Origin of the sequence: Chryseobacterium sp. SC28, from assembly GCF_003932955.1 — a bacterium.
Classification (GTDB): Bacteria; Bacteroidota; Bacteroidia; order Flavobacteriales; family Weeksellaceae; genus Epilithonimonas.
Genome location: NZ_QOVY01000013.1, coordinates 1 through 85,913 on the forward strand (window position 1 = coordinate 1; position 85,913 = coordinate 85,913).

Annotated in this window: 69 protein-coding genes and 1 pseudogene; 27 read left to right on the forward strand and 43 right to left on the reverse strand. The window is 40.4% G+C overall.

Going from position 1 to position 85,913, the window contains the following annotated elements:
* The first annotated feature begins 117 nt into the window (after positions 1-117).
* The 3 genes from DTW91_RS08535 to DTW91_RS08545 are packed head-to-tail and all read left to right on the forward strand — an operon-like array spanning position 118 to position 4,972.
* Complete coding sequence (locus DTW91_RS08535) at positions 118-2,754, forward strand: copper-transporting P-type ATPase (protein WP_125202972.1); 2,637 nt, start codon at positions 118-120, stop codon at positions 2,752-2,754.
* A gap of 11 nt (positions 2,755-2,765) precedes the next feature.
* Positions 2,766-3,461, forward strand: coding sequence for an SIR2 family NAD-dependent protein deacylase (locus tag DTW91_RS08540; RefSeq protein ID WP_125202973.1), 696 nt, complete (start codon positions 2,766-2,768; stop codon positions 3,459-3,461).
* Entirely contained in the window at positions 3,461-4,972 is a 1,512-nt protein-coding gene (locus tag DTW91_RS08545; RefSeq protein WP_125202974.1) for a carbon-nitrogen hydrolase family protein, read from the forward strand. The genes DTW91_RS08540 and DTW91_RS08545 overlap by 1 nt, the downstream gene beginning before the upstream one ends.
* Positions 4,973-5,078: 106 nt before the next feature.
* On the opposite strand, the gene DTW91_RS08550 is transcribed toward DTW91_RS08545, so the two are convergent.
* Positions 5,079-5,732: a CoA transferase subunit B gene (locus DTW91_RS08550; RefSeq protein ID WP_125202975.1), complete on the reverse strand. Its 654-nt coding sequence runs from the start codon at positions 5,730-5,732 to the stop codon at positions 5,079-5,081.
* An 87-nt stretch (positions 5,733-5,819) separates the two neighbouring features.
* Here DTW91_RS08550 and DTW91_RS08555 point away from each other — a divergent pair, with 87 nt between their 5' ends.
* From DTW91_RS08555 to DTW91_RS12860, 3 genes are all read left to right on the forward strand, one after another.
* Entirely contained in the window at positions 5,820-7,619 is a 1,800-nt protein-coding gene (locus tag DTW91_RS08555; RefSeq protein WP_125202976.1) for an ABC transporter ATP-binding protein, read from the forward strand.
* A 76-nt stretch (positions 7,620-7,695) separates the two neighbouring features.
* Positions 7,696-7,908 (forward strand): DUF2683 family protein, encoded by a 213-nt coding sequence (locus DTW91_RS08560; RefSeq protein ID WP_125202977.1) that lies wholly within the window; start codon positions 7,696-7,698, stop codon positions 7,906-7,908.
* Positions 7,893-8,072 carry a hypothetical protein gene (locus tag DTW91_RS12860; RefSeq protein ID WP_228412691.1) on the forward strand — a complete coding sequence of 60 codons (180 nt, stop codon included), beginning with the start codon at positions 7,893-7,895 and terminating at the stop codon, positions 8,070-8,072. The genes DTW91_RS08560 and DTW91_RS12860 overlap by 16 nt, the downstream gene beginning before the upstream one ends.
* A 177-nt stretch (positions 8,073-8,249) precedes the next feature.
* Here DTW91_RS12860 and DTW91_RS08570 read toward each other — a convergent pair whose 3' ends face one another.
* The 5 genes from DTW91_RS08570 to uvrA form a co-directional block, all read right to left on the reverse strand.
* Positions 8,250-9,983: a DUF262 domain-containing protein gene (locus tag DTW91_RS08570; protein WP_125202978.1), complete on the reverse strand. Its 1,734-nt coding sequence runs from the start codon at positions 9,981-9,983 to the stop codon at positions 8,250-8,252.
* Between the two features lie 49 nt (positions 9,984-10,032).
* Positions 10,033-10,734 (reverse strand): CoA transferase subunit A, encoded by a 702-nt coding sequence (locus DTW91_RS08575; protein WP_125202979.1) that lies wholly within the window; start codon positions 10,732-10,734, stop codon positions 10,033-10,035.
* 162 nt (positions 10,735-10,896) lie between these two features.
* On the reverse strand, positions 10,897-11,292 hold the full coding sequence (locus DTW91_RS08580) for a hypothetical protein (protein WP_125202980.1): 396 nt from the start codon (positions 11,290-11,292) through the stop codon (positions 10,897-10,899).
* Positions 11,293-11,556: 264 nt separating this feature from the next.
* The gene (locus DTW91_RS12715; RefSeq protein ID WP_185144762.1) at positions 11,557-11,721 is read right to left on the reverse strand and encodes a hypothetical protein; all 165 of its coding nucleotides are present in this window, start codon (positions 11,719-11,721) and stop codon (positions 11,557-11,559) included.
* A 38-nt stretch (positions 11,722-11,759) separates the two neighbouring features.
* Positions 11,760-14,588 carry an excinuclease ABC subunit UvrA gene (gene uvrA / locus DTW91_RS08585; RefSeq protein WP_125202981.1) on the reverse strand — a complete coding sequence of 943 codons (2,829 nt, stop codon included), beginning with the start codon at positions 14,586-14,588 and terminating at the stop codon, positions 11,760-11,762.
* Between the two features lie 151 nt (positions 14,589-14,739).
* Here uvrA and DTW91_RS08590 point away from each other — a divergent pair, with 151 nt between their 5' ends.
* Positions 14,740-15,534: a S1/P1 nuclease gene (locus DTW91_RS08590; protein WP_125202982.1), complete on the forward strand. Its 795-nt coding sequence runs from the start codon at positions 14,740-14,742 to the stop codon at positions 15,532-15,534.
* 3 nt (positions 15,535-15,537) lie between these two features.
* On the opposite strand, the gene DTW91_RS08595 is transcribed toward DTW91_RS08590, so the two are convergent.
* The 9 genes from DTW91_RS08595 to DTW91_RS08635 form a co-directional block, all read right to left on the reverse strand.
* Positions 15,538-16,026 (reverse strand): GNAT family N-acetyltransferase, encoded by a 489-nt coding sequence (locus DTW91_RS08595; protein ID WP_125202983.1) that lies wholly within the window; start codon positions 16,024-16,026, stop codon positions 15,538-15,540.
* Between the two features lie 14 nt (positions 16,027-16,040).
* On the reverse strand, positions 16,041-16,958 hold the full coding sequence (locus DTW91_RS08600) for a UbiA family prenyltransferase (RefSeq protein WP_125202984.1): 918 nt from the start codon (positions 16,956-16,958) through the stop codon (positions 16,041-16,043).
* 170 nt (positions 16,959-17,128) lie between these two features.
* Positions 17,129-18,055 (reverse strand): mevalonate kinase, encoded by a 927-nt coding sequence (locus tag DTW91_RS08605; RefSeq protein ID WP_125202985.1) that lies wholly within the window; start codon positions 18,053-18,055, stop codon positions 17,129-17,131.
* Positions 18,056-18,140: 85 nt separating this feature from the next.
* On the reverse strand, positions 18,141-19,622 hold the full coding sequence (locus DTW91_RS08610; RefSeq protein WP_125202986.1) for an MFS transporter: 1,482 nt from the start codon (positions 19,620-19,622) through the stop codon (positions 18,141-18,143).
* A gap of 138 nt (positions 19,623-19,760) precedes the next feature.
* Complete coding sequence (locus DTW91_RS08615; protein ID WP_125202987.1) at positions 19,761-20,942, reverse strand: thiolase family protein; 1,182 nt, start codon at positions 20,940-20,942, stop codon at positions 19,761-19,763.
* Between the two features lie 95 nt (positions 20,943-21,037).
* The gene (locus tag DTW91_RS08620) at positions 21,038-21,451 is read right to left on the reverse strand and encodes a hypothetical protein (RefSeq protein WP_125202988.1); all 414 of its coding nucleotides are present in this window, start codon (positions 21,449-21,451) and stop codon (positions 21,038-21,040) included.
* A gap of 162 nt (positions 21,452-21,613) precedes the next feature.
* On the reverse strand, positions 21,614-22,690 hold the full coding sequence (locus tag DTW91_RS08625; RefSeq protein WP_125202989.1) for a hypothetical protein: 1,077 nt from the start codon (positions 22,688-22,690) through the stop codon (positions 21,614-21,616).
* A 6-nt stretch (positions 22,691-22,696) separates the two neighbouring features.
* Positions 22,697-23,398 carry a hypothetical protein gene (locus DTW91_RS08630; protein WP_125202990.1) on the reverse strand — a complete coding sequence of 234 codons (702 nt, stop codon included), beginning with the start codon at positions 23,396-23,398 and terminating at the stop codon, positions 22,697-22,699.
* The gene (locus DTW91_RS08635; protein ID WP_125202991.1) at positions 23,379-23,936 is read right to left on the reverse strand and encodes an RNA polymerase sigma factor; all 558 of its coding nucleotides are present in this window, start codon (positions 23,934-23,936) and stop codon (positions 23,379-23,381) included. Before DTW91_RS08635 ends, DTW91_RS08630 begins: the two co-directional genes overlap by 20 nt.
* 784 nt (positions 23,937-24,720) lie before the next feature.
* Here DTW91_RS08635 and prfB point away from each other — a divergent pair.
* From prfB to DTW91_RS08650, 3 genes are read left to right on the forward strand one after another with little or no spacing between them, the layout of a single operon-like run.
* Positions 24,721-25,833, forward strand: coding sequence for a peptide chain release factor 2 (gene prfB, locus DTW91_RS08640; protein ID WP_125202992.1), 1,113 nt, complete (start codon positions 24,721-24,723; stop codon positions 25,831-25,833).
* Between the two features lie 24 nt (positions 25,834-25,857).
* Complete coding sequence (locus DTW91_RS08645) at positions 25,858-26,856, forward strand: hypothetical protein (protein WP_125202993.1); 999 nt, start codon at positions 25,858-25,860, stop codon at positions 26,854-26,856.
* A 32-nt stretch (positions 26,857-26,888) separates the two neighbouring features.
* Entirely contained in the window at positions 26,889-27,122 is a 234-nt protein-coding gene (locus tag DTW91_RS08650; protein ID WP_125202994.1) for a hypothetical protein, read from the forward strand.
* A gap of 314 nt (positions 27,123-27,436) precedes the next feature.
* Here DTW91_RS08650 and DTW91_RS08660 read toward each other — a convergent pair whose 3' ends face one another.
* Positions 27,437-28,771 carry a dihydrolipoamide acetyltransferase family protein gene (locus DTW91_RS08660; RefSeq protein WP_125202995.1) on the reverse strand — a complete coding sequence of 445 codons (1,335 nt, stop codon included), beginning with the start codon at positions 28,769-28,771 and terminating at the stop codon, positions 27,437-27,439.
* Positions 28,772-28,896: 125 nt separating this feature from the next.
* Here DTW91_RS08660 and DTW91_RS08665 point away from each other — a divergent pair, with 125 nt between their 5' ends.
* From DTW91_RS08665 to DTW91_RS08675, 3 genes are all read left to right on the forward strand, one after another.
* A complete protein-coding gene (locus tag DTW91_RS08665) occupies positions 28,897-29,187 on the forward strand; it encodes a putative quinol monooxygenase (protein ID WP_125202996.1) in 291 nt (96 codons plus the stop codon).
* Between the two features lie 138 nt (positions 29,188-29,325).
* Entirely contained in the window at positions 29,326-31,914 is a 2,589-nt protein-coding gene (locus DTW91_RS08670) for a T9SS-dependent M36 family metallopeptidase (RefSeq protein ID WP_125202997.1), read from the forward strand.
* Between the two features lie 147 nt (positions 31,915-32,061).
* Positions 32,062-32,691, forward strand: a complete 630-nt coding sequence (locus DTW91_RS08675) for a LolA family protein (protein ID WP_125202998.1) — start codon at positions 32,062-32,064, stop codon at positions 32,689-32,691.
* Positions 32,692-32,767: 76 nt separating this feature from the next.
* On the opposite strand, the gene DTW91_RS08680 is transcribed toward DTW91_RS08675, so the two are convergent.
* Positions 32,768-33,472, reverse strand: a complete 705-nt coding sequence (locus DTW91_RS08680) for a DUF4294 domain-containing protein (protein WP_125202999.1) — start codon at positions 33,470-33,472, stop codon at positions 32,768-32,770.
* A gap of 57 nt (positions 33,473-33,529) precedes the next feature.
* On the opposite strand from DTW91_RS08680, the gene DTW91_RS08685 reads away from it, so the two are divergent.
* From DTW91_RS08685 to secG, 3 genes are all read left to right on the forward strand, one after another.
* A complete protein-coding gene (locus DTW91_RS08685) occupies positions 33,530-34,606 on the forward strand; it encodes a M42 family metallopeptidase (protein ID WP_125203000.1) in 1,077 nt (358 codons plus the stop codon).
* 85 nt (positions 34,607-34,691) lie between these two features.
* Positions 34,692-35,342: a ribulose-phosphate 3-epimerase gene (gene rpe, locus DTW91_RS08690; protein ID WP_125203001.1), complete on the forward strand. Its 651-nt coding sequence runs from the start codon at positions 34,692-34,694 to the stop codon at positions 35,340-35,342.
* Between the two features lie 196 nt (positions 35,343-35,538).
* Positions 35,539-35,868 (forward strand): preprotein translocase subunit SecG, encoded by a 330-nt coding sequence (gene secG / locus DTW91_RS08695; RefSeq protein WP_125203002.1) that lies wholly within the window; start codon positions 35,539-35,541, stop codon positions 35,866-35,868.
* A 195-nt stretch (positions 35,869-36,063) separates the two neighbouring features.
* Here the strand turns inward: secG and DTW91_RS08700 are convergent, their stop codons facing one another.
* Both DTW91_RS08700 and DTW91_RS08705 read right to left on the reverse strand, forming a co-directional pair.
* Entirely contained in the window at positions 36,064-37,290 is a 1,227-nt protein-coding gene (locus DTW91_RS08700; RefSeq protein ID WP_125203003.1) for a hypothetical protein, read from the reverse strand.
* A gap of 37 nt (positions 37,291-37,327) precedes the next feature.
* Positions 37,328-39,793, reverse strand: coding sequence for a TonB-dependent receptor domain-containing protein (locus tag DTW91_RS08705; RefSeq protein WP_125203004.1), 2,466 nt, complete (start codon positions 39,791-39,793; stop codon positions 37,328-37,330).
* A gap of 263 nt (positions 39,794-40,056) precedes the next feature.
* Between DTW91_RS08705 and DTW91_RS08710 the strand changes: the two genes are divergently transcribed.
* From DTW91_RS08710 to DTW91_RS08730, 5 genes are all read left to right on the forward strand, one after another.
* Complete coding sequence (locus tag DTW91_RS08710; protein WP_228412692.1) at positions 40,057-40,635, forward strand: L-threonylcarbamoyladenylate synthase; 579 nt, start codon at positions 40,057-40,059, stop codon at positions 40,633-40,635.
* Positions 40,636-41,066: 431 nt separating this feature from the next.
* Positions 41,067-42,500 (forward strand): CCA tRNA nucleotidyltransferase, encoded by a 1,434-nt coding sequence (locus DTW91_RS08715; protein ID WP_125203006.1) that lies wholly within the window; start codon positions 41,067-41,069, stop codon positions 42,498-42,500.
* A 104-nt stretch (positions 42,501-42,604) separates the two neighbouring features.
* On the forward strand, positions 42,605-43,354 hold the full coding sequence (locus tag DTW91_RS08720) for an SDR family NAD(P)-dependent oxidoreductase (RefSeq protein WP_125203007.1): 750 nt from the start codon (positions 42,605-42,607) through the stop codon (positions 43,352-43,354).
* A 175-nt stretch (positions 43,355-43,529) separates the two neighbouring features.
* Positions 43,530-44,324, forward strand: a complete 795-nt coding sequence (locus DTW91_RS08725) for a thymidylate synthase (RefSeq protein ID WP_125203008.1) — start codon at positions 43,530-43,532, stop codon at positions 44,322-44,324.
* Positions 44,325-44,434: 110 nt separating this feature from the next.
* The gene (locus DTW91_RS08730) at positions 44,435-46,945 is read left to right on the forward strand and encodes a M1 family metallopeptidase (protein ID WP_125203009.1); all 2,511 of its coding nucleotides are present in this window, start codon (positions 44,435-44,437) and stop codon (positions 46,943-46,945) included.
* A gap of 153 nt (positions 46,946-47,098) precedes the next feature.
* On the opposite strand, the gene DTW91_RS08735 is transcribed toward DTW91_RS08730, so the two are convergent.
* From DTW91_RS08735 to DTW91_RS08765, 7 genes are all read right to left on the reverse strand, one after another.
* On the reverse strand, positions 47,099-49,567 hold the full coding sequence (locus tag DTW91_RS08735) for a hypothetical protein (RefSeq protein WP_125203010.1): 2,469 nt from the start codon (positions 49,565-49,567) through the stop codon (positions 47,099-47,101).
* 143 nt (positions 49,568-49,710) lie between these two features.
* Positions 49,711-51,444 (reverse strand): cellulase family glycosylhydrolase, encoded by a 1,734-nt coding sequence (locus DTW91_RS08740; protein ID WP_125203011.1) that lies wholly within the window; start codon positions 51,442-51,444, stop codon positions 49,711-49,713.
* 68 nt (positions 51,445-51,512) lie between these two features.
* The gene (locus DTW91_RS08745) at positions 51,513-53,459 is read right to left on the reverse strand and encodes a heavy metal translocating P-type ATPase (RefSeq protein ID WP_125203012.1); all 1,947 of its coding nucleotides are present in this window, start codon (positions 53,457-53,459) and stop codon (positions 51,513-51,515) included.
* Positions 53,460-53,938: 479 nt separating this feature from the next.
* Complete coding sequence (gene purF / locus DTW91_RS08750) at positions 53,939-55,351, reverse strand: amidophosphoribosyltransferase (protein ID WP_125203035.1); 1,413 nt, start codon at positions 55,349-55,351, stop codon at positions 53,939-53,941.
* A 116-nt stretch (positions 55,352-55,467) separates the two neighbouring features.
* Positions 55,468-56,190, reverse strand: coding sequence for a phosphoribosylaminoimidazolesuccinocarboxamide synthase (gene purC / locus DTW91_RS08755; protein WP_125203013.1), 723 nt, complete (start codon positions 56,188-56,190; stop codon positions 55,468-55,470).
* A 205-nt stretch (positions 56,191-56,395) separates the two neighbouring features.
* The gene (locus DTW91_RS08760) at positions 56,396-58,237 is read right to left on the reverse strand and encodes an endonuclease (RefSeq protein ID WP_125203014.1); all 1,842 of its coding nucleotides are present in this window, start codon (positions 58,235-58,237) and stop codon (positions 56,396-56,398) included.
* A gap of 128 nt (positions 58,238-58,365) precedes the next feature.
* Positions 58,366-60,324: a DUF349 domain-containing protein gene (locus DTW91_RS08765; RefSeq protein ID WP_125203015.1), complete on the reverse strand. Its 1,959-nt coding sequence runs from the start codon at positions 60,322-60,324 to the stop codon at positions 58,366-58,368.
* Positions 60,325-60,566: 242 nt separating this feature from the next.
* Here DTW91_RS08765 and queA point away from each other — a divergent pair, with 242 nt between their 5' ends.
* Positions 60,567-61,616, forward strand: coding sequence for a tRNA preQ1(34) S-adenosylmethionine ribosyltransferase-isomerase QueA (queA, locus tag DTW91_RS08770; protein WP_125203016.1), 1,050 nt, complete (start codon positions 60,567-60,569; stop codon positions 61,614-61,616).
* A 172-nt stretch (positions 61,617-61,788) separates the two neighbouring features.
* Here the strand turns inward: queA and DTW91_RS08775 are convergent, their stop codons facing one another.
* From DTW91_RS08775 to mvaD, 9 genes are all read right to left on the reverse strand, one after another.
* Positions 61,789-62,886: a fatty acid desaturase family protein gene (locus DTW91_RS08775; protein WP_125203017.1), complete on the reverse strand. Its 1,098-nt coding sequence runs from the start codon at positions 62,884-62,886 to the stop codon at positions 61,789-61,791.
* Positions 62,887-63,109: 223 nt separating this feature from the next.
* Positions 63,110-63,967 (reverse strand): universal stress protein, encoded by an 858-nt coding sequence (locus DTW91_RS08780; RefSeq protein ID WP_125203018.1) that lies wholly within the window; start codon positions 63,965-63,967, stop codon positions 63,110-63,112.
* Positions 63,968-64,000: 33 nt separating this feature from the next.
* Positions 64,001-64,576, reverse strand: coding sequence for a hypothetical protein (locus DTW91_RS08785; RefSeq protein WP_125203019.1), 576 nt, complete (start codon positions 64,574-64,576; stop codon positions 64,001-64,003).
* Between the two features lie 16 nt (positions 64,577-64,592).
* Positions 64,593-66,152: an MFS transporter gene (locus DTW91_RS08790; RefSeq protein ID WP_125203020.1), complete on the reverse strand. Its 1,560-nt coding sequence runs from the start codon at positions 66,150-66,152 to the stop codon at positions 64,593-64,595.
* Between the two features lie 29 nt (positions 66,153-66,181).
* The gene (locus DTW91_RS08795) at positions 66,182-67,732 is read right to left on the reverse strand and encodes an MFS transporter (RefSeq protein ID WP_125203021.1); all 1,551 of its coding nucleotides are present in this window, start codon (positions 67,730-67,732) and stop codon (positions 66,182-66,184) included.
* 36 nt (positions 67,733-67,768) lie between these two features.
* Complete coding sequence (locus DTW91_RS08800; protein WP_125203022.1) at positions 67,769-68,932, reverse strand: HlyD family secretion protein; 1,164 nt, start codon at positions 68,930-68,932, stop codon at positions 67,769-67,771.
* 16 nt (positions 68,933-68,948) lie between these two features.
* Positions 68,949-70,262: a TolC family protein gene (locus tag DTW91_RS08805; protein WP_125203023.1), complete on the reverse strand. Its 1,314-nt coding sequence runs from the start codon at positions 70,260-70,262 to the stop codon at positions 68,949-68,951.
* A 103-nt stretch (positions 70,263-70,365) separates the two neighbouring features.
* Positions 70,366-70,839, reverse strand: a complete 474-nt coding sequence (locus DTW91_RS08810; protein WP_125203024.1) for a MarR family winged helix-turn-helix transcriptional regulator — start codon at positions 70,837-70,839, stop codon at positions 70,366-70,368.
* Positions 70,840-71,000: 161 nt separating this feature from the next.
* On the reverse strand, positions 71,001-72,059 hold the full coding sequence (gene mvaD, locus DTW91_RS08815) for a diphosphomevalonate decarboxylase (protein WP_125203025.1): 1,059 nt from the start codon (positions 72,057-72,059) through the stop codon (positions 71,001-71,003).
* A 505-nt stretch (positions 72,060-72,564) separates the two neighbouring features.
* Between mvaD and DTW91_RS08820 the strand changes: the two genes are divergently transcribed.
* Both DTW91_RS08820 and DTW91_RS08825 read left to right on the forward strand, forming a co-directional pair.
* Entirely contained in the window at positions 72,565-73,467 is a 903-nt protein-coding gene (locus DTW91_RS08820) for an ABC transporter ATP-binding protein (RefSeq protein ID WP_125203026.1), read from the forward strand.
* Between the two features lie 98 nt (positions 73,468-73,565).
* Positions 73,566-74,876: an ABC transporter permease gene (locus DTW91_RS08825; RefSeq protein ID WP_125203027.1), complete on the forward strand. Its 1,311-nt coding sequence runs from the start codon at positions 73,566-73,568 to the stop codon at positions 74,874-74,876.
* A 140-nt stretch (positions 74,877-75,016) separates the two neighbouring features.
* Here the strand turns inward: DTW91_RS08825 and DTW91_RS08830 are convergent, their stop codons facing one another.
* From DTW91_RS08830 to DTW91_RS08850, 5 genes are all read right to left on the reverse strand, one after another.
* Positions 75,017-77,248 (reverse strand): xanthine dehydrogenase family protein molybdopterin-binding subunit, encoded by a 2,232-nt coding sequence (locus DTW91_RS08830; RefSeq protein WP_125203028.1) that lies wholly within the window; start codon positions 77,246-77,248, stop codon positions 75,017-75,019.
* A 24-nt stretch (positions 77,249-77,272) separates the two neighbouring features.
* The gene (locus DTW91_RS08835; protein ID WP_125203029.1) at positions 77,273-78,295 is read right to left on the reverse strand and encodes an FAD binding domain-containing protein; all 1,023 of its coding nucleotides are present in this window, start codon (positions 78,293-78,295) and stop codon (positions 77,273-77,275) included.
* Entirely contained in the window at positions 78,288-78,773 is a 486-nt protein-coding gene (locus DTW91_RS08840) for a (2Fe-2S)-binding protein (protein WP_125203030.1), read from the reverse strand. Before DTW91_RS08840 ends, DTW91_RS08835 begins: the two co-directional genes overlap by 8 nt.
* Before the next feature lie 106 nt (positions 78,774-78,879).
* Positions 78,880-81,105: a xanthine dehydrogenase family protein molybdopterin-binding subunit gene (locus DTW91_RS08845; protein WP_125203031.1), complete on the reverse strand. Its 2,226-nt coding sequence runs from the start codon at positions 81,103-81,105 to the stop codon at positions 78,880-78,882.
* Between the two features lie 32 nt (positions 81,106-81,137).
* Entirely contained in the window at positions 81,138-81,674 is a 537-nt protein-coding gene (locus tag DTW91_RS08850; RefSeq protein ID WP_125203032.1) for an FAD binding domain-containing protein, read from the reverse strand.
* Positions 81,675-81,888: 214 nt separating this feature from the next.
* Here DTW91_RS08850 and DTW91_RS13065 point away from each other — a divergent pair.
* Both DTW91_RS13065 and DTW91_RS13070 read left to right on the forward strand, forming a co-directional pair.
* Positions 81,889-82,095 (forward strand): annotated as a pseudogene (locus DTW91_RS13065) (phage integrase N-terminal SAM-like domain-containing protein); the annotation flags it as partial.
* 9 nt (positions 82,096-82,104) lie between these two features.
* Entirely contained in the window at positions 82,105-82,326 is a 222-nt protein-coding gene (locus DTW91_RS13070; protein ID WP_184909213.1) for a hypothetical protein, read from the forward strand.
* Positions 82,327-82,681: 355 nt separating this feature from the next.
* Here the strand turns inward: DTW91_RS13070 and DTW91_RS08865 are convergent, their stop codons facing one another.
* Entirely contained in the window at positions 82,682-83,107 is a 426-nt protein-coding gene (locus tag DTW91_RS08865) for a hypothetical protein (protein WP_125203033.1), read from the reverse strand.
* 322 nt (positions 83,108-83,429) lie between these two features.
* Positions 83,430-83,561: a hypothetical protein gene (locus DTW91_RS12960; protein WP_262696668.1), complete on the reverse strand. Its 132-nt coding sequence runs from the start codon at positions 83,559-83,561 to the stop codon at positions 83,430-83,432.
* Here DTW91_RS12960 and DTW91_RS12865 point away from each other — a divergent pair.
* Complete coding sequence (locus DTW91_RS12865) at positions 83,520-83,720, forward strand: phage integrase N-terminal SAM-like domain-containing protein (RefSeq protein ID WP_262696670.1); 201 nt, start codon at positions 83,520-83,522, stop codon at positions 83,718-83,720. The genes DTW91_RS12960 and DTW91_RS12865 overlap by 42 nt on opposite strands.
* Positions 83,721-84,264: 544 nt before the next feature.
* Here DTW91_RS12865 and DTW91_RS08885 read toward each other — a convergent pair.
* Positions 84,265-85,440 (reverse strand): peroxiredoxin family protein, encoded by a 1,176-nt coding sequence (locus DTW91_RS08885; RefSeq protein ID WP_125203034.1) that lies wholly within the window; start codon positions 85,438-85,440, stop codon positions 84,265-84,267.
* Between the last annotated feature and the right edge of the window lie 473 nt (positions 85,441-85,913).

Consider the following 85,913-nt stretch of genomic DNA (forward strand, 5'->3'; position numbering starts at 1 on the left):
TAAAACAAAAAAGTAAGTAATTGATTTACAAATAAATAAAAAATAAAACAGTCCAATTTTAATTTTTATCGGACATTAATGATATTTTTAAGAACTTTGTCATCTAAAAAATTAGAAATGAAAGAACAAAATCATCACCACGATAACATCCCACCCAATCAAAGAATCTCACCAAGCTCCGTCTATTACTGTCCGATGGAATGCGAGGGCGATAAACTCTACTTCCAACCCGGCCGATGCCCCGTCTGCAATATGTTCCTCGTACCGATAGAAGAGCGCGAAGATCACAGAACAAAACCACAAGCCTACTCTAAAAACAATCTTCCGGAGAGTTTCAAAACTAACATCGGAAAATATTACTGCCCAATGTTCTGCGAAGGCGACAAAGTCTATGATAAAAAAGGCGACTGCCCCGTTTGCAAAATGCATCTGGAAAAGATTACACAAGAATTGGTAAATAGCGGAGCCAATGGAAATTCTCACCATCACGACCACCATCCTGCCAGCCAGAATCAACAAAATGCTGGAAAATACTACTGCCCAATGTTTTGCGAAGGCGACAAAGTCTATGATTCCAACGTCGGATGCCCAGTTTGCGGAATGGATCTCGTAAAAATCCCCGAAAAAACAAGCACCGAATACACCTGTCCGATGCACCCGGAAATCATTCGCGACGAACCCGGCAGTTGCCCGATCTGCGGTATGGATCTGGTGCCAAAGCCCTCCAAAAATAAAGATCACGAGGACGATACCTACAAGATTTTGAGCAGAAAATTCTGGATCGCCGTTGCATTTTCTGTTCCCGTTCTTATCTTGTCTATGGGCGGAATGCTGATCAATTGGCCATTTTCGCATCAGGTGCAGGGCTACTTTGAACTAGTGCTCTCACTTCCCGTTATTTTCTATGGCGGTTGGTTTCTGATGAAGCGCGGATGGATTTCCTTCAAAACGTGGAACCTCAATATGTTCTCACTAATCGCTTTGGGCGTGGCAGCAGCTTTTATTTTCAGTTTGATCGCATTAATTATTCCCGATCTCTTACCTCACGAATTATCCCACGGCGGCAGTGCTCCCCTCTACTTCGAGTCGGTCTGCGTCATTTTGACTTTGGTGATTATGGGTCAAATGCTGGAAGCAAGAGCACACCAACGAACCGGAAAAGCCATCGAAGCGCTAATGAATCTGGCACCCGATACTGCCAATCTTTTGGTGGACGGCACCGAAAAAAAGGTTGCATTATCAGAAATTAAAGTTAATGACATTTTAAGAGTCAAACCCGGCGAAAAAATCCCTGTGGATGGACAAATCACTGAGGGCCATTCCAATATCGATGAATCGATGATTACCGGAGAACCAATCCCCGTAGAGAAAAAAATAGGAGACAAGGTGACTTCCGGAACCATCAATGGTAGCGGATCTTTCTTGATGAAAACCGAAAAAATTGGTGAGGAAACGCTTCTTTCTAAAATCATCAAAATGGTTAATGAAGCCAGCCGCTCAAAAGCGCCGATCCAAAAATTGGCAGACCGGATTTCCAAAATATTTGTTCCCGCAGTCATTGTAATTTCAGTTCTGACGTTTGTGCTCTGGTACATTTTCGGAGAAGAAAACAAGTTGATTTACGCTTTCGTCAATGCGGTGGCTGTGCTGATCGTGGCCTGCCCTTGCGCCTTGGGTCTGGCAACGCCGATGAGTCTGATGGTGGGTATCGGAAAAGGTGCGCAAAACGGAATCCTCATCAAAAATGGAGAAGCCCTGGAAGAAATGCATAAAATCAACATCCTGATTACCGACAAAACGGGAACTCTTACGGAAGGCAAGCCAAGCCTTGACATCATCGAAACGATCGCAAACGCTGACAAAAATGAGATTTTGAAATGGGTCGCTTCCCTTAACCAAAACTCGGAACATCCCTTGTCCAATGCGGTTCTTAATGCTTACAAAAAATCAATTAATTCCGCTGAAGAAACCAAATTCGAGACCGTGCAGGATTTTGAAAATATTTCCGGGAAAGGTGTGAAAGGGATGATCAATAACGAGGAAACACTGCTCGGAAATGAATCTTTGTTAAAACAATTTCAAATTGAAATTCCGGAAGATTTAAAACAAAAAGTAATCCAGCAACAAAATGAAGCAAAAACCATTTCCTATCTCGCCAAAGGCGGCAAAGTATTGGGATATTTAGCATTTTCCGACCAAATAAAAGCCACGTCTAAACAAGCTGTTCAATTTCTGCAAAGTCAAAACATCGAGGTGATGATGATGACCGGCGATAACGAAAATACCGCAAAAGCAGTCGCAGCAGAACTCGGCATCAAAAATTTCAAAGCCAACTGCCAGCCCGCCGACAAAATGAATGAAATTAAAAAACTTCAAAACGAAGGAAAAATCGTGGCAATGACAGGCGACGGCATCAATGATGCACCGGCATTGGCCCAAGCCAACATTGGCATCGCTATGGGAACTGGAACCGATGTGGCCATCGAAAGTGCCGGAATTACCTTGCTGAAAGGCGACATCCTGGGTGTTGCCAAAGCAAAAATACTGAGTGAAAAATTGCTTAGAAACATCAAGGAGAATCTGTTTTTCGCATTCATTTACAACGTGTTGGGCATTCCATTGGCCGCAGGCTTGCTCTACCCTTTCTTCGGAATTTTGCTAAGTCCGATGATTGCCGCGGCAGCTATGAGCTTCAGTTCGTTGTCCGTGATATTGAATTCCTTGAGGCTTAACAGCGCCAAATTGGACGTTTAAAACCAAAAAAAATGAAAAAGAAACTGGTCGTCCTATCAGGCGCAGGAATCTCTGCAGAAAGTGGTATACAAACCTTTCGGGATTCTGATGGCCTGTGGGAAAGCCACCGCGTCGAAGATGTGGCGTCGCCAGAAGGTTTTGCGAGAAATCCCAAGTTGGTTTTGGATTTTTACAATGCGAGGAGAAAGCAACTGAAAACAGTGGAACCCAATGCGGCTCACAAATTGCTTGCAGAATTGGAAGCATATTTTGATGTGCAGATCATCACGCAGAATGTGGACGATCTTCACGAGCGTTGCGGATCATCGAACGTTCTTCACCTGCACGGGGAGCTTAAGAAAGCAAGATCCGTGAATGATGAGAATGCGATTTTGGATTGGGAAAATGATATTCTTTTGGGCGATCTTCATCCCGACGGTTCGCAGCTTCGGCCGCATATCGTCTGGTTTGGCGAGATGGTGCCGGAGATGGACAGAGCTATCGAAATGGCAGCAAAGGCGGATTTGTTTCTCGTGATCGGAACATCAATGCAAGTTTATCCGGCAGCCTCGCTGGTGCGATACGTGCCTCATCATTGCGAAATATTCGTCATCGATCTTAATCTCGAAAATCCCAATGCCTTCGCGCGCAATGAAAATTATTTCAAATCTCGGGCAACAGAAGGGATGAAAAAATTAGCAGAAATATTAACAGAAAAATATCAATAATGCAGGTAGAAATAAGAAAACTCAGTGTTGATGATTATGATGAACTGGCGGAAGCGATGCAAAAAGCTTATCCCGAAATGGACGACAATGTCTGGAGCAAACGGAATATCCAAAAACTGACTTCCATCTTTTCCGAAGGGCAAATCTGCATTTTGGTTGATGGCAAACTGGCTGCGGCCTCCTTGTCCATCATCGTGCAGTACGAACTTTTTGGCGATCAGCATACCTACAACGAGATTACGGGAAACGAATCCTTCAACACACACAGCAACGTGGGAAATGTGCTCTATGGAATCGAAATATTTGTGGATCCGGAATTCCGGGCGCTGAGATTGGGAAGGCGATTGTACGATGCCCGAAAAGAACTTTGTGAAATACTGAATCTGCGATCCATCATCGTGGGCGGTAGAATCCCCAATTATCATTTGTACAGCAAAGAACTGTCGCCACGGGAATACATCACAAAAGTCCGAAACAAGGAAATTTTTGATCCTGTTCTAAGTTTTCAAATCGGGAACAATTTTTCACCGGTCAAAATCATCAAGGGTTATCTCAAAGGTGATACAGAATCGGAGGAATATGCCGTGCTGCTGCAATGGAACAACATCTACTACACTGCCAAGAAGAATACGATGCAGGACAGCGTGATTCGTCTGGGATTGGTGCAATGGCAGATGCGACCTCTGAAGGATCTTGAAGATTTTTATAAGCAAGTGGAGTTTTTTGTGGATGCCGTTTCGGGTTATCAGTCGGATTTTTGTCTTTTTCCAGAACTTTTTAATACGCCATTGCTCGCGCCTTTCAATCATCTGAACGAGCGAGAATCGATGGAAAAATTATCGGAGCTGACGGAAGAGATTAAAGATAAAATATCGGAATTTGCAGTGAGTTACAACGTGAACATCATCGCCGGAAGCATGCCCATCTTGGAAGAAGGAAAACTCTACAACGTGAGCTACCTGCTTCACAGAGATGGGAAAATCGATGAATACAGGAAAATCCACATCACACCAAATGAAACGAAATATTACGGAATGACTGGCGGCGACGACATCAAAGTGTTTGATACCGATTGCGGAAAAGTGGGCATAATGATTTGCTATGACGTAGAATTTCCCGAATTACCAAGATTATTGGCAGATCAGGGGATGAAAATTCTTTTTGTTCCTTATCTCACCGATACCCAGAATGCCTACACCCGCGTTCGGCATTGCGCCGCTGCACGAGCGATTGAGAATGAATGTTATGTAGCCATTGCAGGCTGTGTGGGGAATTTGCCGGGTGTAAATAATATGGATATCCAGTACGGGCAGGCGACGGTTTTCACGCCATCAGATTTTGCATTTCCTTCCAACGCCATCAAAGGTGAAGCGACACCTAACACCGAGATGACGATCATTGTAGATGTGGATCTCAACCTTTTGAAAGAGCTTCATTACAACGGATCTGTCAAGACGATGAGCGATCGCCGGCAAGATCTTTATGATGTTATTCTTAGAAATCAAAGTTAGGATTTGGCAGCTGTTTTTTAGTCTGTTTTCGCCAGCAAATATTTTCGATAATAATTTTTCTGTTGGGACAAACTTTAGAAGTCGATTTTTTAGATTTCAATTTCTATTAAAACTGCATCTCCGGAATCTCGCCTTCGACAATCAATTCTGCTTCTGTCGCTTTGATAATATCTTCCACAGAAATCCCCGGCGCTCTTTCCAAAAGTTTAAAACCTTTGTCAGTGACTTCAAGGACTGCTAATTCAGTGACCACTTTTTTGACGCAATTGACGCCCGTTAATGGTAAAGTACATTTTTTAAGAATCTTAGATTCTCCCGCTTTGTTCACGTGCATCATTGCGACGATGATATTTTCTGCAGAGGCCACGAGATCCATCGCGCCGCCCATTCCTTTCACCATTTTCCCCGGGATTTTCCAGTTGGCAATATCACCATTCTCGGAAACTTCCATTGCGCCAAGAATCGTGAGATCCACTTTGCGGCTTCGGATCATCCCAAAACTGAATGCTGAGTCAAAAAAAGAGCCTCCGGGAAGTATCGTGATCGTCTGTTTGCCCGCATTTATCAAATCGGCATCTTCCTCGCCTTCAAAAGGAAAAGGCCCCATTCCCAGAACGCCATTCTCACTTTGAAACTCCACCGAAATGTCCTCTGGGACGTAGTTGGCGACCAAAGTTGGAATTCCGATACCAAGGTTTACATACATTCTGTCTTTGACTTCTCGGGAGATGCGTTGCGCAATTTGTTCTTTGGTTAGCATAGTAAAAACTTATTAGTGCAATATAAAGAAAATTCGTTTGATGGAAAAGTGCTTTCGATATATATCAGTATTTTTGCAACTATTATTATGAAGACATTATTGCATTACCTCAAGCCGCACAAATGGCTGCTCATCACTTCTTTACTTTTAGCTACTATCAATCAGGTTTTTTCTTTATTTGGTCCGGCGATTACAGGGAATATTCTCGATCAATTGGTAACGCATCCCAATTTTTTTGACAAAGAGAAATTAATCCCCAGAAATTTGAACCAATTTTTATACGGAACCGACAATTATCACGGTGCATTTTATTTTCTTGGATTGCTGATTGGCACGGCGATGGTAAGCCGGATTGCGAAGGCGTTTCAGGATTATGTCGTGAGCGTGATCACGCAGAAATTTGGCGCCCATATTTTTACCGATGGCTTGCAACACTCGATGGCGCTGCCTTATCAGGAATTTGAGGACCAAAGAAGTGGCGAAACTCTATCGATTTTGACTAAGGTACGAGAAGATTCGGTGAAGTTCATTACCTATTTTATCAATATATTTTTCGGGATCTTGGTGAGTATTATTTTCGTATCGATCTATGCAGTTCGCTTGCATTGGTCGATAATGCCGGTTTACACGGTCGGCATTTTTCTCATTGCTTTCGTGACCAATTTATTAAGTAAAAGGATAAAAAATATTCAGAAAACAATCGTTGCAGAAACCACAAGCTTGGCAGGAAGTACCACGGAAAGCTTACGAAATATCGAAATCGTAAAAAGTTTAGGCTTAACGAAGCAAGAAATCAAAAGACTGAACAACAACACGTACAAAATCCTGGGTCTCGAGCTGAGAAAAGTCAAAAGCATCCGTTCTTTGAGCTTCATTCAGGGAACGATGGTCAATTTTCTACAACAATTAATTACGCTCACACTTTTATATCTGATTTTCCGAAACGTCGTCACGCCGGGCCAATATCTGTCGTTGATGTTTTACGGCTTCTTTATTTTCGGACCGATGCAGGAGATTGGAAATATCATTATTTCTTACCGCGAAGCGGAAGCGTCGTTGAAAAACTTCGACAATCTAATGAAAAAACCCGTCGAAGAAAAACCGAAAACGCCAAAACAAATCGGCGCTCTCGAGGAATTGGAGTTCCAGCACGTCTCTTTCAAGCACCAATCTGCCCATTTCAAAGCTCTGAATAATGTTTCCTTTAAGGTAATAAATGGCGAAACCATCGCATTTGTGGGGCCAAGCGGTGCCGGGAAAAGTACCTTGGTAAAACTTTTGGTGGGGCTTTACCGCGCCCAGGAAGGAAATATTTTTTATAATGGCATCAACGGAAAAGAATTTGATTTTGATGAACTGCGAAACCAAATTGGTTTTGTAACCCAAGACACGCAACTTTTTGCAGGAACCATCCGAGAAAATCTTCTTTTCGTAAATCCCGATGCAAGTGAAGAAGATATCCAAATCGCCTTAAAAAAAGCAAGCTGCACCGGACTTCTTGAAAGAGCCGAAAAAGGCATCGAAACTGTGATTGGCGAAGGCGGATTGAAATTAAGCGGTGGCGAAAAACAGAGAATTGCCATTGCCAGAGCATTATTGAGAAAACCTCATTTATTGATTTTTGACGAAGCCACTTCTGCTTTGGACAGCATTACCGAGGAAGAAATCACAACGACCATCAAAGATATATCTGACCGAAAAGAACAAATCACCGTTCTCATCGCACACCGGTTGAGTACCATTATGCACGCCGACAGAATCTACGTTTTGGAACGCGGACAAGTGATAGAAATGGGCTCTCACGAAAATCTGCTGGCCGAAAAAGGTTTGTATTATGCGATGTGGCGGCAGCAGATTGGAGAGCGGAAAGCGGTGGAAAGCGTTTAAAATCTACATTTTTTTAAATTTTGGTAATTTGAATCGATGAAAAACGAATTTTTATAACTTTGTAAAAAATATGATTATGGACAACATTTTAATCACACCTAAAAATGAAAAGCAATTACATTTACTCCAATTATTGTTGGAAGAAATGAAAATCCAGTTCAGATACGAGAAAAATGAAAACGAATCTATAAACACTGAGCTCGAAAAGAAAATTAACGAAGCCCGAAAAGAGAAAAAAGAAGGAAAACTCTTGACCATTGACCCAAAAAATATATGGGAAAATATATAGTTCAACTTTCAAAAAGAGCTGTGAAGGATTTAAAAGCTATAAAAAAGTCGGGCAGAAAACTGGATATGGAAAAGGTACAAACTTTTCTCGTCGAACTAGAAGAACATCCACGAACCGGAGCAGGCTCGCCAGAACAATTGAAATATCACGATGGCGAAATCTAGAGCAGAGAAGTGAATAAAAAAGACCGATTTGTGTATGAAATTTTTGAGGAAGAAGTTTCTGTAACGCTCATCCAATCTTTGGGACATTACAACGATAAATAAAGCATATTAACAAAAACCGTGTCATTTGTACATGAAACGGTTTTATTTTTTACAATTGAGATTAATAATAAAATTTTATGGTTTCCACTTTTCCATTATAAATTTCTGGATTTTCTTCCCTCTTTCAAGAATTGTTTTATCATTCCAATCATCATATTCCACTAATTCTCTTTCAGATGCAAAATTGGATTTCGCATAAGTATTCTTTTTAGATATAAATGTTCTATTAGCTAAACCTGCATTATTAAAAGTTAAAACTAAATTTCCGAGCAAATTTATATTCTCCATAGGCTTGACTCCAGGAAGAATAGTTTGCGGAGCAATGTGTTCAATACTTATTTTACTATTGTGAATCAAATCCTTGATAGCTCCAATATCAAATTTTGTAACTGACTCCCCTTGTAAGAAATATTCATAATCTAAAAGGATAAGTTTTAAGGAATAATGATTAACACTGTTGTAAGCTCCAATATTCACAATGGATTTTTTCAAATCTGAATTATTACTATTTTTTTCAATAAGATTACGAAGTTCTTTTTTAAGTTCTGTAAAATTGATTTGGTTAGTGAATACTTTATATGCTAGTTCGAATAACGCTGAATTTCCTGTATTTCCTTTTTTATTTCCGAAAACAAAAACTCTAATAGTAAATACTTCTAAGATTTCATTTATAGCAATCAGAAATTCTGGCTTGAACTTTTTATTATTTAGTATTGCTAAGTATAAGGGCAAAAAAGTTTCAATTTTACCTAATGTCTCGAGTCTGAAAAAAGAATTATTAACTCCCTCATTATCAAAACTTTGATTTAAAATTGCAGAATAATAATTGGCACTTTTATGAAGAAAATTATTAAAATCTTTTATTTCTTTAATTTTTTTCTCTCTTTGTGCAGTATCATTGTCAAAAAGATTTTTTTTTACAAAAATTTCTCTTTGTTTTATCAATTGAGTTTTTATTTTTTTTGGAACATCAGACAAATCTTTATTATCTCCACTATATACAATATAACAATGTTTTAGAAATTGATTCTCTATTCTTGTGATTGAATAGTTTTTTATCTCCATCAGTTCTGTAAATATTTCACCAAATTTTTTATTGATTTCTTTGGCAAGTGTTTTTTCATTTAGACGATGAGTAAGATAAATTAGATAATTTTTCACTTTATCCATATCGGACAAAGGCAAACCTCTGTCATTCATTGTTTCAAATATTAAACCTACTTCAGATTCTTCCTCTAATTCAAAAACGTTAACCTTAAATTTAGATAATAGGTTATTATAAATTTTAATAAGTGTGATTATAGATGTATAACGTTGTAAATATGTATAAAAATGTATTCTTGAATTTATGAGATTTTTTTGAGTTTTACTTTTTGGAGTAAACTTCTTAATATCATTAATGTCTTGCTCATTCAATAAGGAAAAGAAGAATTCTTGATTGTCTTTATTATTTAGACGAAGTAAGGATTTCCCCTTACTTAAAACATTTTTAATAATTACTTCATCAGCTTCTGAAGCATTAATTTCCCTTATCCTATGATAAATGCTTACCAACAGTAAATGAAATGTTGTTAACCGCTGCTGACCGTCAACAATATCATATTTTGTTAAATCAGTAATTCCAATTTTTTCTTGTCCAGATTTTATTAAGGTTATTGTTCCTGCATAATGTTCTTTTATGAACTCGACATCAGCTAAATCATTTAATAAATCATCTAACTGGTCTTCAGTCCAAGAGTAACCACGCTGATACTCCGGAATAGTAAAAATTCCGTAGCTTAGTAATTTTTCAACTGAATCGAATTTCATTGTGATTTATTAGCTTTAATAAAGATACTAATTTGTAATAGAGAAAATTTTAATTTCTCTTCCTCACAGTCCGCTTCTCTATCCTTTTCTCATATTTCTCCCCTTGGAAAATCCTTTGAACCATAATTCCCGGGATGTGGATTTCGTTCGGATCCAGTTGTCCAGGTTCCAGCAACTCTTCCACTTCCGCAATCGTGATTTTCGCCGCGCCGGCCATTGGTAAATTAAAATTCCGAGCCGTTCCTTTAAATATTAAATTGCCCGCGTAATCGCCTTTCCAAGCTTTTACAATGGAGAAGTCGGCTTTGTAAGCGTGTTCCAAAATGTGGGGCTTTCCGTCAAAATCTTTGACTTCTTTTCCTTCTGCTACCTCGGTTCCATATCCTGCCGGCGTATAAAAAGCGGGAATCCCAGCTTGTGCTGCTCTGCATTTTTCAGCAAGTGTTCCTTGGGGTGTGAGTTCTACTTCCAATTCTCCGGAAAGCATTTGTCGCTCGAATTCTGCGTTTTCGCCAACGTATGACGAAATCATTTTTTTGATTTGCCGTTTCTGCAAAAGCAATCCCAATCCAAAATCGTCAACGCCGGCATTGTTGGAGATGCAGGTCAAATCTGTGACGTTTTTTTTGACCAATTCTGCAATACAATTCTCGGGAATGCCGCAAAGTCCGAAACCACCGAGCATGATTGTCATTCCGTTTTGGATGTCCTTTATTGCTTCTTCAGCATTTTTTACTCTTTTATCTATCATAAAACTTCGTTTTAAATCACGTTTTTTGTCAGCTTATAAATATAGAAATTTCCGACTAAAGCAACGAAGAAAACCATAAAAAAATGCAGCATCCATAATGATCTCACAAAAAAAAGCCATACACAAACTCGCGTATGACTTTCCTTGCTAACAATTAAATATCTATCTCTCACTGATTGTGACGCTCACCGGCATCACATACGTTGTCGCCAACATCTTTTGATTGAGGTGGTTCACATCTACTCTGTAGATAAGGTTTGCCAAAACGTTTTCTAATTCCTTGCTTACCTCGGTGCAGTCGCCTGTGGCCTGGATGTTTGTAATTTTGCCATTCTCGGCAAGACTAAATCGAAGATCCGATTTGACGGTGCCTTCTTTATAATCCGCTGCAGTGAAGTCGAAATTATCTCTTACCAGTTTCCTCAATTCGCCGAAGACATCCCCGGAACGAAGTGCCACTTCCTCAATATTTTTCTCAGCTTGCTGAGCTTTGGCAAGATTAGACCAACCTGCAAATACAAGCATTGAAAAGGCCATCATTTTAATAATCTTTTTCATAACCTTAATTTTTTATTAAATCAATCCATTACGGAACTGCAAATCTTCATCTTTCAAGATATTATTCAATATAGATTTCATAATTGGACTGATTTGAGTTAATATTTTTTCTAATTGTAATGTAAAGTTACAAAATTTTAATGTTAAGTTCACAATAAATTAACATTAAAATCTAAAAAAATTAATATCAAACCATGAAAAAGATCCAAAAAAAATCCAAGATCTCTAATCTTGGAATTTGGTTGTACTAAATTGTAAAAAAATTTATTTGTTTTGTCCGGGTGCAAATGGCTTTGCGGATTGTGTTCCGTAGATTTTTTTGGCTTGCCCTGGAGGAATCTGACCACTATTGCCTGCTGTTCTTACTTCGCAAGAGACACAACTAATGGTGAAAACTAATAGTAATAGAAAACCTTTAATTGATTTCATAATTTATTTTGAAAATAATGGTCAAATTTGATACCAATTTATAATTCCTTTTTCAAAAACCTCGCTGTCAGGCTTTTCTTAGACTTGATAATTTGTTCAGGCGTTCCCTCAGCGATGATTTGTCCGCCGTGCTTGCCACCTTCGGGGCCAACATCGATGATATGATCTGCGAGTTTGATCACGTCCATATTATGCTCGATGATGATGAAAGAGTTTCCCAAATCCACCAACTGATTAATAGCTTCCATCAAAACTTTGACATCTTCGAAATGAAGTCCGGTTGTAGGTTCATCCAGAATATAAAGTGTGTTTCCGGTTTGTCTTTTGGAAAGTTCCGTCGCCAATTTTACCCGTTGCGCTTCTCCTCCACTCAAAGTGGTCGATTGCTGACCAATCGTGATATAACCCAAGCCAACATCCTGCAAAGTCTTGACTTTCAAAAAGATTTTAGGAATGGGCTGGAAGAAATCCACCGCTTCGTTAATCGTCATTTCCAGAACATCAGAAATCGATTTTCCCTTGTATCGCACTTCCAGAGTTTCTCGGTTGAAACGTTTACCGTGGCAAGTTTCACAATGAACGTAAACATCGGGTAAGAAATTCATTTCGATCACCTTCAAACCGCCTCCTTGACAGGTTTCGCAACGCCCGCCTTTCACATTGAAGGAGAATCTTCCGGCTTTGTATCCTCGGATTTTACTTTCCGGCAATTCAGCAAAAAGATTACGAATATCGGTGAACATTCCCGTATAAGTCGCTGGATTGGAACGCGGTGTTCTCCCTATTGGACTTTGGTCCACATCTACGATTTTGTCGATGTTATCAATCCCTTCAACACTTTTATAAGGCAAAGGTTCCTGGATCGATCTGTAAAAATGGCGGTTCAGAATTGGATAAAGTGTTCCGTTTATCAAAGAAGATTTTCCACTGCCCGAGATCCCGGTTACCACCACCAATTTCCCTAATGGAATCTCGAGGTTTACATTTTTAAGGTTGTTTCCTGTCGCTCCTTTTAGTACAATTGATTTTCCGTTTCCGCCTCGTCTGGTCGATGGAACTTCGATTTTCCTCTTTCCTGTCAGATAATCTGCGGTGATTGTATCGGCTTTTTTGATGTCTTTCGGATGGCCTTGCCAAAGAATTTCGCCACCGAATTTCCCGGCTCTTGGACCGATATCCAAAACGTGATCGGCTTGCAAAATCATATCTTTGTCGTGCTCCACCACTAAAACCGAATTCCCGATATCGCGAAGATGTTTGAGCGAGGCAATCAGTCTTTCGTTATCTCTCTGATGAAGACCAATGGAAGGTTCATCCAAAATATAAAGAACATTGACCAATTGAGACCCGATCTGAGTCGCCAATCGGATTCGTTGAGATTCTCCTCCGGAAAGGGTTTTCGAACTTCTGCTCAAACTTAAATAATCTAACCCGACGTCCAGAAGGAACTGCAATCTGGTTTCGATTTCCCTGAGAATTTCGTATGCAATAATCTGATTTTTGTGACTGAATTTATCTTTGACATCGGCCAACCATTCTTTCAAATCTAATAAAGACAGGCCATTGACTTCTGCAATATTTTTTCCATCGATTTTGAAACTCAAACTTTCCTGACGCAATCGCGCGCCTTTGCAAGTGGGGCAAACTTCCTCGGTTGTGAAATTTCGTTCCACCAAAACGGCATCATAACTCTCGCGTTCGTCCACCATCTCTTCGAGAATATGAACCAAACCGTCGAAATTGATTTTGATTTTTTTGGAAATTCCGGCGTGCTTCAATTCTTTTGTAATGTCCTTATTATGACCATAATAGATGTAATCCAAAGCCTCTTTGGGGATATCTCGGAACGGTGTGGACAGACTCAAATCAAAAACCTCGAGGATTAATTTGATCTGAGAAAGAATCCATTTGCTGGATTTGATTTGCTCCAAAGGCAGTAGCGCACCCTGATTGATGGATAATTTCTCGTTTTCGACAAAATAATCGGTATTCACTTTTTTGATGGTCCCCAGGCCTTTGCACGTTTCGCAGCTTCCTTTTGGCGAATTGAATGAGAATGTATTCGGTTCGGGCAAAGCCATCGAATCTCCGGTGACATCGTCCATCAGGTTTTTAGAAAAAAAATGAATTTCGTCATTCCCCATTTCCTGAATGGCGATCAATCCTTCGCCCATTTCGGAAGCCGTTTTCAGAGATTTTGGCATTCGGAGTTCCGTTGCAGATTCTCCAATGATCCATCGATCTATCACTACTTCCACATCGTGGGTTTTGTAGCGGTCGAGCTTCAAATCATATTCGATGTCTTGCAAAACGCCGTCGATTCGTGCTTGCGAGAATCCTTTTTTGGAAAGATGGATGAACAATTCGTGGTAATGCCCTTTCCGCGAACGCACAACCGGCGCCAGGAGATAGACTTTTTTCCCTTTGAAATTCTCTTTGATGGTTTCCAGAATTTGCTCTTCCGTATAGCTTACCAAACGTTTCCCGGAACTCATCGAATACGCATCGGAAACTCTGGCGAACAAAAGTCTCAGATAGTCGTACAGCTCGGTAATCGTTCCAACAGTGGAACGTGGATTTTTATTCGTAGTTTTTTGCTCGATGGCAATCACTGGCGACAAACCCTCAATCTTGTCGACATCCGGCCGTTCCAAACCGCCCAGAAACTGTCTGGCATAGGCAGAAAATGTTTCGATGTAGCGCCTCTGCCCTTCTGCAAAAATAGTGTCGAATGCCAAGGAAGATTTTCCGCTGCCGGAAAGCCCTGTGATTACAACTAATTCGTTTCGTGGGATTTTGACGGTAATATTTTTGAGGTTGTGTTCTCGAGCGCCGTATATTTCGATAAATTCCTGATTATTCTTCATTAAAAAGTCTCATTCTGGGAAAACGCAAAAATACGGAAATTAATTGACGATTACGGTTTGGCTTTATTCAAGTTTAATAATATTTAATAGAGATTTCCAAGGAATTAAATCTGTGATAAAGCTATCTTTGTACCTTGAAAATAAATCCAAAATGAAATCTATTTTATCGAAATTTGCACTGGCAGTTCTAATCTTTTCCTCAATCCACTGTTTTGCTTGGGGATTGACGGGTCATCGGGTGATTGCAGAGATTGCGCAGCATCATTTGACTTCTAAAGCAGAAAGAAACATCAAAAAACTTTTGGGCAACGAGAAACTGGCCTACTACGCCAATTGGCCGGATTTCATCAAGTCTGATACCACCGGCGTTTGGAAAGAAACTTCCGCTTGGCATTATGTCAACGTGAATCCGCAGAAGAATTTCCAACAATTCAAAGATTCATTAGAAGCGCAGAAAAGCCCGAATCTTTATACACAAATTGAAAATTTAGCCAAGAAAATTAAAGATAAAAACACTTCGGACGCCGATAAAAAAACCGCTTTGATGTTTCTCATCCATTTGGTTGGCGATCTTCATCAGCCACTTCACGTGGGACGTTACGAAGATTTAGGTGGGAATAAAATCAATGTCACTTATTTTGGACAAGCAACGAATCTGCATTCGCTTTGGGATACCAAAATGGTGGAAGACCGCAAATATTCTTACACCGAATTTGCAAATTTGCTTGACAATAAATCAAAAGATGAAGCGAAAAATATTCAAGGCGGAACTCTGGAGGATTGGTTTTATGACAGTCAGAAAATTGCCAATTCCATCTATTTTCACACGCCGAAAGATTCTAAATTGAGCTACGATTACAATTATCGCTACGAAGCTACTGTTGAAAGACAATTGTTGTACGGCGGACTTCGCTTGGCGAAAGTTTTGAATGATATTTTTGGCTAAAAATCAATCCAGATTTTTAATCATCCACAGGTCGCAGCCGCAATGTCCGGAATTTCCCAGAGGCTTTTCCAAATACTGAAAACCTTGTTTTTCGTAAATGGAAACCGCTTTGCCGAATTCGGGAATGCTTTCCAGATAAACTTTTTTGTAGCCAAACTCTTTGGCTTTTGCGAGGCATTTTTCCATCAGCAATTTTCCGATACCTTGCCCTCTCGCCTCTTTTTTCAGATAGAATTTGGCGAGCTCGGTGGTGTCTGCCGGCAAATTTTCCGTTGGAAAAATCCCGCAGCAACCGGCGATTTCACCATCTTGTTCTGCTACGAACAAAGCCGATTTTTCCGTTTGAAATAAAGAAAAAAGATCGTCGGTCGTGGGATCGGCATAGACGGTTCCGGAGGTATTCTTCACATTAAAATCGTGAAAAGAAGTTCTGATAATCTCGGCAAGAATCTCGTTGTCTTCAATTTTATTTTCTCTAATAATGACTGACATTTTTTGAAAATATTTTAAATTAACCAAGGATATTTGTGGTAGATTCCGTCCAATAAAATTGCCAAAATACCGACGAAAATCCACAGTCGAAGAAGATTCAATGCCTTGAATTTGTCGTTTTTTTGATTTCTGAACAGCATATAAATCGTTCCTACAATGACAATGATCGTGAGCAAAAAGTACCAAGCGATAATATTCCTAAAGCCAATTCCGATACTTAGAATTAATGAAACGATAAAGGTTACGATCAATAAAATCAATAAAATCCACCTCGTTTTCCGGAATCCCAGGCGGTTGGCAATCGTCTCGTAACCAAAGATTTTGTCGGCATTTCTTGTCAAAGTATCTTTTGTAACATCGATGATGAAAAGCATTAGAAATAGGAATATTGCCAAAAAGAAAATCTTGAGGGAAAATGTCTGGTAATAAATCAACATTCCGAAGAATGGATAGAGCGTCAAAGCCACGAAAGTAATGTTGTTGACGACCATAATTTTACTCAATTTATGACTGTAGAACCACATCAAAAATTGGTAAACCAGAAAGAACACAAAGACCCGATGCGAGACAAAAAATGCCAAGCCGAGCGATAATAAATTGAGCAAAATATAAGCGGTGAGAAAATATTTCTCCTGCAAAAAACTCTGCAATCTGGATCGAAAAGGCTTCGTGAGCTGATCTTTTTCCTTGTCGTAAAACCGATTGATAATGCCGCCCGCCAAAATGCTGAGAACGGCACAAATGATAATGACGTGGACTTTGTAATCGAAGACAAACTTCCGGAAACTTTCTTCTCTGTTAAACAGAAAAAACGTAGAAACGTACAGCGCAAAAGTGAGCAAAAATGCAACGGAAAAGCGAGCACCGGAGATGAAACCGATCAACTGAGAAATACGGTAAAGGGCATTTCGGGAAGCTGGTTTTTCTGTCATTTTTTGTTTTAGATCAATCTTTCAGACCACAAATGTGACAAAAGATTTTTAATGAATTTAGAAATCAAAAATTTGAAAAAGCAGATTCAGAACAACAAAAAACGTCAAAATTTTGTAAACTTTTAAATACAAATTTTCAAGTCTTCCCTTTGTGACTTTCGTGCTTGATACTAGAATCTGTAGATCACTTCTTTGTGAAAACCTTCCAGCATTTTCTCGGCTTTTGCGTAATCTTTGGAAAATCCGAGGATGTAGCCGCCGCCACCGCTGCCGCAAAGTTTGAGGTAATAGGCATTGGAATCCAAGCCGGTTTTCCAAGCCTTGAAAATGTTTTCCGGGATCATCGGGCGAAAATGTTCGTAAGCCCAGACAGATAATTTTTTCAGGTTGCGAAAAAACGGATTCATATCTTTTTTGAGGAAAGCGTCGATGCAAGCATTGTTGTAGCGGATGAATTCTTCTTTCAATGTTTTGCGGAAGCCTTCGTTTTTCAGCTTTTCGAAGAAGATTTGGATCATCGGTCCAGTTTCGCCCGTCATTCCCGAATCTATGAGGAAAATCGCACCTTTGCCCAACTCTTCTGCCGGGATAGAAACCGTATCTACACTTTCTTTGCTCTCGATCAGGATCGGAAGATTCATAAAGCAAATCAGAGGATCGATGCCAGAACTTTTGCCGTGGAAATAGCTTTCCAACAAACCAAAAATCATCTTCAGATCTTTCAGTTCGTTTTTGGAAACAGATTCAGGATCTCTTTTGGTAACTGAATATTTTTCGAAAATCGCAGCAACCAAAGCGCCGGAACTTCCCACGCCGTAACCTTGCGGAATATTAGAATCGAAAAACAAACCTCTCTCAATGTCATTTCTAAAAGAATCGACATCCAGTTGGTATTCTTCAGGCAACTCTAAATCAAGAAGATAATCGGAATATTTTGCCAAAGACTGGTTGGATTTTTTTTCGAAATCATTGTCCAGATCAGAAAATTTGAGTGTTCCTTTATAAAAACTGTAGGGCAACGTGAGGCCTTGAGAATCTTCGATAATGCCATACTCGCCGAACAAAAGTATTTTTGCGTAAAATAAAGGGTTATTCATATTGTGTTTTGGTGTTGCAAATTTACAAAAAATAAATTAGTGGTCTATTATCAAAAAACGAACCGATGTTTTAAATTTTCATTAATTATTTGGTATTATTTTTCACTTTCATAAAACGAATCAGAATCAATCCAATGGCGAAGAAAACCGTCATCGACAAAGCAGCGTACCGCATATTGTTGTATTGCTCTATCAGCGTAGCGAAGATGAAAGTTCCTAAAATAATCGCCAATTTTTCCAACACATCATAAAAACTGAAATACGTGGTATTATCCATCGAATCCGTTGGAAGGAGTTTGGAATAAGTTGATCTTGACATCGCCTGCAAACCACCCATCACGAGACCGATTATGGCTGCAATGCCGTAAAACTGATATTCTACATTTGGATTTTCTTTGTTGAGATAGTAGGCCGAAAGGCAAGCGCCGATCCACAAAGCCACGGTGATACTGATGACATTTTTGTTCCCGATTTTCGTGGAAAGCCAGGAGAAAAACAAGGCGCCGATAATGGCTTCAATCTGAATCAGCAGCAAAGTCATTATCAATTTTTCCTGAGCCATATTGATTTCGCTTTTCCCAAACAAGGTGGCCATAAGGAAGATGGTCTGCATCCCGACGCTGTAGAAAAAGAAACTGGAAAGGAAATATTTCAGATTTTTGTCCCCGAAAAGATGATTTCCCACTTTGAATAATTCTCGGAAACTCTCTTTGCCGATATCGATATAAAAACTGATGTTATCTTTCAAAACCTCCAGAAAACCGCCTTGCTCGGTGTGACTTTTGAAAATATTTTTATAATTAAGCAAAACCAAATCCTTGGGTAATTGATCTTTCACTTGCCCAAACTGAGGCAGATATTTGAAAGTATATTGCGAAAATCCGAACCACCAAGCACCCGTCAAAAGGAAACTAATTCTGGTGTAAATCACAGCCTGCTTGGGAGTTTCTGCTAGAACCTGAATCAAAACCAGACAAATCACCACCAAAATGACGGAACCGATATAGCCGTACACATATCCCCTGGCAGAAAGCGCATCCTGCTTGTCGGGCGTTGCAATATCGGGCAAAAAGGAGTTGTAAAAAACCAAACTGCCCCAAAAACCAACACTGGCCGTCATACTGAATAATAATCCCAGCCAAACGCTTCCCATCCCGGTAAACATCGCCAATCCCATACAGGAAGTGGCACCCAGATAACAGAAAAACTGAAGAAACGATTTTTTGTTCCCAATCGTATCGGCCAAGGAGGACAAAAATGGCGAGAGCAAAACCACGATCAGGAAAGAAAGGGTGAGAGAATAGCCATAAATAGCGTCGGGCTGATATTCTTTCCCGAATATTTTGACAAGATGCCGCACCGGAACTTTGATCCATTGTCCGGTTTCTTTGACATATTCGTCTTTTTCGTAAGCCGTCGTCAAAATCGAATAATATATTGGAAAAATCGTGGAAGTAATCACCAATGAATAAACCGAGTTGGCCCAATCGTAGAATGCCCAGGCGCGCATTATTTTGGGGTTGTTCTTGATCGGATTTTCGGGAATTGCTTTTTCTAATTCAGGCATTGGAAACAATTATTTAGACAAATGTAAAAAAAGGAATTACAAGTTGACAAAAAAATGCGTTTGTAACCAAAATTTAACAGCAAAAAACCCTTTCAGATTCTAAGTCCTAAAAGGGTTTTTGAATTTATTTTAAAAAAATTATTGCAAATTTTCTATTACAATGGCCGTAGCGCCGCCGCCGCCGTTGCAAATGGCTGCCGCACCGTATTTTCCCTTATTTTGTTTCAGAACATTAATTAACGTCACTATAATTCTGGAACCAGAACTTCCCAAGGGATGACCGATGGAAACTGCACCACCGTTGACATTGACTTTGGCGGCGTCCAGTCCCATCACTTTGCTATTGGCCAAACCAACCACCGAAAACGCTTCATTCAGTTCGAAAAAATCGATGTCGTCTTTTGTAAGATTCGCTTTCTCCAGAGCGAGTGGTAGAGCTTTCGAAGGTGCCATTGTGAATCTATCTGGCTCAACGGCCGCATCGGCATAAGAAATAATTTTCGCAAGCGGTTTTAATCCCAACTCTTCCATTTTTTCTTTAGACATCAAAATCAAAGCAGAAGCGCCGTCATTCAATGTGGAGGCGTTGGCAGCGGTGACCGTTCCGTTTTCTTTTTGAAAAACGGTTGGCAAAGTCGGGATTTTGTCAAATTTAACGGCTTTATATTCTTCATCTTCTGAAAATACGACCGGATCTCCTTTTCTTTGAGGAACCGAAACCGGAACCACTTCCTCAGAAAATTTTCCTGCTTCCCAAGCAGCGGCAGATCTTTTGTAGGATTGGATGGCGAAAGCATCTTGCTCCTCTCTGCTAATATTATTTTCTTGGGCGCACAACTCTGCGCAAACACCCATATGCTGTTTATTGTAAACGTCGGTCAGCCCGTCTTTCAGGACGCCATCTTGGAGTTTTACATCGCCCAATTTTACGGCATTTCTTGCATCCAAATAGTGTGGAACCATCGACATGTTTTCCATTCCGCCGGCCACAATAATGTCCACATCGCCAGCTTTGATCGCCTGAGCGGCCATTGTGACGGCTTTCATTCCGGAAGCACAAACTTTATTAATCGTTGTGGCAGGCGTATGAATAGACAAACCGGCACCCAAAGCCACTTGCCTCGCAGGCGCTTGCCCCTCGCCGGCCTGCAAAACATTGCCCATATAAATTTCCTGAACCAAAGCCGGGTCAAGATTTATTTTGTCTAAAGCGCCTTTCACGGCGGTAATTCCCAATTGTGTCGCTGGCACCGTGGAGAGGCTTCCAAGAAAACTTCCCATTGGCGTTCTGACTGCTGACACAATAAATACTTCTTTCATTATTTTTTGATTTTGATTATGTTGCTACTTATTTCCTAACCTATGTTTTTGTGATTTAATGGTTTTGAATCATTTTTTAAATAGGCTCTAAATTATTAATAATTATCGATATTATTTTTGTCAGCATTAATATTTCTTCTCGATGCCAATAAAATCACAACTGCGCCTAAAAACGCTATGAACCATCCCCAGGATAATTTCACAATTCCTGCGAAAGTGGATTGCCAGGATTTGAATGGTAAAAAGCTAAAATAATTCAAAGATTTTAACTTAATGGCAACAATTGTGAAGACAAAAAGGAAGATCATTAGAAAAGCCATTATTCGCACAGGTTTAGTTTTGTCAATCAAGATAAAAACCAGTGTTAATAAGGAAAATCCCCAAAGTACGATGGCGAGTGTATTATCCACTTTCCAATAGTTCCAGTTGCCCACGATGGGAATATGAACCAACGGCAGAAAACTGCCAGCCACAACCAAAAACAATCCGATTAATTGTAAATTCTTCATTTCTAAAACCGCTTTGCCAATGTAATTAAAATTCTCGATTTGCAAAAGTGATGTTGGATGAATTTTTTCTAAGATTTAAAATCAAAAAAGCACACTTTTTTCAAAGTATGCTTTCGAGAAATAATAAAAATAGTGTTCTATGAAAAATTTAATCTGTTTTTATTAGAAGTCAATATTGGCAATTTCGATCCCGATTTGGATGCCGTTTTTGTTTGGTAAAAGGGCTCTGTCATTAAAAATAGGTGTGAAATCTTTCTTGATGAATAAATTAACTCCGCCATAACCCAAACTGAATTTCCCTCCGAAAAGAAACGCATTCACGCCGTCGTCCAAAGTGTAATCATACTTTTTGAAGTGGTCATTTTCGTTATAATATTTTACTTTTACGATGCTTCTCGTGTTGATTCCCGCGTAAGCTCCTAAACCGATTTTCCACATTTTCTTTTTGGCGTCCAGATATTGTTTTCCGTCATATTCTGTGTATTTCGGATTCAGATAAAGCTGAAACTCAACCGGCAATGTGAGGTAAACATTTCTTAGTTTTGACCGTTTGAGCCTTCCATTTTCAAAATTATCAAGGAACAACTGCGAATTTTCCTGCACAAAAACCTGTGGACGTTTCGGCATATAAGTGTCGGTTCTGTAAGCCAAGCCGTATCTGATAAACCACGGACTGGCGAAGTTTCCCAGTTGCTTATCTTTTCTAAATTGCACTTCGACACTGTGAGAATTCCCGATCCTCATCTCAGAATCGTTTTCAAAAGGATTGAAACTGCCTTTGTCTTTAGTCAAATTTGCGAAGGCATAAGCCACGTTCAGCGAGCTGCTGTTGAGATATTGCGCCGGAGATTTTCCGCTCTTTTTGATGCTCAAGCCCTTGCTGCTGAAGACAAAAACATCTTTACTTTTCACAGTATCCATTTTGGTGTTGTAAACCGAATTGGTTACGGCCGTTTTGGTGATATTTTCCAGTTGCTGGCGCTCATTCTCGATTTTTTCATTGATGATGATTTCGTATTTTTTAGAAACCGCTTCTTTCTGCGCAATTTGTTCCGCTTTTGTGATTTTGCCTGAGGAAAAATCGCCATCGATTTTGTCGGTCTCGGACTTCATATTCGCCTTTTCTGTCGATACGATGGAATTGACTTTTTGTGTGTAAGATTTCATCTGGTCGTCGAGCGTAGTTTGGGCTGTGGCAAAGCTGGAGAGCATTGCCAAAAGTAGAATTTTGACTTTCATAATAGTTTATTTGGTTGTTATAGAATCTTTTTCGTAGAGCGTGATTCCGAAGAGTTTGATGCGTTTTGGGTTGGGAAAATCCGACTCTATTTTGGGTTTCGACATATTAATTCCCATCGCCGATTTTGGCATTTCAGATTTCGCTTTGTCAATTTCTACTCCGAAAAGTAAGTCAGATGATGACACATATTTTACTTTCGGTTTCTGTGGGTTGAGCGAAGTGGAAGCGTCGTTTTGAGCCAGTTTTTCTTCAGGTTTTGGAATTGAAATTTCTTCATTTTTGATTAAAATTTCTTTATCTGAAATCGAACTTTGCTCTCCATTTCCAATTTTTTCTGTCATTCTGACCGGAGTCGAAGAATCTTTATTTTCAACAGCCCATCTGTCATTTCGATTTTCAGAATTGTTTTTGATTGGATTAATTGTCTCAACTTCATTATTTTCCGCCGGTTCAATTGGAATTGAATTTCGATTTTTAGTTTGACTGGCCAATTCCTGGTTTTCACGAATGTCAGATTTATGATTAATCATCCAAAAACTTCCGCCCAAACCAAACATTAATAAAACAACTGCGGCATATTTCAACCAAACCATTTTCGGCTTCTCTTTTTTCGCAGGAATTTGGTCGAGTTTTTCTTCCAATCTGTCCCAAAGACCGTTGGAAACTTGCATTTCCCTTTGCTCGTATTTAGATTTCAGATTCTGCATTTTGTTTGGTGTTTTGTTGATTAAAATAATCTGTCAGCCATTTTTTCGCTTTACTCAGCTGGCTTTTGCTGGTTCCTTCCGTGATATTCAGGATTTCTGCAATCTCCAGATGTTTCTTCTCCTCAAAAACCGAAAGATTGAAAACCAATTTGTAACCAATCGGCATTTCCTTGAAAATCACTTCCAGATCGATGTCTTGCGAAAACGCACCGATATCTTCCGTCTGTTCCGCAATAGCGTCTGTAAACTCAGTTTCCGCATAAAGAATATGTTTATTTTTCCGAATAAAACTAATCGCATCATTCACCACGATTTTCCTGAGCCAAGCCGGAAACGATTCGTGATTTTTACAGTCATCCAGCTTCGTAAACGCTTTATAGAAAGCATTCATCAGAACATCTTCGGCATCATCCCGATTGTTGATATAAGAATTGGCAACCGACAACATTTTCCCCGAAAACATTTCGAACAGGCGCTTCTGAGCCAGTCGGTCGTTTTTCTTTGCCTCGGAAAAGATCTGTTGTAACTCTGTTTTCATTTTATCTTTCTGACAATAAGACGGCAAAATACCAAAATGGTTGCCTCGATTTTTAAAATAAATTAAAATTAAATCATATATAACTGATTATCAATAAAATAAATTTTAACTTATTTACGTTTTACCTCATACATTTTACAAAATTTGGGCAATCCCCTCGCCTTTCCAAATGCCGCCGCTCGGGTCGGGCTATCCGTTGCAATCTTTTTTGTGGAAGATGTTTTCCCCAATTGATTGGAACATTTACCAACCACAAAAAAGGATTTCCACTACTATCCCTATTGCAGCTTCGCAACAAATAAAGTTTTGCGCATCAAAAAAAGATTTTTCCCTGAGCGAAGCGCCTTTGCGAACCTTAAAATATTTTCAAGAATGTCAAAATCTTCGCGAACTTTGCGTTAAAATTTCTGCTTCAATCTTTAATTCCATAGGAAATACAAGCAGTTGAGATTCCTATTGAACGACAATATTGTATTGAAAATGATTCTTGTCTGAGCGAAGCGCCTTTGCGAACCTTAAAATATTTTCAAGAATGTCAAAATCTTCGCGGACTTTGCGTTAAAATTTCTGCTTCAAACTTTAATTCCGTAAAAATATAAGCAGTTGAGATTTCTATTGAACGACAATATTGTATTGAAAATGATTCTTGTCTGAGCGAAGCGCCTTTGCGAACCTTAAAATATTTTCAATTAGATAAAAAAATCTTCGCGCCTTTTGCGTTAAAATTTTTGAATCAACCATTAAACATTAATTTCTTCTTATTTTTGCAAAAATCAAAACAAAGGTGGTAAACACAGACCAAATAAAAGATATCCAATCCAGAATAGAAGACCTGCACAAGTTCCTCCAAATCGAAAAGAAAAAAATCGAAATCGCCAACGACGACGAGAAAACAGCCGCCCCCGACTTCTGGAACAACTCCAAAGACGCCGAAGTTTTCCTGAAACAACTCCGTTCCAAAAAAAAATGGGTGGAAAGCTATGAAGAGATCAAAACGCAATTTGATGATCTTCAGGTTTTGATGGAATTCGCAAAAGAAGACCCAGAATCTGAGAAGGAATTGGACGAAGCTTTTCCAAAATTGGTGGAGAAAATCGAAAATCTTGAATTCAAAAATATGCTTTCCAACGAAGGCGATGAACTTTCTGCCGTTCTTCAAATCACAGCCGGAGCCGGAGGAACAGAATCTTGCGACTGGGCCAATATGCTGATGCGGATGTACACGATGTGGGCAGACAAGCAAGGGTACAAAATCCGCGAACTCAACTTCCAAGAAGGCGATGTGGCCGGAATCAAAACGGTGACTCTGGAAATCGATGGGGATTTTGCTTTCGGCTATTTGAAAGGTGAAAATGGCGTTCACAGATTGGTGAGAATTTCGCCTTTTGACAGCAATGCTAAAAGACACACGAGTTTCGTTTCGGTTTACGTTTATCCTTTGGTGGACGATACGATTGAAATCAATATCAATCCGGCCGACATCAGTTTTGAAACAATGCGAAGCTCGGGAGCCGGTGGACAAAACGTAAATAAAGTAGAAACTGCAGTTCGTCTTCGTCACGCACCAACTGGAATTATTATTGAAAATTCAGAGTCGCGTTCTCAGCTTCAGAACAAGGAAAAGGCGATGCAGCTCCTGAAATCAAGACTTTATGAAATGGAATTGGAAGAACGCCTGAAAGCCAGAAACGAAATCGAAGCCGGAAAAATGAAAATCGAATGGGGTTCGCAGATCCGAAATTATGTGCTGCATCCTTACAAATTGGTAAAAGACGTCCGTTCGGGATATGAAACCTCGGATGTGGACGGCGTTCTGAACGGGAATATCACGCCTTTTTTAAAAGCTTATCTAATGAATGAAGGGCAAGCCGGAAGTGGGGAGATGGATGAGTTGTAAAGTTCAATTTTTTATTTTTTTAAAATGACTAAAAATATACTTTGCAACATTGGGGAAGAAATTACTTTAAATATAGGTGGAAAATTTCAAGTTGTAACTGAAGCTGATTTATTAAATAGAGTAAATCAAATTTATAGAATTCAGTTCAGTGAAGCTCCACAGAAAAAACATTTAGAATTAGTAATTAATATTCTAAAAAGTAATAGTAAAATGGATTTACGATTTTATGGAAATTATTCCGAAAATTCTATAGATTGGAAATCACTAAATTTTGTGGAAAATCTACAAATTGACCTTTGGGAAACTAATAATTTAGAAGAAATAAAAGATTTACATAATTTAAAAAAATTAGGCATATCTAAGAATGTAAAATCAACTGTATCATTAAAAATCTTAGAAAATTTAAATAAACTTGAAATCCTTTACACATCAATATCAAAAGATGTTGACAAAGTCGGAAGTCTTCAGAGTTTAAAATTTTTAACCTTACGAGAAATCAAAACAAAAAATTTAGACTTTCTTTCTAAGTTAAAAAACCTTACTGATATTTGGCTCACTCTGGGAAGCTATGAAGACATAAATGGAATAACTCAGGTAGAAAATCTTAGAAAATTATCTATTCATCAAATTAGAAATTTTGATAATGAGGAATTGAACTCCATTATATCAAATTGCAAACATCTTACAGCTTTAGAATTACAAAATTTAAAAAATCTGTCTCAAATTAATTTCGTCAATAAACTTAATAATTTGTCATATTTATATTTAGATGCTAACAAAAACATTGAGACATTTAAAGATATTAATAATTCAAAATCTTTGAAAACATTAGTCACTTCTAATTCCCGTCCACTTGACAAAGTATTGATTTATTTGGAAAATGTAGAAAATGTTTTCTTAGGAGATAGCTATCCAAAATCAGAAATAGAAAAATTTTCAAAAGACTTCAAGGGAAAAAATCTTTGGATTCACGGTAAAGAAATTATTGGAAAACACGAGTACGAAAATCCTTTTCTAAAATAAATGTTATAAATTTGATTCAAAGTATTGAAATAATGAATACACAAATTCTCAATAAAAAACTTGAATTAATCCAATGGCTATCGACTTTGGAGGATAATACCATTATCGAAAAACTTTTAAAATTCCGACAGGAAGAAATTAAAGATTGGTGGGAATCTATCTCTGAAGAAGAAAAACAATCTATTGAAAAGGGAATTTCTGAAGCAGATAAAAACGATTTAAAACCACATTCTGAAGCAAGAAAGCTGTATGAAAAGTGGTTATGAAATTGTTTGGACGCCAAATGCCTTAAGAGAATTAGCTCAAACCATTGAATATCTCGAAAAGAATTTTTCAGAAAAATAAATTAAAAAATTGGCTGAAAAAATTGAAAATATACTTGCGCTAATCTCAAAAAATCCTAATCTTTTTCCAATTTCAGAAAATCGGAATATTCATAAAGCAGTTTTGCTGAAATACAATTCAATGTATTATCGTATAAAAAATGAGAACATTGAAATTTTATCATTTTTCTCCAACCGACAATCTCCAAATAAAAGAAAAACATAAAAAAGCCTCAGAAAATTCTGAGGCTTTGATTTTATATTTCTGTATTGAGGTCCCAATTTTCGAGATAATCGTTGACGTGTTTCAGGAACATTCCGCCTAAACTGCCGTCCACTACTCTATGGTCATAAGAATGCGACATAAACATCTTCTGACGAATCGCAATCACATCTCCAAACTCCGTTTCGATAACGGCGGGTTTTTTCACAATAGCTCCAACAGCTAAAATTGCAACTTGAGGCTGCGGAATAATCGGCGTTCCCATCAGGTTTCCGAAAGTTCCGACGTTGGTAATGGTGTAAGTGGCGCCTTGTGTGTCGGTAGGCGTCAGTTTTTTGTTTCGTGCTCTGTAAGCCAGATCGTTGATTGCTTTTGCCAAACCGGATAAGCTTAATTGATCTGCATTTTTGATCACGGGAACAATCAGATTTCCGTCCGGAAGAGCCGTTGCCATTCCGATATTGATATTCTTTTTCTTGATGATTTTATCGCCATCCACAGAAACGTTGATCATCGGATAATCCTGAATGGCTTTCACAATGGCTCTAACGAATATCGGCATAAAAGTCAGTTTTTCGCCTTCTCTCTTTTGGTAAGAATCTTTGTTTTTTGCCCGCCACGATACCACGTTGGTCACATCGGTTTCTATGAAGGAAGTCACGTGCGGAGCGGTGTGTTTGCTGCTCACCATTGCATCAGCAATGATTTTTCGCACCCGATCCATCTGGATAATCTCATCACCTGCACTTATAGAAATCGGCTGAGCCGGAGGAGATACAGGTTGAGGAGTTGGAATATCCTCCTGCGGTGTTTGAGCAATCGCCGCTGATGGGGTTTCAATTTTTTTACCTCTATTATTTACAAAATCCAGAATATTTTCTTTGGTGATTCGGCCATCCAACCCTGTACCTTTGATGGTTTTCAGTTCTTCTGCGGAGATGTTTTCTTGCTGCACGATCGATTTTACCAAAGGAGAAAGATACAGATCCGAATTTTGATTGGTAGATTTAGAAACGTCGGATAACGGCTGTTCCAAAGTACTGATGACGTCCGGATCGGGCTGAGGAATTTCGTGTTGTACTTCCTCGTAAGATTTTGCTTCCGGAGTTTCCTGTGGATGAGAATCATCTTCGGTTTCCAATATGGCAATGGGTTCACCAATCTTTGCCACCTCATCTTTTTGTTTCAGAATTTTGACGATTTTCCCCGATACGGGTGTCGGGACATCAGAATCTACTTTGTCTGTGGCTATTTCCACCACAGATTCGTCTTCTTTTACGGCATCGCCCTCATTGAACATCCAATTGATGATTGTCGCTTCCATTACCCCTTCGCCCATACTTGGGAGCAGTAGTTTGTATTCTGCCATTGTCTTGGTTTATGAATTTTTCCAAAAATACTTTTTTTTTGTGAATTATACAATTGTATTTTTTTCAAGATTGCGAAATGTTTTTTTTATACATTTGATTGTCAAATATTTTATACCGTTAGATAATGCAAATTTACTTAAGTGCGGTCTTTCATATCAAAGAGAATGCGATGATGGACGCTATCGAACTACTAAAAAAACTGGTGATAGAAACCCGTAAGGAGCAGGGATGCGTGCAGTATGACCTTTTCGAAGATCACAGAAACAAAGGTGTTTTTTTCGTCCACGAAAATTGGCAATCTGCAGAAGATTTGCATAGCCATCAAGTTTCCGATTATTTGGCAGATTTTCGCGAAGACATCGCTCCGATGTTGGAAAATCCTACCATAGTCTATATGGGCAATAAACTTTTCTGATTCTTTTATTGATAAAATATAACCGCTAATTTTAATAAATCTTTAAAACATCAAAATATATTTGCATTTATTGATAAAAGAAAGAAATTTTTAAATATTTTTGTTAACTAATTTTTTACAAATAATTTACAGTTTAATATGAAAATAAATCATCTGTCTAAATGTGCCGGGATGGGCGTCTTCTTTCTATTTGCCAGCCTCAATGCCCAGTCTAGTGAGAACCTCATCAAAAATTTTATTCAAAACGATGTCAGTTTTCGCAACAATCCTGCTGCTGAATTTAAAATCTTAAACGAAGATAATTCTGCCAGTCTGAAATCGAATATTGTGAACGTGCAGCAATATCATGGCAATACGCCGATCTACAAATCTCTGGCTAAAGCCGTTATCAAAGACGGAAAAATAGTTTCCTTCAACAATAATTTTACGATAGTTAATCACAATATTGTAGCAGATAAAATCGATAAGTCTGAGGCTTTCTCTGCTGCGCTGCGTGCATTGGATATCAAAGAATCAGGATTTCAGCTGATGGATGAGAAAGATGGCGACCTCATCAACCTGCCGGATGACAAAATTGTGAATCTTCGTTTCTATTTCCAGAAAGAAAATGGCTTGGTGCCTGCTCAGCTATTCTTCATCAATCAAAGCAAGGAGAATAAGTATTACAGTATAATGGTAAGTCTTGCGGATGGTGAGATTCTGGAAAAAAACAATATGATTGATGAATGTGCTTTTGACATCAATCGCTACGGAGATCATACGGAAGAGACTGCTAATCGAGCCGTGACTAACGTAGCTCAAAACCAGACGTCTAAAAAGCCGACCAAAGCTATTACCGATGCTACTTACAACGTATTTCCGTTTCCAACGGAAGCACCGACGTTTGGTTCAAGATCTTTGCTTACAAATCCGTGGGATCCAACGGCATCGCCCGAAGGCTGGCAGTCGGATGGGACGACGACTTACACCACCACCAGAGGAAATAACGTGCTGGCATACGTGGATAACACATCTACCAATAGTCTCAATGGTTTTTCTCCGCAAAGTACTACGACCGGCAGTCTGACTTTTGATTTTCCTTTTGCTGAAAGCAGCACATTGAGTGCTTATGACAATAGAAGTTCTGCTATTACCAATCTGTTTTATGCCAATAACATGATTCATGATATTTTTTATAAATTCGGGTTTACAGAAGCAACTCGGAATTTCCAAACCAACAATTTCGCAAGAGGTGGCGCGGGCAACGATGCGGTGCGGGCAGAAGGCTTTGACGGAAGTGGCTACAACAATGCTAATTTTGCTTCCGGATACGAAATACTAAACGGAGGCGGCACTTATGTCGTGCAGGCACCCCGCATGCAAATGTATCTTTGGAATTACAACGTTCCGCTCAAAAAAAGGTTATTCTACACGGATCCTGTATATGCTGCGAGGCCAGATGTCAATACAGGCGTGGCCAATTTCGGGAAGCAGTTGATGGAAACAGGCATTACAGCCGACATCGCTTTACCATCTGTAGCAACAGGTTGTACAGCTTTGCCCGCCGGTAGCCTTGCCGGCAAAATCGCGATGGTAAATACGAGCGGTTGCGCCTACAACGTAAAAGCGAAAACAGTACAGGATGCCGGTGCAATCGGGATGATTGTCCATAGAACGAGTTCCAACCTTGTGTCCGATATCTACATATCCGGCGTTACAAACGTTACGATTCCCACTGTGATGATTCCAAAAGACGAAGGAGATTTTATAATGGCAGAAATCAACGGCGGCAGAACGGTGAATGTGAATTTAAAAGATTTGGCAGTAGGCTATAAAAATTCTAGTTTTGATAACGGAGTGATGATTCACGAATACGGTCACGGCATCTCGAACCGGCTGACCGCAAGTGGCTACAACTGTCTTAATAGTTTGGAACAAATGGGCGAAGGATGGTCGGACTTCTTTGCTCTGATGCTCACCAATACGCCAAGTTATACTGCCACAACCGCCAGAGGTATTGCTACTTATTCCGTCAATAGTTTTCCTACGGGTCAAGGCATACGAAGCTACAAATATACGACCGATATGAGTGTCAATCCGCATACTTACGCCGATACGAATGCTACCGGGGGGCAGCCGCACGCTGTAGGAGAGATCTGGGCAACCATGCTTTGGGATCTTCATTGGGCAATGGCCGAAAAATATGGATATAATTACGACATTACGGCCGATCCCAATTCAGGAAGTGCAAAGACCTTGCAGTTGGTAATGGACGGGCTTAAATTGCAACCTTGCAACCCCAATTTCGTCTCCGGAAGAGATGCGATCTTGCAGGCGGATCAATTAGCCGGTGGTGCAGACAATTGCCTTATATGGAAAGTCTTTGCCAGAAGAGGTCTTGGTCTATCCGCCTCTGCCGGAACCGCTTCGAATATTGCAGATCAGGTTGAAAAATTCGATATTCCTTCAGCTTGCGTACTCGCAACAGACGATATTATTAAAAATAAAGCCTTCGGAATATATCCCAACCCTGCAAAAGAAGAATTCTTCCTCAAAACTACTCCGACGGTGGGCAATGCAATCCTGAAAGTGGACATATTGGATATGAACGGAAAATTGATAAAAACGCTTGAGAGAAAGAAAAACAGCTCAGAGTCTATTTCTACCAAAGGACTTATAAAAGGCACTTACCTTGTTGTAATTACAGAAAATGGCAAATCCCAAGCCGAGAAATTGATCGTAGAATAGCCTTCATTTTCTCATCCTGACATTTTTACATCCTTTCCCAATTCGGGAAGGGATTTTTTTCTGTCCCGCACCAACTTTGTCAGTCATCGAAAATTGGCATTAATATTGAGAACTTACCTTTGTAAAACCATAAATTGAAAATATTAAATGAAAAATTATTTCAGAAAGTCTTTATTTATTGCAGCATTATTATCGATGGGTATGATATTCGGTCAGACCATTGACCCAAAGTCGAAGACCATACTTGATGATCTTACAAACAATTACAAAAGCAAAAAAAATTCCTATTTCAAATTTACGTACACTTCCGGGTCATCTACACAAACCGGAATATTTTATTCAGACAATGCCAAGTACAGATTGAAAATTATGGGTACGGAGCAACTTTTTGACGGCTCCAAAATTTACAATATTAATGAAGATGACAAGGAAATCACCATTGCAAAACCGAGCGAAAATCAAGTAGCATTTTCGCCATTGAGCTACCTCGATTCCTATAAAAAAGATTATAACGTACGCTATGCCGGGAAAAAAGTGCTCAACGGCATTCCGGTGGATGTGATCAAAATGACACCTGCCAAACCCAATGGTTTGAAACAAGTGATGCTCTACGTGAACAGACCGCAGAAAAAGCTGGTCAAAATAGAGCAGGTTTCTAAAAATGATGGCTTGGCAGTCATTAAAATTATGAATTATAAAGAGAATCAAAATCTTCCCACGTCACTTTTCACCTTCGACAAGTCAAAATACCAAAACTATCTGATCACAGAATTATAAAAATCGGAAATTGATCAAAAATAAGAATGCATTACTTTTTCGGTAATGCATTTTTGTTTGGGGTTTTGTCATCATCTCATTTGGTAACTTTAAAATCATTGGCTCCGGGATAGGGTTGAAGGTAGCCCAGATTCCAATTGGACTGCAGCAAGGATTCTATAAAAAGATCTTCTCGGTATTTATGAGGATCATAAGGTGTTTTCAAACTGATCTCGGCCACATTTCCTTTTACATTCCACCAAAATGCACTCCATCCGCCTCTTAGCTCTTTAATAATTTCATACACCGTTTTTCCGGTGGCTCTGTTCATGAGCTTAGCAAAAACCTGACCTTCCGAGGTGGTGAGTTCCCGAAGTTGCTTCTCGTAGCTTGCAGCCAACTCTGTTTGTTTCTGCTTGATAAACCTGCTTTTTGCAGCACCTTTTAAATTGGCGCTTTCAATTTTGATATTTCGATATTGCTCCAGCGCTTCTAAGAACAAAGGATAAACACGATTGAGCTTTTTATTAAGGAAAAAATAAAAATTCTTGTCGAGTTGATTGTTAAAATGTGGGTTTGCTCTCAAGATTAGCTCATCGAGCACCACGACCTGTTCCCCATTGATCTTGTAGATCTTAGCCTTCTGCACCTCATCGTAGAAATATTCGTTTCCGAATTCGTCCTTTTGTAGTCTGCTTTTAGGTATTTCGTCAAAAGACTTTATTTGCAAAGTATCCGTTTGAGAATAGTAAAGCATACCTATAAATAAAAAGAGAACCGCTATCAGTTTACGAAAAATCATTACTTTTACATCATCAAATTAACAAAGAGTGCAATCAAAAATCATTCCTAATCAAAGATGAAATTCGAAAAGAAATCAATTAAATTCTTACAAGAATATTTGAATACCGCATCGCCCACCGGCTACGAACATCAAGGTCAGAAAGTTTGGATGGATTATATCAGACCTTTTGTAGATAAAATCGAGGTCGATCATTACGGAACCGCTTATGGCATTGTAAATCCCGAAGCTGAGTTTAAAGTCGTGATAGAAGCCCACGCAGACGAAATCTCGTGGTACGTGAACTACATTACGGATGATGGATTGATCTACGTCATCCGAAACGGCGGATCTGACCAAACCATTGCTCCTTCCAAAGTGGTCAATATCCACGGAGAAAAGGGCTTGATAAAGGGCGTCTTCGGATGGCCTGCCATCCACACGAGAAGTGCGGATCAAAATGAACCCACACCAAAACTGGAGAATATCTTCATCGACTGCGGTGCGACAAGCAAAAAGGAAGTTGAGGAAATGGGAATCTTTGTGGGTTGTATGATTACTTATCCGGATGAATTTTTCCAACTGAATGACCGGTATTTCGTTTGCCGTGCTTTGGACAATAGAATCGGAGGATTTATGATCGCCGAAGTGGCAAGACTTTTAAAAGAAAACCAGAATAAACTTCCTTTCGGGCTCTACATCACCAATTCCGTGCAGGAAGAAGTGGGTCTCTACGGCGCCGATATGATTGCCGACACCATCAAACCCAACATTGCCATTGTGACAGATGTGACACACGACACCAGCACGCCGATGATCGAAAAGAAAAAAGAAGGCGACCAAAAATGTGGCGACGGACCGGTGGTTTTCTTCGCACCAAGCATTCACCACACCATTCGGCAATTGATTATCGAGACCGCGAGAGAAAAGCAAATCCCTTTCCAAAGAGCTGCCTCAAGCCGGGTCACCGGAACTGACACGGATGCTTTTGCCCATTCCAACGGTGGCGTTCCAAGTGCATTGATCTCTCTGCCTTTGCGATATATGCATACCACGGTGGAAATGGTTGCCAAAGAAGACGTAGGCAATGTTATTAAACTAATCTACGAAAGCCTTCTGAAAATAGAGCCAACAATGAAATTGAAATATCATTAAAATAAGTAGAATCAGTAATCGCCCAAAATATTTTATCAAATTATGGACTATGATTTCAGTATTTTTATAATCCCATCTTAAATAAATGAAAACAAAACTGATTGCACCTTCCCTTCTTTCCGCAGATTTTGGGAATCTCCAGAGGGATATCGAGATGCTCAACCGTTCTCAGGCAGACTGGTTCCACGTAGATGTGATGGACGGCCGTTTTGTCCCAAACATCTCTTTCGGATTTCCTGTGATGAAAACCGTTCAGCAGCACGCCAAGAAATTCGTGGACGTCCATTTGATGATCGTGGAGCCGGAAAAATATGTCGAAGAATTCATCGAGTTGGGAGCAGATCTCGTTTCCGTGCATTACGAAGCCTGCGTTCATCTTCACAGAACCATTCACCAGATTCAAAGCAAAGGCGCGAAAGCCGGCGTAGTTCTGAATCCTGCGACGCCGGTTTTGATGTTGGAAGATATTATTGCAGACGTCGATTTGGTTTTATTGATGAGCGTCAATCCCGGGTTTGGCGGACAAAGATTCATCGAAAATACCTACAAAAAAATCAGCGAGACCAAAGATTTGATCCTTAGCAACAGTTCCACCGCCTTGATCCAAGTTGACGGCGGCGTGACGCTCGACAATGCTTCCAAATTATTTGAGGCCGGAGCCGACGTTCTCGTTGCGGGTCATTCGGTTTTCTCGTCACAGGATCCCGAGAGAACCATTGAGCTGCTTAAATTTTAGGAGTTAAGTCTCTCTATATCAAATTTTTGGTTTTTTTTCCGAAACTATCTTTATCGCTTACGATAATTGCTTTACCGATGTTTATTTTTGTTAAACCTAATCCATTTTCCACTGAACATTTTATTGAGAAATTAATGTTTTTATTGATTAAAAATCCATATATTTGCGCTTCAAAATTGATCCCTAAGACTATATTATGAGCACAATATTTACGCTGTTTATGATTCTGATTATCATTGCCTGCATCCTATTAATTATCATCATTATGGCTCAAAATCCAAAAGGAGGCGGACTTTCCGGTACTTTCGGAGGCACATCTGCTGCCAATTTTGGGGTGCAGAGAACCAATGATTTTATGGAAAAAGCAACGTGGACTCTGGGTGCCACGATCGTTGTTTTGATCTTGCTCAGTATTGTCCTGACGGGAAAACCGTCCCAAGCGGCGCCCACGACGCCTAAGCCTGTAAAATCTGAGGCGCCCGCAAATCAAGCTCCGACCTCAAATCAATTGCCGGCAACAAAATAACGTAGAGATTATTCTAAAAAAATAGAAATCGCCTGAAATGCTTCGGCGATTTTTTTTGTTCAATTCTATGAGCAAATTTTTATATCGAAAATGAAAGTTTATTCCATTAAAAAGCCCACAAACTCAATTGCGGGCTCAAATAAAATTTGATTTGATATGAAGAAAAAAGAAAGTACTAATTAATTATGTAACCTCTTAGTTACCTGCATCTGCCACATCAAAAGCGACAACACCAGACCATCCTTTTCCCCACTCCGGCAAAGCGGTGACACTTCCGGCTCCAACAGCGTTTTCGTTTACAGAGAAGACTGTGGATAAGGTCGTAGTAGCATCAGGATATACTGTGGTATTTTTAGCTTTCACAAGAGTTGACACATTTACAAATTTGAAATTCGTCATATATGATCCACTTGTAAACCAAGCATAGGTTCTATCTGTCTCAAAATCAAGACCGGTAGTATAATTTGCGAGTACAATGTTGTCAAACTTACCGTTGGAACCAGCTCTGATTTTCATACCTTGAGATTCAGATCCCTTGACGTTACCAATAAAAGTAGCATTTCTGATTGTAGGATTTGAGGCGCCATTACCGTTGTTGGTATTGGGATCTGTGTCTTGTGTATCGGCTTCTATACCTCTGTTTCCCGGCTCTGCAGCATTTACGTATTCTTTTTTCCTTGCAGCATAGATATATTCCGCAGTTCCCTGCCATCCTTCTGTCCAGTCAAAAGTGTCGTCACCATTTCCTAAGATTACAAGGTGATCCGCATTTACATTTCCTCCAAAGAATTCTATACCATCATCGGCACCATCTGTTATGCTGACGTAAGAAACCACTGTTTGGCTTCCAACTCCAAAAAGAGAAAGACCGTTGAATTCTTTTTCCGGGTTATATTTGAAACCGCTGTCCTTGATAACCAGATATTTGATAACTCCGGAATTATCAGCTTTGTTGGTTCCGCCGTAGGTAAGATCTCCCAATTCGGAAGTGGATGTTCCGGAAGCACTTCTGTTGCTTGGTGCATTTCCTAAAACCACGATACCTCCCCAATATCCTTGTGTGTGCTGAGCACCTTCGAAAACAACAGGATTGGTTTGCGTACCGTTGATGAAGATTTTACCCCCTCTGTCCACAATCAGATAGTTGGCACCTTGAGCACCAACCACTCTGGTTCCTGCAGGGATAATCAAAGTCGCCCCATTTTCCACAAGAAGTTTACCATTCAGATTATAAGTCTTTGAAGGATCTAAAGTTACCGTTGTACCGGTAGCTATTGAGCCTTTGAAGTTGGCAGGATCGATGGTAGGTCCAGCGGGTACAACGTCGTTATTATCATCGTCATCATTACAAGAGACGTAAAGCGTGGAGACCGACGCCATCATCGTTAAGCATAAAGCTGCTTTAAAAAAGTTCTTTTTCATAAAGTCAATTTTTAATTATTATTATTTAAATTTTTTTTTAAAATTCATAAGATAAGTTTAGGCCTATCTGCCTTCCTTTGGTGTAGCTGCGGTTGGTATATTTACCAACATTGTCTATAACTTGTTCGATTTTATTGTCGGAGTTGATCAGGTTTTTTGCACTGATTCCTATGCCTATCTGATCAAAATAGAACTTGAGGTTGGCATCCAAAATATGAATGGGGTTTTCGTATAAATTCCCGACATTATTGGTTCCTAGCGCGAACAAGCTCTTCCCGACATAGGAATAAGACACTACGAAGTCTACGGAATTTTTATCCGCAAATTTCTGGTTGTATCCTAGGTTGACATTGGCTAGGAAATCGGCGACGCCCTGCACGTCTTCTTTATCCTTGGCAAACTGAATGATCTTGCCTTCATTTTCCAAAGACAATTCTGCTTCGGATTTTAGTTTCTGTTCAGAGTGCATATAGGTGGCGTTCATAAAAGTGTACAGTCTGGAAGCGCTCCACTTGTAGATGTCTTTTCTCAGCTCCACCTCTGCTCCCACAACGTAGCCGGAATTGGCGATGTTAAAGTATGTTTGGTCGCTGGATGATGCTGTAGAAAATGTCGTGCGGGCAATTGGATTTTCGATATATTTCCCAAAAGCCGTGATGGAAAATACTTCTCCGGAATTAGGAAAAATCTCCCATTTCAGATCTACATTGTAATTGTCGGACGGATATAATGATGGATTACCATAAACGTTACTGGTGACATCGTAGTACGCAATCGGAATCAATTCTTTTGCTTGCGGCAAGGTATAAGTTTTGGATGCGGAAAGTCTCAGATTCTGTTTGTCGTTGACGCTGTATTTGGCATTAAACGCCGGCAAAAACTTTTTATAGGTCTTGTCTTTCTTTCCGTTTGGAAAGATGACATCATCCCAGTCGGTCTTTAGATCTACATAGTCATATCTGCCTCCCAACTGAACGACCAATCTTTCGCTGAATTTATAATCGAAATTTGCAAATCCGGACTGGATATTCTGTTTAAAGTTATAATAAAATGGTTTGAAAAGATCACTATTTGTCCTGAAGGTATTGTAGGTGATGATGCCATTGTTGTAAGCATTGATAAAGGCATCTACGTTGTTGGGATCTACCGCTGTAATGACGGAGAAGTTAAGACCAATCGTTGTGTTGTCGAACTGGCGATCTTTATAAGTACCGTTGTAGCCGAGGTTTATTTTCAGATCGTTAATTTGTTTGGATAGGCTTACAAAACCATTGACTGTATTGTCCTTCAACTCATCAAAATATCGGTGGTTATTGATCGCACTGCTGGCAATCAAGTTATTGGTATTGGCATCAAAAGTATTCTGAAGCCTGTCTGGTCGTTTGCTGTTCAACATATTGTAACCCACACCCCAGTCTGCAGACCAAGTGTCTGTGAGTTTGTGATTACCATACAATTGGTTGATCCAAGTAGATGTAATCTTATTATCCCCTCGGTTGATAATCACATTTGTCCCGATTTCCCGCATATAACCGTTGAAAAAACGGGCATCCTGACTGGACGAATGGATAAAATTACTGGTGAAATTGATCTTGTTTCTGGAGTTCAATTTATAAGCCAGATTGACCAATGCCGTACTGTTTGTGCCATAGGTGTAGCGTTCTACATTCAATGCTTTGATAGCGTCGCCGGTCGCATCATAGAAGCCTTCCTGACCGGAACTGTAAACGTAACTGTTTTCAAATCCTGCATAGGCGAAAGCAGATAATTTCCCGAAGCTGTAGCCACCCTCAAAACTCATATTGGAGTTGAAAGGATTTTCGGCATTTTTAAAATTCCACTGTGTTTTGAACGGATAAGTGACGTAAGGATTTCCTTTTCTAAAATCTGCTTCTTCGTAGCCAAAGAATCCCGGACCACCGTCCTGAAGTTTGAAGTTGCTTTTGTCAAAAGTCTGAAGATTGAGACTGCTGCCAATCTCCACTTTGAAGTAAGGTCTGCCCGAATGTTCCTTTGAAACAATATTGATGCTGGCGCCGCCAAAATCGCCCGAGAGCTTCGGATTATATACTTTATCCAGAGAGATATACTCTATGATAGATGTTTTGAAAATTTCGAGATTGATATTTTTATATTCCGGATTGTCCGAAGGAATGGTTAGTCCATTGAGGGTGGTGGCATTATAGCGGTCGCCCAAGCCACGGATCACGATCTGTCCGCTTCCTTCTTGCTTCTGGGTTCCGGTTGCTTTGGTTACTGCCGAAGCCACATCCCCGATGCCCTGTTTTTCCAACTGCACAGCTCCCACTCTCTCTATCACTTCCACAGATTTTTTCTGGGTATTGATGATATTGGCTTCGGCACCTTTTTTGGCATTCCCAATGATCTTTACCTCATCGATTTTCTTTTCATTTTTGAGTGTATCGGTAGTCGTTTGAGCCAACAGAATTGTGGTTGACATACAGAGAAACAAAGCACTGATGCTTATTGTTTTTACTTTCATTTTTGGATTTACTTTTTTCTTCGTTGCCAAAGAAATGCTTTACAAAGCAATCCTAATGTATAATAATTAACAATTAATCTTTAATATCTTGTTACCAAAACCAAGGTAATATTAAATCAATATTAACAGATTAAGTATTTTTAAAAATCCGTTCATTTATTGTTAAATTTGCGACAGATAATTCTAACTGCAAAAATGCTTTTAAATTATTAAAATACTGTAAATCAGTGGTTTGAATTTTTAAAAATCTATTAACACCCCCAATTTCCCAAAAAGCAGCCTCAACCATGGATTTTACCAAAGTCGTCGAAATTTTACAATCCGGAGGAAGCATTCTCTACCCCACCGATACGATCTGGGGAATCGGGTGCGACGCTACAAACACAGATGCCATCAAAAAAATCTTCGAAATAAAAAAAAGAGAGACCAACAAATCCCTTATTATTTTGGTAGAATCAGAAAAACGTCTCCAAGATTTGGTAGATGTTCCCGAAATGGCTTGGCAAATAATGGATCTCAGCGAAAAACCCGTAACCATCGTCTACGACAAGCCTAAAAATCTGCCAAAAGAATTGCTCGCCCAAGACGGAAGCATCGGCATCCGAGTGGTCAAAAATGATTTCTGCAAAACACTCATCACCAAGCTCAACAAACCTTTAGTATCAACTTCGGCTAATCTGAGCGGACAAAAATCGCCAATGAAATATAGTGATATTTCCGATGAGATAAAAAACTCAGTAGATTATATAGTAGAAGAATTTCACGACAAGGTTTCGGAATTCTCGGGCTCCTCCGTCATCAAAGTTTGGAACAACAACCAAATCAAAGTTTTGAGAGAATAAAAAACCGGCGGATGACCTTTTGCAAGATCATCCGCCGGAAAAATAAACTATGAAAAAAAAACTACTTTTGTTTTCATTCTAATCTCAAAAAAAATACCGAAACGTTTTTGCGGACAGAATTTCCCGATTGCAGTGTTCGATTCAATTTTTAAAGTCAAAATGTCTTGATTCGGGATTTGGGCGTATCTTCCTATTTTCCCAATCCTAAAAATCCAACGCAAAAATAGGAAGACCGCGCTATCCACTATTATCTTTCTTATGGGCTAGCAAGCCCATAAGAAAGGATAACCGTTACTATCGCTTACGCAGCTTCGCCATAGTAGAAACTTTTTCCAAAAGAATTATCTTTGCCTATTATTATAAATGATAATTGATAATTGATAATTGATAATTGATTAATGATCACATTTATCTAATATTTTATTTTTCCAATGATTATCAGCCTTACTCAAAATAAAAACTTCAAACTTTTCAAGATTATTTCGGAAGTTGCTTCCAGAAATGGCCAATCGGTGTACGCCGTTGGTGGTTTTGTAAGAGATCTTTTGATGAAAAGAAAAGCACCCACCGACATCGATTTTGTCACAGAATCCAACGGAATCGCCCTTGCAGAAAGCGTTGCCAAAGAAATGGATCCCACAACAAAAGTATCAATTTTCAAAACTTATGGCACCGCAATGTTCCGATACAAAGACTTGGATTTAGAATTTGTGGGCGCCAGAAAAGAAAGCTACAGCGAAGATTCCAGAAAACCATCCGTTGAAACGGGAACCCTTGAGGATGACCAAAAACGCAGAGATTTCACCATAAACGCTATGGCAATTTCGCTTAATAAAGAAAATTTCGGAGAATTGATCGATCCTTTTGATGGCCTTCAAGATTTGAAAAAGAAAATCATCAGAACCCCTCAAAATCCCCATCAGACCTATTCCGACGATCCTTTGCGAATGATGCGAGCCATCCGCTTTGCAACGACTTTGGATTTTAAAATTGAAGAAAATTCTTTGAAAGCCATAAAAGATGAAGCCGAAAGACTCAAGATTGTGTCGATGGAAAGGATCATGGTTGAATTCAACAAAATAATGCTTTCCGAAAAACCTTCAAAAGGTTTAAAACTTCTTGAAGAAACTTCACTTTTACAATACATTCTTCCGGAACTTACTGCCCTGAAAGGCATCGAAGACATCGACGGACAGACGCACAAAGACAATTTTTACCATACGCTGGAAGTTGTGGACAACATCTCGAAGACAACAGACAAGCTGTGGCTTCGATGGGCAGCACTGCTCCACGACATCGGAAAAGCGCCAACAAAAAAATTTGTGAACGGCATCGGCTGGACGTTTCACGGCCACGAATTTCTGGGTTCGAAAATGATAAAATCGATTTTTAAAAGATTGAAACTTCCGCTGGGACAAGAACTGAGATATGTCGAAAAACTCGTGAGAATGCACGCCAGACCCATTGCGCTGATTACGGATGAGGCTTCGGATTCTGCGTTGCGGCGTTTGCTTTTCGATTCTGGCGAAGATCTGGAAGATCTTTTCACACTTTGCAAAGCGGACATCACGACCAAGAATTATTCTAAACAGACCAAATTCAAACAAAATTTCGAATATGTGGCCACGAAAATCAAAGAAGTGGAGGAAAAAGACCAAGTCAGGAACTTCCAACCACCGATTTCCGGGGAAGAAATTATGCTACTATTTGGTTTGAATCCGGGCAGAAAAATCGGAATTCTGAAAGAAAAAGTGAAGGAAGCAATCTTGGAAGGCGAAATCCAAAATGATAAGACTGAAGCCAGAGAATTTGTGATCAATGAAGCCGAAAAATTGGGATTGGAAGTTAAAATTAAAAATGAATAATATGTTTTTTTTCATTATTCATTTGTGAAAGAATTAACTTTTGACAAGCTTCTTTTGCATATTTATTGTTGCTTCTTGGTCACTAATCAAAACATTCATTTATTATGAAAATTCTTGACAACAAAGTAGCTTTGGTTACTGGCGCAGGTTCCGGAATCGGACTTGCCATCGCAAAATTATACGCCAAAGAAGGCGCAAAAGTCATTGTTTCCGACATCAATGAGAAGCACGGACAATCGACGGTGGACGAGATTAAATCGGCGGGAGGCGAAGCCACATTTGTAAAAGCAGACACGACCTCGCCGGAACAGGTTGAGGCGCTCGTAAAAGCAGCGGTTGACACCTACGGCAGGTTGGACATCGCGTGCAACAATGCGGGAATCGGTGGCGAGCAAAACCAAGCCGGAGATTACAGCATCGATGGTTGGAAAAAGGTGATCGATGTAAATCTAGACGGCGTTTTCTACGGTTGCAAGTACGAACTGACGCAGATGGAAAAAAATGGCGGCGGCGTGATCGTCAATATGGCATCGATTCTGGGTTCTGTTGCAGCACCGTTTTCCTCCGCATATACCGCTGCAAAACACGCCGTGGTAGGGTTGACAAAAACAATTGGCGCAGAATATGGTCCGAAGAATATCCGCTGCAACGCCGTAGGTCCCGGTTATATAGAAACGCCGCTTTTGGAAAGCCTTAGCAGCGATCAAAGAAAAGGACTCGTCGAAAAACATCCCATCGGCAGACTTGGCAAGCCGGAGGAAGTGGCCGAGCTTGTACTTTTCCTTAGTTCAGAAAAATCGTCTTTTATGACTGGCGCCTACTACCTTGTGGATGGCGGTTATACGGCAGTTTAAGCAATTACAACAACAACTATAATTAAGGACATTCACTTTTTTGTGGATGTCTTTCTTGTTTTAGCATCCAAATTTTTAGAAGATCTGTAAAACTTTCGGCGGTATAAATGAATGATCTAAGATTGTTTTTTTCTAAATTTGATACCGAAAATCAACAGTTCATTTTATATACAAAATGCAAAACTATCTCGAGCTTTTACAACACATTTTAGACAACGGAACCGATAAAACCGATAGGACAGGAACAGGAACACGAAGCGTTTTTGGCTATCAGTTACGTTATGATTTATCTAAAGGTTTTCCTTTGGTAACAACCAAAAAGGTGCATTTAAAATCCATTATTTATGAGTTGCTTTGGTTTATCAAAGGCGACACCAACACCAAATATCTGACCGATAACGGCGTTTCCATCTGGAACGAATGGGCAGACGAAAACGGCGATCTCGGTCCAGTTTACGGCGCACAGTGGAGAAGCTGGAAGGGCGCAGACGGAAAAGTAGTCGATCAATTGTCCGAAGTCATCGAACAAATTAAGAAAAATCCCGATTCACGCAGATTAATAGTCTCCGCCTGGAATGTTGCCGAAATCCCGAATATGGCTTTGGCGCCTTGTCACGCCCTGTTTCAGTTTTATGTGGCAGATGGAAAATTGTCTCTTCAATTGTATCAAAGAAGTGCAGATGTTTTCTTGGGCGTTCCTTTCAATATTGCGAGTTATGCGCTTTTATTGATGATGGTAGCGCAAGTTACAGGCCTTGAAGTTGGCGATTATGTTCACACGTTTGGCGATGTTCACATTTATAATAATCATTTTGAACAAGTCCGGAAACAACTTTCCAGAGAACCCAGACCTCTACCGACGATGAAACTGAATACTGAGATTAAAAACATTTTCGATTTTGATTTTGAGGATTTTACTTTAGAAAATTATGATCCGCATCCGGGCATCAAAGCGCCTGTGGCAATATAAAGAATAACAATACGGGTGGGCTTTAAAAACCTTACCCTGCTAATTGTAACAAAGCTTTAAAAATAACCACTTATCTCATTTAAAATCAAATCAACGTTATAATTCCCAAAATGAAGAAAATATTAATCGCAGCCCTTTTTCTAAGTGCAATCTTTAATCCAATTACAATATCCGCTCAAACGGAAACTTCCGGCAGAAATCCCATCTACAGAGCAACGCACACCAAAACCACCGAGCTAAAACACACCAAACTAAAAGTCGGTTTCGATTACGAGAAAGAAACGATGAATGGCGAAGAATGGCTGACAGCAAGTCCCTATTTCTACCCCACCAACGTTTTGGATCTCGACGCCAAAGGCATGCTGATCCACGAAGTGGCTTTGGACAAAAACGGTTCCAAACAGCCACTCAAATTCGATTATAAAAATGATATTCTGAAAATCAATCTCGATAAAACCTATCAGAAAAATCAGGATTACACGGTTTACATCAAATATACAGCCCGACCAAATGAAGTAAAACAGCAAGGCAGCGCCGCCATCAATGATGCGAAAGGCCTTTATTTCATCAATGCTCAAGGGAAAGATAAAGAAAAGCCAACGCAAATCTGGACGCAAGGCGAAACCGAATCTTCATCGGCCTGGTTCCCAACCATTGATAAATCCAATCAGAAAACCACCCAAGAAATTTATATGACCGTTCCGGATAAATATGTCACGCTTTCCAACGGAATCCTCAAAGATTCTCAGAAACAAGCCGGAAATCTGAGAACAGACCATTGGGTGATGGACAAAAGACATTCTACTTATCTTTTTTTTATGGGCGTGGGAGATTATGCCGTTGTGAAAGACAAATGGCGGAATATTCCGGTGGATTATTATGTAGAAAAAGAATATGAACCCTACGCAAAACAAATTTTCGGGAACACGCCCGAGATGATGGAATTCTATTCCAAAAAACTGAACTACGATTTTCCTTGGGCAAAATATGCACAGATCACCGGCAGAGATTTCGTTTCAGGAGCTATGGAAAATACCACCGCCACGCTTCATCAGGAATCGGCGCAACAAAAACCCGGCGACCTCATCGATGAAAACAAATGGGAAGATGTGATTGCCCACGAGCTTTTCCACCATTGGTTCGGAGATCTGGTGACGGCAGAAAGCTGGAGCAATTTGACGGTCAACGAGTCGTTTGCCAACTATTCCGAATATCTATGGGAAGAATACAAATATGGGAAAGACTATGCAGACTATCATTTGATGAACGATCTGGCGGGCTATATGCGCAATCCCGCGTTGTTCAACAAGGATTTGGTAAGATTTGATTACGAATCGCGCGAAGATGTTTTCGACGCGGTAACTTATAATAAAGGCGGCGGCATCCTTCATATGCTGAGAAACTATCTTGGCGATGCCGCCTTTTTTGCAGGCCTTAATGATTATCTCAAATCGTATGAATATCAAAACGGAGAAGCGCACCAACTGAGATTGTCTTTGGAAAAAGTTTCCGGGAAAGATCTCAACTGGTTTTTCAACCAATGGTATTTTGGCAGCGGCAATCCGAAGCTGAGCTATACTTCTACGTATGAACCTGTGAAAAAGCAAGCGACGCTGGTCATCAATCAGTCTCAGAATCAGCCTTTTGAATTCCCTTTAGCCATCGATGTTTATGACAATGGGAAACCAAAAAGAACGACGGTTTGGGTCAATGCGAAGGCAAAAAATACTTTTACTTTTGATTCTTCCAAAACGCCGGATTTGATTAACATTAATGCAGATGGCATCTTGCTTTCTGAAATCACTGAAACCAAAACTCCTGAGCAAAATCTATTGCAATTTACCAATTCCAAAGAATTCTTGAGCCGATACAGAGCTTTGGACGGCATAAAAGAAGCGGATGCCCAAAATCCTGCGGTCATCAAACTGCTTGCGGCCGCACTCAAAGATCCATTCTTTAGAATCCGAAAGCAGGCGCTGGAGCAGATTGACCTTTCAAACGCAGATCAGGCAAAAGCTTTGACCGCCGATGTAGAGAAATTGGCTTCCAACGATCCCAAAACTCTGGTTCAGGCTGCTGCCCTTTCTGCATTAGCCAAGACCAAAAATGCCAAATATGCTTCGCTCTACGACAAAGGAATGAACGCCGTTTCCAATGCGGTGAAAGGCGCATCTTTGGCAGCAATTGCCGAATCCGATCCCACGAAAGCGGTGGCTCTGGCTGATAAAATAGATTTGGAAAACGCATCGGAAGATCTGATGACCAAACTGCTTCCCATCATCGTTAAAAATAAAATCGAGAAGCAAATGCCGGCGATAGGAACCACCGTTGCCTTCTACCCTTTCATCAAATTCCAAAATCCGGAACTGGGAAAATCTGCTGAAGAAGGCTACAACTGGATTATGAGTTCCGACAATCTGAAAGCAACCGAGAAAGTGACGAAAGTTTTGACTCAGGCCAAATCACAAATACCAGATAATCCGCAGGTCAAAATGATGATTGTCCAAATGCTGAAAGATGGACTTGCCAAAAAAATGGAAGTCCTAAAAGCCAATCCAAACAGCCCGACCATTCATCAGCAAGTGGATGCCATCAATAAGACGTTGGAAGTTTATAAGTGATAAAATTGTTATTAAAAATCAAAAACGCAGACGAAATTCTGCGTTTTTTTTGTTTATTGAATACCTCTTGCAGAGATGTCAAAAGTATTTTTTGTACTCCTTTATTTCAATTTTGGACTTATTTTCCGCCATTGAATTTTCATAAAAATTAAATTAAAACTCAAGTAGTTTCAGCTTCAACTGAACGCCAAAATTGTCTTTGAAATTATTGGTATTGTAATAACCTACCCTGTAGAAAAATGCCAGATTAAACCTAGTACTCAGGAAGTTATTGTATTCGAAACCGATTTCTTGATAAAGATGATCGAGCGGAGACAAATCTTCAAGCTGATGATACTCCGGATTCTTCAAATCGCCCACAATGCTTCTGTATATGACATCGAAACTGGATGTGTTCTTGCCAAAACTTTTGAAATACCAAGGAATGCGGTGCGAGACATAATATCCCACAAACTTGTCGCTGAAATATTTTGCAGAGGTCATCGTAGCAAATCCCAAGTAGCTGGTGAGCGAGAAATTGGAAAAAATCCCTGTTCCATTGCTGGCATCCAGGCCGCCCATCTCGAAGTTGTGCCAGATTGGTGCCTTGCCAACATAGTATCCGCCGTAGATGCGGCCCAATGTTGTACCCCAAGAACTGCGAAACTGATGCGTCAGCAGGGCATCAAATCGGCTATAATTGAATTCTCCGCCCAAGCTTTTGTAACCCTGCTCGTAATTAAGAAAAACTTCGGGAAAGTTCTGGTCGTAGGTATATTTGCCATAAGGTGTCATAATATTCCGGCTGTTGGGCGAGAATTTGATGGTGGCCAAGGAGCTGAAATTTTCAAACTTGCCCGTCATACCCCGAAAAGCGTACGGATATGTGGATTCTTCGTTTTGCTTTTTCCCGGAAATATCCACGGTCAAAGCGTTGGTGAGATCTACCTGATAGCCCAGCCGGACGCCGTCATATTTGTAATACTTCTCGTTGCGGATGTTCATTCCGCTGTTGTTAATATTCATCTTGACGCTCCAAAGATTCTGACTGTATTTCCCGGAAGGAGCTACATCATTGAAATATTCCAAACGGAAGAACGAATTCCTGTTCAAAGTGGTTTTGACATCTACGCCGGCGCCAAATTTGAAGCCACTATCTTTGAAACCATAAGCCAAATAAACGTCGGGCGAAATGTATTTGTGGAATCTTTCGTTTAGTTTGAAACCGGCACCCAATCGGAGGCCTTCGTACCAGTTGTATTTGGTTTGGAAAGGATTGATATCTACCATCCCGACGGTGATTTTGCCTCGCAACAAGGCCGTGACCACCTGCGCCTTTCTGTCAAGCTTGTACTTTTTGCCAAGGCTGTCGATCGTGACGTAGGTGCGTTGCTCTCTTGCGGTAAGGCTGTCGGTTCTGTATTTATTTAATAGCGATCCATCGGCATTCTGCACACTCATCGTATAACCTCTGAATTGCGACGGCTTCAGATCCGCAGGAGTTTGGAAATCGAAATAATCCGCTTTTAGGTAAACGTAGTTTCCGAATTTCTTGACTTGCTTCAGCCGTGCTTTTTTCTCTTCGGCCGTCTCATTGGGTTTCTTTGGAATCGTTTCAAATTCTGCAAACCCCATTTTGATTTTGAGATTTTCGGTCTTCAGAAACCATTTTTCGTTAATAGGAATCCATACCGAGGTGATATTGCCGTCTGATTTCACTTTGCTGTTGCTTTCTATTTTTTTGATTGCGTAAGAATCCTTGTCGATGTAGATATATCCGTTATATTTTCTTCTATTGACGGGCACTTTGTAATCCACTTGGCGAAATCGGATCACGTAGTTCATTCGCCCATCGATCTCGATGGAATCGGTAAGGAAATATCGGTATAGACTTCTGTTCTCGGGCAGAATTTCGCGAGGAATCTTGTTTCGGTTCGATCTCAAAGCAAGCATTTCGTACACAGGATTCTTCAAACCCGAGATTCTGTTGTCCAAGATATTGACTTTCTCACCGTATTTTTTGGAATATAAAAACTCCGTTGCCCGTTCCCACAGAAAAAGTTTGCTGTCTTTGACCACAGACATCATCTGCTCGCCTTCGATGGAGTCTTTTCTATCCTGATCATTCTTAGGCAGCAAGCGGTGATATTTAGCCTGCGAAAGCGAGTCTTTCCTTGATTCCAAAAATTGGGAATAATTCTTTATGCTGTCTTCATCCAGATCGAAGGACATTTTTTCGTATGATTTGTAAGAATAGGAATCCAACGCGTTTGGGGAATTCTCTTTGAATTTTCGAAAGGTTTTTTCGAGAATGGCAAGCGCCCGGGGATCGCTTTCATTGGTAAGCGCCACGCTTTCTATTTGATTGGATTTGATATTGTCTCGGTCGAGGGACACCTCCATCACTTCGTCCACCACTACTTCATCGCTTATGTAATTATCAATCTTCACATCCACCTTTGCACATTTGGTGCTGAAGGTCAAAATTCCCTGGTCGTTGGTTCGGCCGAGGATTTTGCCATTGCAACTCACCACTGCTCCTTTTATGGGTTTTTGATTGTCGGATCGGGTAACTGTAAGTGTGTTCTGGGCGTACACCGAAAATGAAATGGAGAATAAAAGCAGATAAAGTAATCTCTTCATTTTGAATATTGTGTTTTTTTTTATCGGTTAGATAGTAACTTACTCTGTAGGCAATTTTTCAGCCAAATGTTTAAAAAGCGCAAAAATAAAAAAACATTTCACAGGATCTATGAAATGTTTTGAATCTTTTACCGCCCGCTTTCTTAATGCAGTTCAAAATAATTGAGATTGGCATTGCCCGCTTCGATGTACACTCTCAGCTTGTTGTCCCCTGCATCCAGAGCGACATCACTTCCTGAAATAGTCTTCCAAATTCCGTTGCCTGTGGGCGGCAATTTCAGTGTTGCCAAGTGGGTGCCTGTTTCGTTTTTGAGAATCAATTCAGAAACTTGCTTGGAATCATTATTATATCGAACACTGAATTTGTAATGCTTGGCCTGCGGACTTTTCAGCGTATACTGCAACCACTCGCCTTTTTCGGTTTTTCCCACGTAATATTGATTCGTTATTTGATCATTACAAAGATAAATATCCACACCATCGTTTCGCATCTTGTTTCCCGAGTTCCATTCTGTACGATTCAACGTACTGACCCACACATTCTGGAAATCCTTGTCGGAGTAGGCACTGCCGAGTCTTCCCAGATCATATTCGGTAGCAAAAATTCTTCCCGGAAGCGGATGATTTTGGTAAGGTTTTGTAGTGGCATCTTGGACTTGGCGGAACATAGCGTCGATCACATCGTATTTGATTTCCACATTTTCGATTTTGTAATTGTCCGCAATTTTCATCAAGGTATTTTTTGCAAAATCTTTAGAAGGTTTTTCGCCACCGTTTTTCCAGTAGTTCAGCAGTTTCTCGTATTCCGGCGTTATTTTCACGCTCGTGACGCCTGCGATATTGTCGATTTTTTTCATAGGCCAATAAGCCCATCCGATGTTGTTTTTTAAAAGCAACTGGTTCAGCTCGGTAAACCACACATTCGAATTTTCACCGGTTTCGCCCAGCCAGACAGGGACATTTAGTTTTTGACGACTTTCCAATATGGTTTGAATAGATTCTGCGGTGTTGAAGGTCCAATATTTGTGAAAACTCAGCACGATATTATCGTCCCAGAGCGGGATCAGGCCATTGTAATTGTTGCCCCAGCCGTTGCCTTCTATGATAATGATGTGGTTTTTATCGACTTCGCGGATGGCCTGCGAAATGTCTTTGAGCAATTTCCAAAGCGGCGCATTAGACTGCTCGTCCAGGCCGTTGGGGTCTTTACCGGTGAAGCCATAATTGGGTTCATTGATCAGGTCGTAGCCGGCGACCCATTGTTTGTCTTTATATCTTTCGGCGAGTTTTTTCCAAAGGGCGATCGTCTTTTTCTGATTTTCTTCGCTTTGCCAGAGGTTTGGTTTGGTCTTGTCGTTATCAGAAATATTGGCATCGTTTCCTTGTCCGCCGGGTGCAGCGTGGAGATCCAGAATGAGATACATTTTATTGGCCTCGCACCATTTTAGAAGGTTGTCGGTCATTTCGAAACCTTGTCTCAGCCACGTGTTCTCACCTTTCACTTTTTCTTGTTCGATGGGCAAAGTGTAAAGGTTATAATGCATCGGCAGCCTGATAGAATTGAAACCCCATTTGGCTAAGGAATCTACGTCTTTTTTCGTGATTCCGTTTTTGAGATAAGCTTTGTAAAAATCATTTTTCCCATCCTCTCCTGCAACTTCTGCTATTTTTTCTTTGATTTTAAATTGCGGACCGGCAAATTCATCGGTCTTCAGCATATAACCTTCCTGAAGCATCCAGCCTCCTAATCCCATTCCCTTCAAATACACATTTTCACCCTGAGGATTCACGATTTTTTGGCCTTGTGTCTTCAAAAATCCCTGAGCAGTCCCAAATTGAGACAATAAAAGTGCAGAAAAAACTACTAATCTCTTCATAATTTTGATTTTGATAAAGATAATATTATTTTTTGATCGGAAAAGAAATTTCCAGACAAGTTAAATACTTAGCTGAACTTCATATTCTGAATCCGCACCGCGTTGAGGATGGCCAAGAGTGCGACGCCGACATCTGCGAAAACGGCCTCCCACATATTGGCTAATCCACCGGCGCCTAAAATAAGGACAAGAGTCTTGACGCCCAAGGCCAAACCGATGTTTTGATACACGATTTTTTTGGTGGCTTTTCCGATGCAGATGGCAGTAAAAATCTTGGAAGGCTGATCGGTCTGGATGACCACATCGGCGGTTTCAATCGCCGCGTCGGAGCCTAATGCGCCCATTGCAATGCCCACGTCACTCAAGGCTAAGACCGGCGCATCATTGATCCCGTCGCCTACGAAAGCCACGACTTCTTTTGGATTTGTCTTGATTTTTTCGAGTTTTTCCACTTTGTCTTCAGGCAGCAAAGCACCGAAGGCTTCATCAATTCCCAGTTTTGTGGCGACATCCTGTGTCAGTGCCTCTTTATCGCCGCTCAGCATCACCGTTTTGATGCCGGCACTTTTTAATTTTTTGATGGCCAATGCTGCGTCTTCTTTGACTTCGTCTGCAATTACAACATAGCCTTTATATTGATTATCGACAGCCAGTGCGACGGTTGTTTCTACGATTTGGTCTAATTCGGGAGGATAATGGACGGCAAAATCATTCAGCAGTTTGGTATTTCCGGCAAGAATTTGCTTTTGATTAATGACAGCCTTGATGCCTTTCCCCGAAATCTCTTCTACAGATTCCGGCGTTTGATTCGTAGGTTTATAAGCTGTAATGGCTTTTGCAATCGGATGATTCGAATGACTTTCTATGGCTGATAGAATGGATAAAAATTCCTCTTCAGAAATAGCGTTTAGCACTACCTTTTGCACTTTGAAAACGCCTTTGGTCAGCGTTCCGGTTTTGTCCATCACCATTGTTGTGGTGTTGGCGATCAAATCCAGAAAATTTGAACCTTTGAACAGGATTCCGTTGCGCGAAGCGGCTCCTATGCCCCCGAAATAGCCGAGCGGGATAGAAATTACCAATGCGCAAGGACACGAAACCACCAAGAAAACCAAGCCGCGATAAAGCCACTCCTTGAAAAGATAATGGTCTTCAAAAAAGTATGGAATGAAAGTGATCAACAATGCCAAAACGAAAACAATTGGCGTATAAACTTTTGCAAATTTGCGGATGAATAATTCAGTTTTAGCTTTTCTGGCGCTCGCTTCCTGAACCATTTGCAAGATTCTGACAATCGAACTGTCTTCGAACAATTTCGTTGCTTCTATTTCGATGACTTGGTTGAGATTCAGCATTCCCGCAAGGACATTATTGGATTTGACGATTGTCGAAGGCTTGCTTTCGCCCGTCAAAGCTGAGGTATCAAGACTGGCTTTTTCCGACAGCAACTTCCCGTCTAATGGCACTTTTTCCCCTACTTTGATTTGAATTTTTTCTCCCACTTTGACTTGCTCCGGCGCAATGGTTTCCCATCTATCATTGCGGAAAACAGTGGCTTTTTTTGGACGAACATCAACTAAGGATTTGATATTGTTCCTAGCTTTGTTGACGGCGGCTTCTTGAAAGATCTCGCCAATGGTGTAGAACAGCATCACCGCCACAGCTTCGGGAAACTCGCCGATGGCAAAAGCTCCGATGGTGGCAACCCCCATTAGAGAAAACTCATTGAAGAAATCGAAGTTCTTGGCCAGCTCTCCGGCTTGCTTGAAAACAGGAAAAGCAACCAAAACATAAGCCACAAAATACCAGCCGAATCTGATCCAAACGTGGTCTGAAAACCAATCTGCTTTGACGAGAAAATCTAATACCAATCCGGAAAAAAAGAGAATTAAACTGGCGATTAATCCAGGACGGAATTTGATGTAAGTTTCTTTCGGATTGCCCGGTTTGGGTTCTTCCAAATGTTCGAACTGCTGTTGATCTGATTCGCAAGCTCCACTGCTGCAATTTGACATAATTTTGCACTATTAATGAAACAAAGTTAAGCGAAATATGTCAAAATCCTTAATGAAGTGTAGGCTTCCCGCCAAGTTCTGTTCAGCAAAGTATTCGAAAAAAATAATTTTTATTACGCGCCCAATCGACTCTTAAAACTTTTTTTAATTGCAGGTTAATCTCGATGATTCTTTTTTAAGAAAAAGAGATTTTTTGGCATATCATTTGCTTTTTAATGTTCGATTCTCATGTTTAATTTGAGTTTTCATGGTTATTAGTTTTTACCCCAACTTCGGTTGGGGTTTTTTATTTCTCCATTGGAATTGTTTTTTGTGATTACAATAGGTTTCATCCGATTGTAAATTAAACTGCCATTTCGTGGCTGAGGAAGACATCCAAAGAATTTGATATGAAAAAAATTAATCCATTTTCATCAACAAAAAATTCACCAAAAAAGTTGAATCTTTAGTGGAAAGTGTTTAAAAAAAAGAGAATAATTTTAATCAAATAAGGCGAAAGCCTGCGGATTGGGAACGGGATATTTCTCCGTAAAACAGCCGAAACAATGGTTGGGCGATCCTAAGATACTAATCAGATTTTCGACGCTCAAAAATTCTAAACTGTCAACATCCAAATACTTTCTAAGTTCGTCTTTATTCATGTTGGCCGAGATCAAATCATCTTTTGTCGGCGTATCGATGCCTAAAAAGCACGGCGCAATAATTGGCGGAGAAACACTTCGGAAATGGATTTCCTTCACGCCGGCATTCTTCAGAATCTTGACCAGACGTTTGGAAGTGGTGCCTCGTACGATAGAATCATCGATTATTACCACTCTTTTGTCCTTAATTTCGGAAACGATGGGATTGAGCTTCAGATTGACAAAATGCTCTCTCATCTCCTGAGACGGGATGATGAACGAACGGCCGATATATCGATTCTTGATCAAAACGGGCCTGAATGGAATGCCCGAAGCCTTGGAAAAACCAATCGCCGCCGGCACACCGGAATCCGGAACGCCGATTACGATGTCGGCTTCTACAGGCGCTTGCTCCCAGATTTTCATACCGGATTTCTCCCGCACTTCGTGTACGCTGATGCCTTCCAAAGTAGAATCCGGTCTGGCAAAATAAATATATTCGAAAGCACAAATCTTATTCACGCAATCATCTTTGACGAGATAAGAATGCAAACCTTCTTCCTTATCGCTGGTGTAAACTATCTCTCCCGGAAGAATATCGCGGACGTACTGCGCTCCCACCCCGTCTAAGGCACAAGTTTCCGATGCTACCACAAACGTATTCTCATCGATCGCTCCCAAAACCAAAGGCCTGATGCCATTAAAATCCCGGAAGGCAAAAAATTTATTTCTGGTAAGTCCCACAACGGAATAAGCACCTTCTATCTTTTCCATCGTTGCTTTGATGGCGCCGCGGAGACCCAAATCCAAATTTTTCTGAATCAATCGCAGAATCACCTCGGTATCTGAGGTGGCGCGGAAAACCACACCCTCGTCCTCCAATTCTTTTCTGAGCTCTCTTGCATTGGTAAGGTTGCCGTTGTGTGCAATAGAAAGTATGATTTGATCGTACTCGTTCTTCGCAAAAAACGGTTGAAAGTTGTACTTCTTTTTGTCGCCCGCGGTGGTATATCGGGTATGACCGATGACGGTGCTTCCCATATACTGTTGCGGATCTTTTATGGATTTGAAAACGTCTAAAACCAAACCTTCATCTTTCACAGACAGGATTTTGCCATTGTTCCCGACAGCGATGCCGCATGCTTCCTGACCGCGGTGCTGCAAGGCGAAAAGACCAAACTGAGCGAGCGAAAAAGTATCTTGATTTTCGGTTGAATGCACTCCAAAAACGCCACATTCTTCTTCCATCTTATCGAACGGGTAATTCCCCATTTCTTCCTTGGAAAGATCTTTGGTCTCCTCGAATTCCCGATAGCGATTTTGGAAAGCATATTTGGGCAATGGGCTATAATCTTGAAATTCTAAATCCATTTTGCGGGTTTTTTGGATTATTTTTTTAAAGCTTTTTGGAGTCTTTCATAAATCTCCACGTAAGCTTCGGTAATCTCGCCCAAGTCTCGGCGGAATCGGTCTTTATCGAGCTTCTTCATGGTGTCTTTGTCCCAAAGTCTGCAAGTGTCGGGAGAAATCTCGTCTGCCAAAACGATTTTGCCATCGGCAGTTTTTCCCAATTCGATTTTGAAATCTACGAGGATCACGTTGGCTTTATCGAAAAGGTCTATTAGGAGTTTGTTGATTTTGTCTGTCAAAGCGTACATTTCTTCCAACTCAGCATACGTTGCCGCTCCCAAGAAAACCGCGTGATGATCATTAATCAAAGGATCGCCCAATTCGTCTTTTTTGTAGCAAAGATCAAAAATTGTGACAGGAGATTTAATGCCTTCTTCGACGCCTAATCGCTGAGCCATACTTCCGGCTACGTAATTGCGAACCACCATTTCCAGAGGAATAATATTCACTTTTTTTACCAGCTGTTCTCGGTCGTTTAGTTTTGCGATGAAGTGCGTGGGGATTCCATTATCTGCAAGATATCCGAAAATCAGGGTAGAAATAGCGTTGTTCAACTCGCCTTTTCTATCAAATTGACCCCGTTTTTGAGCATTGAAAGCCGTGGCATCGTCTTTGTACCGCACAATCACTTCGTCGGGTTTCTCTGTGGCGAAAACCTGCTTTGCCTTGCCTTCGTAGAGCATTTCTTTCTTTTGACTCATAATACTTTTCATTTTTATTAATGGAATCCGAAACGCCCAGATTCCTTTGACTTTTTATTGTTAGATTTATCCACAAATTTACGAAATTATTTGGTAAATCTGATTTGATGAAAAGAAGCAAAAGTATTCCTAATATGTTCTAAATTAAACAAAAAAAAAACTCCTTGATCGAAAGGAGTTTTTGCACAATCAAAAAGTGTATGTTCTACTTTTTAATAAATTTAACGGAATAGTCATCAATAGTCAAGATGTAAGTATTTGGCAATAAAGATTGGACGTTAATCGAATTCTGAGTAGTAAATGGACGATGAAAAGCCTTGATTAATTTGCCGGAAAGGTCGTATATCTTCGCAGATTTGGCTTTGCTTAAATCGCCGGCAATGTTCAGAATTTCTCCCACCGGATTTGGATAGATTGCCAATTTTCGGATATTATTTACCATATCATTAGCACTTAAAATTCCCAAATTCAAACAATAATCGGACGGGTGAGCGATCCATTCAGCCATATCAAAAGTTGCGCTTGGATTGCTGATGTTGGCGTTTCTGTATAGAGATATGTTGGCGTTAGAATTATCTAAATCTTTCGTTCCTACGGCATCGACTGTTGCAGATTTATAAGACAAATCGAGATAATTCGTACCGCTGAATGTGAGAGCAGGCGCCGCCGTCACATATCTTGCATCGGCCGTGTTGAAGCAACTGAAATCGGCGTATGGATTAATCGCCACCAGACTTTGATTGTGATCCAACTCGCCTTCCAGCTCAAATGGTTCAGCAAAATAATAAGCAGTTCCCTTGTATTGGATATTCAATTTATAAGCATTCAGACTGACTTTGTGACCGGTTCTATTGGCGATTTCCAAAGCTTTGTTATTGCCACTACCTTCGAGATATTTGATGATTTGTAAATCCTTCGCAAAAATATCACTGGCTAATGTCGTGACGTTCAATACATTACTTTCAGGACTCTCCAGATAGGCAGTGTCGTAGGCTTTTACGCTGAAATTATATGTGGTGCCAGGCGTCAAATGGTCGATAGAAGCGGAATTGGTTTTGGACGTTGCCACCAAGACATTGTCTTGATAAATGCGGTAACCGATGACATCAGGTTGTGGACTGACTTGCCAATTCAGATCAACAAAATAAGCGGAATTTCTTGCCAAAACGAGAGAAGATGGCGCCGAAGGTGCTACATTGTCGGAGGTCTGGCTCCAGATCGCGGCGATCCACTCCGGATGGTCGATGAAAGGATTTCTATTTTTTTGAAGAGTGAAAACGGCGTTATTACGATCGATTTCGCGTTGGGAAACCGGATCTTGCTGATGCCACAAAAGAAGCATCGCGATGTACCAATTTTCGTAAGCTTTCTCTTCGGTTCCGTCCAGTGGATTTACATCTTTGGTCGGATCGATGTTGGTGGTGTAATTGAAACTTCCCAATTTGCCTTCATATCTTACTGCAAAATACAGCAGCGTTCTCGCAATATCACCTTTGAACTCGTCGATTGGTTCAAAGACTCTACCTGTATAGGTTGCATTGGGCGTTCCGTTGGAAGCTTGTTTCGATCCGTTCGTAAAATTGTAATAAACAGTAGAGCCCGCTTTGGCATAAGGGTAATTGCTTCGCAACTGATTGATCCGCGCATCTGTGGGAACCACAAAGAAGATGTCCGAATACATTGGATAAGCGCTGTAGAAAGAGCTTTGCGGCATCATATGTTCTCTGTTCCACCCCTGCCCTTCTGCGCTGGCGTTTCCGATAATATTGGCGCTGGTGTAGTTATACGCGTCCGGACCTGTCGGGATTTCAGAATAAATATCCAGAATCGTCCCATCGTTTTCATAATATTTATCAAGATCGGTTTGGTTCACCGTTGTTTTGAGATCATCATAATTATAAGTGCGAACTTTTGTCGAAATGATCTCATGAAGCTTGGTCTTGAGTGCATAACCTGTCAAATTTTCTGTTCCCGAATAATAGTCAGCCGGCGCTTGTGCCAGCAATAAAATGGGGAAAAGAGATACTATAAATAAGTATTTTTTCAAAGTAAAAATGTTTTAATAACCGAGCGTAAAAGTATTACTTTTATGGCAAGAAATTATTCATTTTTTCTTAATTGAATATTAATAATAGTTTACATCCCTTTTAAATAAAGAAAAAAGTGCTACAAAAATTATTCTCCGGCAATCATCTGATGAAGGGTGAGCTTCAGGCTGTCCAACTGTTCTTTTTTGCTATCGAGTTTGTCGTAAGTGTCTTTGAGAAGAGGATTGTCGCGTTTCGCCGTTCCGAAGAACGAAAGATTATTTTCGAGTTGCACGACTTCGGCTTCCAGATCGGCGATTTGATTTTTAATCTTTCTGGCTTTATCTGTCAACTGGCTTTCGGAAAGGTTTTCTTCTTTCAGATCGAATTCGTTGATCTTGTTGAGTTTTAGTTTTTCTTTGAGTGTTTTATTGAATTCCGTATTGATAGAAAGTTTGTCTTTTGGGACTTTTCCGATGGCATTCCAAGCATTTTTTATGTTTTCGATTTTTTCTACCGTCCCATCTTCGTCGGTCAACGCTTTCAGCTCATCCAGCAATGCCTTTTTGCTTTTGTAATTGTCTTTCCAGTTGTCGCCAGAAACATTGTTTTTTTCTCTGTAATTCTTGAAAAACGTGTTGCAAGCGTCGCGAAACTCATCCCATACTTTGTTGGCCTGGCTTCTAGGAACGTGGCCGATCGTTTTCCAATCTTCTTGAAGTTTTTTGAACAGCGGCACCACGATGTCCCAATCTTCAGAATTCATATTATCCTGAGCGGTTTTTATCAGTGCTTGCTTGGCCTCGAGATTATGAATCTGAGAATCTTTCAAGGTTTTGTAAAAATCGTTTTTTCGGGCGTTAAATTCTCTCAACGCCAGTTTAAAATCTGTCCAGTTTTGATTTGAAATCTTTTTAGGAACCGGTCCCAGTTTTAAAAATTCGGTTCGCAACTCTTCCACTTTTTTGATGGCTTGCTGCCAGTAGCTGTGGGTGGGCGCTTCGGGTGCAGCAAGGGTTTGGAGTTCTTCGATGATTTTATTTTTCTTCTCCAGATTATCCTGTTGATCCGATTCCAAAACAGCAATTAATTCGGATTTTCTCTCGTGGATTTTATTGGAAATTTCTTTAAACTCTTCCCAGGTTTTCTCCCGAAACTCCTCTGCCACGGGCTCCGCTTCCTCTTTCCATAGTTTGTGCAGATATTGCAATTCGTTCAGCGCTTTTTGGACCACTTTTTCATCAAGTAGTTCTTTTGCTCTTTGGATGATGTGCTGTCTTTTTTCCAGATTGTGGGCAAACTCCTGTTCCAAATATTCTTTGTTCATATCCAACATCTCATTGAACATTTTCAGATGGTGGAAATAGTTGTTATTCAGATTTTTGAATTCGGATTTGGCTACTTGACCAGCATTTCCCCAGGCTTCTTTGATTTCTCTAATGGCTTTGAAAAGATTGACGCCAGGTTCTGAATTGGTGTAGAGATTCTTCAATCTTTCGATGATTGCTAATCTTTCTTCCAAATTTTTCTGATAATCTGCCTCTTGAGCCTTGTGAAATTTGTCCTGCTTTTCTTTAAATATATTCACGAGTGCCGATAATTTTGCAGTTTGCGGATGCTGAAATTCAAAATGCTCCTCAACATTGCCCTCTTCGAGGAACTCGTGTTTTTTGCTGTCCACTTCCTCCGCTATTTTCCGATTGGCGTGATCGCGCAGCGCATTGAATTTCTTCGAAAAAGAATGCGAATCTTCCCTGTTGACAATAGATTCCATCTCATCCAAAGTGTCTTTCAAAGATAGATCGGAATGGGTTTCTTCTGCGGTTTCGATTTCCTCCGACCCTGTTTCAGCATCCGATTGAGATTGGGGTTCAGATTCCGACCCGTCGTCTCCGGCAATGGTCGCAGATTCTTCTTCGGCAATATCCGTTTCGGCAAGCGCCGGATTTTCGGCGGATACGTTTGCAAAATTGGTGGCAACGGTTTCAGATTCCGGATTTTCAACTCCTGATATTTCTTCCGGAGCTGATGTTTCGGGCTGATTTTCAGCGGGATCGACTTCCGAATTTAATTTTTCGATTTCAGGATTCTTCTTTTCAATACTCATAACATAGCGAATTAATGGGCGATAACAACTTTTAATTGCACTAAATTAAATGTTTTTTATAGAAAACACCAAATAAGCTTATTAATTTTCCAAAAAATTTGAAATATTTCACAATCCCATCAATTTGAATTTCTAAAAATCATATTTACTTGACAAAGGCTTCGTAATGTCGTATCTTCGCAGTCCTAAAAAATTAACCGCAGGTTTTTTCCTGCTTAAACACAATAAAATCCGTAAATTTTATGAAGACATCCGATTTTAATTTTGATCTGCCTGCCGAATTGCTGGCCGAACATCCATCCGAAAACCGCGACGAAGCCCGATTGATGGTCTTGGACCGAAAAACTGAAACGATAGAGCACCGGCTTTTCAAAGATGTTATCGACTATTTCGAAGAGAAAGATCTTTTCATCTTCAACAACACCAAAGTATTCCCTGCCCGACTGTTTGGAAACAAAGAAAAAACAGGTGCCAAAATCGAAGTTTTCCTGCTTCGGGAATTAGATCCGGAAACCAGAGTGTGGGACGTGCTTGTAGATCCGGCAAGAAAAATAAGAATTGGCAACAAATTATTTTTTACCGAGGATGAATCCTTGGTGGCAGAAGTGATCGACAATACGACATCTCGGGGAAGGACTTTGCGATTCCTGTTCGACGGTTCTTATGAAGAATTCCGTGCAAAACTGACAGAACTTGGCGAGACGCCCTTGCCGAAATACATCAAAAGACCCGTAGAGCCCGAAGATGCGGAGCGCTATCAGACGATCTATGCCAAAGTAGAAGGTGCAGTGGCAGCGCCCACCGCAGGTCTTCATTTCTCAAAACACTTGATGAAGCGCTTGGAAATTAAAGGTATCGAATTTGCGGAGATCACACTCCATATTGGATTGGGAACCTTCAATCCGATAGAAGTCGAAGACCTGTCTAAGCACAAAATGGAGTCTGAGGAAGCCATCATTGATGAAAAAAATGCCGCCATCATCAACAAAGCCGTGGAGGAAGGACGCCGCATCTGCGCGGTAGGCACCACCACGATGAGAGCATTGGAAACATCGGTCTCATCCAACAAAAAGATCTCTGCGTACCGAGGATGGACCAACAAATTCATCTATCCGCCGCACGATTTCGGCGTTGCCAATGCTATGATTACCAATTTCCACACCCCAAAGTCCACTTTATTAATGATGATTGCTGCATTCGCAAACAAGGATTTCATTATGAGAGCTTATGAAGAAGCCATCAAGGAAAAATACAAATTCTACTCTTATGGCGATGCGATGCTGATTCTTTGATGATTGTAATCCTATCTACACCTTTTTTCTTTTTGGCAGTATTATCCAAGCTTTTTTTAAGCACTTTCTATTGGCTCATTTTGTAAGCATCAAGATAGTCTGCAACCCATATTAAACAAAAAAATGCGCAGTTTTAAAGCGCATTTTTTTGATTTTTGAGTATCCTTTTATTTTACATGGATTCCTCCATTACGGCTCTGATGCTTGTTGCATTGCTTTTCAAAAGTCTATAATGCAAATAGAGCGCTTGGAAAAGGGGGTATCGCTTGTAATGCAAATTGTGTTCTTGAGCGAAGAGCCTTATCTCCTCGGTGATTTCGGGATAATATTCGTAGCTGTAATTCGGAAAAAGGTGGTGAGCCACGTGATAGTTGAAATTTCCTAAAACATAGCGTATAAACTGGTTGTGATTGGTAAGATCATTGGTCACTTCGAACTGATGGCGCATCCAGCTGTAGGGCAGATTGCCGTTTTCATCGATCTCGGGAAACTCATTATGCTCTACGGCGTGCAGCGGTAAAAGCACGAACAAGGCAAAACAACTGGCTACGAGCATCTGCAACAGCCAAGCGGTGAGCGCCAACTGCCAAGACACTCCAAAAAAAAGGATGGGAACGAAAATCTGGTAAAAAAAGTAAAATAATTTGTAGGCGATCATACGGATTTTTTCTGACAACGGAATTTTGGCCTGTGTTTTTTGGATGATCCGATTTTTATCGAAGAAATCGCGGAAGTCGCGGACAAACATCCAATTGAACAAATAAAGCGGATAGGCAAGGAAGAAGAATCGATGCTGATACTTTTGCAAACCTTTGGCTTGGCTGTGAGGGTAAACGAGGATTGGGCCGCTTTGTTCGATATCGGTGTCCCAACCATCGACGTTGGGGAAAGAATGGTGGCTCAGGATATGTCGCCTTTCCCAAATATAACTATTGGCTCCCAGAAGGTCAAAGATCTTCAGAAACCACTTGTTGTATTTTTTTGTTTTAAATATGTTGTTGTGTGCTGCTTCGTGAATCAGGTTGAGGTAGATGAGCACAATATTGATCCCCATAAAGATGTAGCACCCGATGTAAAGGCTGCGATTTTCGCTATTGAAAATAGCTACAAAATATGCCAAGAAATATAGCAAAGGTAAAAGAAATGCTTTGAACCGCACGGTTCGATCTCTGCTCTGCCCGATGGATTTTAGTCTTGTGTTGACTCGTTTTCTTAATTCATTGAAGAGGTCTGTTTCCTCGTGATTTTTGTTGTATAAAGGTTTGTTCATAGTGCCAAAAATGCTTTTATTGTAATTAATAGATGCATCAAACTGGTTGGTTACAGAGCAATATTCCGCTGAAGTGTGTTCTCAGATATTAGTTATATTTTTGTGTACTTTCCGGTTTTCTGCACAAATTTTATCGCCGTAAAATGAGCGCCGTAGATAGTACAGCAATTTATAAAAATGAATTCATAAAATTTTGTTTTTTAATTGTTATTGGTTTTAAGTTTTATTTGTTTTTTCGGTTATAAATCAGCAAAGCTGTTTTGGAATCGTGCAGCAGTCGATTGCTGTGATTGGGTCTGAACATTCTTTGAAAATAAGATAAATTCCTGTGGATAATGCAGAGAATGTTCGTGTCATTTCTTTGTACATATTTTTCCAATCCTTTTTCAACATCGATATTGACCTCGATGTCAACGTTGAGACGATCATTGCCCATTTCCTGCAGCCATTTGCTTATTTTGCTCTTGGCAGCTACTGCCATCTTGTCCGATTCTGCCACGTGGACGCAGTTCAAATTGAAATTATATTTTAGCGAGTTCTGATATAATCTCTGAATGATCGGGTACTCGTTGGCGTTGAGCATCACGGCGACGGTAATGGTGTTCATCGCCACAAATACGGCTCGTTCCGGCACTGCCAAAAACGGAATGTCTATAAGATTGATCAGTTGCGCCGTATGCGAACCGAACAACTTCTTATCGATGGTATTGGCTCCCGCAGTCCCCATTACAACTACATCTATGAATTTTTCCGCAATATAATCAGAAGTTGTATCAAGAAATATACCTTTTTCGAAATGAAACTCAACAGGAACATTTAGTTTATTACTTTCCTTTGCTATTTTTTCCAGTTTTCCGGCTTCGATTTCGAATTGTTCCCATTCGTCGTCTTCTAAACTGTCATTAAAGACTTTGGCCAGCGGATGGATATTGGACATTTCGTCGGGGTCTTTAGCTTCTATAATTGGTACGATGTGGAGAATGTGAAGTTCCGCATTTATTTTTTCGGCGAGCGACAATGCATAGATGAAAGCATGCTCTGCAATATCTGAAAAATCGGTTAAAAATAATATTTTCTTCATTGGAGGTTATTTTGGCACATAACGGTAAAACTTTTATAAATGAGACTTTCTAAGATTGAACAATCTGGTAACTCCAAGCCCAAAGACCAGCGTGTCGTACGCTTGATTTTTGACCTCGTATGAAGCGGACAATCCCAGTTCCCAGTCGTGAGGGAGCTCTACCATATACTCCAAGCCAACCAGAAACATCTCTAAATTTTTTTCCTTGCTAAACTCCTCGCCCACGCCAGCCAGCAATCCCAAAGCGTGGATCGGTTTATAAGTCGCTACAGCATTCACAGACAAGGGATATTCTCTCTCGACCAAACTATTGTCCTCTTCTCCGTTTTTTTCTTCGATGACAAAACTTTCAAAAATCAAATCAGAATGTACGCCTATTGCAAACTTATCGGCTATCCAATAATTGACATTCACGCCAAACGCCGCCGCCGAGCTGAATTTGTTTTTTTCTGTGTCCACATTGTGCTTTATGAAGGCATGCCCCATAACGGCAGAGACACCCAATTTTCCTTTGGAGGAAACTTCTGGGTTCGCTGTTTCCTGAGCATTGTAATGACCAACGCCAATCACCGAAAGGAGCAAGCAACTGAATATTTGTTTTATTTGCATATTATTTAATTTTAAATTATTCTGTCTGTTTAGAAAATCTATAACCTCGCACCGTATTACCCCTTACTATTTTTCTTAAAAATACAATCCTGCGGTTGTTCCACTGCCCGTAATGGTGCGTCATTACAAAAATCAATATAGGGACAATGAGCCAGCACAAATATCCCAAAACAATTTTGAAAGAAGCCAGCATCGCATTCATTTGTGTGGACTGATACATGCTCATTCCATCGCTAAAATTGCCCATATCCAGATACATCGAAATATCATTTAGACTTTGCCATTGTCCCTGATAGGCTGCCCAACTTAGAAATGCACTTGCGAAAGCAGTGGCCACAAAAGACCGCATCATCAGCATAATACCTATTATACTGAGCATATCATCTAATTGCAAATTTAAGGTAGCGTAATACCAAATGCCTATGAACAAAATGCCTAATCCCAAACCTTTTAAGAACATTGGAAGATAAAGATATTCTATGTTCATTTGTGGTTGTATCATCAGATAAAGCATTAATGTTTGCACAAAAAAGGCTATAAAACCTAAAACAATGTAATATTTGATAGGCCATTTTTTTTTGAAACCTTGGAAAGCGAGAATGCCTGCTATCACAATTCCTGGAATCATCCAGAGATTTAATCTTGCATTGATGAGGTTGTTGTACGCCAAAACATTGAGTGTATACTGCGTAAAAATACCGGAGGAGGCTAAATAGGCTCCCATCAACAGCAGTAGTAAAAAGGCATGCGATAAATTGACTCTTTGAACAATCAAATCAAAATTAACAAGCTTTCGTTTGAGAAATTTTTGTCTATAAATGGTGGCAACCAGCAGCACAATGCTTGACAACAGTGAGCCGGTAATCAACGGAGAAGTAAACCAACCTTGCTGGCGCATAAAGGTAAGCCCAATGTTTAAGCACATTGCAGAAATGGTTAATAAAAGTACAGATAACCAGTCAATCTGATACAGCGGCACTTTGAACCCGAAACGTTGGTTGTGCTGAAAAATTAATGACAGCGCGGCAATCACCAGCATCACCGACGCCATAATGAAATAAGGCGCTTGCCAACTGCTTTTGAAAATCAGATCGGCCATTAAGAAAGACGAAATCTGCCCCACTCCCAATACCAGAGGGTAAAACATAGAGTAGAGCCTCCCCCTCTCTCCCGAAGGCGATAAAATAAACATCACGGGCAACATCATTTCCATAAAGGCAAACATTTTGAAGAAGCCAATAAGAAAACTTCCGATCACGACTATCAGGATATTATCGGTGGTTCCTATCAGATAACAAAGGCCGGCAAGCACGAGGGTGCAAAACACCATGATTTCTTTGGAACGAAACCTCATTTTGACACGCATAACGATAGTACCGGCAACGCCCATCCCGATAGCGGTGGCATTGTTTGCCAAAGAAATATATTCCGAATAAGTTGCAAACGCACCTGCAATATCGGTCATATTGCTGGTGTAGACGCCATTCATCGCTATTAGCGGAAATAGGAACGTAAGAATCAGCAGCAACATAAGCGGCTTGGGAACCCACGGAGCGAAAGGGCCTTTGATGTACATAATCTTTTAGTTTAAATAATTTTTGATTTCTACTTTATAAATCTATAGCCTCGCACGGAGTTACCTCTTACTATCTTTCTTAAAAACACGATTCTGCGGTTGTTTAATTGGCCGTAACGGTGCGACAATACAAAAATCAATATCGGTACAATGAGCCAACATAAATCTCCCAAAACAATTTTGAAAGAATCCAGCATTGCATTGATTTGCGTTGATGAGTACATACTCAGCCCATCGCTAAAATTGCCCATATCCAGATACATCGAAAGATCGTTCATACTTTGCCATTGTGCCTGATATGCCAGCCAACCAAGAAATGCACTTGCAAAAGCAGTTGCAAAAAAAGTACGGATCATGATCATAATGCCTATGATGGTGCGCATATCATCAATCTGCATATCCAACATGGCATAGTACCAAATGCCAATGTAAAGAGCACCTAATCCCAAGCCTTTTAAAAATATCGGGAAATAGAGATATTCTACGTTCATTTGCGGCTGTATCATCAGATATAGCAATAGCGTATGCACAAAAAAGGCGGTGAAGCCGAAAATTATATAGTATTTTACATTCCATTTTTTTTTGAAACCTTGAAATGCAAGCATTCCGGCTATAATAATTCCCGGAATCATCCACAGATTTAATCCCGCATTAATCAGATTGCTGTATCCCAAAACATTCAGGGTATATTGCGTAAAAATCCTTGATGAAGCCATATAAGCCCCCATTAAAATGAGTAATATCAAAGCATGTCTTAGATTTACTTTTTTTACAATTAATTCAAATTTAATGAGTTTGTGCTTCAGATTCTTCTGCCTGTAAATAATTATTAATAGTAGCACAATACCAATCAAAAGTGAACCGCTGATATACGGCGAAGTGAACCACCCCTGCTGACGCATGAAGGTAAGCCCAACGTCAAAACACATGGCACAAATAGCTAATAACAGCACCGAAAGCCAGTCAATCTGATATAAAGGCACTTTGAAGCTAAACCGCTGATTGTGCTGGAAAATCAAAGACAAGGCAGCGATAAAAAGCATCGATGCGGCCATGATAAAATAAGGCGCTTGCCAACTGCTGTTAAAAATTAAATCGGCCATCAAGAAAGAAGAAAGCTGGCTCGTTCCAATGATCAAAGGGTAAAACATAGAGTAAAGCCTCCCTCTTTCTCCTGTCGGCGATAAGATGAACATCACAGGCAGCATCATTTCCATATAGGCAAACATTTTAAAGAAGCCGATAAAGAAACTTGATACCACAACCACCAATACATTGTCTGTCGTTGCTATCAAGTAAGAAAGACCTGCGAGAACAATGGCACAAATTACCATAATTTCCTTGGATCGAAACCTCATTTTGATACGCATATTGATGGTTCCCGCAACGCCCATTCCTATGGGAGTAGCATTATTTGCCAAGGAAATATATTCCGAATATGTTCCAAAAGCACCCGACATATCGGTCATATTGCTGGTGTAAATACCATTTACCACGATCAATGGCACGAGAAAAATAATAATCAGCAGCAACATGAGTGGCTTTGGAACCCAGGTGGCAAACGGACCTTTAACGTACATGATTTTTTCTTATTTGTATAAACCCTTTATATTATTTTATTTTAAGACAACCTCTACGTTCATCCCCGCGCGAAGCAATTTCAAATCCTCGGGTTTGTTGTTTTTGGTGAATTCTATCCGCACCGGAATGCGCTGCTGCACCTTCACAAAATTTCCGGTGGAATTATCCACAGGAACAGCCGAATATCGTGCTCCTGTAGCTCCTGAGACAGCGGTGACTTTTCCTTCAAATTCTTTGCCGCCCAAGGCGTCCACGGTAATCGTTGCCAAACCGCCAATCTTCACATTCTTCATCTGCTTCTCACGGTAGTTGGCCGTTATCCACACGCTATTGATATCCACAATAGTTGCTATTTGCTGACTGGCATTTAGTAACTGTCCCAGGTTTACCGTTCTTCTGCCCATTATCCCGTCGTGAGGAGCGGTAATGACAGTATAAGAAAGATTTAGTCTTGCCATTGCCAAGGCGCTTTCGGTTCTCTTGATTTCTGCGTCATTCATTCCATATCTTGCTTGAATCTCGTTTACCGAAAGCTCGCTGCTTGTTTTAGAGTTGATGATGGCCTGATACTGCGAAATCTGTGCTTCCAAAGAAGCTTTCTGAACATCATAGTCGGATTTCATCTGGTCGAATTGCTGGCGGGTGACCGCTTCGTCTTTCAGTAGATTTTGATACCGTCTGAAATTCTGCTCAGCATTCCATAATCGTGCTTTTACCGCTTCTATATTAGCTTTTGCTGCTTCAACATTGGATCCCACGGTGTTTACATTATTAGCCGCCGTTTTCACCGAAGTGGACGTGGCATTTCGCGAAGCGAGAGCCGATAAATAGGCAGCTTCGGCCTGTCCCAATTGTGTCTGGATCTCGCGGTCATCTAATATGACTAAGGTATCACCTTTTTTTACATATTGGTGCTCATTAAACCGAATTTCTTTAATATAGGCAGATACTCTTGTATTAATAGGATTAATAAAGGCTTCCACCTGCGCAGCATTCGTATATCGGTCATTTCCAACGTTGAAATAGGATTTGATGACAAAAAATAGAGCAACGAGCACCAATATCAGAATTGCAAAATTAATAATCTGGGCTCTGTTATTGGGCTTCTTTTTATTTTCTTGAGGCTGAGGCGTCCTTGGACTTGCTGCTTGTTCTTCTTGTGGGTTAGTCTGGGTTTCGTTTTCTGTATTGTCCGGCATTTTTTTATCAATTATATTATAAGTTTCCGCTTTCTCTTAACAATTTGTAGTAGGCATATACGATGCTGATCTCCGAGTTGGCAAACTGCAATTCCGCATCAAGCTTGGCATTGCTCGCATCGATGAGATCCAGAAGGATGGCCAACTGGTTGTTGTATTTGCTATTCATAATTCTGTAATTTTCGTCAGCGAGTTCCATATTGGTCTTCAATGTACTGTTTTGCGTGAGCGCTTCATTGTACTTAATGTAAGCCGCATTCACAGACACATCAATATTTTGTTTGATTTCGTTCTCCTGAGCCAATGCCCGGTCTTTTTCAAACTGGATCTGCTTTATCCGCTTGGGTGTCTTGTAGAGCGCATCGAGGTTGAAGTTCAGCGAGAGACCGGCACTCCAACTGTTGAAATACATGTCCAAAGCAGGCGATGCGCTTGTGATGGGTCTTGCCAATCTATTACCTGCGAAGGCGGATAGTGTGGGTACCATTTCGGCTTTCGTTATCTTTTCTGAAAGATCATATAGATCCACAGATTTTTCGGCCATCAGCACTGCAGGATGCTGCTGAACATAACTTTTATATTCATCGAGCAAGGAGGCTTGAGGAATGCTTTGGAGAATACTTTCGTCCGGCAAAATCTCGGCAGTTTCGGGTAATCCTAATGCTACCGTGAGTTGCTTGTTAAGAATCTGGCGATTATTTTCCAAAACCTGTAAAGCGAGCGTGAGATTGGAAATCTGCAACTGCCCTCGGATGACGTCGTTGCGGGTCACCATGCCTTGGTTGTAGAATTTCTTGATATTTTCCAGTCTTTGTTCAGCCAACTTAATATTCTGCTGATAAACTACTTTTTGATTAAGCAGTTTGTATAGGTCAAGATAATATCCCAGCACCAGCAATTTTATTGCCTGCTCGTTGTTCTGATAATTCAGCTCTGCCAGCTCCTCGCGAAGCGACTGACTTCTGATGCTATTTCTCACAGTTCCGCCTTTCCAAATCAGTTCGCTGGCATCCACAGAGAATGTATTGCCAAAATGAGGCATATCTACATTCGTAGAATTGGAAAAATCCTTATCTATGATGAGACCGTCTCCGATATAATATCCCTGAAGACCGGCGGTAATATTGGGAAGTTGGGCAACTTTGGCCACCTCGACGCTTTGTTTTGCGGCAGCAACATCTGCTTTCCATACCTGCAGATTTGGATGATTGGCTCGGGCCAGATCAAACAACTCTGCCACGGAAAGTTTTCTTTGGGAACTGTATTGTGCATCGATATGGCCCATTGCCATCATACACACAGTTAGTAAAAATATTTTTTTCAACTTCATTTTTAAAAATAATTCTCGGTAGAATGTTCTATTCTGAAACAGCGATGATTTTTTTTCCGTAATTGTTTTGTGTGAGCACCATTTTTCTTTAGATAATCTTATGTTATTCTTTATTGGCTGCAGTTCGGCAAGTCATACCTTGCAGCAACTTTTTGAGAACCGCGGTGGTATTGTCCAGATCCTGAGCCGAAATGCTTCCTTGAAATGTTGCATAAACTTCATCCAAAAGAGGAGCGAGTTTCATCTGATACATCCTTCCCTCCTCGGTCAAAGCAATAAGATTATTGCGCCTGTCATGAGGATCTGCATTCCGTTGTACAAGACCTCGGGCAGTCATATTATCGATAATGGATGTGATGCTGGCTTTGTTGCGATTGGTTTTATCTACAATTTCCTGTTGGTTGATTTGATCTTTATTCCACAAAATATACAGAACTTCTATCATCTCTATCGTAACATCTATATTATGACTCTTCATTTTCTTCATGAAGATAATGCGCACTACCTTCCTGATATCGCGTATGGTATCCATCAATCGGGCGATGCTGACTATGTCTTTTTGCTCTTCGATTTCCACGGTGCAAAAGTACAAAAAAAGGTTTAAATTCAAACTATTTATTTTAAAATAATTTGAATTCAAACTTATTTTACAGATTATGTGATATTTAGAACAGGCTTTTTGATTTTGCGGAAGGATTTTGTGCTTCTGTGGCGGGTTTGTGTGTCTTCCAAAACTATCTAAAACCGAATCACATCTTTCACCACGGCTCCGTTTTGTGTCAGCGGAAGGAGTTCCGTTTGTATGAAATCGGTGATTTTTTTATTATCAATATCATTCGGGAAGAGAACGTGAACGTTGGCGCCGGCATCCAAAGTGAAAAACAATGCCAGACCCTTGATTCTCCTGAATTCCCAAATCTTATTAATGACTTGCAAAGTGGCTGTCTGCATCAGGATAAAAGGCGGCTCGCTCATCATCATCAAGGCGTGAAGCGTCAAAGCCTCGTGTTCTACGAGTTTGATGAAACCCTCCATATCGCCTGTGGATAGAATCGTTTTCAGCGTGGCAAAATTTTCGTGCGCTTCCCGGAAACGTCTTTTGGCGTAAGGATTGTTGTTCATCAGGCCGTGGCCAACTGTGGACGAAACGGATTTCGCACCTTCGTGAATCAGCAAAACCCAATCGTTGAAGTTTCTAAAAATCGGATGAACCGCGTCGTTGTTATAAGGAACAGCAAACAGGTTGGAACTGCCTTCCACTTCTTCGGTTTTTCCCCAAACCACAAGGCCTTCGTAGAGACTTCGGCAAGCGCTCCCGCTTCCCAATCTTGCTAAAAAGCTGGCTTTTTGCGTTATGATGGAGGCTGGCGGATTCTCAACTGAAAATATTTGGTCAAGACTCATCAGACATTTTGCAAGGGCGCCAAAACCGGACGCCGAACTTGCAATTCCGGAGCTGTGCGGAAAGGTGTTTTCTGTTTCTATCACGTACCTTCCCTTGAGAATCCAAGGCAAATAGGGTGCGATGTTTTGGAAATATTTTTCAATTTTATTGGCAAATTTCTTTTCTTCATTTCCCGATAAAAAAGTCTGTACAGAAAACGCTTCATCTGCCAAGAAATGCACCGTTGTGTTGGTTTTGCAATGGGTCAAAGTGTAGCTGATGCTGGGATTTGCCGGGATCTGGTTTTCATATTTTCCCCAATATTTGATGAGTGCGATATTGGATGGGCAACGGGCGGAAACGGTTTGATTTGATATATTGAACTGGGAATTTCCCAAAAATTCTTGAGTCATACGTTTGGCTTTTGGATTTCGCAAATTTAAAATAAATTATGGCATTAAAATGGGCTTTAGCCCAAACATCGCAATAGAAAGGCTTTAGCCCGTTTTCTTTCGAAGAACAAAAACAGCTTTCGCCAAATCTTAGATTAACAAATCATTAACCAAATAATTGATAATCAAAATATTATATTTTAAACGCACTTTGGGATGACTTCGCAACATTGAGAAACGGAGAGACAAATTAAGATCAATTTGGAATTGCTTCCAATTCTGTAACTTTTTTAATATTTATGGACTAATTTTGTGGGATTTTAAAAAATCGGCGAACGAAAGACAAAACCTCAACATAGCCCCGATGGTAGCGGCATCCTTTTTTTGCTGTGCATCAATTTTCTTTTGATGACCAATCTTCGTAGCAAAAAAAGATACAGCGGACAGCGGGTTGGGCAATTCAACCAAAGGGGAAATCGTCTTGCTCCTAAATATTAAATTATTCATTTTTATTTAAAAATTATCGATGCTGAAAGCTGAAAATATCACGAAAACCTACAACGCCGGAAAGAAAATTGCGCTTCAGGATTTTTCTCTGGAAGTTCCTACGGCGAGCATTTATGGCCTTTTGGGTCCGAATGGCGCGGGAAAAACATCATTTATCCGCATAATCAATCAGATCACGCAGGCCGACGAGGGCAAGGTTTGGATCGATGGCAAAGAATTGAATCCTGAACACATCCGCAACATCGGTTATATGCCGGAGGAACGTGGACTTTACAAGAATATGACGGTGGGCGACCAGCTTCTGTATTTTGGGGAACTGAAGGGAATGTCCCGAGCGGAAGCGCTTTCGCAAGCCAAATTTTGGTTTGAGCAACTGAATATCGACCAATGGTGGAAGAAAAAACTGAGCGAACTGTCGAAAGGGATGGCGCAGAAAATCCAGTTTGTAGTAACGGTTTTGCACCGCCCGAAATTGCTGATTCTGGATGAGCCTTTTTCGGGTTTCGATCCTGTGAATGCGAATCTCATCAAAGACCAAATCATCCGACTGAAAAACGAAGGAACGACCATTATCCTATCGACGCACCGAATGGAAAGTGTGGAAGAAATGTGCGATTTTGTGGCGCTGATCAACCATTCTAAGAAAGTTTTGGACGGGAAGGTTTTTGATGTTCGCGAGCAGTTTAAGGAGAACGTTTTCTCTGTGGTTTTGTCGGATACGAATGCGGAAAAACTGGAGGAGCTGGCGAGAAAATATCAAATCGAAAATATGACGACCGCCAACGGCTTATTCCAATTTGAACTCAAAAATCCGGAGAATCAAAATATTCTGCTTCAAGACCTTCTGGAAGCCGGAACGATCCGCACGTTCAACGAGAAAATCCCGAGTATGAATGAGGTTTTCATCAATGCTGTGCAGTGACAAATGATGAAAGACAAAAAATAAATCAGTGATCTTGATACTCTGTACATAATACTTTTTACATTGTACATTGTACATTATACTTTTTACAATAAAAAATGAAAAATATATATCTAATTACCAAACGAGAATTTCTGACGCAAGTGAAGAAGAAATCTTTTATTATTCTCACGATCTTGGCGCCGATTCTGATGGTTGGTTTCGGGGTTTTGATCGGTTTTATGTTCAAGGCCAACGAGGCAGAATATCATTTTGAAGTGGTAGATAAAAGCGGACTTTTCGCCGGGCAATTGAAATCGACCAAAGAAATTACCTACACTTTTGTGCCTCCCAATACAGAGAATGCCTTGATTCAAAATCTGAAAAATATGGAAGGGACAGACGGTTTGCTCATCATCCCGGAACTGAAAGACAGGAATTTTGATGCTTTGGAAAACGGAACCAAGCTGCTGACCAACAAGAAAATTGGGATGGATACGAAAAATGCCGTGGCGGCCGACCTAAGTAATATTCTGAAGAAAGAAAAGATCAAACAACTGGGCATCACAGAAGACAAAATCATCAATCTGGATAAGAATTTCCAATTGATTTCTCAAAATGTTGCCGAAAGCGACCGCCCGGAAACCGACCTCGCATTTGGCGTGAAAACCGCGCTGGGTATGGGATTGATGTACGTGGTTTTTATGTTCATCATCATCTATGGCGTGCGGGTGATGCGCAGCGTGCTGGAGGAAAAAAATAACCGCGTCGTGGAAATCATCATCTCCTCGGTGAAGCCGTTTGAGTTGATGATGGGAAAAATTCTAGGTGTCACTTTGGTAGCTTTGACGCAGTTCACCGTTTGGATTGCGATGTCTGTAGCGGCGGCCATTTTCCTGAATGCAGGATTCTCGGCGATGCAAAAAAACGTACCGGCCGGCCAAGAAGAAATGATGAAAAACCTAGACATTCAGCAGTTTGCGACGGAGGTATCGCATCTTCTTTTGGATATGAATTATGCCACCGTCATCGGGGTTTTTGTATTTTTCTTTTTATTTGGTTATATCTTCTACAGCTCGATGTACGCGGCCATTGGCAGCGCTGTGGACAATGAGACCGAGACGCAGCAGTTCACGCTGTTTGCGATCATTCCGCTGACGCTCGGCTTGTACGGAAGTTTCACGATTATGAACAATCCCGACGGACCGCTGGCTTTTTGGCTCTCGATCATTCCTTTCACTTCGCCGGTTGCGATGATTGCGCGGATTCCGTTTGGTGTTCCGCTTTGGGAGATTTTGCTGTCGATTTTTCTTTTGATTGCTTCTACGCTTCTGATGGTTTTCATCGCGTCAAAAATCTACAGGGTTGGGATTTTGATGTATGGCAACAAGGCTACTTTGAAGGAGATTTGGAAGTGGATTAGGAGTTAGGTTTCTTTTTTTAAATATTCACAAAAGGCTTCAAAGTTTCTCTAATTATAATTTTTACTTGATTTTATTTTGTATTGATTTTTAGATAAGGATTTGATGTTGCAATTATTGTTGATGTTGAAGTTTTCTAAAATATTGGTTTAAATTAGTTGCTCAAAGCGGATGGGAAGGTCGTGAATTCTTTTACCGGTTGCATTGAAGATCGCATTGGCAATGGCAGGAGCCATGCCCACGACACCGATTTCACCAACGCCTTTTACTCCTAAACTATTTACATCCTGATCCTCTTCATCTATAAAGAGAACCTGCAGATCATTGACATCTGCGTGAACAGGGATATGATATTCCGCAAAGTTGGCATTCATATATTTGCCATAACGGTGGTCTAAAATAGTCTCTTCGTGAAGTGCTTTGCTAAGACCCCAGATCATACCGCCGAGAATCTGGCTTTCGGCAGTTTTCGGGTTGATAATTTTCCCGGCAGCCACTGCTGTTACAGCTCGGCTCACTTCTATCGTTCCCAACTCTTCATCAACTTCCACCTCAACAAAGACTGCGCTATGGGCTGCTTTGGCTTTTTTGCCCGCAGTCAGCGGATTAGGCATCGCAGAGCTGCTTGCTTTGATGCTTTTAGCGTTTGAGGCTAATATTTCTTTAGTGCTAATTTTAAACTCGGGGTCATGTTTATGCATGATAAATCCGTTCTGAAATATAACATCGTTAAACCGGATGTTGCTCCAAGAAGCATTTGAATCTTTTGCTTTTTTGAAAAGCTTTTTGTTTAAAGCCCGGCAAGCATTTTGCACAGCCGGCCCGACGGTTGCGGTAGTAAACGATCCTCCCTGTATCGGTGCGAACGGCATTTTACTATCGGCATACGAAAATGTGACATTTTCAATTGGCAGACCCAATTCGTCAGCGGCAATCTGCGTCATTACGGTTAGAGTTCCGGTGCCGATGTCTGTGACCGCACTTTTGATTTCAGCTGTGCCGTCAAGATTCATAATAGCCTCTGCACGACCTAAAATCCTGTTGGCTTCCCAAATTCCCGTTGCCATTCCGTATCCGACGAGTTTATTACCTTTTTTAATACTTCGCGGTACAGGATTTCTTTTTTCCCATCCGAATTTTTCCGCGCCCCGGAGATAGCAATTTCTCAATTCCTTGCTGGAGAACTCTCTACCACTGCTTTTGTCGATATCCGAATAGTTGATAAGTCTGAGTTCCAGAGGATCAATATTCAACTGATAAGCTATCTCGTCCATCGTGATTTCTACTGCATGCATTCCGGTGCTTCCCCCAGGAGCCCTCATATCCAGAGGGCTGTAAACATCCAGCGGAATGATTTCGTGTTTTAGCAATGTGTTTTCAGCCGGATAGAGCATATTGGCCCAGTTTACAACATTTTCTACATAATCTTCGAAACGCGAGGTTTCGGCTAATGCTTTGTGATAAATAGCGTTTATCTTGCCGGCAGAGTCCGCTCCGAATTTAAGATGTTGGAGTGTCGGTGGCCGGTGTCCGATTATATACATCTGAGACCGGTCTAAAGTGACACGAACGTTTCTTTTCAAAGTCAGGGATGCCATCACTGCCATAAAAAGTTGGTGCAGCGGACGCAGACCCGCTCCAAAAGCACCTCCCACGAAGGGCGAGATTACTTGCACATTCTTCATTTTGAGGCCAAAAACATTTGCTACGTACAACTGAGAATTGATGGTTCCCTGAGTTTTATCGTATATCGTCAGCTTATCCTTGCCTTCGTAGATCACCGTCGAGGCACACAGCTCCATAGGATTGTGATGTTCCGTGCTATGAGCAAACTGCAAATCAGTTTTTATGAATGAATTTTCGTACGCTTTCTCAAAGTCGCCCGCGGGTTTCGGAGGAGGGGGCTTTAGCATTGTTGCAAACCCTTTCTTAGCCGTGCGTGCTTTATCGACATTTTCTCTAAGATCAGTCGAGAATTTCTCTTCTTCGTAGATCACTTTAAGTTTTTGCGCGCCGAGCCTTGCCATTTCGAAGGTTTCCGCAACAACCAAGGCAATGGGTTGACCATTGAATTTTACATTATTATCTTTCAAGGGTTTAAAAACTGTACCCGGCGGTGAATCCATGTCTGCATATTGGAGGTCGAACCATGCGGTTGAGGGCTTATTTTCGTGTGTGAAAACTTCTACCACGCCTTCCATTTTTTTCACTTCAGAACTATCTATAGATTTAATTCTACCCTTTGTGATGGTGCTGCCCACGATGTAACCATAGAGTAGATCCTGTGCATCATATTCTCCGGCGTACTTGGCAGCTCCTGTTACCTTGAGGTGTCCTTCGAGGCGGCTTACGGCTTTCCCCACCGACTGTATATTATTCATCTGTTGTTGATTTAAAATTAAAATTTATAAAGAAGGTTTGGCGCCCGGGCGTTGAGAGTCCGGATTCAATGCCATCATGCAGTTTCTGAGAATTGCTCTGTGGGCCAAGTTGATCTTGAAACTATTATGTTCGAAACCTTTGGCGCCGGCCAGTATAATTTCTGCCGCCGCACTGAAGTTCTCCCAACTGGCCTTTTTATTGATAAGAAAATCTTCCGCTTCGATTACTCTCCAAGGTTTATGAGCCACGCCTCCCAAGGCAATTCTGACATTTTTGATGACATCATCATCTGCCAGTTCCATAGCTGTAGCAACGGAGACCAACGCAAATGCATAGGAATTTCTGTCTCGCAGTTTTAGGTAGGAATAATTTTGGGAAAAGCCTTTTTCAGGCAGATCAATACTCGTGATAATATCTCCTTTTATCAAATTATTGTCGATTTCCGGAGTATCTCCCGGAAGCCTATGAAAATCTGCAAAACGCAATGTACTGTTTCCGTTTACTCCCGAAATATTTACTGAAGCATCTAGGGCAGAAAGTGCTACACACATATCAGAAGGAAAAACGGCAATACAACTGTCGCTGTGACCCAAGATTGCGTGAATGCGGTTGTAACCATCAATCGCGGAGCAGCCACTACCCGGTGCTCTTTTATTGCAAGGCGTTTGAACATCATAGAAATAATAACATCTGGTTCGCTGCAGCAGATTTCCTCCATTTGTTGCCATATTTCTAATCTGGGGAGAAGCCCCTGCTAAAATTGCTTTGGACAGCAAGGGATATTTTTCTTCAACAAGTGGATGGTAGGCTGTGTCTGCATTGGTAAGCAAAGCACCCATCCGCAATCCTCCGCCAGGAAGCTCCTTCACTTCACGAAGACCCGCAATCCCGTTAATGTCCACTAAGGTGTCAGCTTGCGTAACAAAATATTTCAGAAGATCTATAATATTAGTTCCACCTGCGATTACCTGATTGTTGTTGTGTTCGCTTACTAATGAAGTAGCATGATCTATATCGGAGGCTTTTTGATAGGCAAAATTATTCATAGGACACACTTTCTTTGACTGCCATTACAGCATTTATTATTCCTTGGTTGGCACCGCATCGGCAGAGATTGCCGCTCATCAATTCTTGGACTTCTTCCCGGGTAGTGGCCTTGTTTTCGTTTAACATTCCAATAGCGCTGCAAATCTGTCCGGGCGTGCAGTATCCGCATTGGAAAGCATCGTAATCAATAAATGCTTGCTGAAGAGGATGAAGCCGGGAATCTGACGCAACACCTTCGATGGTAGTGATTTCCACTCCTTCATTCATTACAGCCAGTGTGAGACAACTCAACTTTCGCTTGCCGTCTATCAAAATGGTGCAGGCACCGCATTGTCCGTGATCGCAGCCTTTTTTGGTTCCCGTAAGATGAAGGTTCTCGCGGATGGCATCCAGCAAAGAAACCCACGGCAAAACTTCTAAATGATAATGTTCACCATTTATTTGGAGGTTTACTGATTGTTTTTCATGATTTGACATACTCTTTAATTTGGGAAAAGTCTTACAAAAAAGAAACCATTATAAAACAATAATGGTCAATTTGGAATCGTTATTAATAAGGTATTGAATCGTTCGAAGATTTAGATTAATCCGAGAGAGCCATCCGTATTTTGTCTGGGGTGATAGGTAAATCTTTCATCCGCAAACCTATTGCATTATAAATTGCATTGGCAATAGCCGGAGCCGTACCAATGATCCCCACCTCGCCCAATCCTTTTGCACCGGAGGGATTGATATTCGGATCCGGCTTATTTATAAAATAGACTTCAATAATCGGCGCATCGGCATTGACCGCAAAGTGATAACCCGCCAAATCGTCGGCTACCAGAGTGCCTAATCGGGAATCAATTTTATTTTCTTCCATTAGAGCCATACCAATGCCCCCGACAGCGGCGCCGGATATTTGATTGGCTGCTGCTTGCCTGTTGATGATTTTTCCGCCATCGGCTACGACAACCAGTTTTTCAATCTTTACAATGCCGGTTCTTCTGTTGACACGCAGTTTGCAAAAATGTGCAGAGGAAGAACAAAAGGCATATTTTTCGCGCTCTTTTCCGGGCTTTGAAGACACTTCGATACGTACCTCCTCAATATCATTTTTTTTGAACAGCTCTTCGTAAGGAATAGGCTTTCCATTACTATTCCTAAGGCTGATTCCTGTATCAGAAAGCAGAATATCGTCCAGAGTGACACCTTCAAAATTAGGATTAAAAGAAATTGCATATTTTGCCAGTTGTAGTTTCAATTGATTACTGGCATCGAAGACGGCACCGCTGACCGACGATAAGCCTGTACTCCCACCCTGACTGGGCGCGGGCGGAAGCGCGGAATTGCCCAGCTCGATGTATATTTTATCTTTAGAGATGCCTGTAATTTCGTGCGCAATATTCTGCATCCCGGTTCCGGTACCGGTGCCGATGTCTGTCATCGCGGTCTGCACAATTATGGTGCCGTCTGGGTGCATAATAATTGCAGCTTTGGCTTCTCTTCTGCCGGCGTTCCACATGCCGATAGCCATTCCGTAGCCGACAAACCAGTCTCCGTCGGCTATATTTTTAGGAACGGATTTTCTGGAAGACCAACCAATCATTTGGGCGCCTTTTTTCATGCCTTCATCAAGGAAATGAGTCGACCACGGCAATTTCGAATCGGGATGAATATCTAGTGATATATTTCGTAACCTCAACTCCACCGGATCGATGTTTAATTTATAGCTTAATTCATCTATCGCAGATTCCAAAGCGAAAATGCCGGTACACTCGCCCGGACCCCGCATCCAAGTTGGTGTACTGAGATTCAGAGGTACGCTTGCAAACTCGGTTTTCAAATTGGGAAATTTATAAATCAGCCTTGTGACCCGCGTAATGCCTTCTTCAAATTTTTCGTATTTCGAAGTTTCGTTTTTTGCTTGATGAAGGATTCCCAAAATACTTCCCGAGGCATCGGCACCCAATTTTATTCTTTGCCAAGATGCGGGTCGATAGCCCGTAGAAGCGAACATCTGAGTCCGGGTAAGCATCAGTTTTACAGGTCGATTAACTTGTTTGGCAGCCATCACGGCAGCTAAAACGTGAGGCCATACCCGCAAGCCGGATCCAAAACCTCCGCCAACAAATTCGCTAAAAACTTCTATGTTTTCCGGGGGAAGTTCAAACAGGTTTGCAAAAACCTGCTGTACATTGTTGACACCTTGATTTTTATCGTATAAACGCAAAGTACCGGAACTGGTCCATTGGGCAATCGTTGCATGCATTTCCATTGGATGATGCACCTCTGCCCGGATATTGTACTGCCCATCTACGATGAAAGGTAAACTTTCCCACCTATCAGCACTTCCCCTTTCTTTGCCTTCTGTTTTCAAAGGAATTGACTCTTTAGCAGAATCAAAATCGACCTCGAAGTTATCTTTCTGATATTCAGTTTCTACGAGCGAGGCGGCAAAAGTAGCATCTTCTAAAGTGTCTGCAATGACTAAGGCAATGGGCTGTCCTTTAAAGAAAATTTGATCCGTATGGAAAATGGGCAAGCCAAATTTGCTTTTTTTTATTTTTTCTTCAGTGGCAAAGCCCGGCACGGAAGGTTTGTGAAGATGAGTCAGGATATCAATTACCCCTTCGACGTTTTTTGCTTTATCGACGGAAATCGATTTTATTTTGCCTGCCGGAATCGTACTACCCACCAAAACAGCGTAGCAAACATTTTTCACCTCGTACTCGGCGGCATATTTTCCACTACCCGTTACTTTGTCAACACCTTCAACACGTCCTTCAGGTCTGCTGCGTTTTAATTTCAATAATTCGATGAATCCCATAATTTTTTTTCTTTTTAATTTACACCTATAATTTATGGATGAAGGCAATCTTTCAGCGCGGTGACAATTGCCCCTTGAAGCATTGGTATCTTGTATTGATTTTGGGTCAGCGGGATTAGATCTTTAGTGGCCAATCGGGATGCCTGTTCGAAAACATCTTCCGAAGCACGCTTTCCTTCCAAGAATTTTTCAACTTCAAACCAGCGCCACGGTTTATGAGCTACTCCTCCCGAGGCAAGCCTGGCTTGTCTGATTCTTTTACCGTTTAAATCCAGAGCCGCTGCAACCGAAATCAGTGCAAATGCATAGGAAGTGCGATCTCTTAGTTTTACATACGTTGAATGTTGAGCAAAATTGTTTTTAGGTATTTCTATTTTTGTAATGACGGCATCTTGAGGTAAATTATTATCGAGCCATGGCGTATTTTCAGGTAGCTTATGGAAATCTTTGAAAGGAATTTTAATTTCCTTTTGATCCTTAGTAAGTGCTGTGACGCTCGCATCCAAAGCGGTCAAAGCGACACAGAAGTCTGAAGGATGCACCGCTACGCAATGCTCGTTGTACCCCACGATGGCAGCTGTCTTGTTGTAACCTGCTGCTGCGCTGCAACCACTGTTGAACTAAACCTCCGGTAGCTTTTCCCATTCGCCGTTTTAGTAACTTTGTTTTTATTAACCCTAAAAAAACATATAAAATGGCTACAAAAAAAAATCTCCGGAGGATTTAAGGACCAACAAATTCCTGAATCGTGCCTCGAGCGAAGTTAACGGTTTTGCCGAACTCCTGCAACGCTTTGAAAGAAATATTTCCATCCTGGGCAGAAGCAAGCGTACCTTCGACAATTATTCCAGGCACGTTGCAGCCTTAGCGCTTCATTTCGGTAAGGTCCCTACCGAATTAGACCCGGAAGACATCAAAGATTACCTTTTTGAACTTCAAAAGCGATCAAAAACCCCTTCTCAGTCGTACTTTAAACATACCGTTTACGGACTGCGGTTTTTGCTGAAAACCGAAGGTTTGCCCTACAGCTACCTCCATCTTCCCGCGATTCCAAAAGTGAAAAAACTTCCCACTATTTTAAGCCGTGAAGAAATCTGGCGAATGCTTCAAAGTGCTGAACTCCTGAAACACAAACTGCTCATCGGCCTGATCTACGGTTGCGGACTGCGCTGTATGGAAGTAAGGAATATCAAGCTTCACACCCAAAACGCTGCTCAATAAATGCCGGTGCTGCAAGGAGGGAAACCTGGTAACCATTGCCGTTTTCGGGCAGCGCGGTTCGCCGCAGGACTTTCTTTTCGTCACCCAACCTTTGTCTGCAAAATAACCTTTGCGGGTAAGGGAAGCTGTGCCCTACAGCCAGTAAAACCCCGCAGAAACCACTGCCAAAGGCTACCCAACGCTACAAAAAAAGCAGTCCTTCCGAAAAAACTGCTTTGCACCTCTAAATTCTAAAAACGACATCCCCATAAGAGGACCATCATACTGCTGAAAAGCTACCGGAGCTTCCGTTCAACGGGCTTTCATTTCTTGTCTTGCAGACAAAACGAAAGCTTAGTTATTATCTGTAGTTTCTTTATTTTTCATATTCAAAAATGTTCTCACTTATGAATTTTATGTCTCTTTTAGGTGCATCATTTGAAATTAGTAGCACAAAATTATTGTTGTTAATAATTGTATCCTTTATATAATATTTTTCAGCATCAAATTTCTTTTCTTTAGGGTTTAATAATATAAAATACTCATATGCAGGGTCTGTTGTGCGAGCGTAAAACAGTATATCCTTTATTTTAGTGTTTTGTTTTTTCAGTTTTTTATATTCTTTATTATTAAAAGCAAATTTAAAATCTCCGAATGTTAATGAATTAAATTTTGCGTCAGAATTATAAACACTTTGATAGCCTCTTTCGTTGCCTAAATTTGTTTTCTTTGATAAATTTGAAAAAGGTGAGCAACTCAGTACGAAAAATAGAAAACTTATTAAAATCAATTTATATTTCATTTTATACGGTTTTGTTTGTGAAATTACAGATAACGGAAAAAGTATTTGCGAAGGGCGGGCTAAATTTAACTGCAAGTTCAATTTCGCCTGAACGAAGCAAATTGCTTTTTCGTGGAACTAAATTACAAAAAAATGTGGAACGAAAAGCAAGTTGCGACTAAATGCTTCGGGTTTTTCTATTAGCGATTCAACCCCGCCTTTTGCAAATACTATGTTGAACTAAACCTCCGGTAGCTTTTCCTATTCGCCGTTTTAGTAACTTTGTTTTTATTAACCCTTAAAAAACATATAAAATGGCTACAAAAAAAAATCTCCGGAGGATTTAAGGACAAAAAAATTCCTGAACCTTGCCTCGGGCGAAGTTAACGGTTTTGCCGAACTTCTGCAACGCTTTGAAAGAAATATTTCCATCCTGGGCAGAAGCAAGCGTACCTTCGACAATTATTCCCGTCACGTTGCAGCCTTAGCGCTTCATTTCGGTAAAGGCCCTACCGAATTAGACCCGGAAGACATCAAAGATTACCTTTTTGAATTTCAAAAGCGATCAAAAACCCCTTCTCAGTCGTACTTTAAACATACCGTTTACGAACTGCGGTTTTTGCTGAAAACCTAAGGTTTGCCTTACAGCTACCTCCATCTTCCAGCGATTCCAAAAGTGAAAAAACTGCCCACTATTTTAAGCCGGCAAGAAATCTGGCGAATGTTTCAAAGTGCAGCTGGAAACGCGGGAAACTCCAGGCTCTGCAATCGGATTTAAAGATCAAGATCCCGGAGGTAACACCCAAAACGCTGCTCAATAAATGCCGGTGCTGCAAGGAGGGAAACCTGGTTACCATTGCTGTTTTCGGGCAGCGCGGTCCACCGCAGGACTTTATTTTCGTCACCCAACCTTTGTCTGCGGAATAAACTTTGCGGGTAAGGGAAGCTGTGCTCTACAGCCAATAAAACCCCGCAGAAACCACTTCCAAAGGCTACCCAACGCCACAAAAAAAAGCAGTCCTTCCGAAAAAACTGCTTTGTGTATCTAAATTCTAAAAACGACATCCCCATAAGAGGACCATCATACTGCTGAAAAGCCACCGGAGCTTCCGTTCAACGGGCTTTCATTTCTTGTCTTGCAGACAAAACGAAAGCTTAGTTATTAGCTGTAGTGTTTTCTATTTAAGAGCCTCTTGTATAATTTTTTCAAGTTGATTTCTGTCAGAGTTTTCATTGTCCAAATAGATTATTTTTCCACTCTTATCAATTACAAATATTGTTGGAAAAACATAAACTCCGTAATCTTTTGCAACCAAATTACCATTCGTAAGAACTGGATATTTTAGCCCATATTTTTTGTAGAATTCATTAATTTTCTCATCAGTATCATATGCATTAACGCCCAATAAAATAAAATCTTTGTCTTTGAATTTCTTATGTAACTCGTTCAAAAAGGGAATACTTGAAATACAATATCCACAATTTTTTATCCAAAAATCTAACACAACAACTTTTCCTTTCAGTTCGTCTAAACTAAAAGTTTTCTTTGTATCAAGTTGATTAAGCTTCCAATTTGGGGCTTCTGAACCCAAAGATAGCTTTGTAATTTGCGACAATTTTTCAGCTTTTTTATACTCTTTTCTATAAGTTGAGTAAAACCAAGAATTTTCATTCGGAGCTATTGGTTTTATATTCAAGTTTTCAAAACTTGTTTTTATGAAATCGGAATTTTTATCGTTAGACTGAATAATTTCTTTTGGAAAGTAAGTTTTGGTATCAATTAACAAAGTATAGATAAAATTATAATCGGTTTCCATTTTATCAAAATCTTCTCCTAGATTTTGTATTCTTCTTTTTCCTATATTTATTTTTACTTTTTTGTAAGTTTTACCACTTATTAAAGTGTCGATTACAGATTTATCCGAACTATTATCGGCAATAATGATGGGTAAAATATTGCGAAGTGTCAAAATTGAATTATAGAAATAACTTTTGCTTCCAAAATCTTCTTTTTTAATATTATTTTGAATTTCAGAGGTTTTATCTTCTTTGATTAAAGAAAAATATTCAGTACCGTTAAATACATCAATTGAACTTGAGTTAGTAATTTGAAATTTAGTGCCGATTGGATTATCGTGTAAATCGAAAAAATAATAACATTCCCATTTGGAAATTGCATTGTAATTATTGGAAGGATAATTCAATTCTCTTGTCAAATCATAGCTCAGAGAATTTATTTTTTCTAATTTTTCGTACGTTTTTTCTAAGACTTGATTTGCGCTATTTTTATCTTGAGTATAAGCAAGATTGTTGCTGAGAAGTAGTGTTATGATTATTAAAAAATATTTCATCATTTTTATTTAGTTTTTTTAGGCAGGGATTTTTTTTTAACATTCTGACTAACGTTAAGTTTTTACTTTGATAATCAATTAGTTATACTTTAGTGCGTTTTACTATTTGATTATCAAAATTAGTAAAAATAATCGTTAGCGGCTAAAAACAACTTCGTTTTCGAGTAGGGGAATTACAGCTAACGGAAAAAGTATTGGCGAAGGACGGGCTACTTTGCTGACAATTTCAAAGGAAGACCGAACCTGAGCAAAATGCTTTTTCAGATTTCTAAATTACTAAAAAAAGAAATATGAAAAGCATTTTTGCGGATATTGTTAACTGAATTCTCAAAGACAATATTCACCCCGTCTTTTGCCTATACAATGTTGAACTAAACCTCCGGTAGCTTTTCCTATTCGCCGTTTTAGTAACTTTGTTTTTATTAACCCTTAAAAAACATATAAAATGGCTACAAAAAAAAATCTCCGGAGGATTT

What these genes read in the sequence shown, in the direction of transcription:
- DTW91_RS08705 (WP_125203004.1), bottom strand. Translation starts at nt 39,793, where the DNA reads ATGAAAGTAAAAACAATAAGCATCAGTGCTTTGTTTCTCTGTATGTCA.
- DTW91_RS08600 (WP_125202984.1), bottom strand. Translation starts at nt 16,958, where the DNA reads ATGACAGAAAAACCAGCTTCCCGAAATGCCCTTTACCGTATTTCTCAG.
- DTW91_RS08775 (WP_125203017.1), bottom strand. Translation starts at nt 62,886, where the DNA reads ATGAACAAACCTTTATACAACAAAAATCACGAGGAAACAGACCTCTTC.
- DTW91_RS08765 (WP_125203015.1), bottom strand. Translation starts at nt 60,324, where the DNA reads ATGAGTATTGAAAAGAAGAATCCTGAAATCGAAAAATTAAATTCGGAA.
- DTW91_RS08650 (WP_125202994.1), top strand. Translation starts at nt 26,889, where the DNA reads ATGAATACACAAATTCTCAATAAAAAACTTGAATTAATCCAATGGCTA.
- DTW91_RS12860 (WP_228412691.1), top strand. Translation starts at nt 7,893, where the DNA reads ATGGGAAAATATATAGTTCAACTTTCAAAAAGAGCTGTGAAGGATTTA.
- DTW91_RS08665 (WP_125202996.1), top strand. Translation starts at nt 28,897, where the DNA reads ATGCAAATTTACTTAAGTGCGGTCTTTCATATCAAAGAGAATGCGATG.
- DTW91_RS08845 (WP_125203031.1), bottom strand. Translation starts at nt 81,105, where the DNA reads ATGGGATTCATCGAATTATTGAAATTAAAACGCAGCAGACCTGAAGGA.
- DTW91_RS08660 (WP_125202995.1), bottom strand. Translation starts at nt 28,771, where the DNA reads ATGGCAGAATACAAACTACTGCTCCCAAGTATGGGCGAAGGGGTAATG.
- DTW91_RS08605 (WP_125202985.1), bottom strand. Translation starts at nt 18,055, where the DNA reads ATGAATAACCCTTTATTTTACGCAAAAATACTTTTGTTCGGCGAGTAT.
- DTW91_RS08800 (WP_125203022.1), bottom strand. Translation starts at nt 68,932, where the DNA reads ATGCCGGACAATACAGAAAACGAAACCCAGACTAACCCACAAGAAGAA.
- DTW91_RS08740 (WP_125203011.1), bottom strand. Translation starts at nt 51,444, where the DNA reads ATGAAGAGATTAGTAGTTTTTTCTGCACTTTTATTGTCTCAATTTGGG.
- DTW91_RS08680 (WP_125202999.1), bottom strand. Translation starts at nt 33,472, where the DNA reads ATGATTTTTCGTAAACTGATAGCGGTTCTCTTTTTATTTATAGGTATG.
- mvaD (WP_125203025.1), bottom strand. Translation starts at nt 72,059, where the DNA reads ATGACTCAAGAATTTTTGGGAAATTCCCAGTTCAATATATCAAATCAA.
- DTW91_RS08595 (WP_125202983.1), bottom strand. Translation starts at nt 16,026, where the DNA reads ATGTCAGTCATTATTAGAGAAAATAAAATTGAAGACAACGAGATTCTT.
- DTW91_RS08610 (WP_125202986.1), bottom strand. Translation starts at nt 19,622, where the DNA reads ATGCCTGAATTAGAAAAAGCAATTCCCGAAAATCCGATCAAGAACAAC.
- DTW91_RS08635 (WP_125202991.1), bottom strand. Translation starts at nt 23,936, where the DNA reads ATGAAAACAGAGTTACAACAGATCTTTTCCGAGGCAAAGAAAAACGAC.
- DTW91_RS08625 (WP_125202989.1), bottom strand. Translation starts at nt 22,690, where the DNA reads ATGAAAGTCAAAATTCTACTTTTGGCAATGCTCTCCAGCTTTGCCACA.
- DTW91_RS08685 (WP_125203000.1), top strand. Translation starts at nt 33,530, where the DNA reads ATGAAATTCGAAAAGAAATCAATTAAATTCTTACAAGAATATTTGAAT.
- DTW91_RS08735 (WP_125203010.1), bottom strand. Translation starts at nt 49,567, where the DNA reads ATGAAGAGATTACTTTATCTGCTTTTATTCTCCATTTCATTTTCGGTG.
- DTW91_RS08785 (WP_125203019.1), bottom strand. Translation starts at nt 64,576, where the DNA reads ATGCAAATAAAACAAATATTCAGTTGCTTGCTCCTTTCGGTGATTGGC.
- DTW91_RS08555 (WP_125202976.1), top strand. Translation starts at nt 5,820, where the DNA reads ATGAAGACATTATTGCATTACCTCAAGCCGCACAAATGGCTGCTCATC.
- DTW91_RS08570 (WP_125202978.1), bottom strand. Translation starts at nt 9,983, where the DNA reads ATGAAATTCGATTCAGTTGAAAAATTACTAAGCTACGGAATTTTTACT.
- DTW91_RS08550 (WP_125202975.1), bottom strand. Translation starts at nt 5,732, where the DNA reads ATGCTAACCAAAGAACAAATTGCGCAACGCATCTCCCGAGAAGTCAAA.
- DTW91_RS08725 (WP_125203008.1), top strand. Translation starts at nt 43,530, where the DNA reads ATGCAAAACTATCTCGAGCTTTTACAACACATTTTAGACAACGGAACC.
- queA (WP_125203016.1), top strand. Translation starts at nt 60,567, where the DNA reads ATGAAGACATCCGATTTTAATTTTGATCTGCCTGCCGAATTGCTGGCC.
- DTW91_RS08835 (WP_125203029.1), bottom strand. Translation starts at nt 78,295, where the DNA reads ATGAATAATTTTGCCTATCAAAAAGCCTCCGATATAGATCATGCTACT.
- DTW91_RS12715 (WP_185144762.1), bottom strand. Translation starts at nt 11,721, where the DNA reads ATGAAATCAATTAAAGGTTTTCTATTACTATTAGTTTTCACCATTAGT.
- DTW91_RS08580 (WP_125202980.1), bottom strand. Translation starts at nt 11,292, where the DNA reads ATGAAAAAGATTATTAAAATGATGGCCTTTTCAATGCTTGTATTTGCA.
- purF (WP_125203035.1), bottom strand. Translation starts at nt 55,351, where the DNA reads ATGGGGAATTACCCGTTCGATAAGATGGAAGAAGAATGTGGCGTTTTT.
- DTW91_RS08620 (WP_125202988.1), bottom strand. Translation starts at nt 21,451, where the DNA reads ATGAAGAATTTACAATTAATCGGATTGTTTTTGGTTGTGGCTGGCAGT.
- DTW91_RS08675 (WP_125202998.1), top strand. Translation starts at nt 32,062, where the DNA reads ATGAAAAATTATTTCAGAAAGTCTTTATTTATTGCAGCATTATTATCG.
- DTW91_RS08820 (WP_125203026.1), top strand. Translation starts at nt 72,565, where the DNA reads ATGCTGAAAGCTGAAAATATCACGAAAACCTACAACGCCGGAAAGAAA.
- DTW91_RS08540 (WP_125202973.1), top strand. Translation starts at nt 2,766, where the DNA reads ATGAAAAAGAAACTGGTCGTCCTATCAGGCGCAGGAATCTCTGCAGAA.
- DTW91_RS08885 (WP_125203034.1), bottom strand. Translation starts at nt 85,440, where the DNA reads ATGATGAAATATTTTTTAATAATCATAACACTACTTCTCAGCAACAAT.
- rpe (WP_125203001.1), top strand. Translation starts at nt 34,692, where the DNA reads ATGAAAACAAAACTGATTGCACCTTCCCTTCTTTCCGCAGATTTTGGG.
- DTW91_RS08830 (WP_125203028.1), bottom strand. Translation starts at nt 77,248, where the DNA reads ATGAATAATATACAGTCGGTGGGGAAAGCCGTAAGCCGCCTCGAAGGA.
- DTW91_RS08805 (WP_125203023.1), bottom strand. Translation starts at nt 70,262, where the DNA reads ATGAAGTTGAAAAAAATATTTTTACTAACTGTGTGTATGATGGCAATG.
- DTW91_RS08670 (WP_125202997.1), top strand. Translation starts at nt 29,326, where the DNA reads ATGAAAATAAATCATCTGTCTAAATGTGCCGGGATGGGCGTCTTCTTT.
- DTW91_RS08630 (WP_125202990.1), bottom strand. Translation starts at nt 23,398, where the DNA reads ATGCAGAATCTGAAATCTAAATACGAGCAAAGGGAAATGCAAGTTTCC.
- purC (WP_125203013.1), bottom strand. Translation starts at nt 56,190, where the DNA reads ATGAGTCAAAAGAAAGAAATGCTCTACGAAGGCAAGGCAAAGCAGGTT.
- DTW91_RS08745 (WP_125203012.1), bottom strand. Translation starts at nt 53,459, where the DNA reads ATGTCAAATTGCAGCAGTGGAGCTTGCGAATCAGATCAACAGCAGTTC.
- DTW91_RS08645 (WP_125202993.1), top strand. Translation starts at nt 25,858, where the DNA reads ATGACTAAAAATATACTTTGCAACATTGGGGAAGAAATTACTTTAAAT.
- secG (WP_125203002.1), top strand. Translation starts at nt 35,539, where the DNA reads ATGAGCACAATATTTACGCTGTTTATGATTCTGATTATCATTGCCTGC.
- DTW91_RS08575 (WP_125202979.1), bottom strand. Translation starts at nt 10,734, where the DNA reads ATGATAGATAAAAGAGTAAAAAATGCTGAAGAAGCAATAAAGGACATC.
- DTW91_RS08825 (WP_125203027.1), top strand. Translation starts at nt 73,566, where the DNA reads ATGAAAAATATATATCTAATTACCAAACGAGAATTTCTGACGCAAGTG.
- DTW91_RS08790 (WP_125203020.1), bottom strand. Translation starts at nt 66,152, where the DNA reads ATGTACATCAAAGGCCCTTTCGCTCCGTGGGTTCCCAAGCCGCTTATG.
- DTW91_RS08720 (WP_125203007.1), top strand. Translation starts at nt 42,605, where the DNA reads ATGAAAATTCTTGACAACAAAGTAGCTTTGGTTACTGGCGCAGGTTCC.
- DTW91_RS08795 (WP_125203021.1), bottom strand. Translation starts at nt 67,732, where the DNA reads ATGTACGTTAAAGGTCCGTTTGCCACCTGGGTTCCAAAGCCACTCATG.
- DTW91_RS08590 (WP_125202982.1), top strand. Translation starts at nt 14,740, where the DNA reads ATGAAATCTATTTTATCGAAATTTGCACTGGCAGTTCTAATCTTTTCC.
- DTW91_RS08840 (WP_125203030.1), bottom strand. Translation starts at nt 78,773, where the DNA reads ATGTCAAATCATGAAAAACAATCAGTAAACCTCCAAATAAATGGTGAA.
- DTW91_RS08535 (WP_125202972.1), top strand. Translation starts at nt 118, where the DNA reads ATGAAAGAACAAAATCATCACCACGATAACATCCCACCCAATCAAAGA.
- DTW91_RS08560 (WP_125202977.1), top strand. Translation starts at nt 7,696, where the DNA reads ATGGACAACATTTTAATCACACCTAAAAATGAAAAGCAATTACATTTA.
- DTW91_RS08700 (WP_125203003.1), bottom strand. Translation starts at nt 37,290, where the DNA reads ATGAAAAAGAACTTTTTTAAAGCAGCTTTATGCTTAACGATGATGGCG.
- DTW91_RS08865 (WP_125203033.1), bottom strand. Translation starts at nt 83,107, where the DNA reads ATGAAATATAAATTGATTTTAATAAGTTTTCTATTTTTCGTACTGAGT.
- DTW91_RS08780 (WP_125203018.1), bottom strand. Translation starts at nt 63,967, where the DNA reads ATGAAGAAAATATTATTTTTAACCGATTTTTCAGATATTGCAGAGCAT.
- DTW91_RS08545 (WP_125202974.1), top strand. Translation starts at nt 3,461, where the DNA reads ATGCAGGTAGAAATAAGAAAACTCAGTGTTGATGATTATGATGAACTG.
- uvrA (WP_125202981.1), bottom strand. Translation starts at nt 14,588, where the DNA reads ATGAAGAATAATCAGGAATTTATCGAAATATACGGCGCTCGAGAACAC.
- DTW91_RS08730 (WP_125203009.1), top strand. Translation starts at nt 44,435, where the DNA reads ATGAAGAAAATATTAATCGCAGCCCTTTTTCTAAGTGCAATCTTTAAT.
- DTW91_RS08715 (WP_125203006.1), top strand. Translation starts at nt 41,067, where the DNA reads ATGATTATCAGCCTTACTCAAAATAAAAACTTCAAACTTTTCAAGATT.
- DTW91_RS08615 (WP_125202987.1), bottom strand. Translation starts at nt 20,942, where the DNA reads ATGAAAGAAGTATTTATTGTGTCAGCAGTCAGAACGCCAATGGGAAGT.